Source organism: Desulfovibrio aminophilus DSM 12254 (genome assembly GCF_000422565.1).
Taxonomy (GTDB): domain Bacteria; phylum Desulfobacterota; class Desulfovibrionia; order Desulfovibrionales; family Desulfovibrionaceae; genus Aminidesulfovibrio; species Aminidesulfovibrio aminophilus.
Genome location: NZ_KE383876.1, coordinates 146,021 through 257,303, shown reverse-complemented (window position 1 = coordinate 257,303; position 111,283 = coordinate 146,021). Strand labels below are relative to the sequence as shown.

103 protein-coding genes, 1 pseudogene and 2 riboswitches (2 of these 106 cut by a window edge) are annotated in these 111,283 nt (G+C 68.3%); of the genes and pseudogenes, 37 read left to right on the top strand and 67 right to left on the bottom strand.

Features of this window, described 5'->3' with window-relative positions; genetic code table 11:
- The 9 genes from metE to H587_RS0115595 form a co-directional block, all read right to left on the bottom strand.
- On the bottom strand, positions 1-1,779 hold the 5' portion of the coding sequence (metE, locus tag H587_RS0115635) for a 5-methyltetrahydropteroyltriglutamate--homocysteine S-methyltransferase (protein ID WP_027177026.1). The gene continues 486 nt to the left of window position 1, outside the view; 1,779 of the gene's 2,265 nt are visible here — the first part of the coding sequence; it begins with the start codon at positions 1,777-1,779; its stop codon lies beyond the left edge, outside the window.
- A 178-nt stretch (positions 1,780-1,957) separates the two neighbouring features.
- Positions 1,958-2,170, bottom strand: a riboswitch (cobalamin riboswitch).
- Between the two features lie 100 nt (positions 2,171-2,270).
- Entirely contained in the window at positions 2,271-3,083 is an 813-nt protein-coding gene (aroE, locus tag H587_RS0115630; protein WP_027177025.1) for a shikimate dehydrogenase, read from the bottom strand.
- Positions 3,084-3,313: 230 nt separating this feature from the next.
- A complete protein-coding gene (locus tag H587_RS0115625; RefSeq protein ID WP_034609632.1) occupies positions 3,314-3,874 on the bottom strand; it encodes a 2-oxoacid:ferredoxin oxidoreductase subunit gamma family protein in 561 nt (186 codons plus the stop codon).
- Positions 3,874-4,653 (bottom strand): thiamine pyrophosphate-dependent enzyme, encoded by a 780-nt coding sequence (locus H587_RS0115620; protein WP_027177023.1) that lies wholly within the window; start codon positions 4,651-4,653, stop codon positions 3,874-3,876. The genes H587_RS0115625 and H587_RS0115620 overlap by 1 nt, the downstream gene beginning before the upstream one ends.
- Positions 4,650-5,717: a 3-methyl-2-oxobutanoate dehydrogenase subunit VorB gene (locus H587_RS0115615; RefSeq protein WP_027177022.1), complete on the bottom strand. Its 1,068-nt coding sequence runs from the start codon at positions 5,715-5,717 to the stop codon at positions 4,650-4,652. Before H587_RS0115615 ends, H587_RS0115620 begins: the two co-directional genes overlap by 4 nt.
- Positions 5,717-5,959, bottom strand: a complete 243-nt coding sequence (locus H587_RS0115610) for a 4Fe-4S binding protein (RefSeq protein ID WP_027177021.1) — start codon at positions 5,957-5,959, stop codon at positions 5,717-5,719. The genes H587_RS0115615 and H587_RS0115610 overlap by 1 nt, the downstream gene beginning before the upstream one ends.
- A gap of 70 nt (positions 5,960-6,029) precedes the next feature.
- On the bottom strand, positions 6,030-7,118 hold the full coding sequence (gene queA, locus H587_RS0115605; RefSeq protein ID WP_027177020.1) for a tRNA preQ1(34) S-adenosylmethionine ribosyltransferase-isomerase QueA: 1,089 nt from the start codon (positions 7,116-7,118) through the stop codon (positions 6,030-6,032).
- Complete coding sequence (locus tag H587_RS0115600) at positions 7,115-8,182, bottom strand: agmatine deiminase family protein (protein WP_051203018.1); 1,068 nt, start codon at positions 8,180-8,182, stop codon at positions 7,115-7,117. Before H587_RS0115600 ends, queA begins: the two co-directional genes overlap by 4 nt.
- Positions 8,179-9,063, bottom strand: coding sequence for a carbon-nitrogen hydrolase (locus H587_RS0115595; RefSeq protein ID WP_027177018.1), 885 nt, complete (start codon positions 9,061-9,063; stop codon positions 8,179-8,181). Before H587_RS0115595 ends, H587_RS0115600 begins: the two co-directional genes overlap by 4 nt.
- Positions 9,064-9,313: 250 nt before the next feature.
- Between H587_RS0115595 and H587_RS0115590 the strand changes: the two genes are divergently transcribed.
- The 3 genes from H587_RS0115590 (at position 9,314) to H587_RS0115580 (ending at position 11,772) form a co-directional block, all read left to right on the top strand.
- A complete protein-coding gene (locus tag H587_RS0115590) occupies positions 9,314-10,885 on the top strand; it encodes an ArnT family glycosyltransferase (protein ID WP_027177017.1) in 1,572 nt (523 codons plus the stop codon).
- Positions 10,886-11,141: 256 nt separating this feature from the next.
- Positions 11,142-11,345 (top strand): helix-turn-helix domain-containing protein, encoded by a 204-nt coding sequence (locus H587_RS0115585; RefSeq protein ID WP_245560902.1) that lies wholly within the window; start codon positions 11,142-11,144, stop codon positions 11,343-11,345.
- Between the two features lie 25 nt (positions 11,346-11,370).
- Positions 11,371-11,772, top strand: coding sequence for a hypothetical protein (locus tag H587_RS0115580; RefSeq protein WP_156904595.1), 402 nt, complete (start codon positions 11,371-11,373; stop codon positions 11,770-11,772).
- Positions 11,773-11,845: 73 nt separating this feature from the next.
- Here the strand turns inward: H587_RS0115580 and H587_RS0115575 are convergent, their stop codons facing one another.
- The 3 genes from H587_RS0115575 to H587_RS0115565 all read right to left on the bottom strand — a co-directional run bounded on the left by H587_RS0115575 (position 11,846) and on the right by H587_RS0115565 (position 15,249).
- Positions 11,846-13,180, bottom strand: a complete 1,335-nt coding sequence (locus H587_RS0115575) for an ATP-dependent 6-phosphofructokinase (RefSeq protein ID WP_027177014.1) — start codon at positions 13,178-13,180, stop codon at positions 11,846-11,848.
- 75 nt (positions 13,181-13,255) lie between these two features.
- Positions 13,256-14,272 (bottom strand): D-glycero-beta-D-manno-heptose-7-phosphate kinase, encoded by a 1,017-nt coding sequence (gene rfaE1 / locus H587_RS0115570; protein WP_027177013.1) that lies wholly within the window; start codon positions 14,270-14,272, stop codon positions 13,256-13,258.
- 38 nt (positions 14,273-14,310) lie between these two features.
- On the bottom strand, positions 14,311-15,249 hold the full coding sequence (locus H587_RS0115565; RefSeq protein ID WP_027177012.1) for a ParB/RepB/Spo0J family partition protein: 939 nt from the start codon (positions 15,247-15,249) through the stop codon (positions 14,311-14,313).
- Positions 15,250-15,362: 113 nt separating this feature from the next.
- Between H587_RS0115565 and H587_RS0115560 the strand changes: the two genes are divergently transcribed.
- Complete coding sequence (locus H587_RS0115560) at positions 15,363-15,782, top strand: hypothetical protein (RefSeq protein ID WP_027177011.1); 420 nt, start codon at positions 15,363-15,365, stop codon at positions 15,780-15,782.
- Between the two features lies 1 nt (position 15,783).
- Here the strand turns inward: H587_RS0115560 and H587_RS0115555 are convergent, their stop codons facing one another.
- The 9 genes from H587_RS0115555 to H587_RS19190 form a co-directional block, all read right to left on the bottom strand.
- Positions 15,784-16,587, bottom strand: coding sequence for a ParA family protein (locus H587_RS0115555; protein ID WP_027177010.1), 804 nt, complete (start codon positions 16,585-16,587; stop codon positions 15,784-15,786).
- Between the two features lie 281 nt (positions 16,588-16,868).
- Positions 16,869-17,876 (bottom strand): NAD-dependent epimerase, encoded by a 1,008-nt coding sequence (locus H587_RS0115550; protein ID WP_027177009.1) that lies wholly within the window; start codon positions 17,874-17,876, stop codon positions 16,869-16,871.
- Positions 17,873-18,649: a slipin family protein gene (locus tag H587_RS19210; RefSeq protein WP_034609629.1), complete on the bottom strand. Its 777-nt coding sequence runs from the start codon at positions 18,647-18,649 to the stop codon at positions 17,873-17,875. Before H587_RS19210 ends, H587_RS0115550 begins: the two co-directional genes overlap by 4 nt.
- Positions 18,650-18,669: 20 nt before the next feature.
- Positions 18,670-20,022, bottom strand: a complete 1,353-nt coding sequence (locus H587_RS19205; protein ID WP_084630929.1) for an NfeD family protein — start codon at positions 20,020-20,022, stop codon at positions 18,670-18,672.
- Between the two features lie 52 nt (positions 20,023-20,074).
- A complete protein-coding gene (locus H587_RS19980; protein ID WP_156904594.1) occupies positions 20,075-20,674 on the bottom strand; it encodes a hypothetical protein in 600 nt (199 codons plus the stop codon).
- A complete protein-coding gene (gene coaBC, locus H587_RS0115530) occupies positions 20,650-21,870 on the bottom strand; it encodes a bifunctional phosphopantothenoylcysteine decarboxylase/phosphopantothenate--cysteine ligase CoaBC (RefSeq protein ID WP_425387192.1) in 1,221 nt (406 codons plus the stop codon). Before coaBC ends, H587_RS19980 begins: the two co-directional genes overlap by 25 nt.
- Entirely contained in the window at positions 21,870-22,454 is a 585-nt protein-coding gene (locus H587_RS19195) for a hypothetical protein (protein ID WP_211219522.1), read from the bottom strand. The genes coaBC and H587_RS19195 overlap by 1 nt, the downstream gene beginning before the upstream one ends.
- Positions 22,455-22,583: 129 nt before the next feature.
- On the bottom strand, positions 22,584-23,252 hold the full coding sequence (locus H587_RS0115520) for a hypothetical protein (RefSeq protein WP_027177006.1): 669 nt from the start codon (positions 23,250-23,252) through the stop codon (positions 22,584-22,586).
- A gap of 93 nt (positions 23,253-23,345) precedes the next feature.
- Positions 23,346-24,752 carry an MATE family efflux transporter gene (locus H587_RS19190; RefSeq protein WP_034609627.1) on the bottom strand — a complete coding sequence of 469 codons (1,407 nt, stop codon included), beginning with the start codon at positions 24,750-24,752 and terminating at the stop codon, positions 23,346-23,348.
- A 165-nt stretch (positions 24,753-24,917) separates the two neighbouring features.
- Here H587_RS19190 and H587_RS0115510 point away from each other — a divergent pair, with 165 nt between their 5' ends.
- The 3 genes from H587_RS0115510 to H587_RS19185 all read left to right on the top strand — a co-directional run bounded on the left by H587_RS0115510 (position 24,918) and on the right by H587_RS19185 (position 26,783).
- The gene (locus H587_RS0115510; RefSeq protein ID WP_027177005.1) at positions 24,918-25,439 is read left to right on the top strand and encodes a YeeE/YedE thiosulfate transporter family protein; all 522 of its coding nucleotides are present in this window, start codon (positions 24,918-24,920) and stop codon (positions 25,437-25,439) included.
- A 3-nt stretch (positions 25,440-25,442) separates the two neighbouring features.
- The gene (locus tag H587_RS0115505) at positions 25,443-25,967 is read left to right on the top strand and encodes a YeeE/YedE thiosulfate transporter family protein (RefSeq protein WP_027177004.1); all 525 of its coding nucleotides are present in this window, start codon (positions 25,443-25,445) and stop codon (positions 25,965-25,967) included.
- A gap of 294 nt (positions 25,968-26,261) precedes the next feature.
- Positions 26,262-26,783: a MarR family winged helix-turn-helix transcriptional regulator gene (locus H587_RS19185; protein WP_051203011.1), complete on the top strand. Its 522-nt coding sequence runs from the start codon at positions 26,262-26,264 to the stop codon at positions 26,781-26,783.
- Here H587_RS19185 and H587_RS0115495 read toward each other — a convergent pair.
- Positions 26,772-27,269 (bottom strand): KdsC family phosphatase, encoded by a 498-nt coding sequence (locus H587_RS0115495; protein WP_027177003.1) that lies wholly within the window; start codon positions 27,267-27,269, stop codon positions 26,772-26,774. The two genes, H587_RS19185 and H587_RS0115495, sit on opposite strands and share 12 nt — an antisense overlap.
- 177 nt (positions 27,270-27,446) lie before the next feature.
- Between H587_RS0115495 and H587_RS0115490 the strand changes: the two genes are divergently transcribed.
- Positions 27,447-28,883, top strand: coding sequence for a DNA integrity scanning protein DisA nucleotide-binding domain protein (locus tag H587_RS0115490; protein ID WP_027177002.1), 1,437 nt, complete (start codon positions 27,447-27,449; stop codon positions 28,881-28,883).
- Between the two features lie 3 nt (positions 28,884-28,886).
- On the opposite strand, the gene H587_RS20725 is transcribed toward H587_RS0115490, so the two are convergent.
- A complete protein-coding gene (locus tag H587_RS20725) occupies positions 28,887-29,564 on the bottom strand; it encodes a 4Fe-4S binding protein (protein WP_027177001.1) in 678 nt (225 codons plus the stop codon).
- 113 nt (positions 29,565-29,677) lie between these two features.
- Positions 29,678-30,634: an Lcl C-terminal domain-containing protein gene (locus H587_RS0115480; protein WP_027177000.1), complete on the bottom strand. Its 957-nt coding sequence runs from the start codon at positions 30,632-30,634 to the stop codon at positions 29,678-29,680.
- A 103-nt stretch (positions 30,635-30,737) separates the two neighbouring features.
- Between H587_RS0115480 and H587_RS0115475 the strand changes: the two genes are divergently transcribed.
- On the top strand, positions 30,738-32,174 hold the full coding sequence (locus H587_RS0115475; RefSeq protein WP_027176999.1) for a vWA domain-containing protein: 1,437 nt from the start codon (positions 30,738-30,740) through the stop codon (positions 32,172-32,174).
- Positions 32,175-32,549: 375 nt separating this feature from the next.
- Here H587_RS0115475 and H587_RS0115470 read toward each other — a convergent pair whose 3' ends face one another.
- The 13 genes from H587_RS0115470 to larE all read right to left on the bottom strand — a co-directional run bounded on the left by H587_RS0115470 (position 32,550) and on the right by larE (position 43,220).
- The gene (locus tag H587_RS0115470) at positions 32,550-32,729 is read right to left on the bottom strand and encodes a hypothetical protein (RefSeq protein WP_027176998.1); all 180 of its coding nucleotides are present in this window, start codon (positions 32,727-32,729) and stop codon (positions 32,550-32,552) included.
- A gap of 92 nt (positions 32,730-32,821) precedes the next feature.
- Positions 32,822-33,805, bottom strand: a complete 984-nt coding sequence (locus H587_RS0115465) for a glycosyltransferase family 2 protein (protein WP_034609624.1) — start codon at positions 33,803-33,805, stop codon at positions 32,822-32,824.
- Between the two features lie 9 nt (positions 33,806-33,814).
- On the bottom strand, positions 33,815-34,651 hold the full coding sequence (locus H587_RS0115460) for a ChbG/HpnK family deacetylase (RefSeq protein ID WP_027176996.1): 837 nt from the start codon (positions 34,649-34,651) through the stop codon (positions 33,815-33,817).
- A gap of 53 nt (positions 34,652-34,704) precedes the next feature.
- Complete coding sequence (locus tag H587_RS0115455) at positions 34,705-35,364, bottom strand: VOC family protein (protein WP_027176995.1); 660 nt, start codon at positions 35,362-35,364, stop codon at positions 34,705-34,707.
- Between the two features lie 36 nt (positions 35,365-35,400).
- Positions 35,401-35,748: a hypothetical protein gene (locus H587_RS0115450; protein WP_027176994.1), complete on the bottom strand. Its 348-nt coding sequence runs from the start codon at positions 35,746-35,748 to the stop codon at positions 35,401-35,403.
- A gap of 217 nt (positions 35,749-35,965) precedes the next feature.
- Complete coding sequence (locus tag H587_RS20720) at positions 35,966-36,412, bottom strand: hypothetical protein (protein ID WP_156904593.1); 447 nt, start codon at positions 36,410-36,412, stop codon at positions 35,966-35,968.
- A gap of 158 nt (positions 36,413-36,570) precedes the next feature.
- Positions 36,571-38,193, bottom strand: a complete 1,623-nt coding sequence (gene hcp / locus H587_RS0115440; RefSeq protein WP_027176993.1) for a hydroxylamine reductase — start codon at positions 38,191-38,193, stop codon at positions 36,571-36,573.
- 133 nt (positions 38,194-38,326) lie between these two features.
- Entirely contained in the window at positions 38,327-38,923 is a 597-nt protein-coding gene (locus H587_RS19970; protein WP_051203007.1) for an SdpI family protein, read from the bottom strand.
- Positions 38,924-38,934: 11 nt separating this feature from the next.
- Positions 38,935-40,164 carry an ABC transporter permease gene (locus H587_RS0115430; RefSeq protein WP_027176992.1) on the bottom strand — a complete coding sequence of 410 codons (1,230 nt, stop codon included), beginning with the start codon at positions 40,162-40,164 and terminating at the stop codon, positions 38,935-38,937.
- Between the two features lie 3 nt (positions 40,165-40,167).
- On the bottom strand, positions 40,168-40,830 hold the full coding sequence (locus H587_RS0115425) for a DUF3431 domain-containing protein (protein WP_027176991.1): 663 nt from the start codon (positions 40,828-40,830) through the stop codon (positions 40,168-40,170).
- Positions 40,820-41,554: a nickel pincer cofactor biosynthesis protein LarC gene (larC, locus tag H587_RS0115420; RefSeq protein WP_027176990.1), complete on the bottom strand. Its 735-nt coding sequence runs from the start codon at positions 41,552-41,554 to the stop codon at positions 40,820-40,822. Before larC ends, H587_RS0115425 begins: the two co-directional genes overlap by 11 nt.
- Before the next feature lie 161 nt (positions 41,555-41,715).
- Positions 41,716-42,453 carry a nickel pincer cofactor biosynthesis protein LarB gene (gene larB, locus H587_RS0115415; protein ID WP_027176989.1) on the bottom strand — a complete coding sequence of 246 codons (738 nt, stop codon included), beginning with the start codon at positions 42,451-42,453 and terminating at the stop codon, positions 41,716-41,718.
- Positions 42,450-43,220, bottom strand: coding sequence for an ATP-dependent sacrificial sulfur transferase LarE (gene larE, locus H587_RS19170; RefSeq protein WP_051203004.1), 771 nt, complete (start codon positions 43,218-43,220; stop codon positions 42,450-42,452). The genes larB and larE overlap by 4 nt, the downstream gene beginning before the upstream one ends.
- A 242-nt stretch (positions 43,221-43,462) precedes the next feature.
- Between larE and ybaK the strand changes: the two genes are divergently transcribed.
- A complete protein-coding gene (ybaK, locus tag H587_RS0115405; RefSeq protein WP_027176988.1) occupies positions 43,463-43,939 on the top strand; it encodes a Cys-tRNA(Pro) deacylase in 477 nt (158 codons plus the stop codon).
- Between the two features lie 124 nt (positions 43,940-44,063).
- Here the strand turns inward: ybaK and H587_RS0115400 are convergent, their stop codons facing one another.
- Positions 44,064-45,692, bottom strand: coding sequence for a sensor domain-containing diguanylate cyclase (locus H587_RS0115400; protein ID WP_084630920.1), 1,629 nt, complete (start codon positions 45,690-45,692; stop codon positions 44,064-44,066).
- 162 nt (positions 45,693-45,854) lie between these two features.
- Here H587_RS0115400 and H587_RS0115395 point away from each other — a divergent pair, with 162 nt between their 5' ends.
- The 3 genes from H587_RS0115395 (at position 45,855) to H587_RS19165 (ending at position 48,010) form a co-directional block, all read left to right on the top strand.
- The gene (locus H587_RS0115395) at positions 45,855-46,637 is read left to right on the top strand and encodes an ATP-binding protein (protein ID WP_027176986.1); all 783 of its coding nucleotides are present in this window, start codon (positions 45,855-45,857) and stop codon (positions 46,635-46,637) included.
- A gap of 22 nt (positions 46,638-46,659) precedes the next feature.
- Positions 46,660-46,974 carry a cupin domain-containing protein gene (locus tag H587_RS0115390; RefSeq protein ID WP_027176985.1) on the top strand — a complete coding sequence of 105 codons (315 nt, stop codon included), beginning with the start codon at positions 46,660-46,662 and terminating at the stop codon, positions 46,972-46,974.
- Positions 46,975-47,350: 376 nt separating this feature from the next.
- A complete protein-coding gene (locus H587_RS19165; RefSeq protein WP_245560900.1) occupies positions 47,351-48,010 on the top strand; it encodes a nitrite/sulfite reductase domain-containing protein in 660 nt (219 codons plus the stop codon).
- Here H587_RS19165 and H587_RS0115380 read toward each other — a convergent pair.
- The 5 genes and pseudogenes from H587_RS0115380 to H587_RS19155 form a co-directional block, all read right to left on the bottom strand.
- Entirely contained in the window at positions 47,978-50,617 is a 2,640-nt protein-coding gene (locus H587_RS0115380) for a PAS domain S-box protein (protein WP_027176984.1), read from the bottom strand. The genes H587_RS19165 and H587_RS0115380 overlap by 33 nt on opposite strands.
- 294 nt (positions 50,618-50,911) lie before the next feature.
- The gene (locus H587_RS0115375; RefSeq protein WP_027176983.1) at positions 50,912-51,892 is read right to left on the bottom strand and encodes an HD-GYP domain-containing protein; all 981 of its coding nucleotides are present in this window, start codon (positions 51,890-51,892) and stop codon (positions 50,912-50,914) included.
- Between the two features lie 117 nt (positions 51,893-52,009).
- Positions 52,010-54,069, bottom strand: a pseudogene (locus tag H587_RS21450) (HAMP domain-containing methyl-accepting chemotaxis protein).
- A 260-nt stretch (positions 54,070-54,329) separates the two neighbouring features.
- Positions 54,330-55,871 carry a DEAD/DEAH box helicase gene (locus H587_RS0115365; RefSeq protein ID WP_027176982.1) on the bottom strand — a complete coding sequence of 514 codons (1,542 nt, stop codon included), beginning with the start codon at positions 55,869-55,871 and terminating at the stop codon, positions 54,330-54,332.
- Between the two features lie 177 nt (positions 55,872-56,048).
- Positions 56,049-56,933 carry an NfeD family protein gene (locus H587_RS19155; protein ID WP_034609621.1) on the bottom strand — a complete coding sequence of 295 codons (885 nt, stop codon included), beginning with the start codon at positions 56,931-56,933 and terminating at the stop codon, positions 56,049-56,051.
- Positions 56,934-57,028: 95 nt separating this feature from the next.
- Between H587_RS19155 and H587_RS0115355 the strand changes: the two genes are divergently transcribed.
- The 3 genes from H587_RS0115355 (at position 57,029) to H587_RS19150 (ending at position 60,120) form a co-directional block, all read left to right on the top strand.
- Positions 57,029-57,598, top strand: coding sequence for a hypothetical protein (locus H587_RS0115355; protein ID WP_027176981.1), 570 nt, complete (start codon positions 57,029-57,031; stop codon positions 57,596-57,598).
- 325 nt (positions 57,599-57,923) lie between these two features.
- Positions 57,924-59,735 (top strand): carbon starvation CstA family protein, encoded by a 1,812-nt coding sequence (locus tag H587_RS0115350; RefSeq protein WP_027176980.1) that lies wholly within the window; start codon positions 57,924-57,926, stop codon positions 59,733-59,735.
- An 82-nt stretch (positions 59,736-59,817) separates the two neighbouring features.
- The gene (locus H587_RS19150) at positions 59,818-60,120 is read left to right on the top strand and encodes a late competence development ComFB family protein (RefSeq protein WP_034609619.1); all 303 of its coding nucleotides are present in this window, start codon (positions 59,818-59,820) and stop codon (positions 60,118-60,120) included.
- On the opposite strand, the gene H587_RS19145 is transcribed toward H587_RS19150, so the two are convergent.
- The 3 genes from H587_RS19145 to H587_RS0115330 form a co-directional block, all read right to left on the bottom strand.
- The gene (locus H587_RS19145; protein WP_169432797.1) at positions 60,114-60,923 is read right to left on the bottom strand and encodes a tetratricopeptide repeat protein; all 810 of its coding nucleotides are present in this window, start codon (positions 60,921-60,923) and stop codon (positions 60,114-60,116) included. The two genes, H587_RS19150 and H587_RS19145, sit on opposite strands and share 7 nt — an antisense overlap.
- A 238-nt stretch (positions 60,924-61,161) precedes the next feature.
- Positions 61,162-62,478 (bottom strand): hemolysin family protein, encoded by a 1,317-nt coding sequence (locus tag H587_RS0115335; protein WP_027176979.1) that lies wholly within the window; start codon positions 62,476-62,478, stop codon positions 61,162-61,164.
- 79 nt (positions 62,479-62,557) lie between these two features.
- Complete coding sequence (locus tag H587_RS0115330) at positions 62,558-63,241, bottom strand: Crp/Fnr family transcriptional regulator (protein WP_027176978.1); 684 nt, start codon at positions 63,239-63,241, stop codon at positions 62,558-62,560.
- Between the two features lie 174 nt (positions 63,242-63,415).
- Here H587_RS0115330 and cfa point away from each other — a divergent pair, with 174 nt between their 5' ends.
- Positions 63,416-64,564 carry a cyclopropane fatty acyl phospholipid synthase gene (gene cfa / locus H587_RS0115325; RefSeq protein ID WP_027176977.1) on the top strand — a complete coding sequence of 383 codons (1,149 nt, stop codon included), beginning with the start codon at positions 63,416-63,418 and terminating at the stop codon, positions 64,562-64,564.
- Here the strand turns inward: cfa and H587_RS20705 are convergent.
- Positions 64,548-65,312 carry a tetratricopeptide repeat protein gene (locus H587_RS20705; RefSeq protein ID WP_027176976.1) on the bottom strand — a complete coding sequence of 255 codons (765 nt, stop codon included), beginning with the start codon at positions 65,310-65,312 and terminating at the stop codon, positions 64,548-64,550. The genes cfa and H587_RS20705 overlap by 17 nt on opposite strands.
- A 56-nt stretch (positions 65,313-65,368) precedes the next feature.
- Positions 65,369-65,451, bottom strand: a riboswitch (cyclic di-GMP riboswitch).
- A gap of 227 nt (positions 65,452-65,678) precedes the next feature.
- Here H587_RS20705 and H587_RS0115315 point away from each other — a divergent pair.
- Complete coding sequence (locus H587_RS0115315) at positions 65,679-66,644, top strand: MDR/zinc-dependent alcohol dehydrogenase-like family protein (RefSeq protein ID WP_027176975.1); 966 nt, start codon at positions 65,679-65,681, stop codon at positions 66,642-66,644.
- Between the two features lie 14 nt (positions 66,645-66,658).
- On the top strand, positions 66,659-67,420 hold the full coding sequence (locus tag H587_RS0115310; RefSeq protein ID WP_027176974.1) for a flagellar brake protein: 762 nt from the start codon (positions 66,659-66,661) through the stop codon (positions 67,418-67,420).
- A 122-nt stretch (positions 67,421-67,542) separates the two neighbouring features.
- Here the strand turns inward: H587_RS0115310 and H587_RS0115305 are convergent, their stop codons facing one another.
- Entirely contained in the window at positions 67,543-69,858 is a 2,316-nt protein-coding gene (locus H587_RS0115305; protein WP_027176973.1) for a methyl-accepting chemotaxis protein, read from the bottom strand.
- Positions 69,859-70,181: 323 nt separating this feature from the next.
- Here H587_RS0115305 and H587_RS19965 point away from each other — a divergent pair, with 323 nt between their 5' ends.
- A complete protein-coding gene (locus tag H587_RS19965; protein ID WP_051202999.1) occupies positions 70,182-73,418 on the top strand; it encodes a PAS domain S-box protein in 3,237 nt (1,078 codons plus the stop codon).
- On the top strand, positions 73,415-73,789 hold the full coding sequence (locus H587_RS0115295) for a response regulator (protein ID WP_027176972.1): 375 nt from the start codon (positions 73,415-73,417) through the stop codon (positions 73,787-73,789). Before H587_RS19965 ends, H587_RS0115295 begins: the two co-directional genes overlap by 4 nt.
- A gap of 227 nt (positions 73,790-74,016) precedes the next feature.
- Here the strand turns inward: H587_RS0115295 and H587_RS0115290 are convergent, their stop codons facing one another.
- From H587_RS0115290 to H587_RS0115265, 6 genes are read right to left on the bottom strand one after another with little or no spacing between them, the layout of a single operon-like run.
- Positions 74,017-74,505, bottom strand: a complete 489-nt coding sequence (locus H587_RS0115290; protein WP_027176971.1) for a GNAT family N-acetyltransferase — start codon at positions 74,503-74,505, stop codon at positions 74,017-74,019.
- Positions 74,502-75,509 carry a D-alanine--D-alanine ligase family protein gene (locus H587_RS19135; RefSeq protein ID WP_034609617.1) on the bottom strand — a complete coding sequence of 336 codons (1,008 nt, stop codon included), beginning with the start codon at positions 75,507-75,509 and terminating at the stop codon, positions 74,502-74,504. Before H587_RS19135 ends, H587_RS0115290 begins: the two co-directional genes overlap by 4 nt.
- Entirely contained in the window at positions 75,503-76,492 is a 990-nt protein-coding gene (locus tag H587_RS0115280; protein ID WP_027176970.1) for a D-alanine--D-alanine ligase family protein, read from the bottom strand. Before H587_RS0115280 ends, H587_RS19135 begins: the two co-directional genes overlap by 7 nt.
- Positions 76,489-77,796: a KamA family radical SAM protein gene (locus tag H587_RS0115275; protein ID WP_084630899.1), complete on the bottom strand. Its 1,308-nt coding sequence runs from the start codon at positions 77,794-77,796 to the stop codon at positions 76,489-76,491. Before H587_RS0115275 ends, H587_RS0115280 begins: the two co-directional genes overlap by 4 nt.
- A gap of 44 nt (positions 77,797-77,840) precedes the next feature.
- Complete coding sequence (locus H587_RS0115270; RefSeq protein WP_027176968.1) at positions 77,841-78,230, bottom strand: hypothetical protein; 390 nt, start codon at positions 78,228-78,230, stop codon at positions 77,841-77,843.
- A 1-nt stretch (position 78,231) separates the two neighbouring features.
- Entirely contained in the window at positions 78,232-78,537 is a 306-nt protein-coding gene (locus H587_RS0115265) for a hypothetical protein (protein ID WP_027176967.1), read from the bottom strand.
- A gap of 474 nt (positions 78,538-79,011) precedes the next feature.
- Between H587_RS0115265 and H587_RS19130 the strand changes: the two genes are divergently transcribed.
- Positions 79,012-80,682, top strand: a complete 1,671-nt coding sequence (locus H587_RS19130; protein WP_084630896.1) for a SulP family inorganic anion transporter — start codon at positions 79,012-79,014, stop codon at positions 80,680-80,682.
- 1,101 nt (positions 80,683-81,783) lie between these two features.
- On the opposite strand, the gene H587_RS0115255 is transcribed toward H587_RS19130, so the two are convergent.
- Positions 81,784-83,193: a sigma-54 interaction domain-containing protein gene (locus H587_RS0115255; protein ID WP_027176966.1), complete on the bottom strand. Its 1,410-nt coding sequence runs from the start codon at positions 83,191-83,193 to the stop codon at positions 81,784-81,786.
- A 319-nt stretch (positions 83,194-83,512) separates the two neighbouring features.
- Here H587_RS0115255 and H587_RS19960 point away from each other — a divergent pair, with 319 nt between their 5' ends.
- The 7 genes from H587_RS19960 (at position 83,513) to H587_RS0115220 (ending at position 91,029) form a co-directional block, all read left to right on the top strand.
- On the top strand, positions 83,513-86,623 hold the full coding sequence (locus H587_RS19960) for a response regulator (RefSeq protein WP_051202995.1): 3,111 nt from the start codon (positions 83,513-83,515) through the stop codon (positions 86,621-86,623).
- 452 nt (positions 86,624-87,075) lie between these two features.
- Positions 87,076-87,453 (top strand): CGGC domain-containing protein, encoded by a 378-nt coding sequence (locus H587_RS0115245; RefSeq protein WP_027176965.1) that lies wholly within the window; start codon positions 87,076-87,078, stop codon positions 87,451-87,453.
- Between the two features lie 17 nt (positions 87,454-87,470).
- On the top strand, positions 87,471-87,947 hold the full coding sequence (locus tag H587_RS19120) for an iron-sulfur cluster assembly scaffold protein (RefSeq protein ID WP_084630893.1): 477 nt from the start codon (positions 87,471-87,473) through the stop codon (positions 87,945-87,947).
- 5 nt (positions 87,948-87,952) lie between these two features.
- Positions 87,953-89,254 carry an ARMT1-like domain-containing protein gene (locus H587_RS19955; RefSeq protein WP_051202992.1) on the top strand — a complete coding sequence of 434 codons (1,302 nt, stop codon included), beginning with the start codon at positions 87,953-87,955 and terminating at the stop codon, positions 89,252-89,254.
- A gap of 202 nt (positions 89,255-89,456) precedes the next feature.
- Complete coding sequence (locus H587_RS0115230) at positions 89,457-89,657, top strand: hypothetical protein (protein ID WP_027176964.1); 201 nt, start codon at positions 89,457-89,459, stop codon at positions 89,655-89,657.
- A gap of 127 nt (positions 89,658-89,784) precedes the next feature.
- Complete coding sequence (locus H587_RS0115225) at positions 89,785-90,135, top strand: hypothetical protein (RefSeq protein ID WP_027176963.1); 351 nt, start codon at positions 89,785-89,787, stop codon at positions 90,133-90,135.
- A 216-nt stretch (positions 90,136-90,351) separates the two neighbouring features.
- Positions 90,352-91,029: a CBS and ACT domain-containing protein gene (locus H587_RS0115220; RefSeq protein ID WP_027176962.1), complete on the top strand. Its 678-nt coding sequence runs from the start codon at positions 90,352-90,354 to the stop codon at positions 91,027-91,029.
- Between the two features lie 208 nt (positions 91,030-91,237).
- Here the strand turns inward: H587_RS0115220 and H587_RS0115215 are convergent, their stop codons facing one another.
- From H587_RS0115215 to H587_RS19100, 12 genes are all read right to left on the bottom strand, one after another.
- Complete coding sequence (locus tag H587_RS0115215) at positions 91,238-92,620, bottom strand: multiheme c-type cytochrome (RefSeq protein WP_027176961.1); 1,383 nt, start codon at positions 92,618-92,620, stop codon at positions 91,238-91,240.
- A gap of 44 nt (positions 92,621-92,664) precedes the next feature.
- Positions 92,665-93,249 (bottom strand): cytochrome c3 family protein, encoded by a 585-nt coding sequence (locus H587_RS0115210; RefSeq protein ID WP_027176960.1) that lies wholly within the window; start codon positions 93,247-93,249, stop codon positions 92,665-92,667.
- A gap of 393 nt (positions 93,250-93,642) precedes the next feature.
- Positions 93,643-94,110 (bottom strand): hypothetical protein, encoded by a 468-nt coding sequence (locus H587_RS0115205; RefSeq protein ID WP_027176959.1) that lies wholly within the window; start codon positions 94,108-94,110, stop codon positions 93,643-93,645.
- Positions 94,111-94,329: 219 nt separating this feature from the next.
- Complete coding sequence (locus tag H587_RS0115200; protein WP_027176958.1) at positions 94,330-94,521, bottom strand: ferredoxin; 192 nt, start codon at positions 94,519-94,521, stop codon at positions 94,330-94,332.
- 35 nt (positions 94,522-94,556) lie between these two features.
- Positions 94,557-95,894, bottom strand: a complete 1,338-nt coding sequence (locus H587_RS0115195) for a 4Fe-4S binding protein (RefSeq protein ID WP_027176957.1) — start codon at positions 95,892-95,894, stop codon at positions 94,557-94,559.
- 97 nt (positions 95,895-95,991) lie between these two features.
- Complete coding sequence (locus H587_RS0115190; protein WP_027176956.1) at positions 95,992-96,804, bottom strand: DUF4405 domain-containing protein; 813 nt, start codon at positions 96,802-96,804, stop codon at positions 95,992-95,994.
- Positions 96,805-96,830: 26 nt separating this feature from the next.
- The gene (locus tag H587_RS0115185; protein WP_034609704.1) at positions 96,831-97,466 is read right to left on the bottom strand and encodes a cytochrome b/b6 domain-containing protein; all 636 of its coding nucleotides are present in this window, start codon (positions 97,464-97,466) and stop codon (positions 96,831-96,833) included.
- A gap of 5 nt (positions 97,467-97,471) precedes the next feature.
- The gene (locus H587_RS0115180; protein ID WP_027176954.1) at positions 97,472-99,127 is read right to left on the bottom strand and encodes a tetrathionate reductase family octaheme c-type cytochrome; all 1,656 of its coding nucleotides are present in this window, start codon (positions 99,125-99,127) and stop codon (positions 97,472-97,474) included.
- A 343-nt stretch (positions 99,128-99,470) separates the two neighbouring features.
- A complete protein-coding gene (locus H587_RS19110) occupies positions 99,471-100,319 on the bottom strand; it encodes an MBL fold metallo-hydrolase (RefSeq protein WP_034609614.1) in 849 nt (282 codons plus the stop codon).
- A 13-nt stretch (positions 100,320-100,332) separates the two neighbouring features.
- Entirely contained in the window at positions 100,333-101,223 is an 891-nt protein-coding gene (locus H587_RS19105) for an ATP-binding protein (protein WP_051202990.1), read from the bottom strand.
- Positions 101,220-102,083 (bottom strand): nucleotide-binding protein, encoded by an 864-nt coding sequence (locus H587_RS0115165; RefSeq protein WP_027176953.1) that lies wholly within the window; start codon positions 102,081-102,083, stop codon positions 101,220-101,222. Before H587_RS0115165 ends, H587_RS19105 begins: the two co-directional genes overlap by 4 nt.
- 95 nt (positions 102,084-102,178) lie before the next feature.
- Positions 102,179-102,508 (bottom strand): DUF5320 family protein, encoded by a 330-nt coding sequence (locus H587_RS19100; protein WP_034609612.1) that lies wholly within the window; start codon positions 102,506-102,508, stop codon positions 102,179-102,181.
- Positions 102,509-102,688: 180 nt separating this feature from the next.
- Between H587_RS19100 and H587_RS0115155 the strand changes: the two genes are divergently transcribed.
- The 8 genes from H587_RS0115155 to H587_RS0115120 form a co-directional block, all read left to right on the top strand.
- On the top strand, positions 102,689-104,011 hold the full coding sequence (locus H587_RS0115155; RefSeq protein ID WP_027176952.1) for a sigma-54 interaction domain-containing protein: 1,323 nt from the start codon (positions 102,689-102,691) through the stop codon (positions 104,009-104,011).
- Between the two features lie 85 nt (positions 104,012-104,096).
- The gene (locus tag H587_RS19095; protein ID WP_156904588.1) at positions 104,097-104,564 is read left to right on the top strand and encodes a NifB/NifX family molybdenum-iron cluster-binding protein; all 468 of its coding nucleotides are present in this window, start codon (positions 104,097-104,099) and stop codon (positions 104,562-104,564) included.
- Positions 104,515-104,883 (top strand): NifB/NifX family molybdenum-iron cluster-binding protein, encoded by a 369-nt coding sequence (locus H587_RS0115145; RefSeq protein WP_027176951.1) that lies wholly within the window; start codon positions 104,515-104,517, stop codon positions 104,881-104,883. Before H587_RS19095 ends, H587_RS0115145 begins: the two co-directional genes overlap by 50 nt.
- Positions 104,884-104,891: 8 nt before the next feature.
- Complete coding sequence (locus tag H587_RS0115140) at positions 104,892-105,143, top strand: FmdB family zinc ribbon protein (protein WP_027176950.1); 252 nt, start codon at positions 104,892-104,894, stop codon at positions 105,141-105,143.
- Between the two features lie 31 nt (positions 105,144-105,174).
- The gene (locus H587_RS0115135) at positions 105,175-105,513 is read left to right on the top strand and encodes a NifB/NifX family molybdenum-iron cluster-binding protein (protein WP_027176949.1); all 339 of its coding nucleotides are present in this window, start codon (positions 105,175-105,177) and stop codon (positions 105,511-105,513) included.
- A gap of 213 nt (positions 105,514-105,726) precedes the next feature.
- Positions 105,727-107,433, top strand: a complete 1,707-nt coding sequence (locus H587_RS0115130) for an FAD-dependent oxidoreductase (protein ID WP_027176948.1) — start codon at positions 105,727-105,729, stop codon at positions 107,431-107,433.
- A gap of 46 nt (positions 107,434-107,479) precedes the next feature.
- A complete protein-coding gene (locus H587_RS0115125; RefSeq protein ID WP_034609699.1) occupies positions 107,480-108,667 on the top strand; it encodes an efflux RND transporter periplasmic adaptor subunit in 1,188 nt (395 codons plus the stop codon).
- A 6-nt stretch (positions 108,668-108,673) separates the two neighbouring features.
- Positions 108,674-111,283, top strand: partial view of an efflux RND transporter permease subunit gene (locus H587_RS0115120; protein WP_027176946.1) — the 5' portion only. It continues 648 nt past the right edge of the window; 2,610 of the gene's 3,258 nt are visible here — the first part of the coding sequence; the start codon lies at positions 108,674-108,676; its stop codon lies off the right edge, out of view.

The following is a 111,283-nucleotide window of genomic DNA, read 5'->3' as shown; positions in this document are numbered from 1 at the left end:
GGGCGCTCCGGCCCGCTCCAGATCCGCCACCTCGTCGCGGATGGCCAGGGCGATCTGGCGGCAGGTGGCCGAGCGCGGCTGGTCGTCGCGCACGAAGCTCCAGCAGAGAATGGTCACCGGCCCGGTGAGCATGCCCTTCATGGGCTTCTTCGTCATCGCGGCGGCCTGCTCCCACCACGCCACGGTCATGGCCCGGGGCCGGGACACGTCGCCGTAGATCACCGGCGGCTTCACGCAGCGCGTGCCGTAGCTCTGGACCCAGCCGTTCTTCGTGAAGCAGAACCCGTCCAACTGCTCGCCGAAGTACTCCACCATGTCGTTGCGCTCGGGCTCGCCATGCACGAGCACGTCCAGCCCGGCCGCCTCCTGGGCCTCCACGGCCCGGCGGATGAAGCCGGTCATGGCCTGTTCGTAGCCCATCCGGTCCAGCTTCCCGGCCTTGAACGCGGCCCGGGCGGCGCGCACCTCGGTGGTCTGCGGGAAGGAGCCGATGGTCGTGGTGGGCAGCTCCGGCAGGTCCAGGCGCGTGCGTTGTTCCTCGTTGCGCACGGAGTAGGGCGAACGCCGGGCGGTCATCTCCGGCGTCACCGCCGCCGCCCGGTCGCGCACGGCCGGGTTCAAGGCCTTGGCGCAGCTCCGGCGGCGCTCCATGATCCGGGCGTTCTCCCCCAACGCCTCCGCCACGTCCCGGCCTTCCAGGGCGTCGGCCAACAGGCGCAGCTCCCCGCACTTCTGCAGGGCGAAGGCCATCCACTCCCGCACTTCCGGGTCCAGGGCCGTCTCGGCCGCCAGGTCTACGGGCGCGTGCAGCAGGGAGCAGGACGGCGCGACCAGGAGCCGCTCCGGGCCGACCAGCTCCACGGCCCTGCGGCCCAGGGCCAGGGCCCGGCCCAGGTCCGCGCGCCAGACGTTGCGGCCGTCCACCAGCCCCAGGGACAAGGCGCAGTCCTTCGGTAGTTTCGCCGCCACCGGCTCCAGCTGCTCCGGCGCGCGCACCAGATCCAGGTGCAGGCAGTCCGCGGCCAGGCCGTCCAGCAGGTCCGCCTGGGCCGCGACGCCGCCGAAATAGGTGGCCAGCATGAGCCGGGCCTTGCCCGCCGCCCCGCGCAGCCGCTCCAGCACCGGCCGGAAGCGGTCCCGGACCGTCCCGGGCAGGCCCATCACCAGCACGGGCTCGTCGATCTGCAGCCAGCCGCACTCCCGGCCGATCTCGCGCAACAGCGCCTCATACGCCTCAATGAGCGGTTCCAGCAGGGACCACTTGTCCAGACCCGGCGCGGCCGTCTTGGCCAGGGCCAGGAAGGTGAACGGTCCGGGCAGCACGGCCTTGGCCGCGTATCCGGCCCGGGCCGCCTCGCGCAGCTCCCCGGCCAGCCGACCGGCCGAGGGCCGGAAGACCTGTCCCGCCGCCAGCTCGGGCACGATGTAGTGGTAGTTCGTGTCGAACCACTTGGTCATCTCCATGGCCCCCACGCCCACGCCGCCCCGGGCCATGAGGAACATCGTCTCCAGGCCGGGCTCCCCGCGACCGGCATAGCGCTCCGGCACGCAGCCGAGCATGAGCGACAGGTCGAGCATCTGGTCGTAGAGCGCGAAGTCGCCCACGGGCAGCAGGTCCACGCCCGCCTCCCGCTGCATCCGCCAGTGCTCGGCCCGCAGCGCGGCGGCCGTGGCGGCCAGGGCCTCCCGGTCCACCTCGCCCTTCCAGTAGCCCTCCACCGCCCGCTTCAATTCGCGGTCGCGCCCGATGCGCGGGAAACCCAAGGTCTGCGTCAACATGAACAAATCCTCCTTCTGCGCGTTGGGATTCTGCTCATATCGGAGCATACAGGCGGACGCGGGAATGGAAAAGAAAAGCCCGCTTTTTCTCAAAAGCGGGCTGAACGGCTGCGCAAGTCCGGGGCGCACGTGTCCCCGGAATATGGCGTATCCATTCCGAACCCGGTTCGCGAGGCCCGAATGAGCGACAGCCCTGGAGCGTCTTCCGGCTTCCGGGCGCGGGCGGGGTTCCGCCTCCGGTTCAAGCGAACCGGCCGGGGCAGCCTTCCCGGACCTCCAAGGTCCAGTGGATGCCCCGCGCGTATCCCGGTCACGGCAGCGCGTCTGCGACGGATTCACACCGTCTTCCGTTTTCCAGGGAATCGTTATGGAAAGAACAGTCCCGCCTGCCTACCGGCGTGAGGACCTGCTGTCAAGATGAAGAGCCGGGGGCTCCACCCTCGGACCTGGCCAGGGCGCGGCCTTGGATCGCGCGGGGGGTCATAAAAAAATCAGGGGGCCTGGAGCGCGTTCAGGAGCAGGGTGCGGGCTTGATCCGGGTCCAGGTCCAGCCCGGTCCAGAGCTTGAACTGGGCCAGTCCCTGGCGCAGGAACATCTCCAGCCCGGAGATGGTCCGGCAACCTGCGGCCTTGGCTCTTTGGAGAAGAATGGTCACGAGCGGGTTGTAGACCAGGTCGAAGACCGTGAGATCCGAGGGAATGGGCGTATTCCCGGGCCATGGGCATTCCTCCACCCGCTCGCCGGACATGCCCAGGGGCGTGGTGTTCACGAGCAGGTCCGCGCCGAGCGTCGCCCGCGACTCCCACGGCGCCGCCGTGGCCCCGAATTCCCGCGCCAGGGCCTCGGCCTTGTCCCGCGTGCGGTTGACCACGAAGATGCCGCCCAGACCCAGTTCCTTGAGCGCGGCCACCGCCGCCCGGGCCGCTCCACCGGCCCCGAGCACCAGCCCGCGCCGGAACGGCCCCAGGTTCCGCAAGGACTCCACGATGCCGAGCACGTCCGTGTTTTCGCCCAGCAGCAGGCCGTCCCGCCAGAAGACCGTGTTCACCGCGCCCACGGCCTCGGCCCGGGGCGTCAGGCCGTCCAGGTGGGCCATGACCGCCCGCTTGTGCGGAATGGTCACGGACAGGCCCGCGAAGGCCCCGCCGCGCACCCGCTCCATGAACCCGTCCAGTTCTCCGGGCGTCACCGGCAGGGCCGCGTAGCGCGCGTCCACGTGCCTGTGCTCGAAGCCCCAGTTGTGCAGCAGCGGGCTCAACGTATGCCCCAGCGGATGCCCGATCACGGCGTATTGCTCGGTCATGGCGCATTCCTCCTGGAAAAGAAGAGAATAGCGGGGCTCCTCGCCCCGAACCCCGGCCAGGGGCCGATGGCCCCTGGACCCCTCATGGCGGCGCGGCCCGCACGGCGACCTTTGGTCGCCGTGCGGGGCGCGCCACGGCTGGGCCGGAAAGACTCCTCCGGCGCTGTCGGGTCCAGGGCTCAGCCCTGGCGCGGGGGGCCGGGGGGCGCGGAGCCCCCCGGTTCGTTTCGCTATTCGCCCACGGCCTCGGCCCCGGCTTCCAGGGCCTTGGCGTTCTTGGGGATGAGATCCTTGTAGCTGGCGGAGATGACGTTTTCCAAGCTCTTGATGACCGTGTCCAGGGAGACGATGCCGGTGGCGGCGACGTAGGCTCCCAGGGCGACCATGTTGGCCATGCGCGAGTTGCCGAGCTTGTCCGCGATCTCGTTGCAGCGCACGGAACGGCAGTCCAGGCGCTTGGTGTCCATGAGGTGGTCGTCGATGAGCGAGGAGTTGACGATCACGGTTCCGCCGTCGAGGACGCGGGCCTGGAACTTGTCCAGGGACGGCCGGTTCATGGCGATGAGGCTCTGGGGGCGGCGCACGATGGGCGAGCCGATGTCCTCGGAGGAGAGGATCACGGTGCAGTTGGCCGTGCCGCCGCGCATTTCCGCGCCGTAGACCGGGATGTAGGTGACGTTGAGCCCGGCGTTCATGCCCGCGTAGGCCAGGAGGTTGCCGATGAGCAGCACGCCCTGGCCGCCGAAGCCGGCGATGATCGCGTCCAGGTGCTGGGTTTTTTTGGCGGCCATCAGCAGACGCCTCCTTCGTTGGAGAGGTCCTTGTATATCCCCAGGGGGAAGTAGGGGATCATCTCGGTCTCGATGCGCTGGTTGGCCTTGATCGGGTTCATCTTCCAGTTGGTGGGGCAGGCCGAGAGGAGTTCCACGAAGCCGAAGCCGAGGCCCTTGGTCTGGACTTCGAAGGCGGTCTTGAGGAACTTCTTGGCCTGACGGATGTTCTTCACGTTGTTCAGGGCCGCGCGGGCGGAGAACACGGTGCCGCCGAGCCCGGCGATGATCTCGGCCATCTTGATGGGCATGCCTTCGTGCTCGCGGCAGCGGCCGCCGGGGCAGGTGGTGGTCTTCTGGCCGATGAGCGTGGTCGGGGCCATCTGGCCGCCGGTCATGCCGTAGACGGTGTTGTTGACGAAGACCACGGAGACGCGCTCGCCGCGGTTGGCGCAGTGCATGATCTCGGCCATGCCGATGGAGGCCAGGTCGCCGTCGCCCTGGTAGGTGAGCACGAAGTTGTCGGGCCGGGCGCGCTTGACGCCGGTGGCCACGGCCGGGGCGCGGCCGTGGGGGGCCTCGACGGAGTCCACCAGGAGGTAGTTGTAGAGGAACACCGAGCAGCCGATGGAGGTGACGCAGATGGTCTTCTCCACCAGCTCCATTTCGGTGAGCAGCTCGGCCACGAGGCGATGGGCCACGCCGTGGTGGCAGCCGGGGCAGTAGTGGGTGGCCCGGTCGGCCATGACCTCGGGCCGCTCGAAGGCCAGGACTTCCTGTTCTTTGGTGGCGGCGCTCATTTCTTCCTCCGCAGGGCCTTCAGGATGGGTTCCTCGAAGTCTTCGGGCGAGGGCATGTCGCCGGGGTAGACGCCGAAGAAGCCGGAGTCGGCGTGCGCCCGGACGGCCAGCCGCACGTCGTCCACCATCTGGCCCAGGTTGTGCTCGATGGTCAGGAATTTCTTGCCCGCCTTGGCCAGCTTGGCCAGGGCCGCGTCCGGGAAGGGGAAGAGGGTGATGGGCCGGAACAGGCCGACCTTCTTGCCCTTGGCCCGCAGCTTGCGCACGGCGGTCTTGGCGATGCGGCCGATGGAGCCGAAGGCCACGACCACCAGTTCGGCGTCCTTGACCTGGAACTCCTCGGCCATGATCTCGGCGCGCATGGCTTCGTACTTCGCCTGGAGCCGCCGGTTCTGGTCGGCCAGGGCGCCGTCGTCCAGGAACAGGGACTTGATGATGCGCGGCTTGCGCGTTCCCTTGCCCTCCAAGCGCCAGGACTTGCCCTCGGCCTTGGAGACCTTCACGGCCGGGCGCATGAGCACGGGCTCCTTCATCTGGCCGACGATGGCGTCGCCCAGGACGAGCACGGGGTTGCGGTATTTGAAGGCCAGGTCGAAGGCCAGCATGGTCAGGTCGAAGGCCTCCTGGACCGTTCCGGGGGCCAGGACCAGGGTGCGGTAGTCGCCGTGGCCGCCGCCGCGCGTGGACTGGTAGTAGTCGCCCTGGCTGGGGCCGATGTCGCCCAGGCCCGGGCCGCCCCGGCTCATGTTCACGATGACCGCCGGGATGTCGCTGCCCGCCATGTAGGAGATGGCCTCCTGCTTGAGCGAGACGCCCGGGCTGGACGAGGAGGTCATGGCCCGGATGCCGCACGCGCCCGCGCCGAGAAGCATGTTGGCCGCGGCCACCTCGCTCTCGGCCTGGACGAACTCGCCGCCAGCGTCCACGATGGCCTTGGACATGAACTCGGGAATGTCGTTCTGGGGGGTGATGGGGTAGCCGAAGAAGCAGCGGCACCCGGCGGCCAACGCGCCGTGGGCCACGGCCTCGTTGCCCTTGAGGAACTTGCGTTCGTTCTTGGCCATCACGCGCCTCCCTTGGCCTTGGCCGGTTTCCTGCTCCGCCAGACCGTGATGGCCAGGTCCGGGCAGATCGTGGCGCAGGACGCGCAGCCGGTGCACTTTCCACGGTCGGCCTCGGGAACCTCGGCCACCTTGTACCCCTGCTGGTTGAACCGCGACGATTGCACGATGATGCCCACGGGACAGACCGTGGTGCACAACAGACAGCCCTTGCACAGGGCTTCGTCGACCTCTATCCGCGACATGCAGACCTCCTGGGCGGGGACGCCGGAAAAGGGCCTGGGATCAGGCTTCGTCCGGGCTTCCCCGCGATTGTCAGCGTATGAGCATGGCGTCGCCGTAGGAGAAGAAGCGGAAGCCGGAGGACAGGGCGTTGCGGTAGGCTTCCAGGATTCTTTCCCGGCCTGCTAGGGCCGAAACCATAATCAGGAGCGATGATTCTGGCAAATGGAAATTGGTCAGGAGCATATCCAGGACATGGAATTCGCGGCCGGGGTAGAGGAAGAGGTCCGTGGGGCCGGTATAGGCTCCCACGCGGCCCAGGGCGGCGTACATGCCCTCCAGGGAGCGGGCGCTGGTGGTGCCCACGGCCACCACGGGGCGGCCCTCGGCCTTGGCCCGGTTCACGGCCTCGGCCGTGGCGGACGGCACCTCGATCCACTCCTCGTGCATGGCGTGTTCGCGGATGTCCCGGCAACGCACCGGCGAGAAGGTGCCGTAACCCACGTAGAGCGTGACCTCGGCCCAGGCCAGGCCGCGTTCCGTGAGCGTCCGGCGCAGTTCGGGAGTGAAGTGCAGGCCCGCCGTGGGCGCGGCCACGGACCCGGCCTTGCCCGGATCGGCGTAGGTGGTCTGGTAGCGTTCCTGGTCCTCGGGGGTGTCGGGCCGGTGGATGTAGGGCGGCAGGGGCATGTGCCCCAGGCGCTGGAACAGGGCGGCCAGGTCGCCGCGCCAGGCCAGGCGCACACGGGAGCGGCCGAACTCGCCGCGCGCGAGCACCTCCAGGGAGAGGTCGGAGTCGAAGTCCGCGCGTTCGCCGGGCCGGGGGCCCTTGGTGGCCTTGAGCAGGCATTCGGCCTCGGCGGTCAGGGTTCCGTGCGGCCCGGGTTCGGGCTTGAGCAGGGGCAAGGGGGCCAGGAGCAGGAACTCCACCCGGCCGCCGCTGGGCTTGTGGCCGTAAAGCCGCGCGGGCAGCACCCGGGAATTGTTGGCCACCAGGAGCGCGCCCTCGGGCAGGAGGTCCGGCAGATCGGCGAAGACGTGCCGCTCGTCGTGGTCCTCGGCCCGGTCCAGGAGCAGGAGCTTCGAGCCGCCGCGTTGGGCCGGGGGCTCCTGGGCGATGCGGTCTTGGGGCAGGTCGTAGCGGTAGGAATGCAGGTCAAAATCGGCCGGGATGTGCGTCATGCTGGGGTTCCGGGTTGTTGCATGGTCAGGCAGTGGAGCGTGCCCCGGCCGAAGACGAGGTCCAGGGCGTGGATGCCGATGACCGGCCGGTCGAAGAGTTCGGCCAGGATGCCCAGGGCCACGCGGTCGTTGGGATCGTTGAAGGTCGGCGCGAGCACGCAGGCGTTGGCGATGTAGAAATTGGCGTAGCTGGCGGGCAGGCGGATTCCCCGGAAGGCCACGGGCCCGGGCATGGGCAGGGGCACGATCTCGGGCCGGGAGCCGTCCTCCAGGCGCACGTCCTGGAGCCGTTCGCGGTTCTCGGCCAGGGCCGCGTGGTTCACGTCCGAGGGGTCGTCCTCCTGGGCCAGGACCAGGGTGGTCCGGTTCACGAAGCGGCAGAGGTCGTCCACGTGGCCGTGGGTGTCGTCGCCCGCCACGCCCTTGCCCAGCCAGACCACGTTGGAGACGTTGAAGGTCTCGCGGAAGACCTCCTCGTAGTCCCTGGCCGTGAAGCCGGGGTTGCGCACCTGGACCCTAGGGTCCAGCAGGCATTCCTCGGTGGTCAGCAGGGTTCCCGCGCCGTTCACGTCGATGGCGCCGCCTTCGAGCACCACGGGGCGGCCGTTCCTTTTCACGTGAAACAGGGGCAGGCCCAGGGCCCTGGCCGCCACGTCCGGCACCAGGGCGTCCTTCTTGTGCGTCGGGTACTTGGCCCAGGCGTTGAAGCGCACGCGGGCCACGGCCGTGTTGCCGGCCTGGTCGCGCACGAAGAGCGGCCCGGAGTCGCGGACCCAGGAGCGGTCCACGGGGCAGTCCACGAAGCGTATCCGGTCCAGGTCCGCGCCGCAGTCGCGCAGTCTTCTCGCGGCCTCCGCCCGCACGGCCGGGGAGTGGACCAGGATGCGCACCTCCTCGCCGCCGGAGATGCGGCGGGCCATGTCCGCGAAGGCGAAGCGCGCGCCCTGGAGACGGCCGGGCCAGTCCAGGGTGCTGGGGGGCCAGGCCAACCAGGTCGCCTCGTGCGGCTCCCACTCGGCGGGCAGCCTGTAGCCCAGGGCCGCCGGGGATTTCGTAGCGGTCATTTGCCGTAGCGCTCCAGCAGGGGGTAGTAGGCGTCGATGCGCCGGTCGCGCAGGAAGGGCCAGATGCGGCGCGTCTCGTCCACCCGGCGGGTGTCCACCTCGGCCAGGAGGATTTCTTCTTTCTCGTCCGAGGCCCGGGCCAGAACCTCGCCGCGCGGGTCGGCCACGAAGGAATTGCCGAAGAAATGCACCGCCACGCCCGGGCCGTCGGGCTCCTCCAGGCCGATGCGGTTGGCCGCGGCCACGAACAGGCCGTTGGCCACGGCGTGCCCGCGCTGCACGGTCATCCAGGAATCCACCTGGCGCAGGCCCTCCTTCTCGGACTCACCGTGCAGCCTGCCGATGGCCGTGGGGTAGAGGACCAGCTCCGCGCCCTGCAGCGCGGCCATGCGCGCGGCTTCCGGGAACCACTGGTCCCAGCAGATGAGCACCGCGACGCGGCCCAGCGGAGTGTCGAAGACCGGAAAGCCCAGGTCGCCGGGCGTGAAGTAGAACTTCTCGTGGAATCCCGGATCCTCGGGAATGTGCATCTTGCGGTACAGACCCAGGGTATCGCCGTCCGGGCCCAGGATTGCGGCCGTGTTGTGGTACATGCCCGGCCCCCGGCGCTCGAAGATCGGGACCACGAGGCAGACCCCGGCCTCGCGGGCCGTGGCGCTCATGATCTCCAGGGACGGCCCCGGGATGGTCTCGGCCAGGTCGAAATGCTCGCTGTCCTCGCGCTTGCAGAAATAGGGCGAGGCGAACAGCTCGGGCAGGCAGACCAGATCGGCCCCGCGTTTGGCGGCCTCCAGAACCAGGTCGCGGGCCTTCTCGCGGTTGGCCTCGGGCTCGGGCTGCATGGCGCATTGGATCAGGGCCAGGGTGAATTCCTTGGACATGGCGACTCCTTCGTGCTGCCCTCATCCTATAGTTTTCCCCTTCCCTTCGGTCAACGCCCCCCCTTCGGGGGGTTATAGAAAGGCGGGGGAGGGTGGGTGTTGAAGAGGGCGGGGTGTTGGGGAGGGTGCTCATCTTGTCTCATGTCGCCCCTCTTTCGCCTTTCTGGAAATCGGCGGAGCCGGCGAAGCCGGGGGGGATGGACAGGGGAGAGGGGGGAGGGTAGAAGGGGCACGGTTTTCGGAGGCTTTCTTGACGCGACGTTCGGACGATTCCCCCCGCTACGGCCTGTGGGCCGCCCTGCTCATCCTGGCCGGAACCCTGGGCCGGGTCTGGTTCGTGGCCTCGGGCCAGCTGAACCTCGTGCAGGACGAGGCCCAGTACTGGGACTGGACGCGCCATCTTCAGCTCACCTACTATTCCAAGGGCCCGCTCATCGCCTGGATCATCAGCTTCTGGACCGCGCTGTTCGGGAACACGGAGCTGGGCGTGCGTTTCGGCTCCATCGCGGGCGCGGCCCTGGCCCAGGGCGTGCTCTACCTGGGCGCGGCGCGGCTCTGGAAACGCCCGGACGTGGGTTTCTGGACCGTGGTGCTCATGAATACCATGCCGCTGTTCCTGGCGCTCGGCGTGCTCATGACCACGGACAACCCCTTCGTGCTCTGCTGGGCCGTGGGCCTGTTCTGCCTCTGGGCGGCGGGCGAGGGCCGTGGCGGACCCTGGCCGTACACGATCCTGACCCTGGCCCTGGGCGTGGGCATCCTGGCCAAGTACACCATGCTCGGCTTTTTGGGACTGGCCGTGCTCTATGGGCTGATCCTGGAGTGGAAGGGCTGGCGGCCGGAGCGGTTCTGGCGGCGGCTCATCCCGGCCCTGGCTGGCGCCCTGGTCCTGGGCTTCCTGCCCACGTTCATCTGGAACGTGCAAAACGACTTCGTGGGCTACAAACACGTGCTTTATCTCATCGGGGTTGAGGGCAAGGAATCCGGCCGACTCCTGCGGCTCGATCGCTTCCCGGAATATTTCGGCTCCCAGGTGGGACTGGCCACGCCCTGGTGGCTCTGGTTCATGTTGGCGGCGTCCTGGAGCGCGGCGAAGCGGCTTTTGGCCGCGCCGCGCGGACTGGCCGGGGACGATGCCGCGGCCACGCGGCGGAGCAGCCTGCTGCTGGTCTTCTTCCTGCCGGTCTGGGGCTTCTTCCTGCTCTGGAGTTTTCACGCCAAGGTGCTGCCCAACTGGACCACGGTGAGTTACGTGGCCGGGGCCCTGCTGGCGGCCTGGCGCTTCGCGGACCTGGTCCGCGACCCGGCGCGGCGCGTGGCCCGAAACGCCCTGCTCGTCTGCTCCTTTCTGATTTTCTTGGCCCTGCACCTCGCGCCGGTGCTGCCCATCCCGGACAGCGTGAACATGACGAACCGGCTCAAGGGCTGGGAGAGCGTGGGCCAGAAGGTGGACGAGCTGCGGCGCGGCCTGCCCGACCCGGACAAGACCTTCATCTTCAGCGACGTCTACGACGTGACCGCGGCCCTGGCGTTCTATGTGCCGGGCCAGCCGCGCACGTACTGCGCCTGGATCGACGGTCGGCGCATGAACCAGTACGACCTCTGGCCCGGGCCGCAAGCCTACAAGGGCGGCGACGCCATCCTGGTGATCAAGGGAACCTCCGACAGCATACCGAGAAAAATCGTTCCCCTCTTCGAGTCGGTTTCGGACCCGATCCACTTTCAGTCCGAGTTCCGGGGCAAGCCCGCCCGGCGTTTCACCTTGTATGTCTGCAAAGGCTACAAGGGGGACTGGTACACGCAGCAGACGGGATTTTTTTAGCTTTAATTTTCAGAAGGTTGCCTTCAACTTCCCTCCATCATTGAATCAATTTTTCTTTACCCGAAAATGAAATTCTGTGAAGAAATGGGAACTTTTTTTTGCATGGAGTACAGCCCCTTGCCTGTTCCGGCCACGTTGAGCCTGGATGTATTTCTTTGACAATCGTTGACTACCGATGACAATTCTTGTAATGCGTCTAGCAACGTGAGACTCTGGGTACATGTCTGACACACCAGTGACACCGAGATTGTTGACGGTGAAAGAGGTGGCCGAGGCGCTCAGGGTCCACGCGCGCACCGCCTACCGGCTTGTGACCGAGGGCTCGATACGGGCCGTGAAGATCGGGAGCCAGTGGCGGGTTTCGGAGGCGGCCCTCCTGGAGTTCATCGAGAAGGGCACCCCGGTTGAGCGGCCCGCCAAGGCGGAGCCGGTCCAGAAACAGTACAAGCTGCCTTTGTAGCGGCCGTGCCGCGCGGGAGAACGGAATGCCCAGGAACATGAGCCCGGATATGACCGGCGGGTGGATCGGCTCGGTGACGTTGCCCAACGACATGGGTGACGATCTGACGTTCACCGGCCGGCTCGTGGCCGAGGACATGCACTTCAACAACAGCAACGGGATGCTCACGGTCGAGAAGGTCTACGAGCGCCAGGAGGGCGGATCGGCCTACGGCGTGATCTCGGCCATCGGGCACACCCGCGACCGCCGGGCCTATCTCCTGGAGGAGATGGGCGAGGTCTGCGTGGTGAACAACGGGCGCTTCTCCCTTGAGATTCCCACCGAAGAGCTTTTGGGGCTGCTGTCCCTGGCCATCGAGGCCGAACGGGACGCCTGCGCGGATTCGGAGTGCGATCACATGATCCGCAAGCTCGCCGCCAACGACTGAGGCTGCCTCCTCAGGTCCCATAGGAAAGGGGCGCTCCCGAGCGGAGCGCCCCTTTCTTTTTGCGCGCGGGTGGTCAGCAGACGGCCTTGCGGACCTCGGGGTCGAGGATCTGGCCGGTGGATTCGAGCACGGAGCGCCAGTAGTCGGACTTGACGTTGAGCTTCTTGCGCTTGCGGGTGACGAGGTGCAGGGGCAGGTGCACGTAGCGCGAGAGCAGGCGGCTGACGACCATGCCGGTCTTTCCGGCCATGGCCGCGTGGACCGCGTTCTGGCCCAGGAAGCCGCAGTAGACCCGGTCGTTGGCGTTGGCCGGGACCGAGCGGATGATGTAGCTCGGGTCGATGAACTTGAGGGTCACGTCCATCTCGCGGCTTTTGAAGTAGTCCTTGATCTTGTTGATGAGCAGGGTGGAGACGTCGCAGAGCACGGGGTTGCCCGAGGCGTCTTTTTCGCCGCTGATCTCGCAATGGTCCTGGCCCGCGCCCTCGGCCACGACGATGACCGCGTGGTGGCGGGTGCGCAGCCGTTCCTCCAGGGAGGGCAGCAGGCCGTGTTCGCCCTCGAAGTGGAAGGGCGACTCGGGCACGAGCACGAAATTCACTTCCTTGAGGGCCAGAGTGGCCTGGGCGGCGATGAAGCCCGACTCGCGGCCCATGAGCTTGACCAGGCCGACGCCGTTGTTCACGCCCACGGCCTCGGTGTGGGCCGACTGGATGGCCTCGGTGGCCTTTTCCACGGCCGTGTCGAAGCCGAATGACTGGGACACGAAGTTGATGTCGTTGTCGATGGTCTTGGGGACGCCGATGACCGAGATGCGCAGATTGCGCCTGCTGATTTCGTCCACGACCTTGGAGGCGGCGCGCATGGTGCCGTCGCCGCCGATCATGAACAGGGCGCTGATGTTCATGCGCTCCAGGGCGTCCACGATGTCCTCGGGGGGCTGGTGGCCGCGCGAGGAGCCCAGGATGGTGCCGCCGAACTGGTGGATTTCGGAGACGGCCTTGGGGGTCAGTTCGATCACGTTGTGACCGAAGCTGGGGATGAAGCCCTGGAGGCCGAAGCGGATGCCCAGGACCGAGGCCACGTGGTAGTTGTGGTGGCAGGTCATGACGATGGCCCGGATGACGTCGTTGATGCCCGGGCAGAGGCCTCCGCAGGTGACGATGGCGCACTTGGTCTTGGACGAGTCGTAGTAGAGGAACTCGCGGGGACCGGCCTTCTCCACGTCCAGGGTGAGGGTTTCGTCCGGGCCCAGCTCGTCCAGCTCCTCCTCGGTGAGGATGAAGGGCTGGAGCTGTTCGTCGCTGACGAAGCGGCAGTGGCGCAGGGACGTCGGAATCTTGGCCTTGCCCAGGCTCGGGATGGCGACATCCACCGAGGGCTTGGCCGGAGTTTTCTTGGGAGCCATGGGGTGTCCTCCGTTTGCCGTGAGTATGCCAGAACGCGGAGATTCCGCAAATGACTCCGGTCGTCGGTCGGCCGATCAGCCCAGCCAGGCGTTGATTTCGATCTCCGGCAGGGACTCGATGGAGCGGATCAGGTCCGCGCCGCTCGCCGTGGCCGCGCCCACCTGGGCGACCACGTGCCCGGCGGCGTGATTGGCCAGGGCGCATGCGGTGAGCAGATCGGTTCCGGCGGCCAGGGCCAAGGCCAGGGTGGCGATGACCGTGTCGCCCGCGCCGGTGACGTCGAAGACCTTCTGGGCCACGGTGGGGATCTGGCGCACGGTTTCCGGAGTTTCGAACAGGGCCATGCCGCCCGCGCCCAGGGTCACGAGCAGGTGCTTGCAGCGCAGGCGCTTGAACAGGGCCTGTCCGGCGGCGAGCACGCTGTCGCGGCCGCTCACGGCCAAGCCCGCGCCCTCACCGGCCTCCTTGGTGTTCGGCGTGAGCAGGTCCACGCCCTTGTAGAGGTCGTAGTTCACGGGCTTGGGGTCCACGAGGATGAGCGGGCGGCGGGGCAGGGGATTGACCATGTCCATGAGCCGCGACATGAACTCGCGGCAGATGATGCCCTTGCCGTAGTCCGAGAGCACGATGACCGGAACGTGGGGCAGGACGTCGCGCAGGGCGGAGAACAGTTCGTCCAGCAGGTTCTGTGGCAGGGGGTCGGGCTGTTCGGAGTCCACGCGGACCACCTGCTGGTTGTGGGCGATGATGCGCGTCTTGCGGGTGGTGGGCCGGGCCGGATCCTTGAGGATGCGCGATTCGATGCCCGCCTCGCCGGTCATGCGCACGAGGGCCGCGCCGTCGGGGTCGTCGCCGGTGCAGCCGAAGAGCACGGGGCTGCCGCCCAGGGCGGCGATGTTCTGGGCCACGTTGCCCGCGCCGCCCAGGACGCGTGTCTCATTGGTGACGCGGACCACGGGCACCGGCGCCTCGGGGGAGATGCGGTCCACGGTGCCGATCATGTAGTGGTCGAGCATGAGGTCGCCTATGATGCAGACCTTGCGGCCCTGGAGCGCGGCCGCGGCCTTCAGTTGCGCTTGCTTGGAGAGCATCCGTTACGCCTTGTTTTTCCAGGTTGTTTGTATTGTGGTCAGTCCAGCTCGACGTCCTGAGCGCCGAGCAGGCGCGCCAGCTCGGCCAGGCGTTCCCGGCTGGAGAAGGAAATGGTCAGCTTGCCGAGATCCGGGGTGCCCTGGATGCGGACCTTGGCGTCCAGTTCGCGAGCCAGCCGCTTTTGGAGTCCGGCCAAGACTGGATCCTTGGCGCGGGTGCGGCGGGGGCGGGGCGCGGCTTCTTCTTCGGGCTCGGGTTCGGCTTCGGGTTCAGGCTCGGCCAGGGACAGGGAGCCGGTGGCCTTCCACAGACCGGCTTCCTCCTCGGCCTGACGTACGGTGAGATTGCCCTTGATGATCCGGCGGTGCAGGCCGGAAGCGGCCTCGGGGTCGGACACGGCCAACAGGGCCCGGGCATGGCCCGCGCTGATGCGGCCCTCGCGGACGTCCTTCTGGATCTCCGGGGCCAAGTTGAGCAGGCGCAGGGAGTTGGCCAGGGCCGAACGGCTCTTGCCGATCTGGCGGGCCAACTCTTCCTGGCTCAGGCCGAACTGGTCCAGGAGCTGTTTGTAGCCCTCGGCTTCCTCCAGGGCGTTCAGGTCCTCGCGCTGGAGATTTTCGATGAGCGCGATGGCCAGGCTCTCGCGGTCGTCCATCTCGCGCACCAGGGCCGGTATCTCGCTGAGCCCGGCCATCTTGGAGGCCCGCAGGCGGCGTTCGCCGGCCACGAGTTCGAAGGAACCGGTTCCGAGCGGCCGGACGAGCACGGGCTGGAGCACGCCCTGGGCCTTGATGCTGGCGGCCAGGTCGTCCAGGGCGCGGGGGTCGAACTCCTTGCGCGGCTGGTGCGGATTGGGCGTGATGGCGGAGATGGCGATGTTTTTGACTTCGCCGGGGGCGACGGTTTCGTCTTCGGGCTTGAGTCCGCCGAGAAGGGCGTCCAGGCCCCGTCCCAGGCCCCTGGTGGATGCGGCCATGTTCATTCTCCTTGTGCTTGCGGTCCGGGCACTTGCCGGGAGGAGGGACCGCGCCTATAGTGCCGGATACGCGGAGCCGAGGGCTCCGATCGCCCAATCCCCTTGGAGGACCTATGGTTTTCGATCCGATCACTGAAATGTATGACAAGTCCGGCGAGCTGCTCGGCGTGCAGCTTTCGGCCGAGGCATGGCTCAAGGTGCGCGAAACCGTGCTGGCCGCGCTGGGCCCCCGTCCCGAGGAAGAGCGGCCCGAGCCCCTGGCCGATTGGGAGTTGCTCAAGCAGTACTGGGACTTCCCCTATCCCGTGGACATGGACGTGGCCTGCTCGGAATGCGGAGCCGGCACCGAGGACTGGTCCAAGGACGAGCCGCGCAAGTTCCGGCTGACCGGAGCCAACCTGGGCGGACTGGTGGCCTTCCGCTGCCAGGGTTGCCGGGCCAAGGTGGTGAAGAAGCATTTCAAAAGTCATATCAAGACCGAAGTGACGCCGTTCCAGGACAAGATTCCCACCAAGGAAGCCCGCTACAAGTAGCCTACTGCACGCCCACGGCCGCGTCGCGTTCGTCGGCGTGGGCCGTGCGGCTGCGTTCCACTTCCTGGGCCAGGGCCAGATAGGCCTCGGCGCCCGTGGACTTGATGTCATAGGTGATGACCGGCTTGCCGAAGCTGGGCGCTTCGGAGAGGCGCACGTTGCGCGGCACGATGGTCTCGAAGAGGTGCTGGGGGAATGCCTTGCGCACCTCGTTGCGCACCTGCCAGGAAAGGCGGTTGCGCGAGTCGTACATGGTCAGAACCACGCCCAGGATGTCCAACTCGGGATTGAGGCGCTTGCGGACCAGCTCGTAGGTCATGAGCAGTTGGGCGATGCCTTCCAGGGCGTAGTATTCGCACTGGAGCGGGACGAGCAGTTCGCGGGCCGCGCAGAGGGCGTTGACCGTGAGCAGTCCCAGGGAGGGCGGGCAGTCGATGAGGATGAAGTCGTAATCCGGGTCCAGGGCCTGGAGCAGGTCGCGGACGTAGTACTCACGGCCGAACTTGTCGGCCAGCTCGATTTCCGCGCCCACGAGATCCTGGGTTCCGGGCAACAGGCTCAGGTAGGGTATGCCCGTATCGTAGACGGCCTTGCGGGCGTTTTCGGGCTGGAAGAGCACGGAGTAGATGTTCTCGCGGCGGTCGCCGGGGTAGAAGCCCAGGCCGCTGGAGGCGTTTCCCTGGGGGTCGCAGTCCACCAGGAGCACCTTCTTCTCCATGACCGCCAAAGAGGCCGCCAGGTTGACGGCGGTGGTGGTCTTGCCCACTCCGCCTTTCTGGTTGGCGATGACGATTCTTCTGGCCACGCTGGACCTCGCTTTTTCTGATATTTCCGGTGGTTGACGCGACTGGGAGGCGTTTTCCCCGCTGTGTTTCACGTGAAACAATCGAGCTGAAGGAGGGTAAGTTTCACGTGAAACAGCGTTTTCCCTCATGTCGTTCTTCCATGCATCTAGACTTTTCGTAGAAGAAACGCAAGAACGAAAAGGCCTATGCGCGCGTTGCGGAGAGTGCTCCGCGTGAATTTTCGGCAAGAAAAAAGCCCCTCGGCCGGATGGCGGAGGGGCTTTTGGTGTGGCTCGGCTGTCTACATTCTGTAATACTCGCGATACCAGGCCACGAAGTTGGCGATGCCGGTCTCGATGCTCGTGGCGGGCTTGAACCCCACGTCGCGGACCAGATCGTCCACGTCCGCCTCAGTGGCCGGGACGTCGCCCGCCTGCATGGGCAGCAGATTCCATTGGGCCTTCTTGCCCAATTGCTGCTCAAGCACCTCGATGTAGCGCGAGAGCTCCTCGCTGTGATTGTTGCCGATGTTGTAGATGCGGTAGGGCGCGGAGCTGGTGGCCGGGTCCGGGTTCATGGGATCCCAGTCCGGGTTGGGCGCGGCCGTGCGCATGGTCACGCGCACCACGCCCTCAATGATGTCGTCGATGTAGGTGAAGTCCCGGCGCATCTTGCCGTGATTGAAGACGTTGATGGGCTCGCCCGCCAGGATGGCCTTGGTGAACAGGAACAGGGCCATGTCCGGCCGTCCCCAGGGCCCGTACACGGTGAAGAAGCGCAAGCCCGTGCAGGGCAGCCGGAAGAGGTGGGCGTAGGAGTGGGCCATCATCTCGTTGGACTTCTTGGAGGCCGCGTACAGGCTGATGGGATGGTCCACGCCCCGGTGCGGGGACAGGGGCATGTGCGTGTTCAGGCCGTACACCGAACTGCTGGAGGCGAAGACCAGATGCTCGACCTTGTTGTGGCGGCAGCCCTCCAGGATGTTCAGGAAGCCCACGATGTTCGAGTCGATGTAGGCGCGGGGGTGCTGGAGGCTGTAACGCACCCCGGCCTGGGCCGCCAGGTTGACCACGTGGGTGAAGCGGTGGGCCTGGAACAGTCCGGCCACGCCCGCTGCGTCGGCCAGATCCAGCCGGGCGAAGGTGAAGCCCGGGAGGCGCTTGAGGATGTCCAGGCGGGCGTGTTTGATGGCCGGATCGTAGTAGTCGTTGATGCAGTCCAGACCGACCACCTCGTGGCCCATCTCAAGGAAGCGGCGGCTCAGATGGAAGCCGATGAAGCCGGCCGCTCCGGTGACGAGAATCTTCATTCCTTCTCCTCTTTCGTCTGATCGTTGCCCGCGGGCGCGGGTGAACTCAACAATCTCAGCAGATCCACGGGCACGGGGATGAGCGTGGACGCCTTGCTCTCGGCCGCGATCTCCCGCATGGTCTGGAGATAGCGCAGCTGGATGGCCTCGGGATGCTTTCCGATGATCGCGGCGGCCTCGGTCAGCCGCGCGGCCGCCTGGAACTCGCCCTCGGCGTTGATGACCTTGGCCCGTCGCTCGCGCTCGGCCTCGGCCTGCTTGGCCATGGCCCGCTGCATTTCCTGGGGCAGGTCGATGTACTTGACCTCCACCGTGGTCACCTTCACGCCCCAGGGATCGGTATGCTGATCCAGGATCGCCTGGAGCTGGGAGTTGACCTTGTCGCGATGCGACAGCAGTTCGTCCATCTCGACGCCGCCACATACACTGCGGAGGGTGGTCTGCGCAAGCTGCGATGTGGCCAGAATGTAGTCCTCCACCTCCACGACCGCCTTCACCGGGTCCACGATGCGGAAGTAGACCACCGCGTTGACCTTCATGCTCACGTTGTCCCTGGTGATCACGTCCTGATTGGGCACGTCCATGGTCACCACCCGCAGCGAAACGCGCACCATGCGGTCGATCCAGGGAATGAGCAGGATGATGCCCGGCCCCTTGGCCCGGATCACCCGGCCGAGGCGGAAGATCACGCCGCGCTCATATTCGTTGAGCACGCGCAGGGAGGCGAAGACCAGGACGAGAGCGATGGCCAGCAGAGGCAGAAACGTATACATGCCGTCCTCCAAGGGTTGATTCACGAAGACTGGGGTCCGGTTTCGGGATCGCCGTGGCGCACCACGAGCGTCAGGCCGTCGATGCCGACGATCATCACCCGGTCGCCGGGCCGGAGCGGATCGTCCGAACGCGCGGACCATATCTCGCCGCGCGTGCGCACCTGGCCGCGACTCCCGCGCCAATCCAGAACCTCGGCCTCCAGGCCGAGCATGGCCTGCCCGCCCAGGCTCGTGCGGGAGCGTTGGGCGCGCACCACCAAGGCCACGGCCAGGGCCAGGAAGGCGGAGAGGCCGCTCACGGTGACGATCACCGTGGACAAGGGCAGACCCGGCATTCCGGACGTCGGATCGAAGAGGATGATCGAACCCAGGAAGAGGGCGATCACGGCGGCCACGCCGAGCATGCCGTAACTCGTGATCTTGACCTCCAGCCAGAACAGGGCCAGCCCCAGCAGAATGAGGCCCACGCCCGCCGCGCTCGTGGGCAGGACGCTCATGGCGTAGAGCGCCAGGAGCAGGCAGAGCCCGCCGAGCACGCCCGGCAGCACGGCCCCGGGCGTGGTCAGCTCGAAGAACAGTCCGGCCAATCCGCCGAGCATGAGGAAATAAGCCACCTGCGGGTGCAGGAGCCAGGACAGGAAGCGATGCCGGAAGCCGGGCTCGAAACGCTCGATCGTCATCCGGTCGGCATCGAAGTGCAGCACTCCGTCCGCGTGGCGGATGCCGCGTCGTCCGGCCTGGACCAGGAAGTCCGAGGGATCATCAGCCAGGATCTCCACCACCCGCTCCAGGACCGCATCCTGGGCCGAAAGACTCACGCTCTCGCTCACGGCCCGTTCGTACCAGTCCACGTTGCGGCCTCGGGACGCGGCCGCGCCGCGAACGAGGCTGATCAGGTCGGCCTTGACCTTGTCGCTCATGGTTTTGCTCAACTCCTCGCCGCCTTGCCCCACGGGCGAGGCCGAACCGATGGTGGCCTGCGGAGCCATGCCCGCCACCTGGGAGGCGGCCACCAGGAAAACCCCGGCCGAGGCGGCCTGGGCTCCGCGCGGGCCCACCCAGACCAGCACCGGCGCGGGCGCGTTGAGCATGTCCTTGACCATGCCGCGCATGGTTTCCAGCAGGCCGCCCGGGGTGTCCAGGCGGATCAGCAGGAGATCATGGCCTCCGGCCTGGACCCGCGTCAGCGCGGCGCGCAGCAGCTCTTCCTGCACGGGTGTGATCGCGCCGGTGATCTCCACCTCCAACACCCTGGCCGGCCGCGGATCCGCCGCGTCCTTGCTGAACGGCGCGGAGGGCAGGGCGAAGGGAAGAAGAAAAAGAAGAAGAATGACGAGGAGACGCGCCGGGCGTGGGGGGATTCCGGGAGTCATGGCCCATCCTAGCCACAAGGCGCGGGAAAACACAACAGGCGCGGAGTCGCGGTCAGAAGCGCAGCACCTTGAGGCGGTCCACGGCGAAGTGTTGGTCGTGGGGCAGGAGCTTGAGCAGGTCAGCCGGGGCGGGCAGGACATGGATGGTGATGGCGCCGTGCTGGGCTTGAGGCTCGGCGGCGTCCGCGCCGGGTTCGATCAGGGCCAGGGCGTCCGCTCCGAAGCAGGCCACATGCTTGACGCCCAGGGCCTTGCAGCCCTCCCAGAAGAGGTCCGGCCGGGTGAGCAGGCCGCCGTCGCCCGGGCAGCACAGGGGCCAGAAGGCCGTGGTGCCTTTGGGCCAGCCCAGGTGTCCCAGGAGCGAACGGAACAGATGCCCCCGTTCCGGCGAGGCCTTGCCGCAGAGATCCCGGCCCAGCTCCAGGTAGGTCCAGACCATGCGCGCCGTGCGTGGGGTCTTGGTCCAGCAGCGGTCCCAGGGAGCGGGCCAGCGCACTTGCGGATCGTTGGAGACGGCTTGCGGAATGGCCTCGTCGGAAGACCGCTCCTCGGGTGCTGCGGCGGTCTTGCAACCCAGGAAATACCTTACTCCGGCCTGATACCAGGGGAGCAGGTGCGAGGGCAGGTTCAGAGTTGCGGAAGGAGATCCCATATCCGCCAGGCCACTTCGGTTTTGGGCAGGGCTGGCCACTGCTCCAGACGGCCCCGCCGGTCCAGGACGCAGACCGCGTTGGTGGGTGAGGCGAAGCCGCTGTCGGCCCGGTCCACGCGGTTGGCCACGATGAGGTCCAGGTTCTTGGCCTTGAGCTTCTTGGCCGCCTGGGGGCCCAGGTCCGAGGTTTCGGCCGCGAAGCCCACGAGAATCTGCCCCTCGCGCTTGTTCGCGCCCAGGTCGCGCAGGATGTCCGGGTTGGGCAGGAAGCGCACGGTCAGCCCGTCGCCCGCCTTGTCCTTCTTGAATTTCTGGTCCCCGTAGGGCTCGGGCCGGAAGTCGGCCACAGCTGCGGTCATGCAGGCCAGATCCATGTCGGGCCAGAGGTCCATGCAGGCCGCATGCATCTCCAGGGCCGTGTTCACGTCCAGGCGGCGGATGCCCAGGGGGAGTGGCTGATTCACCGGCCCGGCCACCACCGTGACCTCGGCCCCGCGCAGCCAGGCCGCCGTGGCCAGGGCCGCGCCCATGAGCCCGGAGGAGGCGTTGGTCCAGAAACGCACCGCGTCCCAGGCCTCGCGGGTGGGCCCCAGGCTGACGAGCACGCGCTTCCCGGCCATGTCCGCGGGGGAGAGCGCGCGCAGCGAGGCGGCAAGAATCTCCGCCGGGTCGGCCAGCTTGCCTTGGCCCTCGTCGCCGCAGGCCGCCAGCCCCTGGCCGGGCTCCACGCCCAGGGCGCCGCGCCCCAGGAGTTTCGCCCAGTTCTCGCGGGTGGCCGGGGCGGCCCACATGGCCGGATTCATGGCCGGGGCCAGGACCAGCGGGCCCCGGAAGGCCAGGGCCTGGCAGGAGAGCATGTCGTCGGCCAAGCCGCAGGCCAGCTTGGCCAGGATGTCGGCTGTGGCCGGGGCGATGAGCAGAACCTTGGCCGCGTGGGAGGGCGCGAGGTGTCCGAACGGATCGACGGTCTCTGCCCCGGCGAACATCTCGCCGTAGACCGGGTCCGCGCCCAGGGCTTGGAAGGACAGGGGGGTGACGAAGCGCTCGGCGGCCCGCGTCAGGGTGGCGGAAACGGAACATCCCGCGCGGAGCAATCCGCGCAGGATGTCCAGGGCCTTGTAGGCGGCGACGCTGCCCGTGACCCCGATGTGGACCCGGGAGCCCAGGAAACCGGAGAAGAGCAGCGGGTGTTCCACTATTGCAGTTCCTTTTCCCGGATGGCGCGGGAGCTGCCGGAGCTGGCCCCGGCCGGTTTGGAGGAGGAGAGCGAGTTCTGTCCGCTGGGCTGCTGCATGGTGGTGCCCGGGCCGCCCTTGGCCTCCACGGCCACGATGGTCACCTTGGACTTGAAGCCGTCCATGATCTGGATGGAGGCGCTCTTGTTGAACTTCTCGAAGATGAGGATGGACTTGTCGGCCTTCAGGGAGGTCACCAGGGTCCAGCCGTCCTTGGCCATGTTGTTGATGAAGAAGTTGATCAGGTCGGCGTTGACCACGCGGCCGGTGAAGATCATCACCCCGGAGCGGAAGGAGCGGGTGTCGAAGACGTAGCTCTCGGCGGCCTGGAATTCCAGCTCCCGGGGCACGAGGATGTCGCTGAAGTCATAGTAGTAGCTGGAATTCTCGTAAGTCTCGGTGTGGACTTCGGGTGTGGACGCCTGGCTGGAGGTGGTCGCGCCGGTTTCGGCCGGATCCGTGGAACTGGAGTTGGAGAGCGAGGAGCAGGCGGTCATGGAGGCCAGGGCGACGGCCACGACGAGGAGTTTCAAAGAGTGGGACATGCGTTCCTCCTGAGTGGGAGTTGGACTCGCTGGAGAGAGCCGATGTGTGCTGCTTGAGCCGGTCTATAGCCCAGGAAGCGTGAAACATCAACGCCGCAGGGCCGGAAAGGCCCGGCGGGACGGCGGCGATCAGGAGGGCTTGAGGCGGTCGATCTTATCCAGCAGGTGGCGCTCCATGTCGCGGCGGTCCTTGCGCAGGCGCACCAGCTCCTGTTCCAGGGTCTGCATCTTGATCTTCAGGTCCGAGGTGTCGAAGGACAGGCCCAGGGCCAGTTCCTCGATCTCGGCGTCCTTGCGGGCCAGGGACTTGTGGCCCGCGTCCAGGGCCCGGCGGAGATCCTCGTCGCCGTCCTGGGGGAGGGCCTTGAGCTTCTTCCGGTCTCGGGCCAGAAGCACGAATCCCGCCTTGAGCTTGCGCACGTCCTTGCGCAGACAGGCGATGATCTCCTTCTGATCCGCCAGAAGTCGCAGGCTTTGTCCGAATTTTTCCATCATTTCGCCTAGGGCCGGGGAGACGGCGCGGACATCCGCGGCAGGAGCCGACGCCGGGGCGGCGTCCACATCGATGGTCCGCGAGAACTCGCCGCGCAGAACCTCCTCGATCTCGGTGGTCACGCGGCCGTCCTGGTAGAGCGCGGCGATGCGTTCGAACACGCCCGCCGCCTCGGGGGCATAGCGGGTGACCCGGCCGGTCTTGCGGTGGGGCAGAAACTCCCGGAACAGCGAGGCGTAGCGGCGGGCGGTGGGCGCGGGAATGCGCGTCAGTCTCGCGATGTCGGCCACGGAAAGCCAGTCCATGCGCTCCTCCGGGAAAAGGTTCGGAAGTCCTCGCGCAGAATAAGGAATCCTGGCCGTGAGCGCAAGCCCGTGATCATCTTCGTCAGATCATCATCACGGAGAAACGCCGTCCGCCGGGGTCGGCCCGGTCGGTTCGATGACCCGGATCTTCCGCCAGGCCCCGCGCAGGAAGCGGATGCGCATGATCACGGCCAGGGCCGCGATGTAGATCAGGACACAGGCCCAGGCGGGGTAGAGTCCCCAGCCCAGGACGCGGACCATGAGCCAGGTGGGCAGCACGAGGATCAGGGCCGAGCAGCCCAGGATGGTCAGCATGATGAAGCGGGTGTCGCCCGCGCCGCGCAGGGAGCCGTACTGGATGATGCCCACGGAGTCGAAGAGGCAGTACACGGCCACCAGCCGCAGGAGCACCACGCCGGTCTCGCGCACGGCCTCGAAGTGTTCCGGGCTCAGATCCTGGGGCCGGAACAGGCTCAGGAGTTCGCGGGGGAAGAAGACGAAGGCCGCGTCCAGGATCAGGGTGTAGGTCACGCAGAGATAGAGGGTGCTCGTGTTGGCGTAGGCCGCCCGGTCCGGGTCGCCCGCGCCCATGGCCTGGCCCACCAGGATGCTGGCGGCGACAGAGAAGCCGACCATGGGCAGGAAGACCAGGGCGTTCAGCGAAAAGACGATGTTCGTGGCGGCCAGGCTTTCGGCCCCCAGGCTGCCGATGATGAAGAGAAACAGGGTGAAGCCCAGGATGTCCATGAGGAACTGCACCCCGGTGGGCAGGCCGAAGCGCAGGAAGCGCAGGAACAGGGCCTTGTCGAAACGCCAGGACGAACGCACCCCGAAGTCCCGCTCGTTGGCTCGGCGGAAGACGAGCAGGGCCAGGAGCAGGGCGCTCAGGAACCAGGCGAAGCAGGTGGCCACGGCGGCCCCGGCGATGCCCATCTCCGGCAGGCCGAAACGGCCGTAGATCAGGGCGTAGTCCAGGGGGATGTTCAGCAGCGCCCCGATGATGTTCACGATCATCACCGGCAGGGTCAGGCCCCGGCCGGAGAAGAAGCTTGAGAGGCACATGCCGGTCACGGCGAAGCCCGAGCCCAGGCAGAGGATGGAGAAATAGGTCGCCTCCTGGGCCTGGACCTCGGGAGGGTGCCCGGCCAGGGCGAACAGGGGGTCGGCCGCGAAGGTCAGCGAGGCCAGGATCAGCGACGCGGGCAGACAAAACCAGAGGCCCTGCCAGAGAGCCGCGCCCACGCGTCGAGGTTGTCCGGCGCCGGTGTACTGGGCCACGAACACGCCCACGTACTCCACCACTCCCATGCAGAAGGCGAGCAGCACGAAGTTGGCCAGTCCGGCGGGCAGGGCCGCCGCGATGGAGATCACGGAATAGTTGCCGAGAAAGACGCGGTCGGTGAACTCCATGGCCGTGGTGGAGGCCATGCCCATGACCAGGGGCAGGCCCACGCGGAGCACGTCCTTGATGCCGCCGGGAGCGGAGTAGCGGGAAAACATGAAAAACCTCGATCAGCTTGAAGCGCGCGGAAATGCGGGCCGGCGACTCCGCTTTAGTGGGCCGGACGCGAATCTGTCAACTCCGAGTGCCGGGAATGCGGAACATTTGCCCTGTTCCGGGAAAATGCGCTATACGATGAGCAAAGGACGTATCAGGAGGTCGTCATGATCGTCGCGACGCCGCGCTCCAGACCCTGGAGCCCTTACCTCGGCGGAGCCCTGGCCGGGCTTCTGGTCGTGCTCTCGGTGTTCCTGTCCGGGAAGTACTTCGGCGCCTCCACCACCTTCGTGCGCGGAGCGGGGTTCGTGGAATCCCTGTTCTCGCCCGAACGGGTGGCGACCATGCCCTATTTCATCAAGGAGATTCCCAAATTGGACTGGCAGGCCTTGTTCGTGGTGGGCATCTGCGTGGGCGCGGCCCTGGCCTCGCAACTGAGCGGCACCTTCCGCGTCCAGGCCGTGCCCGATTCGTTCGCCGAGCGCTTCGGGGGTTCATCCGCCCGCCGGGCCTTCGTCGCCTTCCTGGGCGGCATTCTGGCCATGTTCGGAGCCCGGCTGGCCGACGGCTGCCCCAGCGGCCACGGCCTGTCCGGCACGCTCCAGCTCTCGGTCAGCGGCTTCATCGCCCTGGTCTGCTTCTTCATCGGCGGGATCATCACCGCCCGCCTCCAATACAAGGGGAGGTGAGCCGTGGACCTCTGGTACGGGCTGTTCACCGGCGTACTCTTCGGCGCGCTGCTCCAGCGCTGCGAGGTCATCCGCTACGACCGCCAGCTCGGCGCGTTGCGTCTGCGGGACATGACCATCGTGAAGTTCATGCTCAGCACCGTGGTGGTGGGCATGATCGGTGTCTATCTGCTGTTCGACCTGGGGCTGGTCAAGCTTTCGGTCAAGGCCGCGGTGCTCGGCGGGGTCATCCCCGGCGGGCTCCTCTTTGGCATGGGCTGGGGCCTTGTGGGCTATTGCCCGGGCACGGCCGCCGGAGCCCTGGGCGAAGGCCGCCTGGACGCCTTCTGGGCCATCCTGGGCATGTTCGTGGGCGCGGGCCTCTACGCCGAGGCCTATCCGGCGCTCAAGGCCGGGCTCCTGACCTGGGGCGACTACGGCAAGATCACCCTGCCCCAGGTTGTGGGCGTGAACCACTGGCCGATCATCGCCATGATCACGCTCGGCGCGCTGCTGCTGTTCCGCTGGTTCGAAAAGAAGGGGCTGTAAAGGAAAAGGGCGGGGGCCTCGCGGCCGTCCGCCCTTCACCGCGCCGGATCGCGGTCCCTTCGACTGTCGCCGCCCGGCCAGGACGCGACCCGAACCTCCGGGGTTCGAGCCCCTCCCGGCCCTGCCCGGGCTGGAGACGGCTCCCGGCTTCCGCCGGGCCTGCACTCTTTTCGGCGGAACAGCTCCAGGGGTTTAGGGAGCGGTCAAAAAAAGGCCGTGACTTTCCGGCTTGACAGGCGGAACTCCCGGCGGCAAAAAAGGTACATAGCCCGCTCTGCAACCCCGGAGGCGGCGATGTCCAATGAAATCGAAGAGAATCCCGGCGAACTGCTCGGCCTTGCCGGACGGCTCTGGGCCCAGTCCCTGGCCGCCCGTCTCGCGGATCTGGGCCTGGCCCCGGGCCAGGCGCCGGTGCTGCGCCGCCTGCGCGGGCGCGACGGCCTGACCCAGGCCGAACTCTGCGTTCTGGTGGGCGTGGAGCAGCCCACCATGGCCAACACCCTCAAGCGCATGGTCCGCGACGGCCTCGTCCGGCGCGCCGCCGATCCGGCCGACCGGCGGCGGACGCTTCTGCGCTTGAGTTCCCGCGCGCGAGGGCTCCTGGACGGCCTGGATCTGGCGCTCAAGGACATGGAGCAGACGGCCTTCCGGGATTTTCCCGAAGGGGACCGGAGAGAGCTGATGCGGCTGCTGGCCGCGCTTTGCGGCAATCTGCGGGCCGACTTGGCCGAGGATGTGCTCGTGCTCCTGGACGTGGTGCCCGAGGACGAGCCGCTCGGGGACGCGGCGGCCGGGACTCCGGCCTCAGGCTTCTGAGTCCGCGTCGCCGGAGAGGATGTCGGCCAGTTCCCGGATCACGCCCTGGCCGCCCCGGGCCCGGGTCACCAGCCGGGCCGCAGCCAGCGCCGAGGGATGGGCGTCGGCCGGGGCCACCGGCCAGCCCACCAGCCGCAACGCGGGCAGATCGTTCACGTCGTTGCCCACGAAGAGCACCCGTCTGGGGTCCAGACCGCGCGCGTCCAGAAGCCGGGCCAGGGCCGCGCCCTTGTCCGCGCAGTCCTGCACGGCCGGAATGCGCAGCTTGGCGGCCCGGGCCGCGACCACCGGATTGGCTTCGGTGGAGAGGATCATCTGCGGAATGCCGAGCGCGCGGATGAGGCCCACGCCCAGGCCGTCGGCCCGGTTGCAGAACACGGCCTCGGTCCCGTCCTGGGACACGAGCACCCGGTTGTCGGTCATCACCCCGTCGAAGTCGTAGACGATGCAGTCGATGTCGGCCTTGCCGGGCCTGTCCTGTTCCATGCGCACCCCGCGCGGCGTCGTCCGCCGGTCGTTTTCCGCTGTTCCCTCTCTAGCACGGCGTCCCGGCGTGTCAAGGAAGCCGGGATAAAAGGCCAGGAATCGCAACCCCCTGGACAGCGGTGGGCTTTTGGGTCAACATCGCCCACGATAGCCGTCATCGCGACGCGGGAGAAGGGCATGCCGGTACGGGAGTTCGAAAGCGTCTGCGTACACCACATCCTGGACGGACTGCGGTTCGGGCTCTCGCATTTTTCCCGGCCCAGCCGAGCGGCCGTGATCTATTGCCCGGCTCCGGACGATCCCCCGCGCATCTACGATCCCCAGAACCTTCTGCGCGGCCACGAGCCACGGCTCACCGAGGTCTACCTGGACGACGACGGCTGGCGCGGGCCGCGGCCCAGCGACTCCCTGGTTCACTGCCTGCGGCCCGAGGAGGATCACGAGCTGACCCTCTCCGGCCTCATCGGCTTCGGCGGCCGCTCCCGCGCCATGACCTACCAGATGTGGTTCACCGAGCACCACCCGGATCTCTGCTCCGTCGGGCCCACCACCCGCTGGCTGGAATACGCGGTGAACCTCTTCTCCCAGAACTGCGAGTATAAGAACGTCCTCAACCTGGACGCCGCCGAGTTCCTGCTCCAGGATCTGGCCTGCCATGCGGTCCGCGACTTCCTGGTGGACGAGCGCGGCCTGATCCTGGGCATGGACACCAACCTGCGCATCTATCCGCTCCTGGACGCCGTGCTCGGCGTGTCCAAGACCCGCGAGGAAGGGGCCTGGGCCCGGGGCGTGATCGCCTTCGTGGAGCCCGCTTACCTGCACCGCCTGGACTTTCTTCTGCGCTTTCCCGAATTGGAGCGGCCCGCGCTGAGCAATCACAAGCACGTCCGCAAGCTGCTGCAGGCCGTGGAGAGCGACGATCGTTTCCTGGCCTCGGACGGCGGAACCATCGTGGGCGTGGCCCGGGGTGCGCTGCCTCCGGCGACTGTGCTGGCCGACTTCCGGGGCGGCCACGGCTTCCTGTATCTCGACCAGGATCCCGTATGCAGCTTCTCGGACGGCGACTTCCATTCCTCCAATCGCCAGCCCCTGCTCGTGCACCTGGAGGAGGCCCTGCTGGAGGTGGACCTGAGCCCCACCGACCGCCACGACCTGTTCCAGGCCGTGACCCGCATCGTCAACGACGCCCGGGATCAGCGTCACGGCTGCTCGGTGGTGGTGGACCTGGGTCTCGAACCCCTGGAGCTGGCCGGGCAGAAGCTGGAAGCGCCCCTGGATCTGCGGCGGGAAGGGGCGCTGGAGGTGGCCGTCGGGCTCTCGCGCGTGGACGGGGCCCTGCACGTGGCCCGCGATCTGCATCTGCACGGTTTCGCCTGCCTCATGGACGGTCTGGCCACGCCCGGCGAGAACCGCGCCCGGGGCGCGCGCTTCAACTCCGCAATCCGCTTTTCGGCCCGCCACCACGGGGTCATCGTGGTGGTCGTCTCCGCCGACCGGCCGGTGAACGTCATCCAGGGGGGCGTGGAACTCACCGCCCAGTGCGAATGGGTGCCCATGCCCGGCACGCCCCGGCCGCCCACCCTGCGGCAGTGGGTCAACCAGGCCATCGTCTAGGCCCTAGATCGTCCTGGGCGGCTCAATGGCGTCCTCGGGGCAGGCCAGGATGCAGCTTCCGCACTCGTCGCAGCGCGAGCCGTCGATGCGGTAGGGTTCGCCCGGCACCACGGCCTTGAAGGTGCAGACCTCCGCGCAGGCCCCGCAGGCGACGCAGGCGTCGGTGATCCGGCAGCCCGACTCCTCGTGCGTCTCGCCGCCGAAGGAGAAGCGGGTTCGCAGCAGCTTGTGGTCCCGGCGCTCCATCTCGAAGTCGTAGTCGTAGATTTCCCCCTTGCCCCGGTGCAGGCGGAACAGGCGGATGTCCGGGTAGCGGGCGTGGTCCTCCAGGACGTAGCGGAAGGTCGCATCGCCAGCGGCGGCCCCGGCCTCGATCTCGGCCAGGGGAACCTCCTCGGCCTCGCCCGTGATCCGCAACGTGTAGCCGGGTTCGAACGCGGGTTGCCCCACGGGGTTCTTTCCGGTGGGGCGGCCGGAGGGGAAAATGCCGCAGAGGGCGACTTTCCCGTTCGCCTTCAACTGCCGGTAGAACGGCTTGACGCTCATGTTCAGGAAATAAAGCCCCCGCTCATCGCAGCCGCAGACGTGGGCGATCCGGCTGTGCGGGGTTCCGCCGTCCAGGGTGGTGAACGTCAGGCAGCCGATCTCCCGGATGCGTTCATGAATTTCCTTCAGGGTCATGTCCCCGCCTCCTGGTTTCTGCGGAGCCGGCGCTCGGTTGGAGCGCGAAGGCCGGTCCCGGCCTATCTTCACGCAATCTCCATCAAGCCGGGGGCGCGGAGCCTCTGGGCTCCCTACTTCCCGCTGACGACCCAGGCATGGAAACCGGCCGTGGGCTTGTGGCCCACGCCGATGCCGCCCTTGTGCAGATACAGGCACATGGCCCAGGACGGGTCCAGGGCGCTGTTGGTGGCCGACCAGTAGGTGTCGCGCACGTTGACGAAGGGATGGGCGGCGGGCAGCGCCGGGGTGTGGCGCGTGGCGTCCACCAGGGATTCCAGCTCCAGGATCGTGGGCAGCCGCCAGTTCACCCGCCCGGCCAGTACCCGCTCATTGGCCGCGTGGGGCAGGGCCAGGGCCAGGGGCCAGGGCAGCGCGCCGCGCGGGTCCGCGTCGCGGGCCCAGACGAGATTCGTGAGCCGGTCGAGCACGGCCTCGCCGCCGGGCAAGACCTCGAAGCGCGGCTCGGGCCAGGCCCGCCCGGTTCCGGCGACGGGCCCAGGGTTGGGCAGCGACTCGCTCCGCCCGCGCACGGGCCAGACCAGATGATATTCGTCGGCCCGGCCGAAGAACATCCGGCCGCCGAGGAACTGCACGTACCAGAAGTAGCCGGGTTGGATGGCGGCCTCGGTGGCGCTCCAGTACCAGTTGGGGACCGCGTTGCGGAAGGGATGGCTCGGGGGCAGGCTGGGCGTGGCCGAGCCGAAGTCCACCAGGCTCAGCAGTTCCCGGCGGTCGGGCAATCGCCAGTCGTCGAAGCCGTGGCGGGCCTCCGCGCGCCACTCCGCGGCGAGGTTCCCGGCCTCGGCCCGGCTGAGCGGGAACCCGGCGGGGTCGGCGTCGGCGGACCAGTGCAGGCCCGTGAGCCGGTCCAGGGCCACGGCTCCGTCGGCCGAAAGTTCGAAGCGTGGCGCGGGCCAGGGGCGGCCGGGCCGGAACTCCCCGTCCTGCCCCGATCCCCGGCAGGGCAGGGGACGGCCGTGGCGGTCGTGGCAGAGGGTCTGGCCGGAGTTGCGGATGATTGCGGTCATTTGCTGAAGGTAGCATCGGCGCGAGCCGGGGGCAAGGCGTCTGGACAGGGCCCGGCGGCTGGGGCAGAATCACGCCCGGGGCCGTGCGGCCCGAGGAGGTTCCATGCGTCCGGCCTCAGTCTGCCTCTGTCTGCTGCTCTTGTTCTGCGCCGCGATTCCGGCCCGCGCGGCCCAGCCCAACCCGGCCCAGCCGCCGCAAGCGGCTCCGGCGCGGCCCGGCGCGGCCCAGTCGACCTTCGTCGTGATCCTGGACGCCACGGCCGGATACGCTCGGCTGGAGGCCGCCAAGCCCGTGCTCAACGCCGTTGTCCGCGACCTGCCGGAAAACGCCCAGGCCGCGCTCTACCTCTATCCCCAGCCCAGTCAGGTGGCCTGTCTGCCGGTGCGCGAACTGGTGCCCCTGGGCCCTCTGAACAAGCTCGACTTCATGCGCGCCGTGTCCTCCCTGGCCAGGCCGGACGGCAAGCCGGCGCCGACCCTGGACCTGGAGGCCGCCACCAAACGCATCTTGGCCGTGCGCACGCCCGTCACCGCCGTGTTCCTGAGCACGGGCCTGGACACCTGTGGAGAGGACCCCGGCCCGGTGGTCTCCCTGCTCAAGGCCCTGGGCCTGCCCTTCACCCTGCGCATCGTGGGCTATCAGGTCACGTCCAACCAGGCCGCCGTGCTGGACAACATGGCCGGGCTCTCCGGCGGCACCTACGAGAGCGCGGCCAACGGCGCGGATTTGGCCCGGGCCCTGCGTCGGGCCTTCCGGGTCGAGAACCTGCTCGTGCGCGCCACCCGCCTGGGCGCGCCCTTCGACGCCCTGGTGGAGGTCCGGCCCGCGTCGGCCGGAACCGCTGGAACTCCACCCCTGGCCACCTTCCGCACCGGGCCTTCGGGACTGGGCGGGATATCGTTGCCCCTGGGCCGCTACGAGCTCACGGTCAGCGATCCCACGGCTTCCGGCCGCATCCGCTCGGTGTTCAAGGACGTGGCCGTGACCAACGAGCGCATCGCCGTGCGCGAGGCCGCCTTCGGCGGGGCGGAAATCCGCGTGGCCGCGATCAAGAACGGCAAGCCCATCGACGCCCGGGTGGAGATCGCCGCCGAGGGCGGCTCCGGCATCCTGATCCAGGGACAGAGCGGCTCCCCGCCAGCTCCGTTCCTCGTTTCGCCCGGCATCTACTCCATTCGCGCCTCGGACCCCGAAAACCCCCGCAGACCCCCTTCCGTGCTCCCCAGCATCGCCGCCCGCTCCGGTGTCGTGACCACCGTGCCCGTGTCCTTCGACGAGGGCTGGATCAGCGTGCGCGCGCTGGTCAATGGAATGCCCGGCAACGTCCTGGTGGAGATCTATTCCCCGGGAGAAAAGGAACCCCTGGCCACGGGCATGAGCGGAGCCGAGACCCCCAAGGCCTTCCCGGTCCTGCCCGGGGTCTACGACGTGAAGATCATCGACCTGCCGACCAAGAAGAGCGTGACCAGGCACGACGTCTCGGTCATGCCCGGCCGGACCACCACCTCCGACTTCGCCTCCGGCTTCGCCGGTCCTTAGAAAGGCCGGCTTCGCCGGTCCTTAGAAAGGCCGGCTTCGCCGGTCTACGGAAAGGCCAAGAGGATCCCATCGTTCCGTATTTCCGAAACGGGCCGAAGGCCCCCGACTTCGTCGGTTTCCAGAAAGACGAAGGGGCGTTCCTCTTTCGGCTTTTTGAAACGGGCCGAAGGGCCTCGGCTTTCGCTGGAACGGGGTGGGTTTCAGGCCGCAGAAGGACAGCGCCTCGTTGGACCGAGGCGCAACCTCAAAGGTCGCGGTGGTACGGCGCCTTTCGTCTTTCTGAAACGGGCCGAAGGCCCCCGGCTTCGCCGGTTTTGAGAAAGACGAAGAGGCGTTCCTCTTCCGGCTTTCCGAAACGGGCCGAAGGCCCCGGACTTAAGCGTCGGCGTCGGGCGAGATGGCTGGAGCGGTTTCCGGCTCGTCCTGCGTGGAGGAGTCGTCGTCGGGCCGTGAGTCCTTGCGTTCCTGCTTCTGGCGCAGCTTTTCGGCCTTCTTCTTGGCCTTGGCCAGTTCCTTCTGACGTTTTTCGTAGGAATAGTTGGGTTTCTTCGCCAATGTGACCTCCTTGTTGGTTCTTCCTCGGTGCCTTGTGACTCGTGAAAACTCTCTTTCGCCTTTCCATACCCCCCGAAGAGGGCCGAAGGGGGTTAGTCGGTGGCCTCCTCGGCGGGGTCGCGCTGTTTGCGGACGATCTCGCGCACCTGGTAGGGCTTGACGTCGGTCTGGGCGGCCAGGACGTTGGAGAGCACTTCCAGGATGAAGCCCGTGGACATGAAGCCCAGGGAGGCGAGGTAGAAGAGCACCGCGCCCAGGAACGGCGGCCGGGTGCCCATGTGCTCGCCGTAAAAGATCTTGCCGTAGAGCAGCCAGGCCATGATCACGCTGGCGGCCAGGAACAGGAGCAGGGCGATGCGGCCGAAGAGGTAGACGGGCCGCTGCTTGAAGGAGTTCTGGAACCAGAGCAGGATGATGTCGAAGAGCACGTCCACGGACCGGCCGATGCCGTAGTGGCTCTTGCCCGCGAAGCGCGGCGGAGCGCTGGTGGGCACCTCGGCCACCGAGCCGCCCAGCCCGTGGACCAGGGCGGGCAGGAGGCGGTGCTGGCCCTCGCGCAGATGCAGGGTGCGGGCCAGATCGCCGCGCAGGATGGACAGGCCGCCCATGTCCTTCACGTCGCACTTGCTCGTGGCGCGCAGAAGATAGTTCGCTATCCGGCTCGGGATGCGGCGCAGCACGAGGGATTCCGAGCGGTTGGTCCGCACGCCCTTGACCATGTCCCAGCCCTCGCGGATCGTGGTCACCAGGGCCGGAAGCTCCTCCGGCGGGTGCTGGAGATCGCCGTCCATGATGACCACGTACTTGCCCCGGGAGTGCTGCATGCCCGCGTAGATGGCGGTGCATTGGCCCCGGTTGCGGGCCAGGAACACGCCCGTGAGCCGGGGGTCGGCGTCGGCCAGTTCGCGGATGATCGCGCCGGTGGAGTCGGTGGAGCCGTCGTTGACGATGACGATCTCGTACTCGATGCCGAATTCGGAGAGCACGGACGTGACCCGGCGGTGGAACTCGCGGATGCAGAGCTCCTCGTTGTGCATGGGCGTGACCACGGAGAGTTCGATGGCGCGTTCGGGCATGGCGATTCCTTACGGCATCTGGCCGTAGTGCACAAGCTTGGCCCCCATCTCGCCCAGGACGCGGAGCCATTCCGGGTCGGAAAGGGCCTTGTACTCGGCCTCCCACTGGGCGGCCACGCGCAGTTTGCCATACTCGGCCGGGATGTCCGGGTCGCCGGGCAGGGGCTTGCCGGGGTGGCAGACGATCTCCACCACCCGGGCCTTGGGTGCGCGGGCGGCGTAGGCCCGGAAGCGTTCGGGCAGGAGAAAGCGGCCCTGGTCCGCGATGCCGAAGGCCAGGTCGGGCCAGCGCACCCGCGCCGGGCGCTTCTGGAACAGGGAGCAGACGCCCAGGAACTTGGTCCGCAGCCCGCCCGCGTCCATCCGGGCCAGCTTCTGGCACTCCACGGGCCGTCGCAGCCAGCCCACGCCGAATTTCCCGGCCACCCTGGCGGCCACGGCCATGAGCGTGGGCCAGGCGTGGATGTGCTTCTCGGAGTCGAAATGCGTGGGGCTGACGCCCAGTTCCCTGGCCCGCTCCACCTGGGCGGTCCACTCGCGTTCCACCTGGCCGTGGTCGATGCGGCCGGTGAGGTAGCGCTTGAAAAGGGCCGTGTAGTCGCCCAGGAAGAGCCCGTCCGGGCCCACCAGACTGTCCACCTCGCCCGGCGGGAGGGTCGGCCGTCCGCGCAGGATGTTCAGGTGGACGCCCAGGCCCACGCCGGTGGTCTTCGCCGCTTGTTCGGCGTCCGGTCCGTTGACCAGCAGGGTGGAGGAGGTGACGATGCCGATCCGGCCGAGATCCTCCACGGCCCGCCGCACCGCCGGGTGCAGCCCCAGGTCGTCCACGTTCACGATCACGCGCATGGCGGGCACTGTAGACCCTGCGCGCCGCGGCGTAAAGCGGGGGCCGCTGGGACTCAGCGCGCCGGTCCGCCGCGCAGCAGCAGGGGCAGCCCGGGCCGGAGGTCGGCGGCGAAGGCCGCGTCCGCGTCCAGAACGAGTTCGAGCAGGTGCTCCGGCGACCGGCGGTAGACCATCAGACCCGCCTCGGCCAGGGCCCGGGACGATTCGGAGAGATGATCGGCCCGGGGCAGATCGGCCTCGACCCGGATCAGGCCGCGCACGGGCCCGCCCTTTGGAGGAGCCACGCGTCCCGGGCCATGCACGAAGGGCAGGAAGACGATCTCGGGTTCTTCCAGGGGCGCGCCGTCCGCGAACTCCATGATCAGGCCCGGCGGGAGATAGGCCGGGCGATAGGCCCGGGTGGGGCAGGGGGCCCGTCCGTCCGGTGCTCCCCGGGAGCGGAACACGAAGCCGAAGGGATTCGCCCCGTTCCGGCGTCGCGACCAGCGCTCCCAGAGCCGGGTCTCCCGGGCGGGTCCGGCCTGGGCTTCCGCCGGGTCCGTGACCCAGAGCAGTTCGAGATAGGCGTTGCCGAAGGGAAAGCGGCGGTTGGCGGTTCCCTGGCCGGGATGGGTGTTGGATGGGCCCTCGGCCAGGCCGAGCCGGATCAGGGTTTCGGCCTCGGGAGCGCCGGGGCCGCAGCAGACGAAGATGTGGTCGAGTTCCAGAGGCATGGAAAAGCCGGGCGCTCCGGGCGCGTCGGCGCTGGTCTAGGGCTGGATGCCCCGGCGGGTCATCTCCGCGCGCACGTCGAGCTGGCGGTGGCGCAACGGGGTGGCGTCGCAGTTGTTGCTGGCGTCGCGGGTCACGCCCACGCCGATGCCCGCGCCGCCGCCGGACCCCCAGCCGCTGCCCACGCCCATGCGCAGGGGCGTCTCGGACCGGACGCGGTACTCGCAGGCCTCGATGGCCTGGTCCAGGTCGTAGTAGTAGCGGACGATCCCGGTGTCGGTCATGCGGGTGTAGTCCTCATCCATGAGCTGTTCACGGGCGGTCTTGCCGCAGGCGGCCAGGGCCAGGGCCGAGCAGAGACAGAGGCAGAACAGGAACGGCTTCATGGGGTCTCCTTGTGGGACGGTTGCTGACGGAAGGGAACATAGCATGCGGCGGGGACAAAAAAAAGCGGCTTGCGCGGCGTTTTCCTTGTCGCCGAAGGGAAAGGAGCGCGCTGCGGACATCGAGCGACGGTGGCACGGCGCGAGGAAAAACGGGGTCTGTTCCCATTCCGGGATATTCAGAGAGGATCAACTATTCAAGCGTGTTGCCGTGTCTCGTTCAGCGGGAGTCAATGGATTTCCCAACGTGGGATGGGACGCCGGAGTGTCTCCGCGTGGCATGGACCGCCACGGTATTCACCCGGCATGACACAAGAAAAAAAATGGTGCGGGCTATACAAGGTGCGGCATGGAACTTATTGGATGAGAAAGGCGGAGAAGAAAAACGCACCCTCGGCAAGGAGGAACGGCCATGAAGGGCGACCACGAGCACAAGCACGACCACGAGCACGAGCATACCCACAGCCACGAGCACCCGCACGAGCACCCGGGAATGGGCGTGCATTCCCACCCGCACGAACACACCCACAGCCACGAACACCCGCACGAGCACAAGCACCCGCACGAGCACGCCGGGGAGGGCCACGATCACACCCACGCGGGTGAGCATGGAGCCCACGACCACGAGCATCCGGGACACGAAAAGGAAGTGCACGACCACAAGCACTGAGATCGACGCGAGGGGAAGCCCCGGAGGGCGGTTCGGCCGATGGCCGGGACGCCTTTTCCGGAGGATGCGGCAGACGCCGAGGGCGTCTCCGGGGGGAACGGGGGCGGTCGCCGGAGCAGTCCGGCGGTCGCCCCCGTATTTCATTCAAGGGACCGTCAGCCCAGGATGGCCTTGAGGTCCGCGTCCGGGGTGGAGATGGGCTTGATGTCGTAGTTCTCCACCAGGAAGTTGAGCACGTTCGGGGTCAGGAACGCGGGCAGGCTGGGGCCCAGGCGGATGTTCTTGATGCCCAGGGCCAGCAGGCTGAGCAGGATGGCCACGGCCTTCTGCTCGTACCAGGACAGCACCAGGGACAGGGGCAGGTCGTTGACCCCGCACTGGAAGGCCCCGGCCAGGGCCGTGGCGATCTGGATGGCCGAGTAGGCGTCGTTGCACTGGCCCACGTCCAGCAGGCGTGGGATGCCGCCGATGTCCCCGAGCTTCTTGTCGAAGAAGCGGAACTTGCCGCAAGCCAGGGTGAGCACCACGCAGTCCGCCGGAACCTTTTCCACGAACTCGGTGTAGTAGTTGCGGCCCGGCTTGGCCCCGTCGCAGCCCGCCACCAGGAAGAAATGCCGGATCTTGCCCGCCTTGACCGCGTCGATCACGGTTCCGGCCACGCCCATGACCGCGTTGCGCGCGAAGCCGACCGTGACCGAGCCCTTGTCCTCGTCCTCGGCGAAGCCCGGCAGCTCCAGGGCGCGGGCGATCACCGGCCCGAAGTCGGGGCTCTTCACGTGCGCGGCCCCGGGCCAGCCCACCAGGCCGGTGGTGAAGATGTTCGGCAGGTAGCTCGTGGGCTTCTGGATGCAGTTGGTGGTCATCAGGATCGCGCCCGGGAAGGCCGCGAACTCCTTCTGCTGGTTCTGCCAGGCCGTGCCGTAGTGGCCGTGGAAGTGCTTGTACTTCTTGAGCCCCGGATAGCCGTGGCAGGGCAGCATCTCGCCGTGGGTGTAGACGAAGACGCCCGTGCCCTCGGTCTGCTTGAGGATTTCCTCCAGATCGCGCAGGTCGTGGCCCGAGACCAGGATGGCCTTGCCCTTCTTGTGGCCCAGGGGCGTTTCGGTGGGCACGGGGTGGCCGTAGGTTCCGGTGTTGGCCGCGTCCAGCAGTTCCATGGCCTTGAGATTGAGTGTGCCGCACTCCAGGGCCAGCCCGACCCAGTCGCCCAGGCCCAGGTCCGCGCGCAAGGTGGCGGCCAGGAGCTTGTGCACTCCCGCGTAGGCTTCGGCGTCCTCCCGGCCCAGGATCTGGGCGTGGTCCAGGTAGGCCGCCACGCCCTTGAGGCCGTAGATCACGGTCTGCTTCAGGGACTGGATGTCCGGGTCGGGATCGGCGTCCTCGCGTACGCCGTGCTGCTCGCCCTGGCGCACCAGGCCGGCCAGGTCTTCGGCCGGGGCGAAGTCCGCCACTGGACTGAAGGCGGGCTTCAGGCCTTTGGCGGCCAGGGCGGCCTTGAGCCGCTCGCGCAGCTCCACGGCGCGGGCGATGAGGCCCGGGAAGCGCGCGGGGTCGAAGTTCACGTTGGTCAGGGTGGAGAAGGTGGCCCGCACGGTGAAGACGTCCGCCTCGCGGTCCACGATCCCGGCCTCGCGGGCGGCCAGGGCCACTTCCGACAACCCTTTCAGCACATGGATCAGGAGATCCTGCAGGGCCGCCGTGTCCGGAGTCTTGCCGCAGACGCCGAGCTTGTCGCAGCCGGTTCCCTTGGCGGTCTGTTCGCACTGGTAGCAAAACATGTGGTCCTCCTTGGTTGCAATTCCAAATATGGACCACGGAATAGCCCGAGGCGATGAGAATCGCCTTGACCTGAGTCAAACCCGCTTCGCGGGATTCCGGAAAGGCGGCGGGGCTTTCGCCTCTCCGCCTTTTTCATTTGTCCGCTTTGTCCGCGCGCGGCGGGGAGAAGAATCCGCCGAAGCGGACCAGCAGGGCCGCCAGGCCCATGAGCACCGCGAAACCGGCCAGCAGGAATCCGGCCGGGACCAGGGCGAAGGGCTCGTGCAGGAAGCCCTGCCCGTCCACGGAGGAGCCGATGAGCCGGAAGGCGGCCAGGCAGCACAGGCTGAGCATGGCCGAGACTCCGGCCGCCCAGACGAGCCCACGGGCCGCGGCGCGGCCCGGACTCTCCCCGGGTTCCGCCTCCTTTCGCCTCCCGTCGGGATGGAAGGTCCGCAGGAGGTGGCGCTCATCCTGGAGGATCATGACCGCCAGTCCCGCCAGGAAAATCACCGTCTGCGGGCCGGAGCCCGGGGAGAGGACCAACTCCAGGAGCAGGCCGGTCCCGGCGAAGAGCAGGCCGTGGAGGGTCAGGTTGTCGGCCGTGAACCGCTGGGCCTCGTCCCAGGTGTCCTGGTTCTTCATGGAGCGGGGCGTCCGGTAGCCGTAAATCCCGTTGATCGAGCGGGGCGGGAAGACCCGGAAAATCACGCCGAGGATGAAGAAGAGAATGCCGATCCAGATGAGCATGTCGCTTTTCCTCAGATTCGGAGGACGTCGAGGATTTCCACCCGGGCCGCCTGCCAGGCCGGATAGGATCCGGCCAGGAGCCCGATGAGCGTGGACGCGGCCAGGGTTCCGGCCAGGAGCGCGGGGTCCAGGACGAAGGGCATGCCGCCGAAGACGCTCACGGCCGTGGTCACAAGCAGGCCGGCCAGCACGCCGAGCACGCCGCCGGTTCCGGCCATGAGCCCGGACTCCAGCAGGAACTGCCCCAGGATCTGGGAACGCTTGCCGCCCACGGCGCGGCGGATGCCGATCTCCATGCGTCGCGCCCGGACCATGAGGATCATGATCGAGAGAATGCCCATGCCGCCCACGCCGAAGCAGACCGTGGAGGCGATGAGCCCCAGGGTATGCACGAGTTCCAGGGCCTGGAACTGGAGATCCTGGGACTGGCGGGCGGTGAGCAGGGTGAAGTCGTCGGCCTGGCCCGGCCGCAGGCCGTGGCGCTCGCGCAGGATGGCCCTGGCCGCGTCCATGACCGCATCCAGGGCCGGGCCCTGGTTCGAGCCCGGAGCCAGACGCAGGAACGCCCCGCTGATCCAGTCCTGGTTCGCCGCGCGGCGCATGTAGGTGGACAGGGGCATGAATATCTGCTCGTCCTGGTTGTCCCCGGCCAGATCGCGACCCTTTTTCTCCATGACGCCCACCACCCGGAAGTCGGCGCGGTAGAGGTAGACCGTGCCGCCCAGGGCGGCCTCGGCCCGGCCGAAAAGACGCTCGGCGATGTCCCGGCCCAGCACGAGCACCTTGTCCCGCTCGGCCACCTCCTCGGCGTTGAAGAACCGGCCCATTTCGGGGTGGAAATCGCGGATTTCGGTGTATTCCGGCCAGGTGGCGATGAGCGTGGCCTTGGTGGCGGACTCGGCCGAGCGCAGCGGCATGCTCGTGGAGGCGTAGGGCGCCATGCTCAGCACCGAGGGCACGCCCCGGGCCAGGGCCTGGGCGTCGGAAATGGTGAAGTTGCGCTGGGCCGCGCCCAGGCGCAGGTCGCCGCCGCGTGAGAAGCGCACCTGCCCGGCGATGGCCGCGAACAGACTGGGGCCCATCTTCTCGGCCTCCAGCTCGGCCTTGCGTTCCAGGGACTGGGACACGTGCTGCACCCCGGTGAAGGCCAGCGCCCCCAGGAACACCCCGAGCATGGCCAGGACCGCGCGCAGCTTGTGCACGGCCAATGACTTCACGGCGATGCGCAGATTCAGGAACATGGCCTAGCCGTAGTCCGCCCGGTTCAGACGCTTGTTGCCGTCGAACACGAGGTGCCAGAGACGTTCCAGGGCGTGGCCCGTGTTCATCTCGTCATACGGATCGTTTTCAATCAACGAAAGCAGGTTGTTGTAGAATCCCAACGGCCGGGTCAGGATGCGCTGGCGGGACACGAGGAAGTTGGCCGTGGCCGCGTTGGCCAGGAACAGCCGGGGGGAGCTTCCGGCGAATAACTTCTCGAAGACCTCGCCCACCGGGATGTCCTTGCCCCAACCCCTCCATTTTCCCTTCCAGGCCGGGTCGAACATGCTGTGCGGCCGCCCCAGCCGGTCGCAACGCAGGCGGCACCAGGACAGGCCGCCGAAGCTCGCGCCCCGGTCCAGGAGGTCGGCCGCCTTGGTCAGCAGCGTGTCCACGCCCGCCTTGCCGTCCGGGGTCAGGTGCGGGAAGGGGTCGCCCTGCAGGAACAGGGTGTGGCGCGGGAATTCCGGGTAGCGGCGCAGGATGTGCGTGACATAGGTGTGGGCCTCGCGGCCGATGTTCGGCAGGGGCACGCCCCCGGGCCAGTCGCCGCCCTTGTCGTAGATCACGACTGGAAAGCCCAGCCGTCCCGTCCAGGAAACGTCCTCCCGGTAGCGGGCCACCACGGCCATCATGTCAGGCTGCATCGCCCTCGTCCTCGTCGATGAGAAAGGCCCGCACGAAGGTGGGCCGCTCGTCCGTGGAGCGTGTGCCCGAGCCGTAGCCCACGGCCCGCACCACGCCCTCGGGCAGGGGGCCGTAGGTCTTGGCCAGGCGTTTGACCAGCGACAACCCCGTGGGCGTCGCCGTCTCCATGCCGATGTCCGTGGAAAAGGCCCGCATGCCCTTGGCCAGTTCGGCGCAGGCCGGGGCGGGCACGGGCAGTCTGCCGTGGGCGATCTCCACGAAGCCGGAGCCCAGGTTCACGGCCGAGGCCGCCACTCTCTTCACTCCCAGTTTCTCCACCAGCAGCAGCGTTCCGGTGACGTCCACCACCGTGTCCACGGCCCCGATCTCATGGAAGTGCACCTTCTCCAACGGCAGGCCGTGGACTCGGGCCTCGGCCTCGCCCAACAGGCGCAGCACGGCCAGGGCCTCCTTGCGCACCCACTCGGAATACGGCGCGTCCTCCACGATCCGGGTTAGATCCTCAAGATGCCGCAGGGGCTGGCTGGCGGTCTGGAGCACCCTAGCCCGGCGGGTGACGATGCCCGCCACCCGGGCCTCCGCGAACTCCAGCCGGAATCCGGGCAGCGGCAGCTTGGCCATCTGCTCTTCCAGATAGGAGCACAGCCTCCCCGCGTCGGACAGGGAGGCCAGGAGCATGTCGCCGCTGACTCCCGTGGTGCAGTCGAGATACAACGTGGGCATGAGTCCTCCGGGGGAAACCCCCTTTTTTGCAAAGAAGGGGGTTTCCCCCGGACCCCCATCCCCCAAAAAAACTTCACGTCGTCGCGGCGTTCGCCGCGCCGCTGAATGGTCCAGGGCCGCCCCCTGGCCGGGGGCGTGGGGGCGGGGAGCCCCCACCTCGCTCATCCAGCCAGGGTGTTCATCCGGTGAGCAAGGTACCCCGCGCCGAAGCCGTTGTCGATATTCACGGTGCAGACGCCGGGGGCGCAGGAGTTGAGCATGGCCAGGAGGGCGGCGAGGCCGCCGAAACTCGCGCCGTAGCCCACGCTGGTGGGCACGGCGATCACCGGGGCGGGGCAGAGTCCGCCCGCCACGGAGGCCAGGGCCCCTTCCATGCCCGCCACGCAGATCACGGCCCGGGCGTCGCGCAGTTCCTCGATCACGGGAAAGAGCCGGTGCAGCCCGGCCACGCCGCAGTCGAAGTGGCGCAGTACGCGGGAGCCGAGGAATTCGGCGGTCTTGGCGGCTTCCTCGGCCACGGGCAGGTCCGAGGTGCCCGCGCTGAGGACCACGACCTTGCCGCGCGGCTTCACGGCTTCGCGGGTGTGGGAGAGCAGGCGGGAGACCGGGTCGTAGTCCACCTCCAGGCGGGCCGCGGCGGCCTCGGCGTGGGCCGGGGCGGCGCGGGTGCCCAGGACGCGGGGCTGCTGTCCGGCCAGGCGGACCATGATCTCGGCCACCTGTTCCGGAGTCTTGCCCTGGCAGAAGACCACCTCGGCGCAGCCCGTGCGTTCGGCGCGGCGGTGATCCAGCTTGGCCATGCCCGCGTCGATGTAGGTTTCGCGCAGCAGCGCCCGCTTCAGGTCGTCCTTGTCGGCGCGGCCTTGGCGGTAGGCGTCCAGAAGTTCGTCGAAATTCATGCGGAGGTCCGTTCCTTGATGATGAGGCCGGAGAACCCGGCGGCGCGGGCGGCCTCGACCAGGGTGTTTTCGTTGTTTCGGGCCAGGGGAAGCTGGTCCGGCGGGATTTCAAGAACGAGGGTTTCGCCCCGGTCGCGGCAGCGCAGGGCCGAGAGGCCCAGGCCCCGGGCCACGGTTTCCAGGCGGTCCACCCGTTCCAGGGCGGCCGGGGTCAGGGGCGTGCCCGTGGGGATGCGCGTGGCCAGGCAGGAGTTGGAGGGCGCGTCCCAGCCGGGCAGGCCCAGGTCGCGGGACAGGGCGCGCACGGCGGCCTTGTCCAGTCCGGCTTCGGCCAGGGGCGAGAGCGCGCCCAGCTCGGCCACAGCGCGGCGGCCGGGCCGGGCCGGGTCGTCGTCGGCGTTGGTGCCCTCCAACAGGGCGACTCCCTGTGCGGCAAGGGCGGCCAGGGGCGTGAGCACGGCCCGCTTGCAGAGGTAGCAGCGGTCCGGGCCGTTGGCCGAAAGTCCGGGTACGGCCCAGACGTCCAGATCCAGGACGCGGTGGTTCAGGCCGAGAGCGCGGGCCTTGTCCAGGGCCAGGTCCAGGTCGCCGGGAGCCGTGAAGGCCGAGCGCACGGTCACGGCCAGGGCGCGGGGCCCAAGGGCCGTGTGCGCGGCGACGGCCAGCAGGGTGGAGTCCACTCCGCCGGAATAGGCCGCCACGGCCCCGGTCAGGGGCCGCAGCAGGGCCAGAAGCGGCTCCAGGCCGGACATGGTGCGTTGCGTCATGAGAGCAGAATATCCGCAATCCTCCCGCCCGCCAACCCTCCGGCTTCGCCGGTTTTCAGAAAGGCGAAGAGGCTCTTCCGCCATTCTGGAATGGGCCGAAGGCCCCCGGCTTCGCCGGTCTTCAGAAAGGCTGAGAGGTCCCCCACCGCCGCCTTTCTGGGATGGGCCGAAGGCCCGGGGTTGCGGGCTGGCGGGGGGAAGGGGTACGAGGCGGTGTCGGCGTTGTCCGACGGGGAGGGAGCATGACCCCGGCCATCGAGATGGCGAAGAAGGCCAGGATCGCCTTTCAGGTCCACGAGTATGAGCACGACCCGGCGGCGGAGTCCTATGGCCGCGAGGCGGCGGACAAGCTGGGCGTGGACCCGGAGCGGGTCTTCAAGACCCTGGTCGTGGAGGCGGGCGCGGGCCTCGTGGTGGCCGTGGCGCCGGTGCTGCGGCGTCTGGACCTGAAGCTGCTGGCCAAGGCCGCGGGCGTCAAGAAGGCCGCCCTGGCCGACGTGGCGCGGGTCGAGCGCGTCACCGGCTACGTGGTCGGCGGGGTCAGCCCCCTGGGCCAGAAGAAGCGTCTGCCAACCTACATCGACGCCTCGGCCGAGGCCCATCCGACCATCTTCGTCAGCGCCGGACGCCGCGGCGTGGACATCGAACTTACCCCCCGCGACCTCGCCGCCCTCACCAAGGCCTCCTTCGCCCCCCTCGCCCCCTTCGGGGGGGCATAGAAAGGCAAAGCGGTTTTCTTTTTTTTAGTCTTTTTGAAGACCGGCGAAGCCGGCCCTTCGGGGGTTCATAGAAAGGCGGAAGAAGCTTTCGTCTTTCAATCTTTTTGAAACAGGCCGAAGGCCTTCAGGAACCCGGCGAAGCCGGGTCGAAGGCCCGGACGCGGTTGCGGCCCGCGTTCTTGGCTTGATAGAGGGCTTGGTCCGCGCGGCCCAGGGCGGCTTCCAAAGCTTCTTCGGGGGTACCCGCGCCGTCAAGGGTGGACGTGCCGATGCTCACCGTGCAGAGCACGCTCTGGATATCCAGGGGGCAGGCTTCGGACTCCACGGCCGCGCGCAGACGTTCGGCCAGGCTCAGGGCCTGGGCCGCGTCGGCGCCGGGGGCCAGAACCACGAATTCCTCCCCGCCGTAGCGGGCCACGAAGTCCGTGCTCCGGGCGGCCGCGCGCAGCCGACCTGCCACATGCCGCAGCACCTCGTCCCCGGCCTGGTGTCCCAGCGTGTCGTTGATCTGTTTGAATCCGTCCAGGTCGATCATGAGCACGGAGAATGGGACGCCGGAGCGGCGACAGACCCCGGCCAGGCGTCGGCCCTCGTCCATGAGCGAGCGCCGGTTGGCCAGGGCGGTGAGCGGGTCCGTGATCGCGCACACGGCCAGCTGGGAGATGGTGTCCCGCAGCTTGCCGGTCATGTGGACGAAGGCGTCGTACAAGGTTCGTATTTCGTCCGGGGCCTCGCGGAAGGCTCCCGGCGCGCAGTCCATGTCCGGCCGATCCTCCTCCATGGCGCGGGCCATGCGGGCCATCTCCTCCAGGGGAGCTTCGACGGAGCGGGTCAGCCGCAGCAAGGCCGGGGTGAGCAGGGTGATGACCGCCAGCGCCGCCAGCACGGCCACGGTCAGGAAGTTCCAGACCCCGGCGTGGACCACGCGCAGGGGCGTTTCGGCCACGGCCACCCATTGGCCGTCCTTGAGGGTTTTGGAACGGCCCACCACGATCCGGCCCGCGTGGTCGGCGTAGATGGGCGGCAGCGGGGCGTTCCTGAAGACCAGCTCGCGGAGCGGGGACTCCAGGGGAGGCCCCACGACCCCGGCCAGGGGCCCGGAGCGCCCCGTGACCCGTTCGCCCTTGCGGTCCAGGATGCGGATGATCCGGCCCTCGGAGGTGGCCGCCAGCCGGGCCATCTTGTCCAGGGCCGCCGGGCTGGACGCGCCCAGGATGAGGCCTCGGAAATCCCGCTCCGGCCCCCGCACCGGCGCGGCGAAGATCAGCACGGGCAGTCCCGTGGCGCGGCTCGTGACGACGTCCGTGATCGTGGAGTCGCCCCGGCGCGCGGCCAGGAAGTAGCTCCGGTCGGAGATATCCATGCCCGCCGGTACGCCCGAGGGGTCCAGGACCGTGAAGCCCCGGGCGTCGACGTAGCTCAGGGCGATGAAACCCTGGTGGGTGCGGGAGAAGGCGGTCAGGAGCCGGCCCAGGCGTTCCAGTTGCAGATGGCGCGCCTCCTCGCTTTCAGCCAGGAAGGTCACGTCCGCCATGCAGCGGCCCAGCCAGTCGTCGGCCTCGGCCGTGTATTGTTCCAGGAGCACGTCCAGGTGGAAGCGTTCCTGCTCCTCGGCCCGGCCCTTGAGAAACACGCCGAAGAGCAGGGCCGAGGTGAGCACGGGCAGGGCGATGAGCAACAGGGAAAAGAGCCGGATGCGGCCGCGCAGGCTGTCCGGCATGAGCCGGAAGATCAAGGTTCGGCTGTCCCTCATGCGCTGAAGAATAACATCATTCTCCGATGGAAGGTGTTATTTTCATTTTTCCATCAGGCCTCGCTTAGAAAACCGTCTTTTTTGACCGGGGTCAAGGCGGCCCGGCGCGATCGGGGATATTTCCCTGACCGTGGGGCGGAGAAAAGCCCCCGGGAGAACTCAATGAAAGTGAAGCGCAAGCTCATCCGCATCGACGAAGACCTCTGCAACGGCTGCGGCCAGTGCGTGCCGTCCTGCGCCGAGGGGGCCCTGCGGATCATCGACGGCAAGGCCCGGCTCGTGGCCGAGCGGTTCTGCGACGGCCTGGGAGCCTGCCTGGGCGAGTGCCCCACCGGCGCGCTCCGCGTGGTCGAGGTGGAGACCGAGGACTTCGACCCCGAGGCCGTGGCCGCTCACCTCACGGAACAGGGACGACCCGTGCCCGGGCACATGCCCCGGCCCGAGGAATTGCGGCTGGAGCGGCCCGCGTCCCGTCCGGCGGGCGGCTGCCCCGGATCACGGGTGGTCTCCATGACCCCCTGCCAGGCCGCCAACCAGCCCCGGACAATGGGGAGCCCGGCCGCCGCCCTTTCGCACTGGCCGGTGCAGATCCGGCTCGTGCCTCCGCACGCGCCGTTCCTCAAGGACGCCGACCTGCTCGTCACCGCCGACTGCGCGCCCGCGGCCTATCCCTCGCTGCACGCCGACTTCCTGCCCGGCCGCGTGCTCCTGCTCGGCTGCCCCAAGTTCGACGACGCGGCCGCCTACGAGGACAAGTTCACGGCCATCTTCCAGGCCAATCTCCCACGTTCCGTCACGGTCCTGGAGATGGAGGTGCCCTGTTGTTCCGGCCTGTCGCGCATCGTGCAGGCCGCCATGCGCCGGGCCGGGATCGCCGCGCCCCTGGAAAAGGTCGTGATCGGCCTGGACGGCCGCGTGCTCGGCCGCCAGCCTCTGGCCGCCTGACAACCCCCAAGGAGGGACGATCATGAAGAAGGTCGAGCTGTTCAAGGAAAACGGTTTCAAGGACAAGGGCTTCTCCCCGCTCTTCGCCCACGAGTCGCCCTACATGAAGGTCGTGAACTTCAATTTCGAGCCAGGCCAGGAGCTGCCCGTGCATTCGCACGACATCGAGGGCGAACTGGTCATCGCCGTGCTCGAGGGCCGGGGCGAGTTCCTGTCCAAGGACGGAGCCCTGCCCGCCGAGACCGGCGACATCCTGGTCAGCCCCATCGCCACGCCCCACGGCCTGCGCGCCACCACCCGCATGCGGGTATTGGTGACCATCGCGCCCCCTATTTGATTGAGGGGGGCTTCGTCCCTGTTTCCGGAAAGACGGGGAGGGGAGAGTCTCTTGGCATTTCTATAGACCGCCGAAGGCGGCGGCGAAAATGGGGGGCGGGCCCTCGGGTATTTTCACGACAAGGCAAGGGGCGGTTCACTCCCGATTCAGGGGTGATGGGGCGCGGTGAATGTCGTGTGAGGCCTTCGGACCGATCCCGCCTTGCCCCTGCCTGGCTCGTGAAAATACGCCTCGCGTCCGCCTGTCAGGGGGGCTTCGCCCCCATTTATAGGAAGGCGGAATGGCGAACCCGGCTTCGCCTTTTTATAACCCGGCGAAGCCGGAGGAGACGAGAGTCTCTTGGTGTTTCTGGAAACCGCCGAAGGCGGAGGAGATCGTGGAGAAGACGAGCATCAAACCCAGGGCTCCCCTGGGCGAGATCGGACCGGACGGGCTGATCCGCATCGCCCGGGTGGTGGAGGAGTTCGGCATTCCCGTGGTCCGGGCCACGGCCGGGCAGCGTCTGCTCTTGGCGGGCATTCGGCCCGGGGACTACGAGGCCGTGCGCGCGGCCCTGGGCGGCGGCGAGGCCCACTGCCCGCACTATGTCCAGGCCTGCCCGGGCCGGGCGGGATGCGCCCACGCCCTGGCCGACGGTCCGGACCTGGGGCTGGAGCTGGAGGCCCTGCTGGCGGAGATGGTCCTGCCCGCCAAGGTCAAGGCCGGGGTCTCGTCCTGCCCGCGCTCCTGCGCCGAGAGCCTGGTGCGCGACCTGGGGCTGGTGGGCCGCTCCTCGGGCTGGAGCCTGTATTTCGGCGGCAACGCGGGCATGAAGCCGAGGGTCGGCGACCTGTTGGCCGGGAAGCTGTCGGCCGCGGAGTCCCTGGGGCTCGCGCGCCGGGTGCTGGAGTTCTATGCCCGGGAAGGGAAGGCGAAGGAGCGGACGGCCCGCTTTGTGGAGCGGATCGGCCTGGACGCTGTGCGCGAAGCTGTTCTCCAAGGGAAAACGAAAGACAGCGAAAGGTCAGTCCGCCAGGCGGCACTGGTTCTTGCCTGAACTCTTCGCCCGGTACATGGCCTGGTCCGCGCGGTGGATGAATCCCCGCAGGGTTTCGCCGGCCTTGAACTGGGCCACGCCCACGGAGAGGGTCTGGCAGGCCTGCGCCGGGGTGAAGGTGATCCCCCGGAAGGCCTCGCGGACCCGGTCGGCCTGGAGCATGGCTTCCTTGCCGGGGGTTTCCGGCAGAAGGATGATGAACTCCTCGCCTCCGTAACGGAAGGCCGCGTCCGTGTCGCGGATGGAGGAGGAGAGCACCCGGCCCAGGGCGGCCAGAACCTTGTCTCCGGCCAGATGGCCGTGGGCGTCGTTGAATTTCTTGAAGTCGTCCAGGTCGATGAAGATGAGCGAGAGGGGGTGGCCGTAACGGGTGGTGCGCCGGATCTCGGCCTCGGCCAGCTCGAAGAAGTGGCGGGCGTTGAACAGCCCGGTCAGCTCGTCGCGGATGGAGAGCTCGCGGTAGCGCAGCTCGGACTCCCGCAGGGCCTCCTCCACGCGCTTGCGTTCCGCGATCTCCATCTCCAGCCGTTCGTTCTTCTCGTCCTGTTCGCCGATGATGGCGGCCAGCCTCCTGGCGCTCTCCTCCACCTGCTGCTTGGCGCGGAAGAGATCCTTGGCGTATTGGCGCAGGGCCTGCTGGGCCTTCTTTTCCTCGGTCACGTCCTCCACGCACCAGACCACGCCCCGGCTCAGGTTGCTTCGGTCGATGGCCTTGCCCGCCAGGCGGCACCAGATTTCCCGGCCGTCCTTGCGCATGAGCGGGTACTCGATGTTGGTGAACTGGGTGCGGTCCAGGCGGCGGTGGTAGACTTGGCCGAACTCCTCGAAATACTTGTCCGAGATGTGGATGACGCGGGAGCTTCGGCCCAGCAGCTCCTGGGCCGTGTAGCCGAGCATGTCGGCCATGCGGGAGTTCACCCGGGTGATGACCCGGTCGCGCATGACCGCGATGCCCACCAGACTGTTGTCCAGCACGCTGTCCAGTTCGTCCAGCGTCTCGTTGAGGGCCAGGGAGGCCCGCTTGGCCTCGCCGATGTCCAGGAGCACGGCCATGAGCGCGCTCACCCGTCCGTTCTGGTCCAGGATGGGCGACACGGAGATGTCCGCCCAGAGTTCGGAGCCGTCCTTGCGGCGGTAACGGCGCTCGGTGCGGAAGGGCGTGGAGGGGGCGGCCAGGGTTCTGCGCTGGTTCGCCTCCGAGACGTCGGTCTCCTCGGGGAAGGCGAAGTCCGAGGCCGAGCGGCCCAGGGCTTCGTGCGCCTCGTAGCCGAGCATGTCCAGGAAGGTGTGGTTCACGTCCACCAGGACGCCCCGGGTGTCGGCCAGGGCGATGCCCACGGCGGCGCTTTCGAACACGGAGCGGAAGCGGGCCTCGGAGTCGCGCAGGGCCAGCGTGGCCCGGCGGCGTTCGGTGATGTCCGAGGCCGTGCCGATGATCGCCGGGGCCCCCCGATATTCCATGCTGGTCACCGAAAGGTCGGCCCAGCGGGTCTGGCCCGAGGGAAGCTGGATCTCCATTTCGTAGGAAGAGGGAGGCGACTCGCCTTTCTGCCGGGCCAGCCCGTATGCGCGTACGGTTTCGCGCATGTCCGGGTGGGCGATCTCCCAGAAGGGGAGGGGATGCAGTTCCTCGAGCGACCTGCCGCAGAGCTGCTCTCCCGCCGGGTTGATGTAGACGATGTGCTCGCCCTGGATGATGAAGATGGCCACTGTGGCGGTTTCGGTGAGCGTGCGGAAGCGGGCCTCGGATTCCTGCAGGGCCGTCTCGGCGCGTTTCTGATCCTCGATGTCCCGGCCCGTGCCGACCACCTCGCTCACCTCGCCCCGGACATTCACGACGGCGCGGTGGGACCACTGCTGCCAGCGCCAGCCCGAGGCGGTCAGGACGCGGGTCCGGCTGGTCAGGGTGTAGGGCGGGGCGAAGAGGGTTCCGAAACCGGCCTCGGCGATGGGACGGTCCTCCGGGTGGACCAGGGGGCCGTAATGGGAGCCGATGAGTTGGGCCTCGGAGCGGCCCAGGGCCCTGCACAGGGCCGGGCTGGCGAAAAGGATGTGGCCCTGGGGATCGAACTTGACCACCATGTCGGCCTGGTTTTCCACCAGCAGGCGGTAGTTCTCCTCGCTGCGGGAAAGGGCCTCCTCGGCCTGCCGACGCTTGGTGATGTCCCGGGAATATTCCAGCACGGCCACGGCGCGGCCTTCCTCGTCCATGATCGGCGAGGCGTAGACCTCCAGCCAGCCGTCCGGGCCCTCCGGACCCAGGCGCTGGGCCTCGTAGTGCTGCACGGCCCCGGTCTCCATGGCCCGCAGGGAGGGGCAGTCGTGACAGGGGGCCTTGCGGCCCAGGAAGACGTCGTGGCATTTGCGGCCCAGCACCGGCATGGCGTGGGCGTACCAGCGGTCCACCGTGGAGTTGGTCAGGACCACCGTGAGGTCGCGGTCCATGAGCGTGATGCCGTCGTGGATGGCGTCCAGCATGTGGCGCAACGGCAACTTGGCGTCCGTGCCTCCGGGCTGGATGCCCAGGGTTTCCAGGAGGCGGGCGTGCAGGCGCAGTTCGCGCAGTTCCCGCAGGAGGTCTTTTTTGGTCTTTTTCTCGTCCTTCATCCCGGAAACCTGTTTCGAACGGACCGGTCCGATGGACGGGTCTTTCGAATCGTCATGCCCTACCATCGAAGTCCGGCCCCGGCAACAAAGGCTCATGCCGGAAGCCGAGGTTATAACGCGCCCCCCCGGGGGGCCTGACCCTGCTCGTTTGCTCGGCCCCGGGCCGCCCCGCGTCGTCGCGCCGTCCGCCAGGCCCGGGGCGGGAAATCCTGCGGATTTTTCGTCGACGAACATCGACGAGACATCGTTATAGGATGAATTTTATCGACGGCGATGGCCGCCGTCGGCCGACGCTTACACCAGGGACGCGCCCGAGAGCACCTGCACGAAGCGTTTGAACACCTCCAGGTCGAAGGCTCCCTTCATGTCGTCGCGCATGGTGCGCAGGGCCTCGAAGGGCGAGAGCGCCGACGAGCCGGGGCGTTCGGAGGTCAGGTTGTCGTAGGAGTCGCACACGGAAAGCACCCGCACCGGGAAGGGGATTCCCTCTCCGGGCAGGCGGCCGGGATAACCCTCGCCGTCCATGCGTTCGTGGTGGAAGAGGATGCAGTTCAGCGAGGTCTGGCTCATGGTCAGCTGGGCGCACAGGGACACGCCCCAGAGGGGATGCCCGCGCAGGACTTCCTGTTCGGCCCGGCTCAGGCTCCGCTTGTTCAGGATTTCCTTGGGCACGCGCAGCTTGCCCACGTCGTGCAGCATGGCCCCCATCCCGGCCTGGAAGAGTTCCTCCTCCACGGCCCCGAAGCTCTGGAGCACGGCCAGGGTGAAGACGAAGACGTGGATGGAGTGCGTGTAGCCCTTGTAGTCGTGGGCGATGAACGGGGCCAGGGCGGTGAGGGCCTTCTCCTTGGTCAGGAAGCGGATGCTTTGCTCGACCACGTTTTTCAGGCGCTCGAAGTTCTCCTTGCGGATGGCCGGGAGGCGCTCCTCGAAGACGTCCTGCACCACGTCCTTGGCCGCGTCCATGAAGATCCGGGCCCGCTCGGGCATGGGCAGGGCCTCGTCGGCCAGGATGCGGCCCAGGTTGCTCTCCACGTAGCGCTCGAAGTGCTCCTTCTGCTCGGTCTTGACGAAGACTTCCTTCACCCCGGATTCGTGCAGGTTGCGCCGATGGCGTTCGCTGAAGCGTTCCTCGGAGTCGGCGTAGAGCACATACTCGTCGCCCTGGCGCAGATAGATGGAGAAGCGCCCCAGGGTCTCGGGAAAGATCATCAGGGGCGAGATGGTGAAGAAGGTCGGCGCGGCGGCCTTCGCGTCCGGTACGGGCTTGCTCATGCGCCCATCATAAGACAGGAGACGTTCCCTGGCTAGAGGCCGGGCGTCCCGAGGGCCGGGAGGGCGGGCGCGGCCTCCCGCCGGTTCGATGCGATGGGCCGCGCCGCTTCCCGTGGGCTAGAAGCGTTCGAATTCCTCGTCGTCCCCCATGGCCAGGGCCACGCCCTTGGTCTTGGCGGCTTCCGCACCCTTGGCTCCGGGTTTGGCGCCGGCTTTGGCGCCGGTTCCGGGCAGGGCCCGGGGGGCGGCCTTGGAAGCCTTGGCCGACGCCTTCCGCGAGGGCCGTCCGCCGCCCTCGCCGATGTCGAAGAAGCTCATGGCCTGCTGGAGCTGCTCGGCCTGGCTGGACAGTTCCTCGGAGGTGGAGGCCATCTCCTCGGAGGCCGAGGCGTTCTGCTGGATGACCTGGTCGAGCTGCTGGATGGCCTTGTTGATCTGTTCGGCCCCGGCGTTCTGCTCGTTGCTGGCGGCGGCGATCTCCTGGACCAGATCGGCGGTCTTGCGGATGTCCGGCACGAGCTTGTCGAGCATGTTCCGGGCCTGGTCGGCCACGGCCACGCTGCGGGCCGACAGGTCGCTGATCTCCCCGGCGGCCGAGCCGCTGCGCTCGGCCAGCTTGCGGACCTCGGCGGCCACCACGGCGAAGCCCTTGCCGTGCTCGCCCGCGCGGGCGGCCTCGATGGCCGCGTTCAGCGCCAGGAGGTTGGTCTGCCGGGCGATCTCGCCGATGATGCCGATCTTTTCCGCGATGATCTTCATGGCGTCCACGGCCTGGAACACGGCCTGTCCGCCCTCCTCGGCGTCCTTGGACGCCTGGTGCGCGATGGCCTCGGTCTGGCGGGCGTTGTCCGCGTTCTGGCGGATGTTGGAGGTCATCTGTTCCATGCTCGAGGAGACCTCCTCCACCGCGGCGGCCTGTTCGGTGGCGCCCTGGGACAGGTTCTGGGAGGTGGCCGAAAGCTCCTCCGAGCCCGAGGCCACGTTGGCCGTGGCGGCCTGGACCTCGGCCACGATGCCGCGCAGGTGCCCGGCCATGCCGTTGAGCGCCCGGGCCGGTCGCCGATCTCGTCCTTCTGGTCGATGTCCAGGTCGCGGGTGAAGTCGCCGCCGCTCAGGGCCTGGGCGAAGGCCACGCCCTGGAGGACCGGCCTGGTCACGGCCCGGGTCAGCAGCACCCCCAGGATGATGGCCAGGACCACGCCCAGAACCACGCCGATCAGGGCCGTGATCCGCCCGGCGGCGGCCTGGGACTCGGATTGCTCCACCTGGGTCCGGGCCAATTTGGTGTTCAGCTCCACGGCCTGGTCCAGCACGGCCACGGCCTCGTTCATGCGTTCGCGGCCCTCGCCCAGGAGGATCGCGGTCATCTGGGTGAAGGCCTTCGCGGACGTGTCGGTCTCGTCGGCCATCTTCTCCAGGCCCGCAAGGATGGACCGGGACAGGGGGCGGACCTGGGAGGCGAGCAGGGCCGAGGCCGCGCCCCTGTCTCCCGTCGCCGCCAACCGCCGGACCTCGGCCAGGGCGCCGTGCAGCCTCTGGTTGCTTTCCCCGAGCGCGGAGGCCTGCTGGAGAATCACGGGATTGGTGGTGCGCAGTTCGGACAGGCGGCGGCCCAGAAGGCTTCCGGCCGCGCCGGAGGCCTCGCCCTCGACCCTGCCCGTGATGACCGCCTCCTGGGCCTCGGCCAGCAGGCGGTGCTGTTCGGCCTCAAAGGAGTGGATGCGGGCCAGCATGGCGTCGGGATTGGCCACGTCCAGGGCCTGAATCCGGCGGGAAAGCTCCAGGGCCTTGTTGTTGGCTTCGGCGGCCTGGGCCATCTTGGCCAGGAAGTCCTTCCGGAGGGACGTTTCCTCGGCGGTATGCGGCAGGGCTTCGTACGTCTCCAGGTGTTTCTTGTAGCGATCGCGGGCCGCCTGGATGTTCGCGTACTGCGCATCGCGGCCCTTGGTGTCCAGGGCCGGGGAGAGCAGCGTGCGCAGGGCCTGGTTGATGGTGCGGAACTCGGTCTTCACGGCCGAGAGATGCTCCACCGAGGGGAGCTTCTCCTTGCCCAGCACGCGCACGTTGTCCGCCAGGCGGGATATCTCCAGCATGCCCAGGCCGCCCACGGCCAGGGTGATGCAGGCCACCAGGAGAAAGCCGCCGAGCAGTTTGACGCCGAGCTTGAGATTCTTCATGACCCGTCTCCTTGCGTGATTCGACGATTTCCCGTCGATCGGCCGGGGAATCGTCAGGTGGCGCATGCTAGCAGGCGGTGGCGGATTCTTGTCAATGATTCTTTATTTTTTCTTTTCGGAACTATTTGAAGAACGTTTCTTCCGTCGGGGAGGAACGGCGGCGGAAACGAAAAGGCCGGTCCCGCTGGGGGGAACCGGCCTGCCGTCGGTCGCTGTCGATGAATCAATTTATACTGAGAAAGAAGGCTGCCGATGGGCGATCAATCCTGACGATCCTGGCCGCCTCCGCCCTGGTCGCCACCCCCGCCCCCGCGGCGTTTGCGCGGGCGTCTGCGACGTTTGGCCGCGCCCTCGGGCCGGGGCCGGTCGCCTTCGTCCCGTCGTTCGTCCCTGTTTTCGTTCCGGCGTTCGTTTCGCCGCCCGGACCGTTCCCCGGGCAGGGCCGGAGCGGCGGTGAGGCTGCCCTGGTAGCGTTCGTCCAGGAGCATGGCCAGGAGCATCCGGCCGTCGGCCTCCTCGGCCAGTTTTCCGGCCAGGGGCAGGAAGCGCCGCATGCGTTCCCGGGCCAGGGGCGTCTTGCTCCGCAGCTCGGCCTCCAGCATGGACGACAGGCGTTCGGCCACCACCTCGGACACGGACTCGTCCGAGGGCAGTTCCCGCCGGATCAGCTCGAAGGAGTAAAGCCGGGCGATGCGCACGAGTTCCAGCTTCTGGATCACGTCCACCAGGGAGATGACCTCGCCCGAGGCGCCGGCCCGGCCCGTGCGGCCCGAACGGTGGATGTAGGCCTCGCGGTCCTCCGGCGGCTCGTAGAGGATCACGTGCGACAGGTCCGGGATGTCGATGCCCCGCCCGGCCACGTCGGTGGCCACCAGGAAGCGCAGGGACTTGTCCCGCACCCGGGCCAGCACCTGTTCGCGCTTGGCCTGGGTCAGGTCCGCCGACAGCTCGTCAGCGTCGTAGCCGAACTGCTGCAGCACGGCGGTCAGGAAATGCACGTCGCTTTTCTTGTTGCAGAAGATGATCGCCTGGGCGGGTTGCTCCAGCTCGATGATCCGGATGAGGCAGCGCTCCCGGCCCATGGCCGGAACCTCGTAGTAGGTGTGCGCGATCTCGGCCACGGAGACGTGCGCCCCGGAGAGCGAGAGCATCCGCGGCTCGTGCAGGAACTCCTCGGCCAGGCGCAACACGTGGCCCGGATAGGTGGCCGAAAACATCGAGGAATGCACCCGGCGCTTGGGCAGGTAGCGCTGCACCTCCTTCATGTCCGGGTAGAAGCCCACGGAGAGCATCCGGTCGGCCTCGTCGAACACGAGCATGCGCAGGTGCTCCAGGGTCAGGGAGCGCTTGAGCAGGTGGTCCAGCACACGGCCGGGCGTGCCGACCACGATGTGCGCGCCCTGCTTGAAGGCGTCGATCTGCGGGCCGTAGGCCACGCCGCCGTACACCGCCACCACGCGCGGGCCGTCCGGGCCGCAGAGCATCTCGGCCTCGCGGGCCACCTGGGTGGCCAGCTCGCGCGTGGGCACCAGCACCAGGGCCTGGCATTCCGGGCGTGAGGCGTCCAGGCGGGAAAGCATGGGCAGCACGAACGCGCCGGTCTTGCCGCTGCCCGTGCGGGCCTGGACCATCATGTCCCGGCTTTCCAGCAGCGACGGCAGGGCCTTGGACTGCACCGGAGTGAGCGCGGTCCAGCCCGCGCGTTCACAGGCCAGGCGCAGAACCTCGGGCAGATCCTCCAGGCGCGGTTCGGGCCGCTCCGCCTCGGGATCGGGAGTCGTATTGGGAGTTTCGTTTTCCATGCCCGGCTCACTACCCCACAACACCCCTCTCCCGCAACAACCCCCTTCGGCCCCCTTCGCCCCCTTCGGGGGTTTTCAGAAAGGCTTTTTCGGCTTCCCGGTTTCTGCCGAGTCCAGGACGCAGTCCTGGCGCGGGGGATGGGGGCGCGCGGCCCCCATTCTGGAAGCCCTCTGAGGCTAACGGGACGAAAGGAGGAGGATCTCGGGGTGGTCGGGCATGCGTTCGCGGACGTGGGCCTTGTCCCCGGGCTTGAGATTGTCGTCGGAGAAGGCCTTGTAGCGCTCGCCGTCGACCTCCACCTCGCCGGAGGTGAACGGGCCGATGGGCTCCAGAACCCGGGCGGTGCGGCCCACGGGGTCGCGCGGGGCGTGCGGGCGCTCGCCGTCCAGGGACATGGTCAGGTCCAGATCGGGCTGCGGCCTGGACTTTTTGGGCGCCGGGCGTTCGGGCTGCTCCATGGCGTCGGTGAGCAGCAGGGGAGAGTGCCGTTCCTCGTCGATGGACAGGGACAGGGCGTCGTCCAGCACGGGCTCCAGGAGATCGAAGCCCGAGCGCTCGTCGTCCTCTTCCAGGATGGACAGGGGCTGGGAGCCGCCGGGCATGGTGGCGGGCCGGGACGGCGGCTTGGGCGGGGTCAGGTCCGCGAAGGGGTCGCGGCGCCGTTTCGGGGCCTGGGGCTTGGCGGCGGCGAAGGGATCATCCGGGGCGGACTCGGCGCGGGCCGGGGCTTTCCGCTTGGTGGAGAAGGACATGGCCTCTTCCTGGGCCTCGCGTTCGGCGGCGTCCCGGGCCTGCCGCTCGGCGCGGCGTTCCAGGCGGCGCTTCCGGGCCCGGCGCAGGGGCGGGCGGATGGCCAGCAGGCCGAAGAGGGCTCCGGCCAGGGCCACGCCGGCCTGGACCACGGGCTGGGAGGCCGGGGCCAGGTAGGCCGCTCCGGCGGCCAGCAGGCAGCCCAGCCCCAGGAAGGAGAGGATCAGGCCCGGGGCGGCCAGGTCGGCCACCACGAAGGCCAGGCCCACCAGAAGCCAGACCTGGTATGGAATGGTCATGTCCGCGAACATGAAAGCCCCATACGCCAGTCCCTGGAACCTGGCAAGATTTCCGGGGGTTCCCCGCCGCGGCATGGTCGTGTTATGGCGGAAACAAAGGGGGCGTCATGAAGGACCACGTGGAGATATTCCGGCTCTGGCTGGCGGCCCATCCCCGGGAGCGCCGCGGGGCCCGGGGCATGACCCTGGCCCAATTGCGCGAGCTGGCCGACTCCCAGGGGCTCAAGGTCAACGAGGACGACCTGCGCGAGGCCATGGACGCCCCGGACTCGGACTTCTTCGGCCCGCCGGAGAAGCCGCTCTTCGTGGAGCGCTTCCTGACCAGACGGGGGCTGACCGTCCTGTTCCTGGCGCTTCTCGCGGCCTGGCTCGTCCTGGACCACGGCGACGTCGTGCGCGAGAACCAGGAGCGCATCAATCCGGCGGCCGTGGAGGCCATGAGCCGGGCCCTGGATGTCTGCCGCCTGGAAGGCCGCGACGCGGCCTTGCGCCAATGCCGGGACGTGCAGGCCACGCCCATCTGCAGGCTCTTCGGCGACGAGATCGCCTGCGTCCTGGAGCGGCGGTACGAACTGCTGAAGGATCTGGGTTTCGTCCTGCCGCCCCTGTACGAGCCGGGCTACAGGCCCCGCGTTCCTCGTTGGCGGGGCCTGCTGGACCTCCTCGCCGGCAAGTAGATCCTCATCCAACGAATGTGGCGGCGCGGTGACGCACAGTGGCCTTCATGTTGCCTGTCGCCATGCCGCCAGGGTGCGCCTGCATCGTCCGGCCACATGGCATGCGTCGCGTGCGGCTGGTGCGGAATAATTTGAAATAAATAAAAATACTATTGACAGACCGGCCGCGTCTCCCTACAGGACGGAGTCCTGAAGAATGCATTCCGGCTGTTGCGGCGATGTGGTGCGCACCGGCCGAGTGAGGTGTCGGAGACGACCCAGGACCGGTACGGATGGCCGCCTGGGTTGCTTTCCCTTGAATCAACCCGGTCTGGAGACCTCGGCCATGAACGCGCTCACGCTCATCTTCGTCGCCTTCTGCGTCTTCGCCATCGCCTACCGCTTCTATGGATTGTTCCTGGCCCGGAAAGTGCTCGGCCTGAAGTGCGAGCGGCTCACCCCCGCCGTGACCCTGGCCGACGGGCACGACTACGTGAAGACCAACAAGTTCGTGTTGTTCGGGCACCACTTCGCGGCCATCGCGGCGGCCGGGCCCCTGCTCGGCCCGGTGCTGGCCGCCCAGTACGGCTACATGCCCGGGGCCCTGTGGATCCTCATCGGCTGCGTGGTGGCCGGGGCCGTGCACGACATGGTCGTGCTCTTCGCCTCCGTGCGCCACAAGGGCCGCAGCCTGGGCCGCATCGCCGGGGCCGAGATCGGCGGCGCCGTGGGCCGGGTGGCCGGGGTGGCGGTGCTGTTCATCCTCATCCTGGCCCTGGCGGGTCTGTCCATCGCGGTGGTCAACGCCATGGCCGAGAGCACCTGGGGCACCTTCACCGTCTTCGCCACCATCCCCATCGCCCTGATCATGGGCGTGTACCTGCACGTCTGGCGCGTGGGCGACGTGAAGGGCGCGAGCGCCATCGGCGTGGTTCTACTTTTCCTGGCCGTGGTGGCCGGACCCTGGGTGGTCGCCAGCCCGACCCTGGGTCCGCTCTTCCACCTGACCAAGCGGCAGCTCTCCCTGATCGTTCCGGCCTACGGCTTCGTGGCCTCGATCCTGCCGGTCTGGCTCCTGCTCTGCCCGCGCGACTACCTGTCCACGTACCTCAAGATCGGCACCATCGCCATGCTGGCCGGGGGCATCGCCTTCGTCCGGCCCGAGTTGCTCATGCCCGCCTTCACGCAGTTCACGGCCGGGGGCGGCCCCGTGATCCCGGGCCCGGTGTTCCCGTTCATCTTCATCACCATCGCCTGCGGCGCTCTCTCGGGCTTCCACGCCATCATCGGCACGGGCACCACGCCCAAGATGATCGGCGACGAGAAGGACGTGCTCTTCGTGGGCTACGGGGCCATGCTCATGGAGGGCTTCGTGGCCGTCATGGCCCTGGTGGCGGCCTGCGTGCTCGTGCCCGCGGACTACTTCGCCATCAACGCCGCGCCCGCCGCCTTCGCCAAGCTGGGCATCAGCGTGCAGAACCTGCCCGCCCTGGCCGCCGAGGTGCAGGAGAACATCCAGGGCCGTCCCGGCGGCGCGGTGAGCCTCGCCGTGGGCATGGCCTACGTCTTCTCCTCCGTGCCCTTCATGAGCCACCTCATGAGCTATTGGTACCACTTCGCGATCATGTTCGAGGCCGTGTTCATCCTCACGGCCGTGGACACCGGCACCCGCGTGGGCCGCTTCTTCCTGCAGGAGATGGTCGGCGCGGTGGCGCCCAGGTTCATGGACAAGCATTGGTGGCCGGGCATCATCAGCACCAGCGCGGTCTTCACCTGTGCCTGGGGCTACTTGGTCTATACCGGCGACATCGGCAGCATCTGGCCGCTCCTCGGCATGAGCAACCAGCTCCTGGCGGCCAGCGGCCTGATCATCGGCACGACCATGATCATCCGCATGAACAAGGCCCGCTACGCCTGGCTCACCGCCGTGCCGGGCATCATCATGGCCTTCATCACCATTTGGGCCGGGTACCTGAACATCGTGGGCAACTACCTGCCCAAGGGACAGTACCTGCTGAGCTTCCTCGGCGCGCTGGTCATAGTCCTCATGACCATCGTCTTCGCGGGCGCGATCCGACGCTGGACCGAGTTGCTCAGGATCGACGGGACCGTCTCCGACCCGTACGGCGAACAGGTTCTCGTCGTGGTCGAGGAATAGCCTTCGGCCTCCGCCCGCGCGCCGGCCCTTGCCCGGGGCCCGGGTATCGGGCATGAGGGAGTCAGGATCGGAGGCGGAACACATGCGCGGAACCAAGCGACGGATGGGGTACGAGGATCTGGAGAACGTGGCCGAGGACATGGTCCTGGCGCGGATATCCGAACTGGCCGAGGACGAAAGTCTGGATTTCTGCCGCTGCCCGGTCTGCCTGCAGGACATGGCGGCCATCGTGCTCAACCGGGTGCCGCCGTTGTACTGCTGCAGCCTGCTGGAGAAGAACTCTCCGGGCGAGGACTTCTCCCGGCGCGTGGACGAGGTCCGGGCGCGCATCGAGGAGGAGCTGCCCCGGGCCGTCGAGCTGGTCCGGAGCCACGACAATCACTGATCCCCGGAGCGTCGGGCGTCCTCCCGCCCGGCCTCGCCGCGATGGCGCACCCGCGCGCCCGGGCGCGGCGAGAGGGTGTGCTCCACCACGGCCAGGAACTCCCGGCACTCCGGGAAGTCCGGCCGCATCTCCAGGGCCTGGAGCAGGAGCTTGCGGGCCCTGGCCGGGTCGCCCTTTTCGAACCAGGCCCGGCCGATGTTGTAGGTGAGATTCTCGTCGTCCCCCGAGAACTCCCGGGCCCGGGAGTAGTATTCCAGGGCTTCGGCGAACAGCCCGCACTTGCGCAGTTTGATCCCGAACTCGTTGAAGAGATGCTTGTGGCGGGCCTCGAAGGCCGCGCGCAGCGCCACCAGACGCTTGAAGACCTGGGCCCCGGAAGCCGCGTCGCCCCGGTCCAGGTAGACCAGGCCCAGGCCGAACACTGCCCGCACGTGATCCTCGGCCAGGTCCAGGGCGCTCCGGTACTCGAATTCGGCGGAATAGGACTCGCCCTTGGCCCGGTGCCGGTCGCCGCGCTCCACGTGCGACTCGACCTTCTCCATGAGCGGCAGAACCTGGTTCAGGTAGAGTTCCGGCTCGGGCAGGAACTTGCTCAGGAGTTCCTCGCGGCTCATGATCTCCTGGGGACCGGAGGGCGCCATCCCGGAGTTCAGGCTCTGGACCAGGATGCGGCCGTCGTCCTGCTCCTCGGCGTAGACGTGGAAGTTGCGCCCGATCTTGCGCTTGGTTCCGCCGAAGCCCACGTAGCCCGTGTCCTCGCAGGAAAAGACGCCCTTGATGCGGGGCGGGGTCGCCGTGCTCATCATCTTCTCCGGGCTCTTTCGCTCGATCCGCGCCCGGTTCCGAACGACTGGAGGCGAAAAGACCCACTTTTCGGTGACATGGCGATGAAAAACGTCGGGGCGCAACGCTTCGCCGACGTTCATCGTGCGATCCATCGTAGTCAAAGCCCCCCGGGTGAGGCAAGCCCGGGCGCGAAAAAGTAACAGCGGGTCCGGGAAGGGGCCGTTCACCTCGAACAGGCGCGGCCGCGCGGGGGGCCTAGAAGTCCCCGTCCTGGTCCGGCGGCGGCGTGACGAGCAGCTTGTCGATGCGCGCGCCGTCCAGGTCCACGATCTCGAATTCGAAGCCCTTCCAGCGGAAGCGGTCGCCCAGCGCGGGCGGACGGCCCAGGTGGTGCAGGACGAATCCGGCCAGGGTGCGGAAGGGGCCGCCGTCCTCCTCGGAGAGTCGCGTCTCCAGCACGTCCAGGGCCTCGTCCATGGGCAGGAGCGCGTCCACCAGCAGGGAGCCGTCCTCACGCCGCAGGACCGAGGGCTCGGGAAGCGCGCCCGGGGTGGGGATGTCGCCCACGATGGCCTCCAGGATGTCGTAGAGCGTGACGATGCCCTGGATCACGCCGTATTCGTCCACCACCACGGCGAAGTGCATGCCGGGCCGCTGCCTGAAGATCTCCAGCAGGCGCGTCGCGTGCATGGTGGTCGGCGCGAACAGGGCCGGCCGCACGTGGGCCGCGATGTCCGTCGGACCGCCCGCGAGACCGGCCGTGAGCACGTCCCGGGCCCGGACCACGCCGAGCACGTCCTCCAGTTCGCCCCGGGCCGCGGGGAAGCGGCCGTAGGGCTGCTCCAGGATCGTGCGCAGGTTCTCCTCGGCCGGGGCGTCCAGGTCGATCCAGGCCACCCGCGAGCGGTGGGTCATGATCGCCTCCACCCGGCGGTCGCCCAGGCGGAAGATGCGCTCGATCATGTCCCGTTCGGAATCCTCCAGGACGCCGCTCTTGGCGCCCTCGGCGATGAGCCCCCGGATGTCCTCCTCGGTCACGGCCGCCTCGCCCTTGCCGGACACGCCCAGGACGCGGAGCACCGCGTTGGTGGACAGGCTCAGGAGCTGCACCAGGGGCAGGCAGAGGGTCATGAGCAGGCGCATGAGCGGGGCGGCGGCCGCGGCCAGCCGCTCGGGCCGCCGCAGGGCCAGACGCTTGGGGGCCAGTTCGCCGAGCACCAGGGTCAGAAAGGTGATGGAGGCCACCACCAGGGCCACGGCCAGGGCCTCGGCGGCCTGGACCGGCATGTCCGCCTCGACCAGGAGCCGGGTCGCCGCCGTCACCAGGGTGGCCCCGCCGTAGACCCCGGTGAGCACGCCCACCACGGTGATGCCGATCTGCACGGTGGAGAGGAAGCGCTCGGGCCGCAGGCGCATGTCCAGGGCCAGCCTCGCGCGCCGGTCGCCGCCCCCGGCCATGTTCCGCAGGCGCACGGCCCGCGAGGAGACCAGGGCCATCTCGGCCATGGAGAAGAAGCCGTTGAGCAGGATGAGAAAAAGGATCGCCGCCATTTCCAGGTACAAGGGATTCATCGGGTGCTCCGTTCCGGCCGGAATGCCCCGGCCGAAACATCAGGGTGCCCGGCGCGGGCGGGGTGCGTCAAGACGGGACTCAACCCTCGAAGCGTTCGCCCTCGGCGATGCGTGCCAGCCGTTCGGGGTCGGAGAGGGTGATCTCGCGGCCCCGCATGGCGATGAGGCCGTTTTCCGCGAAGCGTTTCAGGGTTCGGGAGAGGGTTTCCTGGATCGTGCCCAGGGAGAGCGCGATCTGGCCCTTGGGAATGTCCAGGCGCACGTGGTTTCCGCCCTGGTCGCGGGGCAGGGCCAGGAGATAGGCCGCCAGCCGCGCGGGCACCTCCTTGAGGCTGACCTCCTCGATCTTGCGCACGAGCATGCGCAGCCGGACCGAGAGCAGGCCGAGCATGTTCATGGCCAGCTCCGGGTCGTTGCGGATGGCTTCGCCGAAGGCCCGGCGCGGGAAGAAGAGCAGCTCGGAGTCCTCCAGGGCCTGGGCCGCGGCGGGAAACACTCCGCGCTCGAACACGGCCACCTCGCCGAAGGACTCGCCCGGGCCGAAGACGTGCAGGATCTGCTCCTTGCCCGCCGGGTTGGAATTGAAGATCTTCACCTTGCCCTCGGCCACGGCGTAGAACCCGTCGGCTGGGTCGCCCTGCTGGAAGATCTCCCGGCCCCTGTCCACGCGCTTGCGCACCGCGATGCGCGCCACGGCCTCCAGCTGGGCCTGGGGCAGGCCGTCGAACAGGGTCACGCGGCCCACGGCCTGAAGAGCGTCCATGCGTTCCTCCAAGGGGTTCGGCCCGGCGTCCGGCCGGGGCGTCGTCCGCTATCTTCTGACGCATTTCGCCGCCGATGTCACGCCCGACGGGAGTTTCCGGACGGGACTTCCCCCCGGCCGCCAAAAGGGCTATGTTCGGGACGGAATCCGCGCGAAAGCACGCGGGGCACGGCCATGAACGCTTCCGAACGCCTGTTTGGGGATCTTCTGGGCCGGGCCGGAGTCACCCTCAACGGCCCCGCTCCCTGGGACGTCCGGGTCCACGACACCCGGGTCTACGACCGGGCCCTGCTTCAAAAGAATCTCGGCCTGGGCGAGGCCTACATGGACGGCTGGTGGGACTGCGGCCAACTGGACGAGTTCTTCCGCCGCGTGCTGGCCGCCCACCTCGACGAGGCCGTGCGCGGCGGCCCGCGCCTGCTTCTCTCCCTGCTCCCGGCCCTGCTGCGCAACCGTCAGACCCGCCGGGGGGCCCTGCAGGCGGCCCGCCGCCACTACGACCTGGGCAACGATCTCTTCCGGGCCTTCCTCGACCCCCGCATGCAGTACAGCTGCGCCTATTTCGAGGACGGAGCCGAGAGTCTGGCCGAGGCCCAGCTCGCCAAGCTGGAACTCGTCTGCGGCAAGCTCGGCCTGAAACCCGGCGACCATCTCCTGGACATCGGCTGCGGCTTCGGCGGGCTGGCCCGCCACGCCGCCGAGACGCGCGGCTGCCGGGTCACGGGCGTGAACATCTCGCGGGAGCAGATCGCCTTCGCCCGGGAGCATTGCGAGGGCCTGCCCGTGGAGATCCTCGAGAGCGATTACCGCGAGATTCCCGGCGCCTACACCAAGGCCGTGTCCGTGGGCATGTTCGAACACGTGGGCGCGAGAAACCACCGGACCTACATGCGGGCCGTGCTGAACGCCCTGGAGCCCGGTGGGGTCTTCCTCCTGCATACCATCGGGGCCAACCGCACGGCCCCTGGCTGCGATCCCTGGATCGAGCGCTACATCTTTCCGCGCGGGGATCTGCCGAGCCCCATGCAGATCGCCCGGGCCGCCGAGGGGCTCTTCGTCATCGAGGACTGGCACAACCTGGGACCGCACTACGCGCGCACCCTGCGCTGCTGGCACGCCAACTTCGAGGCGGCCTGGCCCGGCCTGGCCGGACGCTACGGCGAACGCTTCCGCCGCATGTGGCGCTATTACCTGCTCTCCAGCGCGGGGGCCTTCGCGGCCCGGGACATCCAGGTCTGGCAGGTGGTGCTCACGCCGGTGGGAGCGCCGCAGCCGCCCTGCCGCCCGGAGCGGCGCGGCGCCAGGATCAGGATGAAGGGGTGAGCTTGAGCCCGGCCGGACCGCGCGCCAATTTGGCCAGGTAGTCCCTGGCTTCGGCGAAGCCGGGATTGATGGCCAGGGCCTGTTCCAGGGCCTCGCGGGCCCGTCCGAGGTCGCGGCGCTCGATGTGCGTGCGGGCGATGTTGAAGAAGAGGTGTTCGTCGTCCTTGGCGAAGTCCAAGGCCCGGCCGTAGTAGTCCAGGGCCTGCTCGTACATGCCGTTCCTGCGCAGGTTGATGCCGAACTCGTTGAACAGGTGCTTGTGGCGCTTCTCGAAGGCCGCGTCCAGGGTCACCAGCCGTCGGAGCACCTCCAGGGCCTTTTCCTTCTCGCCCCGCCGCAGATAGACCAGCCCGATGCCGAAGTTGGCGCGGATGTTCTGTTCGTCCAGGTTCAGGGCGTTCGCGAAGCTGAGTTCGGCGGTGAAGGGCTGGCCGTTTTTCAGGTGGCGTTCGCCGCTGGCGATCTGCTTGGCCAGTTCGCGCATCTGCGGCAGCATGGTCTTGTGGTAGTATTCCGGGTCCGGGAAGAAGTCGCGCAAGAGGTCGTCGCGGGAGATGGTCCGGGTGGGGCCCGTGGGCACGTGGTTCTCGTTCACGGCCTGGATCTTGATCTTGTCGTCCTCCAACTCCTCGGCGAAGACGTAGATCGTGGTGGAGACCTTTTTGGCCGTGGCCCCGGTGCCGACCTTGGAGGTCTTGGCGGTGGAGAAGGCGCCCTTGATGCGCTCTTCGGTGGGACAACAGGCCATGCTGCGGGCTCCGGCCGTCGGAAAAAGACAGGAGGGCGGGCCGGTCAGGCCCGACTGCGAGCGGCCCGGCAGTCTCGTTCCTGGTCCGAGATCCGCGGCTTTCCGCCCCTGCCTCGCGACGGGTTTGGCTTTTTTCGCAGCCCGACCTTAGGGTGCCCGCGCGACCCTGTCAAGGAGAGGTCCGTCGCGGAGAAGGCCCGTGATTCAAGGATTTTTGCGCTTCAGCCTGGGGGAAGGGCGAGAGAGCCCCGCCCGGGAACGGACTTCCCGGCGGAGTCTGATTTTCGTTCGGCCCTGTCCGGTTGCCGGGCGGCCGCGGACTGGGGTATGTTTCAGGGCAGGGACGCGTCCCGCCAGGGAGGAGCCATGCGGAGCATCGTCTTCGAGAACGGAAAGAGCCTGTCGGCCGAGGGGCCGAAACCCCGTCCCGGCCCGGGCGAGGCCCTGGTGCGGGTGCTCCTGGCGGGCGTCTGCAACACCGACCTGGAGCTTCTGCAAGGCTACTACGGCTTTTCCGGGGTGGCCGGTCACGAGTTCGTCGGCCTGGTGGAGGAATGCCCCGACGCGCCGGAGTGGGTGGGCCGCCGGGTCTCGGCGGACATCAACTGCGGCTGCGGCGGGTGTCCCCTCTGCCTGGCGGGCGACCCGCGCCACTGCCCCACGCGCACGGTGCTCGGCATCGTGGCCCGGCCCGGCTGCTTCGCGGAATATCTCACCGTGCCCGCGCGTAACCTCCTGGCCGTGCCCGAGGGCCTGCCCGAGGACTGCGCCGTGTTCGCCGAACCCCTGGCCGCGGCCCTGGAGCCCGGGCGGCAGGTGGATCTCTCCGGCCGCCGGGTTCTGGTCCTGGGCGACGGCAAGCTCGGCATCCTGACCGCCCTGGGCCTGGCCCCGGACTGTCCGGACCTGACCCTGGCCGGGCGCCACGAGGCCAAACTGGCCCTGGCCCGGGGCGCGCGCACCGCGCTCCTGCCCGCCGGGACGCCCCCGGCCCGTGCCCGCGAAATCCTCGGCCTCTTCGACGTGGTCATCGAGGCCACGGGACGAGAGGACGGCCTGGACACGGCCCTGGCGTTGGTCCGACCCGAGGGGATCGTGGTGGCCAAGACCACCTCGCGCAACCCGTCGCGTCTGGACCTGGCCAGGCTGGTGGTGGACGAGATCACGCTCATGGGCTCGCGTTGCGGGGACCAGTCCCTGGCGCTGGAGCGTCTGGCCGGAGGCCTGGACCCCCGGCCGCTCATCGAGGCCCGTTTTTCCTTCGAGGAGCACGAACAGGCCCTGGCCGCCGCTTCCCGGCCCGGGGCCATGAAGGTGCTGCTCACCCCCTGAGCCGAGGAGATCCCATGCCCGAGGACAAGATTCCCGCCGGGACCGCCACGCAAGCCGCTGAAACCCCGAGCGCCGAAACTCCGGAGGCCGGGACTCCGGCGGCCGCGAATCACGAGGACTCACGACCCGCGCCGCGCCTGGACCTGACCGTGGGCGGGGCGGTGCTGGTGGAGATCGAGGGCCTGCGCCGCAGCTTCAAGGCCAAGGTGGTGGGCTGGGACCAGGACCGCTTCGTGCTCACGACCTTTCCCGCCCGGCCCGAGATCCGCGATCAGCTCTACCAGGACCGGGGCCTGATCCTGCGCTATCTGCACCCCGACGGCACGCTCTACGGCTTCCACTCCGTGGTGGACTCGGTGCTTTTCCGGCCCGAACGCCTGCTCTTCGCGCGCTATCCCGGGAAGGTGGAGACGTTGAGCCTGCGCAAGGAGGACCGGGTGAACTGCTTCGTGCGCGCCGGCCTGGAGCGCACCCAGGGCGAAGCCTGCCAGGGCATGCTGCTGAACGTGTCCAAGAGCGGCTGCCGCTTCGTCTCCGGCCTCTCCGTTCCGGACCCGGCTCCGGTCGTGGGCGAAACCCTGACCGTGGCGACCTCCTTCTTCGGCTGCTCCATGGAACTGCGCATCCCCGCCGACGTGCGGGCCCTCCGCCAGGACGGCCAGCGCCTGACCCTGGGGCTCCTGTTCCGGGAGATCCCCGAGGAGGCCGCCCGGGACATCGAGCGCTACATCCAGGACATCAAAGCCGTCCTTGGAGAGGGCTCCGCCCAGCAATAGAAGGCGAAAAGGCGCGTCGCGTCGCCTTCCATGCCCCCGAAAGGAATCTTTCCGGCAAGGCCGAAGAAAAAGGCGGGAGTCGCCTCCCGCCTTTTCGTCTTCATGAAAGGCCCCGAAGGGGCTCAGTCCTGCATGTCGGTGATGATGCTCTTCAGGTCCTGGGCCAGTCGGGACAGGTCGGACACCGCCTGGGCGGACTGGTTCATGGCCTCGGCGGTCTCGGCCGCTATGCGGTTGATGTCCTCGGTGGTCCGGCTGATCTCCTCGCTGGCCGAGGATTGCTCCTCGGAGGCGGTGGCGATGCCGCGCACCTGGTCGGCGGTGCGCTCGACCATGTCCACGATCTCGCGCAGCGCCTCGCCGGACTTCCCGGCGGTCTGGGTGCTGGCGGTGATGGCCTGGGCCGTGGACTCGGTGTTCCTGATGTTCTTGCGCGCGCTTTCCTGCACGGCCTGGATGTAGGCCCCGACCTCGTTGGTGGCGCTCATGGTCTTCTCGGCCAGCTTGCGCACCTCGTCGGCCACGACCGCGAAGCCTCGTCCCGCCTCGCCCGCGCGGGCGGCCTCGATGGCGGCGTTGAGCGCCAGGAGGTTGGTCTGGTCCGCGATGTCGGCGATGACGTTCATGATCTGGCCGATGCCTTCGGCCTGCTTGCCCAGCTCGGTCATGTCGGCCTTGAGCACCTCGGACTGCTCGTTGATGCGCGTGATGGTGGCCACCACGTCGTCCACCAGCCGCTCGCCCTCCTGGGCCTTGGCCTTGGTCTTGTCCGCCAGTTCGGCCGCGGCCGAGGCGCTCTTGGCCACCTCCATGACCGTGGCGTTCATCTCCTCCATGGCCGTGGCGGCCTCGCCGGTGCGGTTGCGCTGTTCCTCGGAGCCCCGGCTGGACTGCTCGATCTGGGCCGACAGCTCCTCGGAGGCCGAGGCCACCTGGTTGGAGACGGCGTCCGCGGCGGCGGCGGCCTTGGCGATCTTTTCGTTCTGCGCGGCGATCTTCTTCTGCTGTTCGCGGATCTCGGTCAGCTCGAACCAGACGTTCAGCACGCCGATGAGGTTGCCGTCCAGGTCATTGATGGGGGTTGCGGTGACGTCGAAGATCTTCTGGTTGCCCCTTGCGGTCTTGTAGTCCACCTCGTCCTGGAGCATGCGCTTTTCGCGCAGGGCCTTGGCCGAGATGGTGTCGTGGTCGGCCTGGCCGTAGTAGAGCTGCCCCGAGGTTTCGCCGTAGTGGGAGGCGGGCGCGCCGTCACGCTCGATGGCCCGCATCATGTGCGGGTTGATGAAGGACATGCGGTTGTTCACGTCCACCACGGCGCAGGGCAGGACGAAGCCGTCCAGCACGCCCTGGGCGAAGCCGAGCTTGTTCTTGAGTTCCGCCACCATGCCGCGGATGTTCTCGGACAGGCTCAGCAGCTCGAAGCGGAAGCCCGTGCGCAGCACGGCCTTGAAGTCGCCCTTGGCGATGGCCGCGGTGAAGGTCTCGATGTCCTGGATCGGCCGGACCACCAGGCGGCTGATGATGAGGAAGATGGCCCCCACCAGGATGAGCACCGAGGCCGCGCCGATGCCCATGAGCATGTTGCGCTGGGCCGTGGCGGTCTCGGTGAGTTCGGAGACGTAGGCGCTCATGCAGATGGACCAACCCGTATCCTGGTCGGTGGAGACCACCATGTACTTCCGTTCGCCCTTCCAGTCGTAGAACAGTTCGCCGTTCTTGATCTCCAGGGCCTTCTTGATGAACTCCTGATCGGAGAAATTCTTGAGCAGGGTGGACTTGTCCACGGCGTGGGCGATCATCCGCCCCTGGGCGTCGACCATGAAGCCGTAGCCGCGTTCGCCGAAGCGGGGCGGATCGATGAAGGTCGAGGTGAACGTCTCCCACTTGGGAAAGGCGCCCACGCCGCCCAGCACCCTGCCGCTCGCGTCCTTCACGCCCTTGGCCATGGTGAAGACCATGATGTCGCCGTCGCCGCTCTTGGCGCTGAGGACTTCCTTGGCGATGAAGAAGTCCTGGCCCGAGACGATGGCCTTGACGTAGTCCCGCTCGGCGCGGCTCTGGCCCGCCATGTCCTCGCCCTTGGCGTTGTAGCCTGCCAGGATGTTGCCCTTGGCGTCGAAGATCAGGATGGCCCAGTAGTCCTTGTTCACCGAAATGTAGTTCCTGAGCCGTTCCTTGGCCCGGGTCGGGTCGCCTCCGAACGCCTCCAGCACGGCCTGCTGCGCGGCCAGGGTCTCCACCATGGTCTTGGCGCCGTTCATGTAGGCGTCCAGGGCCCGGTTGGTGGTGACGGTCATTTGCTGCATGGCCTGCTTGTTCAGGTCCAGGGCGAGACCATTGGTGGAGTTCGAGACATAGGCCACGATGGCCGAGACGGCCAGGATCACGGCCAGGGCCACGGAGGCGATCAACACCGAACTGATGCTCTTCTTGAACATGGCGTCCCCCTTCAACGGAAAAGTGTTTCCCCCATAGGTCTTGCGTAATCTCTCGTCACGACGGCCTCGGTCGGGACCCTTCAACATCCCCGCTCAGCGGACAGTCCGCCGTTTATTCAGAATATACATCAACTTGTGGAGAGTGAACATCTTTTTTTGAAAATGCGTGGAGTCCGCGCCGTATCTGGAATTCCGGGCGCCGCACGGGAGCGTGCGCCCACTCCGCGAGCGAGTTGTCGAAGTGTTCGGCCGGCCCCGTTGACACGGCGTCGTGATTCGGCAATCTTATATTTTGGGCTTCCCGCGCAACCCGAGGAACAGTCATGCAGACCAGCCGCACCCAGCCGACGGCGGGAACCGCGCCGCATCGGAGAACAGCCGTTCTCGGCGCCCTGGCCGCGTGTCTCGGTTTGTTCCTGATGCTCTTCGTCCTGTCGCGGCCTTACGAGGCCGAACGCCTGGAGGAAGAGCGGCGGGAGGTGCGGGACAGCATTCTGGCCCCGGCCCGCGTTGTGTCCGACACCGTGGCCGTGCGCGTGGGCATGTTGTTCGTGCTGGAGAGCTTCGTGCGGCATGACGCCGCCACGCCCGAGCGCCTGGCGGAACGTTTCCGGGACATCGCCGAGGCCTTGCCCTATGGATTCAAGGATGTGCGCGTCCTGGCCCTCGCCCCGGGCGGCGTGGTGGGCATGGTTTCGCCCCTGAAGGGCAACGAGGCCGCCCTGGGGCACGACCTGCTGCGCGACCCCGGAACCAGCGCGGACGCGCAACGGACCCTGCTCACCCGAGAGGTCACCCTGGGCGGGCCCTACGAACTGCGCCAGGGCGGTCTGGGCCTCGTCCTACGCAAGGCCGTGTTCCTGGATGACGGAACGTTCTGGGGCTTCGCCGCGGCGGCCCTGGACGTGGACGCCCTGGTGCGGAGCACGCCCCTTCCCGCCCGCGAGGATCTGGTCTTCGCCCTGGCCCGGGACGGAAACATCTTCCACGGCCTGAAGGAAATTCGGGCCATGGCCCCGCTCTCCGTGAACGTGCCCCTGCCCGAGGGGAGCTGGGAGCTGCTGGCCGCTCCGGCCTTGGGCTGGGAGGGACGCATCGCCGGAACGCTGGCGCTGTTCCGCTGGACCGGCGCGGTCTTCGTGTTCCTGCTCACGGTCCTGACCTACCTCCTGCTGCGCCGCCACGACCTGCTGCGCCGGGCCAAGACCCTGGCCGAGGATCAGGTTCGGGCCGGGGAGAACCGCTACCGCCGCATCTTCAATTCCACCTTGGACGGGCTGGTGCTCTTCGACGCCGCCGGTCTGGTCCTCGACGCCAACCCGGCGGCCTGCGCCATGCACGGCTCCAGCCCCGGCGGGCTGAACGGCCTCACCGCCCGCGATCTGGTGCATCCGGCCTTTCTCCGCCAGTTCCAGGAGTTCGCGCGCACTGTGGCCGTCGGCGGCGAATTCCGCGTCGAGGCCCGGGCCTTGCGCCGGGACGGCTCCTCATTTCCCGTGGAGGTCGGCGGCGCGTCCTTCGACAGCAACGGCGGGACGCGCTTTCTGGCCATGGTCCGCGACCTCTCCGAACGCGACCGCCTGCGTTCCGAGCAGGAACGCTTCTTTTCCCTGACCCTGGACCTGGTGGGCGTCACGAATCTCGCCGATGGCCGTTTCCGCCAGATCAACGCCTCCTGGACCCGGGTTCTGGGCTACGCCCCCGAGGAGATCCTCGGCCGCGACTGGCGCGGATTCGTGCATCCCGACGACCTGGAGGACACCGTGGCCGCCCACGGCGGCGCTGTCGGAGGCGTGGCCGTGCAGAGCTTCGTCAACCGCTGGCGCGCCAAGGACGGACAGTGGCGCTGGTTGTCCTGGAACGCCCTGCCGGACCCCGAGCGCGGCGTGGCCTATGCCGTGGCCCGGGACGTCACCGGCGAGCGCGAGGCCGCCCTGCGGATGCGCGAGGCCAACGAGGAACTCTCGGCCCTGAACGAGGAGCTGCTGGCCATCAACGAGGAACTGCGGGCCGAGGTGGAACTTCGCGGCCGGGCCGAGCGCGAGGTGGGGGCCGTGCGCCGCCGTCTGGAAAACATCCTGGAGAACATGGCCAGCGGCGTGGCCGTGTTCCGGGCCGTGGACGACGGCCGGGACTTCGTCATCACCGGCTTCAACCGGGCCGCCGAGCGCATGGAACACATCGACCGCACCCAGGTTCTGGGCCGCAGGCTCTCCGAGGTCTTTCCCGGAGCCGACGACTTCGGCCTTACCGACATGCTGCGTCGGGTTCTGGCCTCGGGCGAACCCGAGCGCCTGCCCCTGGCCCTCTACCGAGACGAACGCATCCAGGGCTGGCGCGAGAACTACGTCTACCCCCTGCCCGGCGGAGAGGTCGTGGCCCTCTACGAGGACCGCGACGAGCAGGTGGCCGCCCGCGAGGCCCTGCGCGCCAGCGAGGAACGCTTCGGACTGGCCGTGGCCGGAAGCAGCGACGGCATCTGGGACTGGCCGGACATGAGCCGCGACGACCTCTGGTGGTCACCCCGGCTCTATGAACTCCTGGGCTACGCCCCGGACGAGCTGCCCGCGTCCATGGAGACCTTCAACCTGCTCCTGCATCCCGGGGACCGCGAACGGGTCCAGGAGGCCCTGCGCCGCCACCTGGAGCGCCGCGACCCCTATTCCGTGGAATATCGCACCGCCTGCAAGGGCGGCGAATACCGCTGGTTCCTGGCCCGGGGCCAGGCCCTCTTCGACTCCTCGGGCAAGCCCCGGCGCATGGCGGGCTCGCTCCAGGACATCAACGAGCGCAGGCTGGCCGCCGAACAGCTGGCCGCCGCCAACCAGCAGATGGCCGCCGCCAACGAGGAACTGGCCGCGCTCAACGAGGAGATGGCCGCCACCAACGACCGGCTCATGAGCGAGGCCGCCCTGCGCCGGGAGGTCGAGGAACACCTGCGCGCCTCCCTGCGCGAGAAGGAGGTTCTGCTCAAGGAGATCCACCACCGGGTCAAGAACAACCTCCAGGTGGTCTCCAGCCTTCTCGGGCTTCAGGCCGGGGCCGTCACCGACCCCGAAGTCCTGGCCCTGTTCGAGGAGGGCAAGAACCGCATCGCCTCCATGGCCCTGGTCCACGAGGAACTCTACCGCTCCTCGGACCTCGCCCGCGTTGATCTCGGCGCGTATCTGGAAAAGCTCGTCCACCGCCTCGTGGCCGGGCTCTCCGGCAACCGCCGCGTGAACCTCGTCCTGGAGGTGGAGTCCATCCGCCTCAACGTGGACGCCGCCATCCCCTGCGGCCTCATGGTCAACGAACTCGTGACCAACGCCCTCAAGCACGGCCTCAGGGACCGCTCCGAAGGCCGCCTCCTGGTCCAGTGCCGCGCCGCCGAAGGCCAGGTGCTCCTGCGCGTGGCCGACGACGGCCCCGGATTCCCCCCCGGCCTGGACTTCCGCAACACCGAAACCCTCGGCATGCAGCTCGTCACCCACCTGGCCGAACAGCTCCAGGGCCGGGTGGACCTGGAACCCGGGCCGGGCTGCTCCTTCCGCGTCCTTTTCCCGGAGAAGAAGCCATGAACACCGCCGCCCGCATCCTGCTCGTGGAGGACGAACGGATCATCGCCCTGGAAATGAAGCTCTTTCTCCAGCGACTCGGCTACCAGGTGGCCGCCAGCCTGGCCACGGGCGAACAGGCCCTGGCCGACGCCCCCGCCATCCGTCCCGACCTCGTGCTCATGGACATCATGCTCGCCGGAGACCTCGACGGCATAGAGACCGCCCGCCGCCTGCGCGCCGTCCTCCCGGTTCCGGTCGTCTACTGCACCGCCTACACCGACCCCGAAACCATGCGCCGCGCCCAGGACACCCGCCCCGCCGGAATCCTCACCAAACCCGTCAACCTCGACGACCTCCGCCGCACCATCGACCAGGGACTGGGCAGGGGATAGCGGGCCGGGGCTCCGCCCCGCACCCCGCCAGGGCTCGGCCCTGGACCTTTCAGTGTCGCGGCTTTTCCGGCGGCGAAGCCCGCCGGAAAAGCCGCGACACGAAGGGCCTGTCACAAGTTTTTTCGGGCCGACCGTTTCGGCGATTGGCTGGACGAGCGCGCAGCGCACGGCCGGTCAATCGGCGAAACTATTGCCGGGTCCAGGGGGGCGCCGCCCCCCGGTTCGGCTCACAGGACTTTCGAGAAAACGGCCTTGCCGTCGCCGGGGGCGTAGAAGTCTTCGAGGGTGGCTTCGAGGCGGTAGCCCCGGGCGAGGTAGAAGGCGCGGGTGGGGGTGTAGAGGGGCTGGGTGGAGGTTTCGATCCAGACCTTGCGGCAGCCGAGGGCCTTCATGGCGGCCTCGGTGGCGGCGAGCATGCGGGTTCCGACGCCCTTGCCGCGCAGGCCGCCCAGGACGGCCAGCCAGTAGAAGTCGAAGCTGCCCTGGGCGCAGCAGACGGGGCCGAAGCAGGAATAGGCCTGGAAGGCTCCGGCCGGGCCGAGGAAGAGGAAGTGGTAGCCGGAGGCGTCGAGGCCTTTTTCCAGGCGTTCGGCGGCCAGGTCTCCGGCCATGACGCACTCCGCCTCGGTGAAGAAGCCGGTGGAGCGGACCAGGGCGCGGATGGCCTCCACGTCCTCGGGGAAGACCTCGTCGCGGAAGATGTCGGGGGTGGTCATGGGACGGTCTCCGGGGACCGGGCGGGGAGGGCTGCGGCCAGGACGCGGGCGATCATGTCCCGGTAGGACAGACCGGCGCGGGCGGCGGCGGCCGGGAATCCGGCGTCCGGGGCGATGCAGGGGTTGGGGTTCAGGTCGATGACCTGGGGCGCGCCGAGGTGGTCCAGGCGGAAGTCCACGCGGGCGTACCCGGCCATGTCCAGGGCCTGGAAGCAGGCCAGGGCCAGGGCGCGCAGGCGTTCCGCGAGGGGGGCGTCGGCGGGCGGCAGATCGAAGGTGCGTTCGGTGTGGCCGTGCTCGAAGCTCGCCTCGTCCCACTTGGCGCGCCAGCCGAGAACCTTGGGCTTGTCCGGGCCGTAGCCGGTGAAGAGCATCTCGGCCGGGGGCAGGACTTCGGGGCCGCGGGGGCCGTCGAGCACGGCGACGTTGAACTCGCGGCCCGGGAGATAGGCCTCGGCGATGCAGGGCTGGCCTAGGGCGTCTTCCTTGGCGGCCAGGGCGCGGTCCAGGGCGGCGCGATCCGGAGCCGGGAGCAGGTCGGATTCCTCGATGCCCACGGAGCCGTGCTCCAGGCGGGGCTTGAGCAGGAAGGGACCGGAGGGCGCGGCGGCCGGGTCGGCGAGGTCGGCGCGCTCGAACCAGTCCGGGGTGGGCAGGCCGAGGCGGCGCAGGAGGAGCTTGGCGCGGAGCTTGTCGGCGGCGGCGGCCAGGGGGAGCGCGCCGGAGCCGGTGTGCGGCAGACCCAGGGAGTCGAGCAGGGCCGGGACCGCCGGGGCCAGGGTGTCGCGGCCGTCCAGGGCCTCCACGAGGTTGAAGACGGCGTCCGGGGGCTCGGCGGCCAGGGCGGCGGCGACGCGGCCGAGGTCCAGGCCGCATTCCAGGTCGCGGACGCGGTGGCCCAGGGCTTCCAGGGCCTGGCCGACGGCCCGGGCCTGGATCAGGTTGTCGGCCTCGTCGGCGGGCGCGTCCGGGGCGAGCCGGTCGCGCAGGACGACGATCAGCAAGCCGGGCTCCCGGCGAGGCGTTCCCGGGCCGAGTCCATGATCATGCCGATGAGATCCTGGTAGGAGATGGTGTTCATGCCGCAGAGGATGACCAGGTCGGAGATGATCGGGTTGATCCCGGCCAGGGGGTTGACCTCGATGAAGCTCGGGCGGCCGTCGGCGTCCAGGCGGATGTCGATGCGTCCGGCGTCGCGGCAGCCCAGTCCGCGCCAGGCGGCCAGGGCCAGCTCCTCGGCGGCGCGGGCGTCGGCGCAGCGGGCCGGGCGGTACTCCACGCGGTTCTCGAAGTCCTTCTTGTTCAGATAGGTGTAGGCCCCGGCCTCGGCGCGCTCCAGGAAGACCACCTCCATGCAGCCCAGGGAACGGGCGCGGGAGCCGGTCCCGGCCAGACCCACGGTGAACTCGCGGCCGGGCAGGTAGGTTTCCACCAGGACGGGCTGGCGGAAGCGGGACAGGAGGTCGAGGCAGATTTCGCGCAGGGCCTCGGGGGTCTCGACCCGGGAGGCTCCGCTGATGCCCTTGCCGGTGCCTTCGGTGCAGGGCTTGGCGAAGAGCGGGAAGGGCAGACGCACGGCGGCGAGGTCGGCGGGTTCGCGGACCACGGCGAAGTCCGGGGTGGGCAGGCCGAGGTCGCGGACCACGCGCTTGCAGGCGGCCTTGTCCAGGGTCAGGGCCAGGACCAGGGGGTCGGAGAAGGTGTAGGGGATGCGGTAGGCGTCCAGCAGGGCCGGGACCAGGGCCTCGCGGCCGGGGCCGCGCAGGCCTTCGGCGATGTTGAAGACCATGTCCCAGCGGCGTCCGGCGGCCAGGGCCTCCACCAGTTCGAAGGCGTTGCCCACGCGCTCGGTCTCGTGCCCCAGGGAGGCCAGGGCGGACTCGATGCCCTCGATGGTGTCCACGCGGTCGAACTCGGCGGTCTCCTCCAGGGTGTAGCCCCGGGCCAGATACCAGTCCTGCAGGTCGTAGGTCAGGCCGATCTTCATTCAGCGGTCTCGCATCCGGCGGTGTCGGGGTAGCGGAAGGTCTTGCCTTCGTAGTTGGTCAGCACGAGGTCCGTGCCGTCGTGCCCCTGGACGTACTCCGGGCAGATCGGGATCTTGCCGCCGCCGCCGGGGGCGTCGATGACGTAGTGGGGCACGGCGTAGCCGGTGGTGTGGCCGCGCAGGGCCCGGATGATGTCGATGCCGGCCTTCACGGGGGTGCGGAAGTGGCCGGAGCCGGAGATGGGGTCGCACTGATAGAGGTAATAGGGCCGCACGCGGGCCTTGAGCAGGCCGTGGAACAGGGCGGTCATGGTCGCGGGGTCGTCGTTGACGCCCTTGAGGAGCACGGTCTGGGAGCCCAGGGGCACGCCCGCGTCGGCGAGCATCTCGCAGGCCCGGACGGTCTCGGGGGTGAGCTCGTCGGGGTGGGCGAAGTGCAGGCTGACCCACAGAGGGTGGTGGCGCTTGAGCACGCGGGTCAGGCTCTTGGTCACGCGCTGGGGCAGCACGGCCGGAACCTTGGAGCCCATGCGCACGAACTCCACGTGGGGGATGGAGCGCAGTTGCCCGAGAAGCCAGTCGATGGCCTCGTCGGAGAGGGTCAGGGCGTCGCCGCCGGAGAGGAGCACGTCGCGCACCTGGGGGGTGGCGGCGATGTAGGCCAGGGCCTTTTCCCAGCGTTTCTTGAAGACGTGCGCGGCCTTGTGCCCGCCCACGGCGCGTGAGCGGGTGCAGTAGCGGCAGTAGGTGGAGCAGAAGTCCGTGACCAGGAAAAGCACGCGGTCGGGATAGCGGTGCACGAGCCCGGGAACGGGCATGTGGGCGTCCTCGCCCAGGGGGTCGTCGGCCTCGCCGGGGGCGGGAAGGGTCTCGGCCATGCTCGGAATGACGCAGCGGCGCACGGGCTGGGCCGGGTTCCCGGGGTCCAGCAGGGAGGCGTAGTAGGGCGTCACGGCGAAGGACAGCCGGGCGTGGGCCGGGAGCATCATGGCCCGGCGCTCGTCGTCGGAGAGGTCCAGGACGCGGGCGATGTCCGGCAGGGTGGCGAAGCGGTTCTTCAGCTGCCAGCGCCAGTCGTTCCAGTCCTTGAGCGAGGCCTGGGGGAAAAATCTCTGGTGGAAGTCCCGCGTGCGGGCGTTGATGTGCACGTCGGGCAGATGGATGGTCCTGGCCCGCTGGGTCGGGCGGAGGGTCGGGGCGTAAGCCAGGGGGGCGTGTCCGGCGGAGTAGGCTTCCGCCGTCAGGGACAGGACCCCCGAGGGGTCGGGAGGCTCGTTGGCCGTGAGGTCGAGGCATTCTTTCATGACCATTCTCCTTCGCGGGGCTTCCGCGCGCATGATGTTGGTGGTCAGGCCGCGATCTCCGCGCGCGCCGAGGTGGGGCGCGCGGGTGCGGTTTTCTCCGGGGAGGACTGTTCCTCCTGGGGAGTGATGACGATGTCGATGATTTCGTAGGTCGACAGGGAGAGGGCCTGGTCGCCGTTCTCGTCGGTCCAGGTCTCGCCCTCGCCGACGATGCCCTCGCCGGAGTAGGTGGAGAGGTCCGGGGCCTGGACCACGTAGTCCACGCCGGAGTCGTCCTGGATGATGACCGAGCCGTCGTCGTCCACCACGATGAGACCGGAGATGCTCACGGCCTCGCGCGGGGGCGCGGCCTGCTGCGCGGCCGAGGCCGCGGCGCAGCAGAACAGGATCAGGGCCGCGGCGGCGCAGGCGAGACGGACGGAACCCGGGACCATTTCAGAAGACCTCCTCCAAGGCGGCTGAATAACCATCGTCCGAAGAAACGGGCGCACTATCTTCTTCCACGCGCCGGATGTCCAGCACATCCACGGCGTCTCCCTCCGGGGCGTGGCGCACGACTCCCCGCACGGCCACCTCTTCGCCCATGAGTCCGCGCAGGCTCCTGGGGCTGGGCCCCCGGAGCAGGAACTCCTCCTCGGTGTCCGTGGCCAGGGTCAGGGCCGTGGCCGCGCCCCGCGCATCCCAGGCGCTGGGATGGAGGATGCCGGTCAGGACCGTGGCGGAACCCGCGCGCTTGTGCATGAAGCCTCCCCGGAAGGGGTTCGGGCGAGCCGTGGGGCCCGTCCCTCAATGCGCGGCCGATAGCAAGATGGGGACCAATATATATCGACATGAAAAAATTGAAGATTTCATCTCGATTGTTTCGCCGGGAACGGAACTCTTTGTTCCGATCGATCGAGGGATCAATGCCGGAGCCCGGGATTGGGCAAGTTCGCAGGGGGTGATGGACGGAAAAAACCAAGGGGAATCGTAGATTAAAGACAGTCTAGAGAAAAATCGGAATTGTTTGTTCCGCTCATGCACCTATCGGAACAACAAGTTCCGAATTAATCCGAATGATCCTCGGCGACCCTTGGTGGACGGAGCTTTTCGAAAGATTTGCATCAGGCTGGACGAAACCATGCGGCGGGCATATGCCGGACGGGTTTTGCGCCCGCGTTCCGGGCGCGTGAAACCATATTGATGCGCCGCCCTGGCGGCGAGGGAGTTCGCCTTATGCAATCCGGCTTGGCCGCGCGGCTGCGCGGCGATCTTTTCGGCGGCGTCACCGCGGGCATCGTCGCCCTGCCCCTGGCCCTGGCCTTTGGTGTGGCGAGCGGCGCTGGAGCCGCCGCGGGCCTCTACGGGGCCATGGTTCTCGGATTCTTCGCCGCCGTGTTCGGCGGCACGCCCACCCAGATTTCCGGCCCCACCGGCCCCATGACCGTGGTCATGGCCGCCGCCCTGGTGGCCTTCCAGGGCGATCTGCCCTCGGTCATGATGGCCGTGGCCCTCTCCGGCGTCCTTCAGATGGTCCTGGGCGTCATCCGCGTGGGCCGCTTCGTGCGCTTCATCCCCTATCCGGTCATTTCCGGCTTCATGAGCGGCATCGGGGTCATCATCATCCTGCTCCAGATCCACCCGCTCCTGGGCGCGCACTCCGTGTCCTCGCCCCTGCAGAGCGTCCTGACCCTTGGCCCGGCCCTGGCCCAAACGAGCCTGTCCAGCCTGTTCCTGGGCGCCCTGGCCATGTCCATCGTCTTTCTCACCCCGGCGCGCATCTCCCGCGTCCTGCCCTCGCCGCTCATCGCGCTCATCGCGGGCACCCTCGTCTCCGTCATCCTGGGCCTGGACGTGGCCACCATCGGCGCGATTCCCCAAGGCCTGCCCGAGCTGCATCTGCCCGCCTTCAACCCCGGCAGGCTGCGCGAGATTTTGGGCTACGCCCTGGCCCTGGCCGTGCTCGGCACCATGGACACCCTGTTGACCTCCCTGGTGGCCGACTCCATGACCAAGGAGCGCCACAACCCCAACCGCGAACTCCTGGGCCAGGGCCTGGGCAATATGCTCTGCGGCCTGGTCGGCGGCATCCCCGGCGCCGGCGCGACCATGCGCACCGTGGTGAACATCAAGGCCGGCGGCACCACCCGCTTGGCCGGAGCCGTCCACGCCGTGCTCCTGCTGGCCGTGCTCCTGGGCCTCGGCCCCCTGGCCTCGCGCATCCCCATGCCCGTGCTGGCGGGCATCCTGGTCAAGGTCGGCGTGGACATCCTGGACTACCGCATGCTCGGCATCCTGCGCCGCGCCCCGCGCCAGGACCTGGCCGTCATGGTCACGGTCTTCGCCATCACCGTCTTCGTGGACCTCATCGTGGCCGTGGCCGCGGGCGTGACCCTGGCCTCCCTGCTCCTGACCTACCGCATCACCCGCCAGTCGAGCATCGACATCCAGGGCGAGGAGGAGTTCAACGGCAGGCTCTCCGAGGAGCGCGGGCTCCAGGCCGTCACGGACTTCGCCGTGCGCGTGGTCACGGTCAGCGGGCCCTTCTTCTTCGGCACCTCGGCCTCCATGCAGGACGCCGTGGCCAAGCTGGCCGGAACCCGGGTCCTGGTCATCAACTGTCTCAAGGTGCCCTTCATGGACCTCTCGGCCATCTTCGCCCTGGGCGAGATGGTCGAACGCATGCGCGACGCCCATGTGGCCGTGCTCCTGGCCGTGACCGACCAGCATCGCAAACGCCTCCTGGAGCTGGGCTTTGGCGCCCTGCTGCCCGAGGACTGCATGTACACCGAGCACGAACCGGCCCTGGCCGAGGCCCTGCGGCTGGCCGAGGAAGACCTCCGCGCCGCCCGCGCCGCCCGCGCCGCCGAACACCGGCCCGTCAAGGGCACCCTCCAGCCCATGTAGCCCCCCTTCGGCCCCCTTCGGGGGTTTATAGAAAGGCCGGGAGGCTCCCCCCCGGGGGTTTACGGAAAGGCTGGGTGGCTCCCGATAAGCATATAAAGAAGGCCGGACTCCGCGAGGGGTCCGGCCTTCTTTTTCGCACACAGGTTGAGTTGCAATCGTCTTTTTTCGCTATTTTTTAGCGCTGTTTTTATCTGTTGATTTGCTGCTGGGTTGCGGTGGAGTGATTCCACGAGTACCTTCTCGGCCAGAAGGGCGGATTGGGGGCTGGGGAGGATTTGTTCCGTCCGAGACTTTGCCGCTTTTTTTTACTGTCATTTTGGTTTCCTCACAGGAGGCAGTGGGGGTTGCGGAGGTGTTTTACCCGTGGAGGGTGTTGGCTGGCTTTGTCCTCCAGGCGATTTCGGAGGAGTCGGAGGGGAAGGCTCCTTTCCCATTTTTGTCCTCTCTTGTGTTATTATGTTATAAGTTGCTTGCAGCAAAGAGAATTAGAGAAATAATGCCACTTATAAATGATAAAAAAGAAAATGTATTTAGTCTTGGTATAATACAGTGCCACAGTGATGAATACTTTCCTATGACTTCATTTTTTATTAGATAGTAATAATCAAGCTCGGCTCTATTTTTTGCACAACATGAAAACGATCCATACAATGATAGCAATGTAGATAATACTGCGAACATAAAAAATAAAGAAGAAGAAATGAAGTAATCTTTATTAGCTAATATATCAAAATTTTCTTTCTTCCAAAAAAAAGTTAATGAAAATGCTAAAAACGAAGAAGAGAGAGTTAGTAGATATTTATCAAATAGATTTGATTGGTTCGTTTCTATATCGTTGAGTTCTTTCCTTGTCGTGAGGTATCTTTCATTTTCATTGGTTTTAGTGAAGGATTTGCGTTTAAGCTTTTTACGTGTGAAAAAAATAAACTCGCCTGTTCGAGTCCCACGCAACCTTTGAATTTGTCTGAATTTGCGGGGCGACCTGTAAGGAATGGTTGCCATAAGCTGTCACATATCATGAGTCGTGTTGCGCGAGCAAGCGGGGAATAATAAAACCGTTTAATGTGCGGCAATAGTCTATAATCATTATTTTAGTGTCAATTAAGATCCTTTGAAGCTTTCCTTTTTCAGGCCGTGGCGGGTCATGAGCTTGTGCAGCTGGCGGGTGGTGATGCCCGCGTGCTTGGCCGTGTCCGCGATGCGGCCCTTGTGCCGGGTCAGCACCTCGCGCAGGTAGCGCTCCTCCATGTCGTCCACGTAGCGCCGCCGGGCCTCGGAGAGCGGCAGGCTGGGGTCCACGGGCAGCAGGGTGGAGGCGGCCTCCTCGGCGAACATCTCGGCCGGGAAGCTCTCGGGGCCCAGCAGGTCCGAGGACTCCAGGATGTAGGCCCGTTCGATGACGTTCTCCAGCTCACGGACGTTGCCCGGCCAGGGATAGAGCCGGAAGGCCTCCAGAACCGAGGGCGCGAAGCCTCGGATGTCCGAGGGGTCGGTGCGCTTGATCCGGGCCAGGATTCCGGCCGCGATGAGCGGAATGTCCTCCACCCGTTCGCGCAGCGGCGGCAGCTCCACCGGGAAGACGTTCAGGCGGTAGAAGAGGTCCGTGCGGAACTTGTCCGCGCGGCAGAGCTGCTTGAGGTTCTCGTTGGTGGCCGCGATGATCCGCACGTTGGCCTCGATGTCCCGTTCGCCGCCCACGCGCTGGAAGCTCCGGTCCTGGAGCACGCCCAGGAGCTTGACCTGGGAGGAGGGCGGCAGGGTGCCCACCTCGTCCAGGAAGATGGTCCCGCCGGAGGCGATCTCGAACTTGCCGAGCTTCTGGCGCACGGCCCCGGTGAAGGCCCCCTTCTCATGACCGAACAGCTCGCTCTCGATGAGCGTTTCCGGGATGGCTCCGCAATGCACCGCGATGAACGGCTTGGCCGCGCGGTTGGAGTGCAGGTGCACCAGCCGGGCCATGGTGCCCTTGCCCACGCCGGTCTCGCCGGTGAGCAGCACCGTGGTCCGCGTGGGGGCCACCCGCCGGAGCTTGCGGAAGACCTCGCGCATGACCGGGGAGTTGGTCTGGGTCACGTCGTCGGGGTCTTTTTTCCAGAACCGCCCGCGCAGGTAGTCCAGCTCGTGCTGGAGCTGGTTCAGTTCCTCCAGGCTTTCGGTGACGTAGGCGATCTCGGTCGCGTCCAGGGGCAGGATGAGATAGTTGGCCGCCCCGGCCTTCACGGCCTTGACCGCCTCGCGGGTCAGCTCCGGCTGGCAGAGCACGAACACCGGGGTCTGCGGGGCCAGCTCCGCGAAGGCCGTGAGGTCGCGCTCGTAGTGGCGTTCCGAACCCCGGCCCGGGCCCTCGCCCAGGAAGCGCACGTCGATGAAGGCCAGGTCCGGGTGCCCGGCCAGGGCCTTCTGGAACGGAGCCTTGGACGCGAAGCGCTCCACGCGGCATTCGTCCTCGTAGCAGCGCTCCACGGCGGAATAGTCGGCGGCGGGGTCGCCGCACACGAGTATGGTTTTCATGGTTCTGGGGCGATCTTCCCCAATTCGGCGAGCCTGTCAATGGTCCGGGGCGGAAAACGGAAACGGCGGGAACCGCCAGTCATGGCTCCCGCCGTCTCGGAAAGCGTCGCCGGAGTGAAGGGGGGCCGGCGGCGCGAGGGGGACAATCATTATGTCAGTTTTCCCATAAATCGTTCAGGCCTCGGCTGTCAAGCGCCCGGGACGGGAATCGTCCCGGAATCCCGTTTCGGCGGGCCTTGCAAGCGGTCGTCATTTTGATAAGGCAAGAGGCGAGTCCCGGGGCAGTCCCCGGGGCGTCCCGTCAAACCTGGGAGTTTTGGTGCGCAACTGGATCCGCCGCCGTCTGGGCCTGACGTTCTCCCTCGTCCTGGTCCTCATCCTCGCCGTGGCCATGGCCTGTATCGGCGTGGTGCTGCGCCAGCGCCTCCTGCGCATGGAGACCGCCGTCTCCCAGGAGAACGAGCGTTCCGTCAGGACCCAGGCCGCCCAGCTCCTGGCCCGCTCGGTCCAGGACCAGGCCGGGCACCTCGACGCCCTGTTCCGCTCCTTCGAGTCCCAGGTGCGGACCGCCGCGGCCCAGGTCGCCTTTCTCCTGGAATACGCCGAACTGCACGCCGCCGAAGCCCCGTCCCGGGAAGTCCCGACCCCGGGGCCCGGGGGCTGGCTGGTCAACGATTCCCGGGCCCTGACCCAGGCCCTGCGCCGGGCCGGGCCGATTTCCGCCCGCGCCGACATCGAGATCGCGGCCCTGGCGCACCTGGGGCCGACCCTGGACGGCCTGCAACGCAACGATCCGCTCTGCCGGAGCGCCTGGTTCGCGGGCGCGTCCGGCTACATCCGCCGCGCACCCAATCCCGGCCGGGAATCCTTGCCCGAGGCGGATGTCGACCTCCTGGCCCGTCCGGCCTTCCGTCTGGCCGCGCCGGAGAGCGATCCCGGCCGAGGTCCGCGCTGGACCTCGGTCTACGAGGACGGCCTCAGCGGAGAACCCGTGGTCAGCGTGGCCGTGCCCGCGTATTCCGTTTCCGGGGCGTTTCTCGGCGTGGCCGGGATGGACCTGTCCCTGGCGGCCGTCGGCGAACGCGTCTTCGGCGGCCCCCACCCCCCCGTATCCCTGGGTCCGGCGGTGACGCGCACCCGTTTCGAGGGCGAGTTCTCCCTTCTCGTGACCCCGGACGGTGAAATTCTGGCCGCGCGGCCCAGCGATCTGGTCCGGCTGGGTCTGCCGGGCGACGGGCGTTCGCGGCTCAATCTGGGCGGGGCGGAGAATCCCGAGTCGCGGAGACTGGCCCGGGAGGTGCGCCGGGGCGTGGGCGGTTCCCTGACCCTGGTTCTGGGCGACCGGAACTGGAGCGCCTTCCATCATCCCATCGCGGTCACGGGCTGGAGCCTCTGTCTGTTCGTTCCCGAAGAGGAGTTACAGGCCGCCGTGGCCCACAGCCGGAACGTCATCGAAAGCGCGGTGGACGAGCTCGGCATGCCGATGCTTCTGATCCCCCTGGCCTTCATGGCCGTGGCCTCGGTCTTCGTCCTGCTCTTTTTCCGCATGTTGCTTCTGCGGCCCATCCGCAGGCTTCAGGACGGGTTCGCGGCCCTGGGGGCGGGCGACCTGGACGCCCACGTGGACGAGCGCCTGCCCGGCGAACTGGGCGGCCTGGCCCGGGCCTTCAACGAGACCGTGCGCTCCCTCAAGGCCGAGCATCTGGCCGCGCGCGGGGCCGAACTGCGCTACCGCGACATCTTCGAGAACGCCATCAACGGGTTCTATCTCACCGACGTCCAAGGCGCGGCGATCAGGGTCAATCCGGCCATGGCCCGGATGTTCGGCTACGAGGACGCGCGGGACATGGAGGCCCGGGGCCGGGACTTCGCCGTCCGCCACTACGTGGACCTCAAGGACCGGGAACGGCTGCTGGGCCTGGCCCGCGAGCGCGGCGAGATCCGGGGCCAGGAGATCGCCTACCGCCGCCTGGACGGCAGCCTGCTCTGGGGTTCGGTCAACGCCCGGGCCGTCTACGACGCCGACGGCCGGATGATCCGCATCGAGGGCACGGTGGAGGACGTGACCCAGCGCAAGCTGGCCGAACGGGAGCGCCAGGCCCTCAACGAACAGCTTTCGGCCATGAACGAACAGCTCTCGGCCATGAACGAGGAGCTTTCCGCCGCCAACGAGGAAATGTCCTCCACCAACGAGGAGCTGGTTCAGACCAACGACGAGCTGGTGGCCGAAATGGCCCGCCGCCGCGAGACCGAGGAGCGCCTGCGCGGCGCGCGCCTGGCCGCCGAGTCCGCCAGCCGGGCCAAGAGCGAATTCCTGGCCAACATGAGCCACGAGATCCGCACCCCGCTGAACGCGGTCATGGGCATGCTCCAACTGCTCGGCCGTTCCGAACTCACCGGCGAACAGGCCGAGTACGCCGACATCGCCCTGGTTTCCGCGCGCAGCCTGCTCTCGGTCATCAACGACATCCTCGACCTTTCGGCCGTGGAGGCGGGCAAGATGGTCCTGGCCGCCGAGCCCTTCGAGCCCGCCATGCTCCTGCGTCAGGTGGCCGACTCCTTCCTGGGCCAGGCCCGGAGCAAGGGCCTGCGCCTGGATTGGCACGTCGACGCGGACGTGCCGGAAATCCTCGTGGGCGACCCGGGCCGCCTGCGCCAGGTGCTCTTCAATCTCTTGGGCAACGCCGTGAAGTTCACGGATCGGGGCTTCGTGCGCGCGGACCTCTCGATCCTGCCCGTGCGCCCCGGACCGGAGCGCGTCCGTCTGCTGCTCATGGTCTCGGACTCGGGCATCGGCATCGACCCGGAGCAGGCGGCCTACATCTTCGAACCCTTCACCCAGGCCGACGGCTCCTTCGGCCGCAAGTACCAGGGCACCGGTCTGGGTCTGGGCATCGTCAAGCGCATCGTCACGCTCATGCACGGCTCCATCGCCGTGGACAGCGAACCGGGGCAGGGCGCCACGATCTGCGTCACCGTCGAGGTCCGCCTGCCCGGCCCGGAGGAATCACTGGCGCGCGACCGCCGCGAACGCGTCCGTCTGCCCGGCGCGCGGCTCAATGTCCTGGTGGCCGAGGACAGCCGCATCAACCGCATCCTCGTCACCCGCGTCCTGGAAAAGCTCGGGCACAACGTGACCGCCGCGGAGGACGGCCGCCGGACGCTGGAGATCCTGGCCCAGGACCGCTTCGACCTCCTGCTCCTGGACGTGCAGATGCCCGGCGTGGACGGCCTGGAAGTGACCCGCGCCGTGCGCGCCGGGGAGGCCGGAATCCTGGACCGCCGCATCCCCATCATCGCCATGACCGCCCACGCCATGAAGGGCGACCGCGAGACCTTCCTGGAGGCGGGCATGGACGGCTACATCGCCAAGCCCTTCGAACTGGACGAGTTCGCCGACACCCTGCGCGACGTCCTCAGCAAAACCTAGGCCGGCTTCGCCGGTCTACGGGAAGGCGGGATTCTTTCTCATGGGGCCGCCCTCCCGTCGCCTCTCCTCGTCTTTCTGAAATCCGGCGAAGCCGGGCCGCCCCGGCGCGTGGAGCGCCGCATGGGCGCGTTTTGATCCCTTGGCGTCGATGTGGGCGTGTTTCGCGCCATGAACGGCTCTTTGGGCCCCGCGCCGCCGGTGGAGCCGTCGCGCGCATGTTCCGGCCGCCTTGTTCCACCGCCGCTCCGGCGTTCCGCCCGCGCGAAGGGTCCAGTCCCGGGCGGAAGGGCGGGTGGAAAGGGGGCGCGTTTCAAGCCTGTCCGATCCCCATTTCTTGACAACATGCTGATATTCCATGCTTTCCATTCTGGCATCGGTCTTGCTGCCCTTGTAGACTGCTTCGGCGGCAATGGTCCGCGTGGCGCGGGCCGGCCGAAGACGAGGAGGGTTTCATGACGAAGATCGGCCTGATCCGTTGCGAGAAGAATGAATCCCGGTGTCCGCTCACCGGCTGCCTCGTCAGCTTGGCGGCATCGACCAACGGGTTCGCCTCCGTGCCGGACCCGGAACTCGTCGGGCTGTTCACCTGCCGCTGCCCGGGCGACAACGCCGTGAACGCTGCCCGGATTTTGAAGTCCAAGGGCGCGGAGGTCATCCATTGGTGCACCTGCGCCTTCGCGCGCAAGGCGGATGGGGAATGGCTGTTCGGCGGCGGCTTCTGCGGCGATTTCGACGCGCTGATGCGGCGCGTGGCGGAGGAGGCCGGGGTCCGCTGCGTCAAGGGGACGGCCCACCTCCCGAAGGGGTACCAGCCCGAAACCGTGGGGTGAATCCACTGGAGCCGTTTATGAAGAAGGACTTGGACGCCGTTGCCCGCGAGATTCAGGACAGCGCGTTCGCGGACGCTCGGCAGGCGCTGGGGGAAGACGCCTATCACCGCTGGCTGGCTCCCCCGTCCTTCGGGACGCTGCCCGATCCAGACGGCGAGGCCTCGCTGCGGGGAACCTGCGGCGACGGCATGAGGATCCAGTTGCAGATCGTGGACCGGCTGGTGGTGGATTCCGCCTTCTGGACCGACGGCTGCGGCCCCAGCGTGATCTGCGGCGCCATCGCGGCGGAGCTGGCGAGGGGAAAATCCGCCGAGGAGTTGCTGGACTTCGCCGGGGAGAGCATCCTGGCCGTCGCGGGCAAGCTCCCCGACGACCATGAGCACTGCGCGTTTCTGGCGGCCAGAACCCTGGCCGCGGCGGCCAATGACTATTTCGTCCGCCAGGCCCGGAGGCACGGTGGGGACGCTGGAGACGGCGAAGAGCAAGGCGCGTGAATGCCATGAGGACGGCCATCGACTGCATCCCGTGCCTGGCGCGGAACATTCTGGCCTGCGTCCGGCTGGCCACGGACGATCCGGCGCTGCATGAGCGGATGGTGCGCTTTTTCCTGCGCTCGGCGGCGGAGGCGGACTTCGACTCCACGCCGCCGGAGTTCGTGCGGCTCATGCACAGGAAACTGCGCGAGCTGACCGGGGTGGCCGACCCCTACCGGGAGGCCAAGGAGCGGATGAACGCCCTGGGCGTCGCCCTGGCGGCGGAATTGCGGGAGACGGTGGAGCGGGCGGACGATCCCGTGCGGATCGCGGCCCTGCTGGCCATCGCGGGCAACGTGCTCGACATGGGGGTGAACGCCGAGGTCGGGCTGCCCGAGGCCAGGGAGGCGGTCCGCCAGTCGCTTTCGACCGGCTGCCTCGGCGATCTGGATGCCTTCATCGAGTCGGCGGCCCGGGCGGATTCGATCCTCTACCTCGCGGACAACGCCGGGGAGATCGCCTTCGACCGGCTGCTTGTGGAACGGCTGGGCCCGGAGCGGGTGACGGTCGCGGTGCGCGGCGCGTCGATCCTCAACGACGCGACGCTGCACGACGCCCGCGAGGTCGGTCTCAATGGCCTGGCGCGGGTCATCGACAACGGGTCGGACGCGCCGGGAACCGTTCTGCGCGAATGCGGCGCGGCGTTCCGGGAGGCCTTCGACGCCGCCGACATGGTCCTGGCCAAGGGCCAGGGAAATTATGAAACGCTGTGCGATGCGGAGCGGGAGATCTTTTTTCTGTTCAAGGTGAAGTGCGGCGTCATCGCGGGTCGCTCGGGACTGCCGCTCGGGGCCCACGCCTTGCTGCGCAAGACGGGACGGGCCGGGTCCGGACGCATCAGCCATCAGGAGGCAGGCATGAGCATGGGATTTCCCCGGATCGAGGCCTCGCCCCGACGTCCGGGAGCGGGCAGGGGCGGCTGCGGCAAGGGCGGCGGCCGGGGCCTGGGAGGAGGTCGAGGTCTGGGCGGTGGTCGGGGCCAGGCGTCCGCCTGGGGGAACGGGTCCGGGGCGGGCCTGCCGTCTTCCCCGGGGGAACCCGGAGCCGTCCCGCAAACCCGGCGTCCCGGCAAGGCCGCTCCCGGCGGCCGGGGGCATGCGCTGGTCGATCCGGCGGCCTGCGACGGCTGCGGAACGTGCGTCGACCTGTGCCCCCTGGGCGCGATCAGCCTGCGCGGGGGCACGGCCGTCGTCGATGAGGGCATATGCGTCGGCTGCGGCGTCTGCGCCGCCAAATGTCCGCACGGGGCGATTTCATTGACGAAATGAGGTCCGGCTTCGCCGGTCTACGGAAAGGCGGGATTCTTTCTCATGGGGCCGCCCTCCCGCCGCCCCTCTTCGCCTTTCTGAAATCCGGCGAAGCCGGAAGGAATTGCCGGGGAGGGGAGAGGGTTCGTGGCGGAATCATTCGGTTTTTTGTTTCGCGCATGGTCCTTGCTTTATTTTTCTTGCGCCAAGGAGGCGGAAAAACATGAGCATGACCATCACCCCCGCGTCGCCGGTCCAGACCCCGAACCTCACCGAGCGCGGTCAGGCCGCGCCCAGCGCCGAGGAGGCCGCACGCGCCCTGGGCGCCGTGCGGGAGCAGGCCGGGCCCCCGGCCCTGGAGGCGCATCGGTTGACCCTGGAGCGGGTTCAGCGCCTGATCGCCGATCCCCTGGCCAAGAGCTGACGCTTTTTCCGGGCCCGGCCTTGCGCGCATCCCGGGGATGCCTTAGAACATGCTCAGGCGTGTTGTTTGGCGCATTTCCCGCCTGTCCACGGCGTCCCCTTGAAGGACGAGACAACAGGAGTCCCCAATGGAAAGCATCCCCGTCGGCGCCCTCATCGTCTCCCGCCGTCCCCTCCGCGAAATCCAGGGCTACTACCTGGGCCAGGGCCGGGTGGTCCTGCGGGCCAAAGGCCCCGCCAGGGTCACGAGCCTGAACAGCTTCGCGGGCGGCCATCAGGTCTGCGTGCTCGAGCACCCGGATCGGGTTCTCACGGCCCGCGAGATCGTGCGCCGGGCCCTGGACCTGCCCGAGGAGGGCTACCACCCCCGCACCTACGGCCGGGTCAAGCAGGACGACCGGATCATCTCCCCGGCCGTGACCGCTTCCACGGGGTCGGGCGTGAAGCCCACCTCCCCGCCGGAAGTCGTGCCCATGTAGCCGGGCGAAATCTCCGCCGCTTTCGAAGCGGCTCCCTGGAAGCCCAGCGCTTCCGGGGGCCGCTTCGCTTTTTCGGACCGGAAGGCGCGTTCCGCGCGGGCCGGGCCGGCCGCCGGACGCCACTAGCCAAACGGGCCTCTCTGGTTTATATCTGAAATCCATGAAAGAAACGCGCCCCGGCTTCACGGCCTGGGGCCAGGGAGGAGGAAACACCACATGCTCGTGAAGAACTGGATGACCACCGAAGTCATCACCCTGACCCCGGACAAGTCCATGATGAAGGCCGCCAAGTTGATGAAGGACCACAACATCAACCGCATCCCCATCGTGGACGAGGCGGGCAAGGTGGTCGGCATCGTCTCGGACCGGGACATCAAGGAAGCCTCGCCGTCCAAGGCCACCACCCTGGACATGCACGAGTTGTATTACCTGCTGTCCGAGCTGAAGATCGGCAACATCATGACCAAGAACCCGATCTGCCTGGGCCCCGAGGACACCATCGAAAAGGCCGCGGCCCTGATGATGGAGCACGGCTTCGGCGGGATGCCCGTGACCGACGAGAACGGCAAGCTCGTGGGCATCATCACCGACACGGACGTGTTCAAGGTGCTCATCTCCATCACCGGCGTGCTCGAGGGCGGCGTGCAGATCGGCTTCAACCTGCCCAACACCCCGGGCGGCCTGGTGCCCGTGCTGGACTTCCTCAAGGACCACGGCGCGCGGCTCATGAGCATGCTGACCGCCTCCGAGCCGCCGGAGAAGGGCATGCGCCACGTGTTCATCCGCATCCGCGACATGGACAAGTCGAGCCTGAAGAAACTCCGCGCCGAACTGGAGGAGAACTTCGACATGCTCTACTGGGTCCAGGACTCCGTCCACCCCGTCAGCAAGTGAGGCTTCGCCTCGTTTCAGAAAGGCGCAAGACCGGGGGGCTTCGCCCCGCTTGAGAAAGACAAAAGGCCGGAGAGGCGATCCTCTCCGGCCTTTCTGTTTTCCGTAGTCCGGCGAAGCCGGGGGGGCTTCGCCCCGCTTCAGAAAGGCGAAAGGCCGGGAAGGATTTCTTCCCGGCCTTTTGGGTTTTCCGTGGACCCCCGAAGGGGGATTACTTCTTGAAGATCCGCGGGGGCTTTTCCGTGGACCCCGTGGCCGCCGGATAGTTCGGGTAGCGATAGGCCTTGGTGTTGGTCTGGATGAGGTGGTCGGCCAGCTCCATGAACTTGTTGAAGCGCTTCTTGCACTCGTAGAAGCCGTGCCACCAGGAGTAGTCCGGGGCCATCATCATTGCGCCCATGCGCGCGCGGCGGCCCTCATGGTGCCACAACTCGTAGAACTCCACCTCCAGTTCCTCGTCGAAGTACTTTTCCGTGCTGACCAGGCCCTTCTGGACCAGCTCGTCCATCTTGGCCTTGGCGGGCTTGTAGTAGACCTCGTTGTAGGTTTCCACGACCTTGTCGAAGGCCGTGTAGTGGCCGTCGGTCCAGGACTTGGCGTGGCATTGGAGACAGACGGCCTTCATCTTGTCGCGCTCGGCCTTCCAGTCGGTCTTGGCCGGGAAGGCGGCGAAGTCCGAGGGCCGGACCGTGAGCGGGGCCTGGGTTTCCCAGGACAGGCGCTCGGTCACGTCGTGGGAGCCCTTGACCTTGCCGGAGCCGGACATGTGGCAGGCCGCGCAGGTGGGGGCGCGGTAGTCCGTGCCCGGAGTCCAGGCCCCGCCCGCCGTGTTCCAGTTGTAGGTGTCGCCGAAGGCCGTGTAGATGTCGCCGTGCTTGGACTCCATGAAGATCTCGATCTGCGGGTGGTCCGGGCCGAGGTGGCACTGGCCGCAGGCCTCGGGCTTGCGGGCCTCCATGACCGAGAAGCGGTGGCGGGTGTGGCAGGAGGTGCAGGAGCCCAGGCTGCCGTCGGGATTGAGGCGGCCCACGCCCACGTTGGGCCAAGTGGCCGGATCGAGTTCGCCCTTGTCGTTGAAGGCCACGATGGTGCCGTGGCAGACGTAGCAGCCCGCCTTGCGCTCGTCATCGGAGTTCATGCCCTTGTTCAGCCAGGGGTCGATCTTCCACATGATCTCGATGGTGTTGGCGTGCTTGGACTTGGCGTACTGGGAGGACTCGTCCGGGTGGCAGCGGGAGCAGTCCTTGGGCGAAACCACGGCCGTCACCGGGATGAAGAACTCCTTGGAGCCGAAGGGCAGCTCCTTGCGGTCGTAGTACTGGGCGTGGCTCTTGCTCACGTCCTTGTCCGTCTCCTGGGCCTGGTGGCAGTCCAGGCAGGTGATGTTGGCCGAGGCGTGGCGGCTCATGGCCCAGTCCGCGAAGAGCCCGGGGGTCTCCTGGCGGTGGCACTGGATGCAGGCCTCGGCCTGCTTGGGCATGCCGCGTTCGATGCGGTATTCCTTGGGTTTCGGGAAGTTCTGCTGGGCCGGGGCCGGGGCGGCGACAGCCAAAATCAGGCCGAGAGCCGGCAGCAGGGCCAGGATTCTCCTCATCTCCATCCTCCTCTCGTTTGGCGTCCGAAAAACGTGTCCGGCGGTCACAGCGCGCCGGGAACTCCCAGGGTGGTCAGGCCCGTGGCCCGGTAGGGCGGGGCGTATTGCTTGTAGGCGTAGATGGCGCGGTCCACATGCACGAGGTTGCGGTGGCAGTCGGTGCACTTGCGGCTCTCGCCCTCGGGCGGATAGAGGGCCGCGCGGTGGGCCAGCATGGCTCCCCGGTTGTTGGGGATGTTCGTGATGTTGCGGTGGCACTTGAGGCACTGGTCGTCCTTGATGGAGGCGTAGGCCTTGAGCCGGTTCTCGGCCCGGTCGTAGCCCTCGGGGCCGTGGAGCACGTGGGCGGCCACGTCCTTCATTCCGTGCAGGGTCTTGTTGTAGAAGAAGTCCACGGTGTCGTGGGGCGCGGGCAGGTGGCAGTCCATGCAGTCGGCCACCAGTCCCTGGGCGTTGTTGCGGTGGGTGGAGGTCGTCCAGGCGTTGAACGCGGGCTCGATCTCGTGGCAGGAGGCGCAGAACCCCGGGGTCGAGGTGCGGACCATGGTGTAATAGGTCATGCTGAAGACGGGAAAGGCCAGCAGCACGCCGAGTCCGACGAGAAGCAGGGATTTGATGGACCGCCGCATCGCTCCTCCTGGGTTCGGGGACGGGGAATCACCTCACCATTAGCACGGATTCTGGATTCAGACAAATGATAATGGGAAAACGGGAACGAGGATTTGACTTGAGTCAAAAAACCGGCTTCGCCGCCGACTTCGTCGGTTTATGGAAAGGCAAATGAAAAGGCGGGGAGTCTCCCCGCCCGCTTTTTTATGCAGCGCCTTTCCCCCGTCATTCTCAAACAGGCCTCAGACCCTCTCCTGCCTTTCCATGATCCCCCGAAGGGGGCCGGCTTCGCCGGTTTATGGAAAGGCGGGGAAGGGCGGCGTCTTTTCTGGTGATGGGGCCGGACGCCGTTTATCCCCGTGCCGCACCGGAAAGGGGCGGCGCTTTGGGGTGGCTTGCCGCGCCGGTCGTGCTCATTGGACCGACCAGCCCTCGGAGAATTGCGGCGTCAGGGTCGGGCAGACCCGCCGCGCGGCCTCCAGGGCGTCCTCCTTTCTGACGAAGGGAAGGAGGATGCCCAGGCCGTTGTAGACGTTCCATACGGGAGCGGAGCTGATCAAGGGCTCGCCGTTGACCGTGATGCGGATGTTTCTGTAGCTGCAGGTCCAGCCGTTGTAGCTGATGTTTTCGTGGGGCGTGGCGTTGCGGAGCGCGATGAGCGCCGCGGTGGACTCTTCATTGAGCCGCATGTTGAAATAGTAGAAGCATCCGTTTTCGGACGGCATCCCCATGGTCTTCTCCCACCGCTCGGATTCAAAACGCATGATCCGTATTCCCGTCACGTTTTCGCACGAGACGGGGAACTCCGGCTGGGCCCAGGCGGACGGCGGCAGCGCGAGGGAGAGCAGGAGCAGGAGCCCGGACAGCGGCGTTTTTCGCATGTTTTGAGCAGTACCTTTCGGCCCGCCGGATTTCAATCCGCTCCCCCTTCGGGGGGAACCGGAACAGCCAAGGGAAAAGGCGGTCCGGCTTCGCCGGTGTTCAGAAAGGCCGAAGAAAAAGGCGGGGAATTTCCCCGCCTTCTTTTGTATGCGGAACCTCCCCCCGTCTTTCCGAGACGGGCCGAAGGCCCTCGCCTTTCTATAACCCGGCGAAGCCGGTTATTCCCAGTGGATGCACTGGGCCGGGCAGGTGTCGATGGCTTCCTGGATCTGTTCTTCGGGCGCGCCGTCGGGGTTGACCACCCGGGCCTTGCCCGCGCTGTCGTCCATGGCGAACACGTCCGGGCAGATGCCCACGCAGGATTCGCATCCGATGCACTCGTCCTGATCGATGTACACGACCTTGGCCATTGTGAACCTCCGTTGGTTTGCGCGCGCCCTGACGATCAGATGCGCGCGACGCCGAGAAACACGGCGTGCAGACTGACCGCCGCCGTGAGGAAAAGCGTCCTGGCGGACGCCGCCGAAAGCCCCGGAAAGCGGTACCCCAGGCTTCCGTGGGCGCAGGCCCCCAGGCAGTCCCCGCAGAGCGTGCAGGTCGGGCCCGGGCGGCCCTTGTCGATGTCCCCGGGCGTCAGGGCGGCGTACCGGCAGCGGCGCGCGCAGGCCCCGCAACGGGTGCAGGACGCGTCCATGCGCACGCGCAGCGGGTTGATCCGGCCGAGCAGGTTCGCCACCAGGCCCATGGGACACCAAGTGAGACAATGTAGCATGATTCCGGCCCGCCGGGACAGGATAATCATGACGCCGACCCCGGCAAGGCCGAACAGCGCGGCTCCCCAGGCGGCCAGGAGCCAGGAGGCCCCGAGCAGGCGCAGGCCCAGGGCCGCGCCGCAGACCAGGAGCAGGGTGGACAGCCGGGCGGGCAGGGCCCAGCGGGCGGCGCGCTCCTGGACGCGGGCCAGTTCGGCGGGCGAGAGCCGGGCGCGGGAGGCGGCCAGGCCGTCCCAGGCCCCGATGTAGCAGAGGTGGCTGCACCAGGCCGGGCCCACGAGCAGGAGGGTGACGCCGAAGAGGATGGGCATGAACAGGCCGCCGCCCCGGAAGATCGGCCCGGCCGCGATGAGCGCGGGCACGGGCAGATGGAGCCTGCCGGTCATGAGGAAGGATTCCGAGACGAGCAGGCCGAGCAGGAGTTGGCCGAAGAACACGATGGAGAAACCGAGCCAGAGCCGCAGCCGGAGCCGGGCGGTGTCGCGGGCGTCCAGAAGGCGGCCGCAGAGCCAGGCGGCGTAGAGCGCCAAGCCGAGGATCTCCAGGGGGCCGGAGCCGGGTAGGAAACGGTCGGCCAGCAGGATCGGCAGGGGGCTCATGGCCCGGGCCGTGAGGAGCAGCCCGGCGGTGGCCAGGAAGGCGGCGGCGCGGGCCGCGTCGTTCGGCGTGGCGCGGTGGAGGAATTCCCGGCCTCGGGCGGAGAGGACCAGGGCGGCGGACAGGGCCGTGAGCGCCAGGACCGGGCCGAGGATGAGGACCAGCCGCAACCAGGGCTCGCCGGTGGCCGCCCGCAGGCGCACGAGCTCCGCGCCGGTTCCGGCCCAGACGAGGCAGCCCCAGAGCAGGACGCCGGCCAGCACGGGCCGAAGCCAACTCCGGCGGGTAAAGACCAGGGCGGCCAGGCCGAACAGGGCCAGGGCCAGGCCCCGGCCCCCGGCGCGCAGGGCGTGGGCGGCCAGCAAGGCCAGGGACAGCAGGGGCAGGACCGGGACGGTCGGGAATCGGATCACGCCGCACCTCCGGCTCCCGTGTACGCGGAAACCGGAGGGCGGGACATGATCCAGGTCAAAAACCGCGAGGAGATGGGGCGGATTTTTCAACGATCGGCTACTTGCCGCGCAGAATCGCCCAGATGTCGTCCGGCGCCTTGTTGGCGGCCCGGGCGATCTCCTTGAGGCTCTGGTCCGGCCGGGAGGCGATGCCCGCGTCGGCAAGCCGCTGCCCGGCCTCCTTGATGTTCAGGCCGTACTCCTGGCAGATGTCGGCCAGGTTGCGTCCTCCGGTGCCGGGCGGCGGGGTTTCGGGCAGAACCCCGGCTGGGCCGGGAGCGGGCTCGGGCCGCATGATCCGGTATAGGGCCTGGGGCGTGACCCCCTGGCGCTCGGCCACGGCCTGGAGGGTCTCCTCCGGACCGGAGACGGCCACCCCGGCCGCGCGCAGACGCGCCAGGGAGTCGTCCAGGTTCAGGCCCACACGGGAGGCGAAGGTCTTCAGCGTGGACAGCTCGGCGTGGCCGTAGGGCGGTTCGCCGTAAAGCCGGGCCGCGCGGTCCTGGAACCAGATGTTGCCGTCCGTGATGGTCGAGAAGGGCGGCAGGCCGAGGAGCGTCCCCAGGACGAAGGCCAGGGTGATTCCGGCGGCCCAGTTGAATTCCCTGGTGAAGAGCCGGAAGTTCCTGGCCTTGTCCTTGAGGTAGGAGACGAGCGGCGTCCAGTTGTACCAGACGTGCAGACCGAGGGCGACGAGGAAGAGGACGCCGGTGTTGATGTGCACCGCGCCCCACTGTTCCTTGCTCAGGCCCATGAGCCGCCAGCCCGACCAGTAGGCCACGCGGCCCGGCGGCTCGATGTAGAGGACCACGCTGGTCAGCAGCACGAGGACCAGCGAGAGCAGGGCGGTCAGTGAGACGATTCTCCGCATGAGTTTCTCCGTTGACGTTGAGGTCGCTATGCGCCCTTTCCGGCGCGTTCCCAATCCTGCACCTCGCCCTCCTCGACCTCTTCCCAGCCCGTGAACATGGCCGCCACGTGGGCCGTGAGGGTGTGGCCCGTGGTGGTCATGTAGACGTGGACCACGAAGAAGATGAGGATGGCGAAGGCGCAGGCCATATGCACCACGGCCACGGCCTCCAGGCTCAGGAAGCCCAGGCCCCAGGCGGGCCATTGGTTGTAGGTCCAGTAGAGCAGGCCGGAGATCATCTGCACCGGCAGGAGCAGGGCGGCCAGGCCGAGGTAGGTCAGGCGCTGCAGGGGGTTGTGCTTGGCGTCCGGGCGCTTCCTCACCGGGTGGGGCTCACCCCGGAAGATGCCCACGGCGTAGTAGCGGATCACCTCGAAGAGCTTCCTCGTCGTCGGAATGTACTGCTTCCACTGGCCCGTGGTGAAGAGCCAGAAGACGAAGAAGGCGAAGAGCACGAGCCAGGTGACGCCGAGGGTTTCATGCCAGGCCGCGGCCCGTTTGAAGCCGAGCAGGGTGAAGGCCCCGTGGACCTCCAGGCCGGTGACGAGCAGGAGCACGATGAGCAGGGCCTGGATCCAGTGCCAGAACCGCTCGTAGCGGGTGTAGAGGTAGATCTTGGTCATGCCGTTCACTGGTTGTCCTCCTTCTTGCGGCGGGAGACGACCCGGCCCAGGCCGTGCAGGGCCACGCCGACCAGGGCCGCCACCGCACCGCTCCAGCCCAGCCAATCGAGCAGGCGGGAGCCGTCGCGGGCGGGCATGTAGAATCCGGCCAGGCCGGCCAGGCGTCCGACGCGGGCGTGGCACTGTTCGCAGGCCAGGGCCTTGTCCTTGGGCGCGACCATATGGGTGATGGGGTAGACGTACTCGGTCTCCACGAACTCGTAGCGGCCGCTGTAGGGCAGTCCCACGTAGTCCATGCCCGCCTTGAGCGCGGCGTTCCAGTCGTAGGTCTTCCAGTAGGCCGCGTCGTCCTTGCCGAAGAGATGGGGGATGAGCATGTTCCGGTTCACCGGATCATAGGGCGTCTTTCCCCGGTGGACCTTGAAGGGCATGATCCGGGCGTTGGGGTCCGAGCGCTCGCCCACGGGCCAGCTCAGACGCACGGTCCTGGACGGATCGATCTTGTCCTTGGCCGTGGTGTTGGTGATGCTGCCGTTGAACCAGTAGTACTCGGGCACGACCTTCTCGTCCCAGACGAAGTCGCCCTTCTTGGAGTCGTAGGAGGGCTTGCCCAACGGCCCCATGGTCTTGAACGGCTTGCCGTCCTTCATCTTGCCCGCCGTGGACCAGTCCCAGTACATCTTGGTCGGCAGAACCCGGGCGTATTCCGGCACGTGGCAGGACTGGCAGGCCACCTTGTCGGTGTGGTCGTTCATCTTGGCGGACTTGTGCGGGGAGGCCGTGTGGCAGGACTCGCAGGTGATCTTGGAGGTCAGGTCGTCCTGCACCAGGCTTTTGCGCTCCTTGGCCGCCGGGGTGGAGTAGATGCGGCCCGCGATGTTGTGGAGTTTCGTGGTGTGGCAGCGGGCGCAGTCGAAGTCCTGGCCGCCGGACTCCTTGGAACCCATGTGCACGTCCAGGCTCTTGACCGGATTGGTCAGGGAGGAGTCCAGGTCGCCGTGCTTCACGCCGTCGCCGCCGCCGCCGTGGAAGTGGCAGGCGCCGCAGTTGTTGCGCGACGGCCGCCCCACGCTCTGGGCCACGGCGTTCCAGTCCGGGGGCAGGTACTCCATCTTGTCCTCGGGGAAGACCGTGGGCTCGGTGGCGGGGTTTCCGGCCATGGTCGGGAACTTCTTGTAGGTGCCCGTGGTCTCGTGGCAGACGAGGCAGTCCACCTTGGTCGGGTCGCTGAAGTCGAAGTTCTTATCCTTCCAGCCGTAGCCCGCGTGGCAGGAGGTGCAGCGGGGTTCGTTGGAGGGCAGGGCCACGCAGAAGTTGTTTACGGTGAATCCGCCCTTGCCCACCTTGCGCTCCGGCGGTTCGCTGGGATCGAGCCAGGTCCAGTGGATGGTGCGGTGGAACTGGAGGGCCGCCTGGTTGTGGCAGGACAGGCAGGTCTGGGTCACCTCCGGGCCGGAGGCGAAGTGTTTCTTCAGGGCCTCGTGCTTGGTGTGGTCCGCCGTGACCCAGAGCTGGCGCTCCTTGGTGGCCTGGCGGGCCATGACCCGCCCTTGGGCCTCCGGGGCCCCGCCGGACGGCGCCTCGGCCGCCTCCAGGCCGCCGGGGTGGAAGAGCAGGGCCGCCGCCAGCAGCAGGGCCGTGCGCCATGTCCATCCGATCATGCCGTCCTCCTCTCGGTTTGCGTTCCCGCCTCCCCGTGGACCGGGATCGTTGGAAGGATCGTGCCAGATCCGCGATCCTGTCGGGAACCTGTGAAAAGGCAATGAAATGAAAGAGATCGAGCACGATTCCCGACCTGATCCCGGTCCGCCGTCGAGGTCTCGGCCCGCGCCGCCTTCTGCAGGTGACTATGCAGGTGCTTACGCAGGCGGCCAGTCCGCGACAGGCCGGAACCGGGTTCTTCCTTTCTTAGCATGTCCCGTGCGGAGCGGACAAGGAAAACTCTTCTGATTGCGGGAGGATAAGCCCTACCAGGTTGGGAGGGATTCGCCGCCGGGCGACGGCTCAGAGGTCGAGAACGAGCCCCGAGGCCAGGGGGGCCACCGGCACGGGCAGCTCCCGGCGCAGGAATTCGGAGGCCTCCCGGCCCGTGCAGTGGCCCGGGAAGACCCGCTCCGCGCCGTGCTCCACCAGGGTCCGGGCGGTCTCGTCCAGGGTGGCGGCCGGGGCCCCGTTCAGGTGCAGGCCGCCGAGCACGAAGGCCGGTTTCAGGTCGCCGAAGAAGTGCCGCACCCGGGCCAGGGTGTTGGCCAGGCCGGAGTGGCAGCAGCCCAGGATCACGCCCATGCGGTCGCCGCGGGCGAACACGAGGCAGGCGTCGTCCGGGATGCCGTCCGGCCAGCGGCCCTCGGGGTCCAGGCACATGCCGTCCACGGCCTGGGCCCGGCCGGGTTCGCGGGGGATGGCAGCGACCATGTACAGCCCCTCGTCCAGGCGCAGGCAGGAATGCGCGGGCCGCAGGCGGCAGGCGTCCAGCAGGCCCGGGGGGCAGGGGCAGCCGATGTCGCAGGCCAAGGGGCTTTGGCCCCGGCGGCAACGGCGGATGGCGAAGGCCGGATGGGCGGCCACCTGCCCCTGGAAGCGCGGGTCGCGCAGGAGGTGCTCCAGGCCGCCGGTGTGGTCGTAGTGCCCGTGGCTCAGGGCCAGGCCCCGGGCCGTGGCGGGTTCGACGTCCAGGCGGCGGGCCTGTTCCAGGAAGAGGTCGGTGCGGCCGGTGTCCCAGAGCCAGAGTCCGCCGTCCGGCAGCGTCAGGGCCAGGCTCAGGCCGTGCTCGGCCTGGAACCCCGGCAGGGCCTCGTTGTCCGCCAGCACGGCCAGTCGCAGTCCGAGGGCGGGGCGGGCGTCGTCGGGCATGGCTTCTCCCGCGTCAGGTCGCGGCGGCGGCCTTGACGCGTTCCTCGGCGGCCGCGTTCAGGCGTTCCCAGATGGCGGCCAGCTCCGCGCCCAGTCCCGAGGGGTCCAGCTCGGCCACGCTCAGGCCCTTGAGCTGGGCCTCCACGAAGAACGGGTTCACGGGCAGCTCGCCCACCAGGGGCAGGCCGGACTCGGAGCAGAAGGCGCGCACACGCCCGGCCTGGCCGGGGTGCACGTCGCACTTGTTCAGCAGCACCATGCCCGGGATGCGGAAATGGTCCAGGAGCCGGGCCACGCGGGAGAGGTCATGGAGGGCCGAGACCGTGGGTTCGGCCACCAGCAGGGCCGCGTCCGCGCCGGTGAGCGAGGCGATGACCGGGCAGCCGATGCCCGGCGAGCCGTCCACCAGGACGTGCGACAGGCCTCTTTCCCCGGCCAGTTCGGCGGACTTGGCCCGCACGGCGCTGACCAGCTTGCCGGAGTTCTCGGCCCCGGCGGCCAGCTCGGCGTGGATCAGGGGGCCCAGGCGGGTCTCCGAGACGAACCACTGGCCGCAGTGCCGGGGCGACAGCCGGGCCGCGCCCGCCGGGCAGACGAATTCGCAGGCTCCGCAGCCCTCGCAGTGCTCCGGCCGGATCGCGAACGTCTCGGGGTCGACGGCCCCGTAGCGGCAGGCCTGGACGCAGGCCCCGCAGCCGGTGCACAGGTCCGGGTCCACCGAAGCCAGGGCCCCGCTGGTGAAGTCGTGGATCTCGCGCTTCTCCGGGGAGAGCACCAGATGCAGGTCCGCGGCGTCCACGTCGCAGTCGGCCAGGACCAGGGGCGCGGCGACCGTCGCCAGCCCGGCGGTCACGCTCGTCTTGCCCGTGCCGCCCTTGCCGCTGATGACCACGATTTGTCTCATGCCGCCACCTCCCCGATCCGGCCGCGCACGGCATCCCAAAGATCGCCGTAGGCCCGGGCCATATCCGGCAGCTCCTCCACCAGCACCCCGCCCTCGGCGCACACGGCGGCGGCGTTCGCGCTGTAGGGGATGCGCGCCAGCAGCGGCACGCCCTGCTCCTCCAGCCAGCGTTCCACGCGCTCGTCGCCCATGCCCGCCCGGTTGACCACCGCGCCGTGGGGGAGATTCATGCTCCGCACGAGGCGCACGGCCAGGTCCAGGTCGTGCAGGCCGAAGGCCGTGGGCTCGGCCACCAGGAGCACGAAGTCCGCGCCGTCCAGGGCCGCGATGGCCGAGCAGGCCGTGCCCGGCGGGCAGTCCCAGATCTGCGTCGGGGCCAGGGCGGCGTTCTCCTTCACGGCCTTGATGAGCGGGGTGGCCATGGCCTCGCCCACGCGCAGGCGGCCGCCGTGCAGGTGCAGGGCTCCGGCCGCGCCGAAGCGAACCACGCCGAGCCTCCGCTTGCCTTCGCGCACGGCCCCGGCCGGGCAGGCCAGGCCGCAGAGCCCGCAGCCGTGGCAGAGCTCGGGAAAGACGAGCACTTCCCCGGCCATCCAGATGAGGCACTTGAAGCGGCAGAGGTCCACGCAGGCCCGGCAGGATTCGCCCAGGCACTTCTTGGGGTCGATCTCCGGCACGGGCAGGTATTCCTGGCGGCAGAAGGACCAGCCGGGCTTGAGGAAGAGATGGGCGTTGGGCTCCTCCACGTCGCAGTCCACGAGGGCCACGGTTTGTCCGGAGCGGGCCAGTTGCGCGGCCAGGTTCACGGACACGGTGGTCTTTCCCGTGCCGCCCTTGCCGCTGGCGATGGCGAGTTTCATGCCGCGAGTTCCTTTGCGGTCGGTTGCTGTTGGTTGCGGATGGCGGCGGCCGGGCCGGCGGGACCCGGTCGCCGCCGCTGTGCGGAAGCGGCTGGTTACTTCCGCGCTTCCTGAAGTTGCCGCTTCAGCTCGGCGATCTCGTTCTCCAGGGCCGCCAGGCGGTCCTGCTCCGGCTCCACGGTCCGGGGGTTCCGGCCGAAGCCGAAAAAGCCCCGTCCCTGTCCGGCGCGGGCCTGTCCGGTTCCGGCGGCGCAACGGCGGCCGCGTCCCCGGCCCTGTCCGAGCCCCAGGCCCTGTCCGAATCCCCGGCCGGAGCCGGGCTGGTCGACGTCGTTCCCGGCCTCGCGGGCCGCCCCGCAGCGGCCGAATCCGCCGCCGGTCATGGGGCCCTGTCCGAGCGGGCCCGTCCTGTCCTGATTGGGCATGTTTTCCTCCCGGCCGCCGCTGGGCGGCCTTGCCGGGGATAAAGCATTTCCCGTGCCGCACAGGATTGTTCAGTGATTCCAGTGGACTTGCCTTGTCGGCGAGATGTGTTAGCTTTTGAGTGGACGTATTTCGCGTCGAAAAGGAAAAAACGGGCGCGTTTCGCGTCCGATGGAGCGGACATGGCCATCCCCAGAGAAGTGCCCTGCGAGGCCATCATGGAGTCCCTGGCCGACGGCGTGTTCACCGTGGACCTGGACTGGAACATCACCTTCTTCAACCGCCGCGCGGCCCAGATCACCGGCGTGCCCCAGGCCGAGGCCGTGGGCCGCAAGTGCTGGGAGGTCTTCCGCTCCAGCGTCTGTGACGGGGCCTGCGTGCTGCGCTCCTGCCTGGAGAGCGACCTGCCCCAGGGCGTGGCCTCGATCTACTTCGTGCGCGCCGACGGCGACAAGGTGCCCGTGAGCGTCAGCGCCGCCCCGCTCAAGGACCGCAAGGGCCGCGTCATCGGCGGGGTGGAAACCTTCCGCGACCTCTCCGAAGTACAGCTGCTGCGCCGCAAGCTCGACGGCCGCTACAGCCTGGAGGACATCCACGGCAAGAGCCCGGCCCTGGCCCGGGCCCTGGAGCACCTGCCCCAGATCGCGGCCAGCGGCGTGAGCGTGCTCCTGCTCGGCGAGTCCGGCACCGGCAAGGAACTCTTCGCCCGCGCCCTGCACAACCTGAGCGCCCGCAAGGACGGCCCCTTCGTGGCCGTGAACTGCGGGGCCCTGCCCGAGAACCTCCTGGAGTCCGAACTCTTCGGCTACAAGGCCGGGGCCTTCACCGACGCCAAGAAGGACAAGCCCGGACGCTTCCAGGCCGCCCAGGGCGGAACCCTCTTCCTGGACGAGATCGGGGACATGCCCCTGGCCCTGCAGGTCAAGCTTCTGCGCGTGCTCCAGGAGAAGACCTTCGAGCCCCTGGGCGGCACCAAGTCCCTGCCCGCGGACGCCCGCATCGTGGCCGCGACCAATTGCGACCTGGAGGACATGGTCGGCCGGGGCCGTTTCCGCCAGGACCTCTTCTACCGCCTGAACGTGGCCCGCATCGTCCTGCCGCCCCTGCGCGAGCGCACCGAGGACATCCCCCTGCTCACCGACCTGTTCGTGAACCGCCAGAACCTGCTCCAGGGCAAGGACGTGGCCGGGCCGGACGAGGACGTGCTGCGCATCCTCCTTTCCCATCCCTTCCCGGGCAACGTCCGGGAGCTGGAGAACATCATCGAGTACGCCTTCATTCTCTGCCCCGGCGGGCTCATCCGGCCCGCGCACCTGCCGGAGTACATCCGCCCGGTGGAGGGCGCGGTCCCGTCCCCGGCCCCCGGCACCCTGGAGGAGATCAAGCGCCGCGCCGCGCTGGCCGCCATCGAGCGCCACGGCGGCAAACGCATGGCCGCCTGCCGGGAGCTGAACATCTCCAAGGACACCCTGCGCCGCATCCTGTCCCGCGCTTCCGGGGCCTGATCCGTCCCGCTCCTCCAGTGGGCGCATTTCACGCCCTGGGGCTTCGCCCCCATTTATAACCTCCTTTCATCCCTAGGTTTTAATTTTGGCACGGGTTCTGCTTTCCGAGAGCATGTTGGTTTGTCTGGCCTGCTACGAAGACCGTCTGGCCTCGCTTCTGGACACGGCCACGGAACTGCGCCTGTTCCGCCTGGAGAACGGCGGGGCCGAGGCGCGGGGCCGCATGGTCCTGCCGCCGGGCGGCTGCCACGCCCTGCCCCAGCTCCTGGAGCGGGCCGGAGCCGGGGTTCTGCTCTGCGGCGCGGTCACCGGGCGGCTGCTGCACTGTCTGCGCGCCGCGGGGGTGGACGTGCGCCCCTGGCTGCGCGGCGGGCTGGACGAGGTTCTGGCGGCCTGGGCCGCCGGGAGCCTGGACGAATTGCGCATGCCGGGCTGCGGACCCGCGTCCGGGGGCTGTCCGCCTCCGGGCCGCCGCGTCTGCTGCCGGAAACGAAGGAGGAACGATGAAGATAGCCATCAGCGTACAGGGAAAGGACCAGCAAAGCCCGCTTGACCCGCGCTTCGGCCGTGCCGAGGGCTTCCTGATCTGCGACACCGAGGGCGGGGAGCCCGTCTACGTGCCCAACAGCCAGAACATGAGTCTGGCCCAGGGCGCGGGCCTGCAGGCCGCCCAGACCGTGGCCGGAGCCGGGGCCCGGGCCGTGATCACCGGCCACGTCGGCCCCAAGGCCTTCCTGGCCCTGAACAAGGGCCGCATCGCCGTGCACCTCGTGCCCCAGGGCGCGGCCGCCACCGCCGCCCAGGCCCTGGAGCTGTTCCGCGCTGGAAAGCTCCCCGAGGCCCAGGGCGCGGACAAGGACGGCCACTGGTAGGAGGAAACATGCCCATTTTCGAGTACCGCTGCCGCGCCTGCGGCCGCGTCTTCGAAGAACTGCAACTGTCCGCAAACGACGTCCCGGCCTGCCCCGGCTGCGGAGCCGCCGATTCCGAGCGCCTGCTCTCGGCCTCCTCGTCCCTCACCGGCAAGGAGTCCGGCGTCCTGCCCGACGCGCGCGGCCACGGCTGCTGCGGCGACCGGCCCAAGGACCGGGGCTGTGTACCCGGCTTCTGCTGCGGCCGGGCTTCATCCTGAACATTCGACACCCAGACAAGGAGAACATGTGATGCGTTTCGCCGTTCCCATGGCCCAGGGCCAGATCTGCATGCACTTCGGACACTGCGAGCAGTTCGCGGTCATCGACGTGGACGACGCCTCCAAGGCCCTGGCCAAGACCCAGATGCTTCTGCCCCCGCCCCACGAGCCGGGCCTGCTGCCCCGCTGGCTCAAGGAGCGCGGCGTGACCCACGTCATCGCCGGGGGCATGGGCGCCCGCGCCCGCCAGCTCTTCGAGGAGGCCGGGGTCAGCGTGACCGTCGGCGCCCAGGGCGGTACCGCCGAACAGCTCGTCACCGCCTTTCTCGGCGGCTCACTGGTCACCGGCGCGAACACCTGCGACCACTAGCCCCCTTCGGGGGTTTACGAAAAGGCGGGGGAGGCTCTCGGCTTGGAAAAGGAGTCGAGAGCCTCTTCCCGCATTTCTGGAGAGGGGCGAAGCCCCCCGCGTTTCTGGAGAGGGGCGAAGCCCCTTTCGGAAATCATGGATGATTGGTATGGATTCGGCCGAGCCGCGCGGGCTGTGCCGCGCAACCATTTGAAGCCAAGGAAGGAATCCGCAATGCCCCAACACGTCGTCATCATCGGCGCGGTGGCCCTGGGCCCCAAGGCCGCCTGCCGCTTCAAGCGCCTGGAGCCGGACAGCCGCGTGACCATGGTCGATCGCGGCCGGACCATCTCCTACGGCGGCTGCGGCATCCCCTATTACGTCTCCGGCGACGTCTCCGACGCCTCGGCGCTCCAGTCCACGGCCTTCCACATGGTCCGCGACCCCGCCTTCTTCAAGGCCACCAAGGGCGTGGACGTGCGCACCGAGACCGAGGCCGTGTCCATCGACCGGGCGGCCAAGACCGTGACCTTACGCCATCTGCCCACGGGCGCGGAGGAAGTGCTGTCCTACGACAAGCTCGTCCTGGCCACGGGCAGCAGCCCGGTGCGCCTGCCCATTCCGGGCGCGGACCTGCCGGGCGTGTTCTCCGTGGGCAGCCTGGAGGAGGCCACGGCCATCCGCCAGCGGGTTTCCTCGGGCAAGGTCGGTTCGGCCGTGGTCGTGGGCGGCGGCTTCATCGGCCTGGAAATGGCCGAGGCCCTGGCCGACATGTGGGGCATCGAGACCACGGTGCTCGAATACATGGACCAGATCCTGCCCGCCGTGGCCGGAAAGAACCTCGCGCGCATGGCCCGCCTGCACATGGAGGAGAAGGGCGTGACCTTCCGCCTGGGCGAGAAGCTGCTGCGCATCGAGGGCGACGGCGAGGTGGAGCGGCTCGTCACGGACAAGGGCGAGATCGAGGCCGACCTCGTGGTCATGTCCGTGGGCGTGCGGCCCAACTCCGAGCTGGCCCGCGCGGCCGGACTCACCGTGTCCGAGCGCGGCGGCATCGTGGTCGACGAGACCATGCGCACCTCGGACCCGGACATCTTCGCGGGCGGCGACTGCGTGCAGGTCAAGAACCTCGTCACCGGCAAGCCCGCCTACCTGCCCATGGGCTCCATGGCCAACCGCCAGGGCCGGGTCATCGGCGACAATCTGGCCGGGGGCCATGCGCGTTTCGACGGCGTGGTCGGCTCCTGGTGCGTGAAGCTTTTCGAGCGCGCCGCCGCGGGCGTGGGCCTGAACCTGAACGCGGCCCTGCGCGAGGGCTACGACGCGGTGAGCGTGCACGTGACCCAGGTGGACCGGGCTCACTTCTACCCCGACCGGGCCCTGATGAGCCTGGAGCTGGTGCTGGACCGCGCCACGCGCCGCGTGCTCGGGATGCAGGGCCTGGGCGCCAACGGCGACGCCCTGGTGGGCAAGGTGGACGCCCTGGCGGCCATGCTGCCCCACGCCCCGGTCTGCGACGACCTGAGCAACGTGGAGATGGCCTATTCCCCGCCGTTCTCCGCCGCCCTGGACATCCTGAACGTGCTCGGCAACGTGGCCGTGAACGTGCTCGACGGCCGCAACCGGGGCATCGAGGTGGACCGCTTCGAGGAGTTGTGGGACGGCCGGGCGGACAACGGCGTGTTCTTCCTGGACTGCCGCGAGCGCGACAACGCCGCCGAGTTCCTGGCCCGCCATCCCGGCGACTGGCACAACATCCCCCAGGGCGAACTGGCCGGACGTCTGGACGAGCTGCCGCGCGACCGGCCGGTGGTGGTCATCTGCAACACCGGGGCGCGCTCCTACGAGGCCCTGGTGACGCTGCTGCACAACGGCTTCGCCGCCGCCGTCGACGTGGAGGGCGGCATGGCCGCCGTGCGCGCGCTGGGCATGGAAATCTAGTCTTCCCGGCTTGACAGGACGGGCCCGGGGCGGGAGTATGCGCAACATGATACTCCCCCCCCGGCTCGTTTTCCCGCTGCTTCTGGCGGCCTTCCTCCTGCTCGCTTCCTGCGGCGGCGAACCTCCCGCCGCGCCCGAACCCCGCGAGGTCCGCGCCGAGACCGTGACGCTCGCCGCGCGCCGGGCCCTGGAGTGCCGCAGTCTGCCCGGACGGGTGGAGCCGCGCACGAGCGCCGTGCTCTCCAGCAAGATCTCCGGCACGGTCACGGCGGTCCTGGCCGAGGAGGGCGACCTGGTCCGGAAGGGCGCGCCGATCCTCCAGATCGACGACTCCGAGCTGCGCCAGCGCGAGCAGGGGGCCCAGGCCGGAGTGGGGCAGGCGGCCATGGAGCGCAAGGCGCTGGCCGCCCAGGTGGCCCTGGCCCGGACCACGCTCGCGCGCATGAAGACCCTGCTGGACCAGCAAGCCGTGAGCCGGGAGGACTTCGACAAGGCCCAGGCCGAGTACCTGGCCCTCAAGAGCCGCGAGGAGGCCCTGGCGGCCCAGGAGTCCTCCGCCGCGCACCAGAGCGCCGAGGTCCGCTCGCTGCTCTCCTACAGCACCGTCACCGCGCCCTTCACCGGCGTCCTGGCTCGCCGCCACGTGGACCAGGGGGCCTTCGTCAGCGCCGGATCGCCCCTGGCCGAGATCGACGACGCGCAGGGCGGCTACGACCTGGACGCCCAGGCCGACGAAAGCCTCCTGTCCCGGCTGCATATCGGCATGACCGTGCTCGGCCTGGCCCCCTCGCTCTCGCCCGAGCCCTTCCTGACCAGCCTCGGCGCGGTCATCCCGCGCGTGGACCCGGCCACCCGGACCTTCCGGGTCAAGGCCCCGCTGCCGCCCCTGCCCGGCGACGCCAAGCCCCGCTCCGGGTTGTTCGGCAAGGTCTGCGTGCCCCTGAATCCGGCCAAAAAGCTGCTCGTCCCGGCCCAGGCCGTGCGGATGCGCGGGGAACTGCCCACCGCGCTCGTCGCGGATACGGACGGCGTGCTCCGGCTGCGTCTGCTCAAGCTCGGCGGCGGCTACCTCCAGGCCGAGATCGAGGGCGTGACCTACATCCTCCAGGCCCAGGCCGGGGAAGAGGCCCCCGGCATGTTGCGCGAGGTGCTCTCCGGCCTGTCCGAGGGCGACGTGCTGGTCGTCTCGGCGGACCAGACCCTGCGCGAGGGCGACCGCCTCGCCCGGCCCTGAGCGGTCATGGCCGAGGACCGCGCCCCCCGCGACCACTCCCACGGCCTCCTGGGCCGGGTCACGGCGACCTTCGTCCGTTCCAAGCTCGTGCCCCTGATCATCCTGGCGTCCCTGTTCCTGGGCGTCTTCGCCATCGTGAAGACCCCCAGCGAGGAGGAACCGCAAATCATCGTGCCCATGATCGACGTCATGGTCTCCATGCCCGGGGCCACGCCCCGGGAGATCGAGGCCCGCGTGGCCGGGCCCATGGAGAAGCTGCTCTGGGAGATTCCCGGGGTGGAGTACGTCTACACCACCTCCTCGGACGGCCGGTGTCTGGCCGTGGTGCGCTTCCTGGTGGGCCAGGACGTGGAGAAGAGCATGGTCAAGACCTACGCCAAGCTCTACCAGCACCTGGACTGGATTCCGCCGGGCTGCTCCGAGCCCATTCTCAAGCCCCGCTCCATCGACGACGTGCCCGTGCTGGCCCTGACCTTCCACGGCGAGGGCCGGGACGGCCGGACCCTGCGCCAGGTGGCGGCCGAGGCGGCGGAGACGGCCCGGACCGTGCCCGGGGTCTCGGAGGTCACGCTCATCGGCGGCCGCAGGCGCGGCCTGACCGTGGAGGTGGACCCGGAGCGGCTGCGCAACCTGAACCTGGACATCCTGGACGTGGGCGACGCCCTGCGGGCCCAGAACCAGGCCGCCGTGGGCGGGGCCCTGACCCGCGAGGGGGCCTCGGTGAACGTGCGGCTGGACAGCTTCCTGCGCACGGCCGCCGACGTCTCGCGGGTGGTCCTGGCCGTGCGCGACGGCCGTCCGGTGTATCTCGCGGACGTGGCCCGCGTCTCGGACGGCTTCGACGAGCCCTCGGACTACGTGCTCTTCACTCCGGGCCCGGCGGCCGCCGCCAAGGGCATCCATGACGCCCCGGGCCGCGTGTTCCCGGCCGTGACCCTGAGTCTGGCCAAGCGCGCCGGGGTCAACGCCGACGTCCTTTGCCGCGAAGTGCTGCGCCGGGTGGAGGCCCTGCGCGGCTGGATCATCCCGGACGACGTGCGCATGACCGTGGTGCGCGACTACGGCGAGACGGCCCGGCACAAGTCCAACGAGCTCTTGGAGCACCTGCTCATCGCGGCCCTCTCCGTGGGGGCCATCGTGGCCGTGTTCCTGGGCCTGCGCGCGGGCTTCGTGGTCATGGTGGCCGTGCCCGTGACCCTGGCCGTGACCTTGGCCACCTACTGGCTCATGGGCTACACGCTCAACCGCGTGACCCTCTTCGCGCTCATCTTCTGCATCGGCATCCTGGTGGACGACCCCATCGTGGACGTGGAGAACATCGTCCGCCGCGCGCGGCTGCCCGAGTCCCGGGGCCGCCCCTTCGCCGAGGTCATCGTGGACGCGGTGAACGAGGTCCGCGCCCCCCTGGTTCTGGCCACCTTCACGGTCATCGCCGCGATCATGCCCATGGCCTTCGTGGGCGGGCTCATGGGCCCGTACATGCGGCCCATGCCCATCGGCGCGTCCGTGGCCATGCTCCTGTCCATGGCCGTGGCCTTCGCGGTCACGCCCTGGACCTCCTTCCACGTCCTGGACCGTGACGCCGGGCACAAGGGGGAAGAGGGCGGGCGGCTCACGCACCTCTACACCGCGCTCATGACCCGGCTCCTGGAGCGTCCGGCCTGGCGCTGGAGCTTCCTGGGGCTGGTGGTCCTGCTGCTGGTGGCGGCCCTGAGCCTGTTCCCCCTGCGCGGGGTGCTGGTGAAGATGCTGCCCTTCGACAACAAGGCCGAGTTCGAACTCGTGCTGGACATGCCCGAGGGCACGGCCCTGGAGAACACCGCGGCCGCCTGCCAGGAGATGGGCGCGGTGCTGCTCCGGCAGCCCGAGGTCACGGACTTCCAGGTCTACGCCGGAACCTCGGCCCCGTTCTCCTTCAACGGCCTCGTGCGCCACTACTACCTGCGCGGCGGGCCGGACCAGGCCGAAATCCAGGTCAACCTCCTGCCGCGCGGCGAGCGCGAGGCCTCCAGCCATGAGATCGCCGGGCGCGTGCGCCGGGAGCTGGCCGAGGCGACGGCGCGCACCGGCGCGCGGCTCAAGGTGGTCGAGGTTCCGCCCGGGCCGCCCGTGCTCCAGACCCTGGTGGCCGAGATCTACGGCCCGGACCCGGAGGGCCGCCTGCGCCTGGCCGAGCAGGTCAAGTCGGTCATGGCCGCCACTCCGAGCGTGGTGGATGTGGACTGGTACGTCACCGGCCCCCGGGCCGAACGGCGCATCGTGGTGGATACGGACAAGGCGCTCTTGAGCGGGGTGGAGCCCGAGCGGGCCCGCCGGGCCGTGGCCGCCGCCGTGGGCGGGGAGGAAGTCGGGCTGCTGCACGACGACTCGGCCCGCGAGGACGTGCCGATCATCGTCCGCCTGCCCCTGTCCCGGCGCATCACCGGCGCGGATCTGGCGTCCATCCCCCTGCGCGGCGAGGGCGGACGGCCCGTGTCCCTGGGCCAGGTGGCCCGGGTGGAGGAGCGCGTCGTGCCCCCGGCCATCTACCACAAGAACCTGCGGCCCGTGGTCTACGTCACCGCCGACATGGCCGGGGCCGAGGAAAGCCCGGTCTACGGCATGTTGCGGGTGGAC

Bases quoted from the DNA above. Each gene is read 5' to 3' on its own strand.
- H587_RS20705 (WP_027176976.1), bottom strand. From the start codon at position 65,312: ATGGCCTGTTGTCCCACCGAAGAGCGCATCAAGGGCGCCTTCTCCACC.
- H587_RS19145 (WP_169432797.1), bottom strand. From the start codon at position 60,923: ATGAGCACGGCGACCCCGCCCCGCATCAAGGGCGTCTTTTCCTGCGAG.
- larE (WP_051203004.1), bottom strand. From the start codon at position 43,220: ATGACGCAACGCACCATGTCCGGCCTGGAGCCGCTTCTGGCCCTGCTG.
- H587_RS0115225 (WP_027176963.1), top strand. From the start codon at position 89,785: ATGGAAAGCATCCCCGTCGGCGCCCTCATCGTCTCCCGCCGTCCCCTC.
- H587_RS0115130 (WP_027176948.1), top strand. From the start codon at position 105,727: ATGCCCCAACACGTCGTCATCATCGGCGCGGTGGCCCTGGGCCCCAAG.
- H587_RS0115125 (WP_034609699.1), top strand. From the start codon at position 107,480: ATGATACTCCCCCCCCGGCTCGTTTTCCCGCTGCTTCTGGCGGCCTTC.
- larB (WP_027176989.1), bottom strand. From the start codon at position 42,453: ATGAATTTCGACGAACTTCTGGACGCCTACCGCCAAGGCCGCGCCGAC.
- H587_RS0115575 (WP_027177014.1), bottom strand. From the start codon at position 13,180: ATGGCTCCCAAGAAAACTCCGGCCAAGCCCTCGGTGGATGTCGCCATC.
- H587_RS19970 (WP_051203007.1), bottom strand. From the start codon at position 38,923: ATGCTCATCTGGATCGGCATTCTCTTCTTCATCCTCGGCGTGATTTTC.
- rfaE1 (WP_027177013.1), bottom strand. From the start codon at position 14,272: ATGCTCTCCAAGCAAGCGCAACTGAAGGCCGCGGCCGCGCTCCAGGGC.
- H587_RS0115155 (WP_027176952.1), top strand. From the start codon at position 102,689: ATGGCCATCCCCAGAGAAGTGCCCTGCGAGGCCATCATGGAGTCCCTG.
- H587_RS19105 (WP_051202990.1), bottom strand. From the start codon at position 101,223: ATGAGACAAATCGTGGTCATCAGCGGCAAGGGCGGCACGGGCAAGACG.
- H587_RS0115275 (WP_084630899.1), bottom strand. From the start codon at position 77,796: ATGAAAGAATGCCTCGACCTCACGGCCAACGAGCCTCCCGACCCCTCG.
- H587_RS0115450 (WP_027176994.1), bottom strand. From the start codon at position 35,748: ATGAAGCCGTTCCTGTTCTGCCTCTGTCTCTGCTCGGCCCTGGCCCTG.
- H587_RS0115190 (WP_027176956.1), bottom strand. From the start codon at position 96,804: ATGCGGAGAATCGTCTCACTGACCGCCCTGCTCTCGCTGGTCCTCGTG.
- H587_RS19130 (WP_084630896.1), top strand. From the start codon at position 79,012: ATGCAATCCGGCTTGGCCGCGCGGCTGCGCGGCGATCTTTTCGGCGGC.
- H587_RS0115135 (WP_027176949.1), top strand. From the start codon at position 105,175: ATGCGTTTCGCCGTTCCCATGGCCCAGGGCCAGATCTGCATGCACTTC.
- H587_RS0115350 (WP_027176980.1), top strand. From the start codon at position 57,924: ATGAACGCGCTCACGCTCATCTTCGTCGCCTTCTGCGTCTTCGCCATC.
- H587_RS0115365 (WP_027176982.1), bottom strand. From the start codon at position 55,871: ATGGAAAACGAAACTCCCAATACGACTCCCGATCCCGAGGCGGAGCGG.
- H587_RS0115230 (WP_027176964.1), top strand. From the start codon at position 89,457: ATGAGCATGACCATCACCCCCGCGTCGCCGGTCCAGACCCCGAACCTC.
- cfa (WP_027176977.1), top strand. From the start codon at position 63,416: ATGAACGCTTCCGAACGCCTGTTTGGGGATCTTCTGGGCCGGGCCGGA.
- hcp (WP_027176993.1), bottom strand. From the start codon at position 38,193: ATGTTTTGCTACCAGTGCGAACAGACCGCCAAGGGAACCGGCTGCGAC.
- H587_RS19150 (WP_034609619.1), top strand. From the start codon at position 59,818: ATGCGCGGAACCAAGCGACGGATGGGGTACGAGGATCTGGAGAACGTG.
- H587_RS0115165 (WP_027176953.1), bottom strand. From the start codon at position 102,083: ATGAAACTCGCCATCGCCAGCGGCAAGGGCGGCACGGGAAAGACCACC.
- H587_RS19155 (WP_034609621.1), bottom strand. From the start codon at position 56,933: ATGTTCGCGGACATGACCATTCCATACCAGGTCTGGCTTCTGGTGGGC.
- H587_RS0115200 (WP_027176958.1), bottom strand. From the start codon at position 94,521: ATGGCCAAGGTCGTGTACATCGATCAGGACGAGTGCATCGGATGCGAA.
- H587_RS0115615 (WP_027177022.1), bottom strand. From the start codon at position 5,717: ATGGCCAAGAACGAACGCAAGTTCCTCAAGGGCAACGAGGCCGTGGCC.
- H587_RS0115595 (WP_027177018.1), bottom strand. From the start codon at position 9,063: ATGTCCAAGGAATTCACCCTGGCCCTGATCCAATGCGCCATGCAGCCC.
- H587_RS19100 (WP_034609612.1), bottom strand. From the start codon at position 102,508: ATGCCCAATCAGGACAGGACGGGCCCGCTCGGACAGGGCCCCATGACC.
- H587_RS0115375 (WP_027176983.1), bottom strand. From the start codon at position 51,892: ATGAGCAAGCCCGTACCGGACGCGAAGGCCGCCGCGCCGACCTTCTTC.
- H587_RS0115335 (WP_027176979.1), bottom strand. From the start codon at position 62,478: ATGAATCCCTTGTACCTGGAAATGGCGGCGATCCTTTTTCTCATCCTG.
- H587_RS0115475 (WP_027176999.1), top strand. From the start codon at position 30,738: ATGCGTCCGGCCTCAGTCTGCCTCTGTCTGCTGCTCTTGTTCTGCGCC.
- H587_RS19185 (WP_051203011.1), top strand. From the start codon at position 26,262: ATGTCCAATGAAATCGAAGAGAATCCCGGCGAACTGCTCGGCCTTGCC.
- H587_RS20725 (WP_027177001.1), bottom strand. From the start codon at position 29,564: ATGACCCTGAAGGAAATTCATGAACGCATCCGGGAGATCGGCTGCCTG.
- H587_RS0115465 (WP_034609624.1), bottom strand. From the start codon at position 33,805: ATGCCCGAACGCGCCATCGAACTCTCCGTGGTCACGCCCATGCACAAC.
- H587_RS0115290 (WP_027176971.1), bottom strand. From the start codon at position 74,505: ATGACCACCCCCGACATCTTCCGCGACGAGGTCTTCCCCGAGGACGTG.
- H587_RS0115480 (WP_027177000.1), bottom strand. From the start codon at position 30,634: ATGACCGCAATCATCCGCAACTCCGGCCAGACCCTCTGCCACGACCGC.
- H587_RS0115315 (WP_027176975.1), top strand. From the start codon at position 65,679: ATGCGGAGCATCGTCTTCGAGAACGGAAAGAGCCTGTCGGCCGAGGGG.
- H587_RS0115270 (WP_027176968.1), bottom strand. From the start codon at position 78,230: ATGGTCCCGGGTTCCGTCCGTCTCGCCTGCGCCGCCGCGGCCCTGATC.
- H587_RS0115305 (WP_027176973.1), bottom strand. From the start codon at position 69,858: ATGTTCAAGAAGAGCATCAGTTCGGTGTTGATCGCCTCCGTGGCCCTG.
- H587_RS0115145 (WP_027176951.1), top strand. From the start codon at position 104,515: ATGAAGATAGCCATCAGCGTACAGGGAAAGGACCAGCAAAGCCCGCTT.
- H587_RS0115425 (WP_027176991.1), bottom strand. From the start codon at position 40,830: ATGCAGCCTGACATGATGGCCGTGGTGGCCCGCTACCGGGAGGACGTT.
- H587_RS0115495 (WP_027177003.1), bottom strand. From the start codon at position 27,269: ATGGAACAGGACAGGCCCGGCAAGGCCGACATCGACTGCATCGTCTAC.
- ybaK (WP_027176988.1), top strand. From the start codon at position 43,463: ATGACCCCGGCCATCGAGATGGCGAAGAAGGCCAGGATCGCCTTTCAG.
- H587_RS0115185 (WP_034609704.1), bottom strand. From the start codon at position 97,466: ATGACCAAGATCTACCTCTACACCCGCTACGAGCGGTTCTGGCACTGG.
- H587_RS0115460 (WP_027176996.1), bottom strand. From the start codon at position 34,651: ATGCGCGTGATCGTGAACGTGGACGACCTGGGGCTGCACCCGGCGGTG.
- H587_RS19965 (WP_051202999.1), top strand. From the start codon at position 70,182: ATGCAGACCAGCCGCACCCAGCCGACGGCGGGAACCGCGCCGCATCGG.
- H587_RS19205 (WP_084630929.1), bottom strand. From the start codon at position 20,022: ATGACTCCCGGAATCCCCCCACGCCCGGCGCGTCTCCTCGTCATTCTT.
- H587_RS0115280 (WP_027176970.1), bottom strand. From the start codon at position 76,492: ATGAAGATCGGCCTGACCTACGACCTGCAGGACTGGTATCTGGCCCGG.
- H587_RS0115600 (WP_051203018.1), bottom strand. From the start codon at position 8,182: ATGACCGCTACGAAATCCCCGGCGGCCCTGGGCTACAGGCTGCCCGCC.
- aroE (WP_027177025.1), bottom strand. From the start codon at position 3,083: ATGACCGAGCAATACGCCGTGATCGGGCATCCGCTGGGGCATACGTTG.
- H587_RS19980 (WP_156904594.1), bottom strand. From the start codon at position 20,674: ATGGGATCTCCTTCCGCAACTCTGAACCTGCCCTCGCACCTGCTCCCC.
- H587_RS0115140 (WP_027176950.1), top strand. From the start codon at position 104,892: ATGCCCATTTTCGAGTACCGCTGCCGCGCCTGCGGCCGCGTCTTCGAA.
- H587_RS19190 (WP_034609627.1), bottom strand. From the start codon at position 24,752: ATGTTTTCCCGCTACTCCGCTCCCGGCGGCATCAAGGACGTGCTCCGC.
- H587_RS0115220 (WP_027176962.1), top strand. From the start codon at position 90,352: ATGCTCGTGAAGAACTGGATGACCACCGAAGTCATCACCCTGACCCCG.
- H587_RS0115560 (WP_027177011.1), top strand. From the start codon at position 15,363: ATGGTTTTCGATCCGATCACTGAAATGTATGACAAGTCCGGCGAGCTG.
- larC (WP_027176990.1), bottom strand. From the start codon at position 41,554: ATGCCCACGTTGTATCTCGACTGCACCACGGGAGTCAGCGGCGACATG.
- H587_RS0115180 (WP_027176954.1), bottom strand. From the start codon at position 99,127: ATGATCGGATGGACATGGCGCACGGCCCTGCTGCTGGCGGCGGCCCTG.
- H587_RS0115490 (WP_027177002.1), top strand. From the start codon at position 27,447: ATGCCGGTACGGGAGTTCGAAAGCGTCTGCGTACACCACATCCTGGAC.
- H587_RS0115430 (WP_027176992.1), bottom strand. From the start codon at position 40,164: ATGTTCCTGAATCTGCGCATCGCCGTGAAGTCATTGGCCGTGCACAAG.
- H587_RS0115510 (WP_027177005.1), top strand. From the start codon at position 24,918: ATGATCGTCGCGACGCCGCGCTCCAGACCCTGGAGCCCTTACCTCGGC.
- H587_RS0115580 (WP_156904595.1), top strand. From the start codon at position 11,371: ATGCCCAGGAACATGAGCCCGGATATGACCGGCGGGTGGATCGGCTCG.
- H587_RS0115610 (WP_027177021.1), bottom strand. From the start codon at position 5,959: ATGTCGCGGATAGAGGTCGACGAAGCCCTGTGCAAGGGCTGTCTGTTG.
- H587_RS0115390 (WP_027176985.1), top strand. From the start codon at position 46,660: ATGAAGAAGGTCGAGCTGTTCAAGGAAAACGGTTTCAAGGACAAGGGC.
- H587_RS0115520 (WP_027177006.1), bottom strand. From the start codon at position 23,252: ATGGACTGGCTTTCCGTGGCCGACATCGCGAGACTGACGCGCATTCCC.
- H587_RS0115550 (WP_027177009.1), bottom strand. From the start codon at position 17,876: ATGAAGATTCTCGTCACCGGAGCGGCCGGCTTCATCGGCTTCCATCTG.
- queA (WP_027177020.1), bottom strand. From the start codon at position 7,118: ATGACGCACATCCCGGCCGATTTTGACCTGCATTCCTACCGCTACGAC.
- H587_RS0115215 (WP_027176961.1), bottom strand. From the start codon at position 92,620: ATGAGGAGAATCCTGGCCCTGCTGCCGGCTCTCGGCCTGATTTTGGCT.
- H587_RS0115380 (WP_027176984.1), bottom strand. From the start codon at position 50,617: ATGAAGGACGAGAAAAAGACCAAAAAAGACCTCCTGCGGGAACTGCGC.
- H587_RS0115565 (WP_027177012.1), bottom strand. From the start codon at position 15,249: ATGGCCGCATCCACCAGGGGCCTGGGACGGGGCCTGGACGCCCTTCTC.
- H587_RS19120 (WP_084630893.1), top strand. From the start codon at position 87,471: ATGAAGAAGGACTTGGACGCCGTTGCCCGCGAGATTCAGGACAGCGCG.
- H587_RS0115310 (WP_027176974.1), top strand. From the start codon at position 66,659: ATGCCCGAGGACAAGATTCCCGCCGGGACCGCCACGCAAGCCGCTGAA.
- H587_RS0115255 (WP_027176966.1), bottom strand. From the start codon at position 83,193: ATGAAAACCATACTCGTGTGCGGCGACCCCGCCGCCGACTATTCCGCC.
- H587_RS19210 (WP_034609629.1), bottom strand. From the start codon at position 18,649: ATGTATACGTTTCTGCCTCTGCTGGCCATCGCTCTCGTCCTGGTCTTC.
- H587_RS0115400 (WP_084630920.1), bottom strand. From the start codon at position 45,692: ATGAGGGACAGCCGAACCTTGATCTTCCGGCTCATGCCGGACAGCCTG.
- H587_RS0115210 (WP_027176960.1), bottom strand. From the start codon at position 93,249: ATGCGGCGGTCCATCAAATCCCTGCTTCTCGTCGGACTCGGCGTGCTG.
- H587_RS0115265 (WP_027176967.1), bottom strand. From the start codon at position 78,537: ATGCACAAGCGCGCGGGTTCCGCCACGGTCCTGACCGGCATCCTCCAT.
- H587_RS0115330 (WP_027176978.1), bottom strand. From the start codon at position 63,241: ATGGACGCTCTTCAGGCCGTGGGCCGCGTGACCCTGTTCGACGGCCTG.
- H587_RS0115395 (WP_027176986.1), top strand. From the start codon at position 45,855: ATGAAAGTGAAGCGCAAGCTCATCCGCATCGACGAAGACCTCTGCAAC.
- H587_RS19955 (WP_051202992.1), top strand. From the start codon at position 87,953: ATGAGGACGGCCATCGACTGCATCCCGTGCCTGGCGCGGAACATTCTG.
- H587_RS0115295 (WP_027176972.1), top strand. From the start codon at position 73,415: ATGAACACCGCCGCCCGCATCCTGCTCGTGGAGGACGAACGGATCATC.
- H587_RS19195 (WP_211219522.1), bottom strand. From the start codon at position 22,454: ATGTCCCACTCTTTGAAACTCCTCGTCGTGGCCGTCGCCCTGGCCTCC.
- H587_RS0115355 (WP_027176981.1), top strand. From the start codon at position 57,029: ATGAAGGACCACGTGGAGATATTCCGGCTCTGGCTGGCGGCCCATCCC.
- H587_RS19110 (WP_034609614.1), bottom strand. From the start codon at position 100,319: ATGCCCGACGACGCCCGCCCCGCCCTCGGACTGCGACTGGCCGTGCTG.
- H587_RS0115245 (WP_027176965.1), top strand. From the start codon at position 87,076: ATGACGAAGATCGGCCTGATCCGTTGCGAGAAGAATGAATCCCGGTGT.
- H587_RS0115625 (WP_034609632.1), bottom strand. From the start codon at position 3,874: ATGGCCGCCAAAAAAACCCAGCACCTGGACGCGATCATCGCCGGCTTC.
- H587_RS0115455 (WP_027176995.1), bottom strand. From the start codon at position 35,364: ATGCCTCTGGAACTCGACCACATCTTCGTCTGCTGCGGCCCCGGCGCT.
- H587_RS0115205 (WP_027176959.1), bottom strand. From the start codon at position 94,110: ATGCGAAAAACGCCGCTGTCCGGGCTCCTGCTCCTGCTCTCCCTCGCG.
- H587_RS0115620 (WP_027177023.1), bottom strand. From the start codon at position 4,653: ATGAGCGCCGCCACCAAAGAACAGGAAGTCCTGGCCTTCGAGCGGCCC.